The organism is Ochrobactrum sp. BTU1 (assembly GCA_018798825.1).
Taxonomy (GTDB): domain Bacteria; phylum Pseudomonadota; class Alphaproteobacteria; order Rhizobiales; family Rhizobiaceae; genus Brucella.
Map to the genome: position 1 here is coordinate 1,089,730 of CP076355.1, position 113,471 is coordinate 1,203,200.

Below are 113,471 nucleotides of genomic sequence, written 5' to 3' on the forward strand. Positions count from 1 at the left end.
TTCGGCCGCACGCAGCTTATAGTCTGACAGTTCCTGCCGTGTCAGCGCGGCAAGAGCTGTGGCTGCTTCTGCTTTAGCGGCCGTTTCGTTTCTCGCGGCGTTGATCTTGCTGTCGACGTACTTCCAAAGGCCAAACAGAAAGCCGAACAGCATCACGATGAAGCCGACAACGCCCATGATTTCAGGTCCGGTCATGCTTCGTTTCTCTTTAGATTAAACATAGTTAATATGCCCCTTTGTGTTCGCTTAAGGTCTTTGCTGATATGATTGCTGCATGAGACAGGTATCGAACAGTTTGATTGGCGAAATCTTCAGTGCGGTTCTACGGGTTTTATGCATCGCGGTGCCCGTGATTGTTGCACTGGCAGCTATAGTCCTGATCGTGAAATACGAAGAACGAGGGGCGTTCATGCCGAAAGAGCAAACCCCGGGAGTGACTGAGCCTTTGGGCAACTAACCTCACGGGCGTACCCCGCACAGCTTTTCGATTTTCTCGTTCTCGGCCAGGATCTGGCGCTTGGTTTCCGACGTGTCGTCGTGGCTGGCGTAGATCACCCTCGCCACGTCGCAGTAATTACCGCTTGTCGCGCATCCACTTAGCAAGCCGAGCGTCAACAGCACTATCATCAAGACGGCTGACTTCATTTTCTATCTTCCGTGCTTTGGTTGCGGATTGCGCGTCGCGCGCGGTCTGAGCCGTTTTGCTGTCAGACCGGCCTTTGAGGTACGCGCTGACAAGGACGGCCAGCGCCGCAGCGATTGCCACGGCGTAGCCTGTAAGTTTGGAGCGAAGTGCTAGGAGTAACGTCATGCTTGCTCTCCTGTAAGAAGCAAGGATTTCGAACCGTCGCGTTCGCGGCGCATCAAATACCCGTCGCGTGTTTCGGTAATTCCTTGCGCCAGAGTTAGCCTCGCATGGGTCCAACGCTGTACCTTCCCGTCAATTGCGACTTCTGCAGTCTGCGCATCAGCATCGTAATCAATCACGATCTTCACGCCGCGACCCTCTTCAATTCGAGCCTGCCCGTATGCCACAGCCAGAAACCGCCACCGATGGCGACAAGCACAAGTGCGACAGTTAGAAATGCCCATGGGTTCGAAACGGCACCGATAAGGCCGGTCACGAACGTTCCGCCACCAGCTGCGACGATGGTCTGCACCGTCTTATCCTTGAGCAAAGGCACGTCGTCAGGCTTGGCGTCATCAGGAGCAGCGGCTTTCATTTCGCGCGCCGCAATCAGACTATCTAGGAAGTTGCGGTAATATCCGGCGATCAGCGTGGCCTTGTCGGTGCCGTTGACGATAGCTCGCGCACCTTCAGGATCTGCTTTGCCTTTCCCGAAAAATTCACTCAGCTTGCGCCCCGTGAACTTGCCTAGCGCCATGCCTTCAAAGAGGATGCGGATTGCCGTGGTAAGATCTAGTGCCTTCTCAGGTGCATCGGCAATGCCGAACTTCTTGTAATTGTCCTCGCCAGTGATCTGAGGAAGGCCTCGTCCGCGATATGTCCAGCCGTCGTTGACACTGTCGTTGCCCATGCGACCGCCGTAGACCTTATTGGCAAGTGCCTGTGGGCTCTTAACGTAAGGTTGGGCCGCTGCGATTGACGAAAAGCGCTTTGGCCAAGTCTTCCGAATTTGTGCAGCACTGGTGTAATTTAGATTCTCAACAACCGGCTGCATCTTGCCGCCTGTCTCATGAAAGACCGTTGCAAGGATGTACGCGATCTGCTCGTCGGGTAGATTACGGCGCTCGGCCTCGGCCACGATAGCAGAGGTGCCATCAACCTGAGCCTGGCTCAAACGGCCGCCAAAAGGCGCGCGCCTCGCATACGCGAAGAACGTTGTTTTGTTCATTTGATTGTCCTTGGAATTGTGCCGATCCAGCACGGACTTTCTTGAGGATTTTATTGGATGTGGGTTGCCGATCTAAAAGACAGGGCGCATTACCTCTCGATCTTCCCCAAGATTGAGGTAACTAAACAATGCTTATTAGATGGTCCGGATTCGGGATGATTTCGGTTTTTGTGCTGATTGCTGGTATGCTGGGTGCGACTTTTCTGTTGCGCCCACTTCTTATGCAAAGCATGGCGCTTCATCCTGCGGCTTATGTCGCCAACGGCATAGGTTTAATCGCTGGCGCCGCTGTGAATCTATTAGTCGCAGCTGTTTTCAAAAAGATTTCCGATGAACCACATCACAGCTTTATGGGCATTAGCATGCTGGGTTGGTCGCTGATTGGCGGTATCGCGGGCGTTGCTCTCGCGATATACGGATGGACAATGTAGTCCTGCCGCGTTGTGCGTCGGGCCATTGCCTTTTCCTAAGGCTGTGAGAATATTTACGTGCGCGCCGTCCCGAAGCCTCAACCCCGGTGCGCGGCCCCGGTTCAGCCCCCGCTGGCCGGGGTTTTCTTTGTCAACTGCCCCTGAACTTTTGCTTGTCGTTGGAGTTTAGGCGGTAGATGGATTAGCGGTCTCTGTAATCCGGACAAGGGTGATGCCAGCATTGATTGTAATTCAATGACCGGTCTGGCAAAATTACGTCACCCCAATAGGATTAGGATTCCGTTGAAGAGATACGTTTCGTTTTACACAAATAAGCTGCGCAACACTTTGACGTGTTCGCCCTCGACTATTGCCCTCGTCGGTAATAGCGAAACAGCAGCGGGCAAAGCGTCTGAGATTGATGCTCATGACTTTGTTGTACGCATTAACCGAGCCATGCATTACGGACGAACGGGTGTTAAGACCGATGCCCTAGCGATTATAAACTGGAGCAGTCCGGGATGCTGGATGAGTAACGGAGAAACACCCATCAATCCAGATGCGCTGGCGTCAGCAAAGACGATCTGGTTGCCAATGCCACCGGAAGAAATGGAATCCGTCAGAAATGATCAACCTGGGGACTTCCCTTGGCCAGGATATGTAGATTTCACTGCAGATGTAATTGATAAACTCGTAAATGGGCGCCCGTTTGTGAGATTTCCGCCTATGATTTGGCGCGACTTGACCGAAGGCTTACGACGACTAGGGGCCGAACATACAAAAGCTGCAAGCACAGGTGCGTTGATACTCGCTTACCTCGTGCGGGCATATCCTAAGTCCTCAATCAGTCTTTACGGATTTTCTTATGAAGGCTGGCCTGGTCACCCTTGGGAACAAGAAAAAAAATGGGCATCGTCTTGTTCCAATGTAATTTCCAGATAAACTTCAAAGATGTGGGCAACTGAACAGGGCGAACGTCTTAAACTTAACCTAGAGTTCAGAGTAGACTCGCAACAACGCATTCGCAGCAGCCCTTCTATCCAGTATATATTCATCTGAACTTATTATTAAGGTAAGCTAGCACTCGCCAAACGAGAGACGCTACTCTTCTTAGAGCAGAATATAGCCTCGGAAATCGATGTGCCCGAACTGAAATTGCGTTAACTAATCTTATAATCTTTCGATTTTCATAAGCGTGCAAACGCGCTAACAGATCACCAGATTCGCCTTGAGTTCTGCAAAGACGTTGTAGCTGAAGCGTTTCAAATCGAGATAATCCCGCACTGGTCTGGTACAGCCTTATCTCCCCTGGCCAATCCGAATATGTTCTAGCCATAGAATTCTTGCGCACACGGTAGAGACAAGTAACTTTTGGAATAATAGCAATGCGCAATCCGTTTGCTATAACATTGAGAAAAAAAGCCCAATCTTCGTATTTTGCTTTTGAGTTTGCGTTCCACCCGCCCATTCCCCGTGCGAAAGAAACTCTATAGCCCGAATTTGCATGACCTAGATCGTTTTTAGTCTGAGACGTAACGAAACCGTCGCCGATTGGACGATAGACGTATCGCCCCTTAGAGACCTGTTTGTTATAGTCAGTACCAGCATCGAAAGCTTCTAAATATGGAACTGCAGCTGCGGCTGACGGATCTCTTTCAAAGGCTTCAACAATAGTCTTCACCCAATCATTTAGAGGTACGTCATCAGAGTCAGCGTTCAATATTAAGTCTGTCTCACAAGCTGATAACGCTGTATTGCGAGCACCAGCCAGACCGCAATTGTACGCATGATCAATGATCCTGAAAGGTACTTTGAGGACTCGCTTGGTGACAGCCTCCATATCTTGGCGGCTCTTGTAGTTTGAAGCATCATTTACAATTATTACTTCAGACGGCCGAACTGATTGTTGGTTTATTGCCTTTAATAGGTCTTCAAACTCACTTATGTCCGTATTGTAAAACGGTATCATGATGGAAGCGGTTAAGCTGGCCAAGTCACTTTGATGACCATTAGCATATCTTATTTGGGCTGCATCAGCATTTGATCTTCTTAGATCAGCAGTTAGATCATCAATAATACTCGATTTTTTTGCGTTATTCAGGTCAACAAATTCTCGAATTTTATAACGGAGGGAGTCCGCATTGAGATCAACGAGGCAGTCCCGCCAGGCGTCGACTTTGAACATTTCAGGTATGCCACCGGCGTTTCCAGCAAGAAGCAGGCCCCCATTCGCCACGACATCGTAAACAGCTAGCGGGAAGTTATCTCCACGGTAAGGCTCAACAAATAGACTGTCACCTCTATTTTCTCTTATGTATCCAACCAGCTTGTTGAAATCGAAATCGGTGTGAATAGATACCTTAAAAGCCTTTCGAATTTCTGGCTCATTGTGGAAACCGCCTCTTGGTCCGCGACCAATCAAGACGACTTCTTCAATGCCTTTAGATTTTAGCTCTGTACAGAATGCTGAATCAAAGGACGAGCAAAATAAATCGAAACCTTTCATTGGTATCAACTTGCCAATAAAAACGATCCGCTTAACATTTGAATAATTCGCGTTGAAAACGTCAATGTTCGGATAGCGATAAGGGCACATCATAACCTTATCATTCGCGATATTAATGCCAGATTGTGCGTAAAAATTTCGCAGAAATACAGATGGAAATACTACAACATCCGATAGTTCAATCGAGATTTTCTCTTTTATCGCGAACATCTGAGAATCTTGGCCAAACCAATAATTACTAGCATTCTCGAGATAATGCTGATTACCGTGGCAATGCACCACTGTTGTTATTGAATCTGGTAAGATGCCGGCGTGTTTCGCCTGGGCAATCCGCATACCTATTCCGAGATACTCTTGAAAATGAATCTCTCTGAGATCGGGAAAAATGAAAAGAAACTGAAGCAGGGACTCGAGCAATAAGTCAGATGCACCAACATCGTCTATCTTAGAAGGATCGACTAAATCTGCAGCACTGAATACTGCGTCACCCTTTGCTATATTCTTCTTATCGAAGTCGAACGCCGCGAAAACTGCAGACCCAGGAGTTGACCGGTGCCAATCAGCTACGAAGGTTCCAATGCCTCCACTTGGCACTAAACCCGGGTACTCTGTTGTCAACATTAATGATGATACGTTCTGGTCTTGAATTCCGTACCGTGCTGCAATTTCTTTATATGCCACTGAATCAAATGAGCACTCCGCTAAAAGCGTGCTGGCCTTATCATCATGAACATTCGCGCGAATATTCGACATACTCTCAACGCAGAATCCAGATGCTAGCAGCAAGTTACGAAGCTCGGCATTAGTCCATTCGCGAACATGCGCGGGGTTTGCAGGCTTCGCGGATAATGATTGATACCCTAGCCGTGATCTATCAGGGGTTGATATGAAAGCCCTATTTTGTGTGTTACTTTCTAATATCAACCGAACAAATGCCAGTAACGGACGAGGGTCTGGCAAATGCTCTATTACGTCCGCACAAACAACCACGGTCGGAATACCATCTCGGAACCGTTTCGCCAGATCAATCACCTCATTCCACGAAGTCAAGTCGCATTCGATGTGGTTCGCAGCTGGATAATTTTCGATAGCAGCTGTAAGAGAACCAGCGAAATCAACGGCAAAGACTTCCAGGTCTAGCTCTGAAAAAAGACTCTTGAGTTTTAAGGCACTCCCACAACCAATATCAACGATACGTTTTGCAGTGGATTTATCTGAATACTTCTTGGCCGAATGATATGTATCGGGCTGCCAGACAATGTCTGAAGTTAAACCATCATTGAAAATGTCATTGATTAGACGAGCATTGGCATTTACACCAAAATTCCATTGTTTGCTTGCTGTATAAGCGTGAGAAACATTGAGATTATCGTATGGGCGAATCTCTAAATTGGCAGCGTCTGGCATTTCAAAATTGTGGTTTGTCACAGCTGTATCCTATAAGCTATTCAATGTGATGGTGATGCCCTCACGCAATCCGATGATTGGACGCCAGTTTAGTTCATTTCTGATTAGTGATATATCCAGAACGCTTTTCTTAACATCGAAACTTCGTTCTGGAAGAGTTTTTTTATTTAGACGACTTCTCGTCGCATCTTCTACTAGTGATATTATTTCGCTGACACTTCTGCCTTCTCCACTCCCAATGTTGAAAATCTTGTGCTCCCCAGCATAAGGTATAGCAGCCGACATCGCCTTCACCGCGTCAGAAACAAAGATATAATCTCTCTGAGTGCCTCCATCTCCATAAACGTCGAGCGTGGCCCCAGATTTAATTGCGTTAACTACCGCCGCGATTAGCCCAACTCCTTTTTCAGTCGATTGAAACGGGCCATAGGGATTAGAAAGACGAAGAATAGTGTAATCAAGGTTTTTCGCAGTAGCAAAAACACGAAAGTAATTTTCTAGCAGAAGTTTGTGAGCGCCATAAGCACTCATGGGGATAGTAGGATCATTTTCTCTCGAAGCTACAACTCCGTTATTTCCATAAACGGTTCCACCGGAACTTAGAAAAAGAACTTTTTTAATAGAAGAACCGGCGCAAGCCTCAAGAAAAGACAATGTCGGCAAGACTGTGCGTTTGATATCTCCGGTTATATCCGAGTTAACATTTGGAGGATTTGTTCCGTGTATGAGATGAAAGATGTAATCTTGTCCCATGACTACATGTTGTACGATTCTTGCATCGGAAAAGTCACCACTGATGTACCGGATTCTGTTATCCGCGTGCTTAGGCTCCGATCTGCCGAACACACTCACCTCGTACCCATCCCGTAAGAGTTGTGAACACAGATGGGTCCCGATAAATCCAGCCCCTCCCAACACCAAAACACGTGCGTTTGACAAGATATCAATCTCCTGCTTCTACTAAAATTCCGTAGAATATAGGAACAACACTGTCAAACCATAGTGAAAATCTCTGTCAATTCAGTAGATTGAGCAAAGGGTTGATACAACGGCTTTCACGCTAGGCAGCCAGCAACTCAGCCGCTCTTTCTTCACCGAATAGCTGTGTCGCCAACTGTTCAAGCAGCGGCCAAAGCTCGTGATCTGATCGGAAGGTCTGTGCTGCGCGGAAGATATTTCGCGAACGTGGATCTTGCGCCTCCATCGCCGCTTCAATCTGGGCAGCTTCAGTTGCTGTGGTGCGCTCCCATAGGGTGACAGCTGGCAGGATTGTGACAGGCTCGGTGTGCGGCGGCGTGTACTCGACAATAAGCCCATCAACGTAACGTCTGTAAGACTGATTGTCGTAAAGATCTCGCCATATGTCCTCTGCAATCTCAATCGCATTGGCTGGAATGATGCTTGCTGGATCATCGTAAGCAGCGCTGTGATATGTTGCGGACAGTATGCCGTCGCTGTTGAAGACAACGTAGATTTTGTTTTCCAGAGCACCTTCGGCGCTTTCAACATTCTCCGTCGATTGTTCATCCATGATCAATATCCTATTGCAAGCCAGTCAAGCCTTCGAGCTTGACTGGCGTCTAACGCGCCCGTGGTTGGGTTTCTGAACCTCACCGCAAAACCACCTGTTGCAGGCCACACAGCTGACCGAACATATGACAAGATGGTCGTGATGTTGTAATCGCCATTCCAAGCAACAACTTTAAAGTTGTTTAAGTCAGTGTATGAGGTTGGAAGGCTTATAGATAAAACGCCAGCACTGTCCGTTGTTCCCGCTATGGTACCCATCTGCAATATCCAATTGTTGGGTAAGCGAAGCCAAGAACCACCATTAGCAAATCCCGATGCGGCACCCATTGTTGCAAACATGGCTGCACCCGTCGAACCGGCTAGCATGGAACGTGCAAGAGCGGTAAAAGGCGTTAGTCCAGCCGCAGCAGCACCTGTCAGATAGGGTAACTGATTTGCACTAGGCGTCCCGCTCAAATTTAGCAGTGCGATTGCAGCCGCGCCAAGGTCGCTCAACGCAAGATCGCCATTGGCATCAGTGCGCAGAAACTTGTTTGCTACGAGCGCCAATGTTTTAAGCGCGCCGTTCGCGTCCGTCTGTAGAATTTGACGTGCAGCTAGGGCTAGAGTTGTCAGATTTCCAGCGCCGTCGGTCTGCAAAATCTGACGGTTGCCTAGATCAATCGCAGCAAGCTTGCCAAGGCTTCCTTTGGGATCCTTCACGCCAAAACTTGAGGTCGGCTCCAGCACATACCCACCAGTCGAGTTACCGACTGGAACCTTACCTTCCTCAACGCCGATCTCAGCGAGGCTGGATAGGACACCGTTACCCAGTAGCTCGATGAGCGTTGTGGTTTGGGCGGTTACACGCGCACCATCTGGCAAGTAGCGTGCTCGATAAGGCGCATTGGTTAGGGACGTGCCAGTCCATGGTGCGGTCAATGTCAGCGACGTATTGCTATTCACACTGGCGATAACAGCCGTCAGGTTCTGGATTTGAAGCGTGTCGCCGGCTTTGAATGCGGCAGCCTGAAACATAGTGCCTGTGCCGGTAACAGTCGTAGACCCGTTGGCGAGCGTAATCGTTCCCGACACATAATCAGGTAAAACGGCCATAGATTTGCCTCCCCATGCAAAAGCACGGTCTGGTTAGTCAGATTGTTTGATTGAGACGTTCAGCGTTTCCAGACGAGCGATTTCAGATTTCCTGAACCGCTCAAATTCGTTCCGCTCTGGTTGTTGGTCTTTCTGACCTGATAGGTATTGTTTCCACGAACAGCACTGCTATCAATAGCCGCCGTGTTGATGGATACAGCTGTACTCTGACCAGTGGTGAGACCATAGCTGAACTGTCGAATGACAGCCCCTGTAGTGGTATTGATCAACCAGATCGTGGTTGTTGACTGTGTCGAACCACCGATAATGCTCAACGATGCATTGATGAACCAATCCAGCAAAATCGTGTTGCCTTGCGGACTGTTGATCACGAATGAGCTCAAGGTAACATCATTGGCTGAAGTGTTAATATTATACGATGTGTCAGTCGTCGCCGTCACAGCGTTGAAGTCTAGATTGCTTGTTCCCACAATCAGATTGTTGATCACAGCATTCTGAATTTGCGCCCACTCTATCGAGACATTAACGATCTTCGCCCAGTCCATGACGAAGCCTTCGCCATACATGACGTTGTTCTGAATGACGAAGGGGTGAAAAAACTCCGTGCCGTTCGTGAAAACAATCTGTGCAGCCATCAGCGCTATGCGAGCTTGTGTACTGTTGACGTCCAGAAAAAGCCCCGCGCTCTTCCAGTCGCCAACTGTCCCGCCCTCAACCTGCATACCGATACGAGAGTTCCAACCAGACGGCGCAACCGAGCTTGCCATTCTGAACGTCGCATTTGCGCTGACATTGTTCACAACAGTCGTCAAACTGGTGATTGCCGTTGCCTGAGCTTCGACCTCATCTTCAACGCCGTCAACTCTGGCCTGAAGAAGTTGAACGATGCTAGCGCCGGTATTATCCCAGAGCTGCGCATTGATCCGGATCAGTTGCTGCCCTATCGCGCTGTTTGGACCAGTTGCGACAAGGATGTCTTCTTGCCAGCTCGCCTGCGCATTGCTGAATGTGCTGGTGAGCTGACGGCTTAGGCGCTGGATATCTGAATAATTTGCATTGTGGTTGTCAGATGTCGTTGTTGCGAGTTCCTCAGCCTGACGGATGATTTCGCGCATCTGAGGACCAATCCAGCCCAGATAACCTTTCAGATCATCGTCAAGCCCCTCGTAATCAATTGGGTTCTGATCACCTTGAGCGTTGAGGGTGTGAACTTTGACAGATGCAGACCAAGCTACCGGCCTTGTCCCTGAAGCCACCCTCAGCCTTGTTCTGACCCACCAATCAGTAAGGCTCGTCAGACCGTTGACAATCTGAAAGACAGTTACGTCTTTCGTGACGAACGAGGAAAATACCTGTGACGGGTCATTGTCAGGCCAATATTGGATATCAACGCCTTCAACAGTGATGTCGTCAATCGCATCCCAGAACAGGCGAATGCCGGGATGTTCCTCTCCATTATCCCCTACAACCAGGTTAGGAATAGCAGCGAAGTTTTGCACCTCAGCAAGGTAATCCGGATTTCCATTCGGTGTCGGAACGGGCGGGTTTGTTGCATATGCCGTTGGATCAAAGATACCGTCGCCAACCTCCTGCCACGAAATGGAAACATCGCGAACGCTGTCGCTGCCCATTGCGCCAAGCGATTTAGAGTGAACCTGAAACTTGATCGTGCGGTTATAGCGGGCTGAAACCCACTGAACCCACTGGCCGACCTGCAGCCCGAGGAACTTTGGATGAACGGTGAAGTTGCCGTTCGCCTGATACCGTGAGGCACGGATAGCAATATCTGCCAGACGGTCGCCTACACGCGGATCAGTGACGGCGGTGTAATCCACCTTGGAAGCCAGCCGCTCGCGATCCTGAGCCAATGCAGCAGCATCAACACGTGTGGTGAGAGACGTGGTTTCATAGAACAAGTCTGGGCTGACATACGAAGCCGCAACAGTGTTTACGAGCTCAGTGCGAGTGCGCGTCAATGACAGCTGGAAAGACTTTTCCCATGCGATGTCATTATCAGTGATTGTCGCAACCACTGCTTGATTAGCGCCTACGATTGGATATTCACCTGTAACGCCTTCAATCCAAGAGCCTGCACAAGCCTCGCGCAATGGCGTCATGTTGGTTTCGTGCGTAACCCCGTCACCAGATGAAGCAATCAATGCCGCTGCATAACGCTTGCTACCGTCGGGCATGACTTCATCGCAGATATTCATCGCGGTGAACCATTCAGACAAAGGCAAACGGCTCTGCGCAACGCCTCGGCCAACGATCTTTTCCGTGCCGTTGTAGATGCCTAGTTCAAGATTATACATCATGACAGCGGGATTATCGGAGAACGCCCAAGTATCCTGATTGTTTCTGCGCTGAGTTCCGGACCCGCCGACACTCGTGTCAAAGCGCGGATCATACAATGGAGCGCCACGAACCTCGAACATAAGGCTCGGCGGCGAAGTCAGATTGTCTGCCTCCATGCGTGACGTGACCACCACGTAGCAAATACCGGCTCCACGATGATCTGAGGTCCAGCGGCCGGGCGGATTGGCATCGGCAATTAGATTATAATCAGCGGCCTGATCCATCTTCCCCTGATAGAAACGAACCCAGACTTCGCCGCCTTCGTGGACGCCGAGCACTTTCCTGCCATATGCAATGTCGTCAGTGGTTAAGCTCTTCCACTCGCCATCCATCTGCACGCGCAAAAGCTCGGTGCATCGAAAGTCAGAAAGCTTGAACACGTCCTGCACCATCCGGTTGCCTTTACCGAACGCGTTGCGATAGACGTGATGCCCCATCGTGCCAAAGACGCCGAGACCAACCTCACGGACCAGATTTTCGCCGTACTTAGTTTCTGTGGCAGAGGCCGAGGACTTAGGCGTCTGCTGAAAGATTGACGTGAGCGCGTATTTTGCAGCGACCAGAAGGCCGCCAAGCACAATGTTTGCAAGAACGGTACCGCCGAACAGCCACGAGCCAAGGCCTACTAGCCCCGTTACAATAGAAACAGGGTCAGCCGCCGCAGGTGTTGCCAACAGCGCGAATAAAATCGCCAGAATGTAAAACATCAGGAAACCTTGAAGGCCCTCTCGGCCATTGTGCGTGGCAGGAAGCGCAAACCGTCCTCGCCTTTCACCGCGAAGCCGTATTCACAGAAGTAGCCAACAGTTTTCTCAAAAATGCCGACGTCACCGCGCTGTGCCATCGCAACAGGCGTTTCCTCGAAACGATCAGCCAGGACGGCACTTAAGCTGGCAAAGCCTCGCTGCTTTATTAGGCGATAAGCACCTGCACGGCTTTTATATTTGCCGCGTACATCAGAAGCAGGATCAGTGCCTGTAACCGCTTCAATTGCGTCGGATGTGGTGAGAAGACAATCGGACTTTCCCCAGACCAGGGGCGTGTTTATGTGCGCCTCCGTGACAGCCACGAGGCGTTTTTCCCATTCCGGATGTCGCATGGCGATCCTTACGGTGCTGTGATGTGGAAATTCTCTCGCTTCACCACTGAGGCGTATTCAAAGAACTTGTCGCCCGGTGAGATAAGCTGCTGATCCTCGTGAGACGCGGTTCGATAGCCGTCGCGGTGATTTTCCAGCGCAGACGTTTCCACGTTGGCTTTGAGAACCATTTCGCCGCCATCAATTTCATGATCGATGGTGTCTATAAAACCTCGATACATCGGCTCAACGTGCAGCAGCTCGCGTGTGTCGGGGTCGAAATAAGCGTCCGACAGAATGACAGTGCGACCTTTGTAATCGACGCTTTCAATCTGTGCGAGCTTATCAGGCGTCACGCCGTAATCCGCCGCTGTAGGCATGGTGATTGTGATCGGCAGAGCTTCAGCGCCCATCTGATAAGGCGGCTCTTCAATCGCAATCAGCTGGTTTGGAATGTACGTGTTGCCATTCCAAGTGAATTCGGAAGAGCCGTTCCACATATACCAAAAGCCGGTACCGAACTGGAATTCTCCGAGGGAGCGCACAACAATGCGCCCCTCTTCTAGCAATTGCTGTAGGCGGGTTGGGAAAGCCATTATTTAGGCACCTCGATCAGCTGGAAAGATGCAGTCGGGCGCGGACCTTTCGACATCTGAAAGCTGTCTTTCACTAGTCGGGTATTCATCTCAGGCTGTTTGAAACGAGCCGTTGCGCCGGTTGCAATATAAGAAGCAATCGGCTGATCCACCTTAACTGTGATTGTCGTGCTTACGGCCGTAGCACCACCGCCGTAGGCGACCTGCAAGAACTGGCGATAGTCGCCACTCTTGAGTGAGAACATATCGCCGTCCATCAACTGTAAACCGGGAACAACGCCGGTCAGCTGCACTGTGTAGCCACCAGTCACCGTCCCACGTGACGCCGTTCCAGTAATGTGTGTGTTGTTCGGATCACCCCAATACGCACGCGGAATACAGATGTGCTTTGGTCGGTAAACAATCGTTTCCATGCCGCCCTTGGCAGCAGCAATGAACGCCTGAAGCTGGACAGCCTCGCTGGCCTTCATCGGCAAAGTTTCCATGTCCACAGTGCGATATGGATCAACGAATTCAACCGTCGACAGCACCCGACCGCCAAACTTCGTCTGACTGGTCGGATTATTAAGCATAGGGTAAGACGGCACAAAGCGGACGGTTGAGAGAAGATCGATCATCGCACTAACCCCCGCCTCGATGCCTGTTTGCTGTCCCGCGCAAAGCGCAACGGGCCTGACTTGTCGTATGCTTTGACAGTGCGCGAACTTGTGCTTTGAGACACATTCTCAACATACGAATGGAAGTTGCCGTCATTCTCGAACCGGGTCACAACATCCACACGCATTGGGCCGGCGGCTCCCGCTCTTTGTGGAGCACTGAGTGTCGGCATTGAGGGGGCTTTCAATGAAGCGATGCCGCCACTAGCTAGTGACAGCGCGCGGCCTCGGTTGATCGCCTCAAGAATAGCTCGGTTCTGCTTGGTCGCTTTGGCATTAACGACGAACTCACCGTCAGAGAGGCGCGCTGGAATGCTGTCGGTGCGCGGGCCACCAGGGCCACGGATCAAGCCGCCCGTCGCCGCTTTAACGACACCGCCGTCTTTCTTGCCGACAATCCCAGAAACCAACCCACCAAAGATGCTACCTGATTGACCAAAAATGCCGTCAAAGAGGGATTGAGACACAATCTCGAGAAGCTTATCGAGAACTTTCCCCAAAGCATCTGCAAATGTCTCAGCTGCCGATTTTCCCGCTATCAAGTCACTGACAACACCGCCAATCGCATCCCTCTCAGTATCACGCCACTCCTGCGCAGTTTGCTGTATTCTGCCATTTGCCTCATTGAACTTATTGGCTTCGGCGGTTGCGAGAGCCCACTGTTGGGCAGTTTGCGCAATCTGCGAACGGAGTTCAGGAGTGATGGCAATGCCAGCCTTTTGAGCCGCATTGAGTAACTCTTGTTCGGTGCGTGCTTTCTCTGCTGCAAAACCGTAATCGTCGATCAACGGGTTAATCTGGCGAAGTGCCTCTGTTTCAGCGACAAGTGCAGCTGTGCGGTCGTTAGCGTCCTGAACCGTCGTGTCGAATTTTTCAGCCGGTGTTTTTTTCTCTTTCTTCGGCTTCTTGCCTTCGGCAGTTCGACTTTCCTGTGCAGCAAGATTGGCTTTCGCGATGCGGTTAATCGCATCCTCTTCGAGAGCTATGCCGTCTCTAGTGGCTGCGTCGCGAACTTTCTTGCGCTCCATTTCGAGCGCGTGTTCCTTTTTGCTGAGCGCCGCCAACCTCAACTGATCGCGTTCATACTCATTCGCAGCTTGGCGCTGCATGATGTATGGATCTTTCGCTGAACGGGTTGAACGATCTTCGATGACCGTACGCGCGCCAGTTACCGCGGCCAGGTCGGCTGCAGCGCCACGAGCGGCAGTTGACACCATTGCAAGCCGATCGAGGATCGGGCCAATTGCGTCCGCAACTTCCTGAAAGTTGTAGTCAGCGTTCGCCATAGCGAACAACGATTGCTTGGCATCTTCGGCAGATACCGTTCCTTCATTTACCCCATCACGAAGGCGAGCCAGCTCGGAGTATTGCTGCTCAGTAATAAGGCTCATTGACGACACTTGAGCAAACGAGGCCAGCATGTTCACTGCAGCTTCTCGGGCATCATCAAGCGCAACAACCGAAGCCTCAACTTCTTTGCTCAGCGAGTTCTGGGTATACGCGTCGTTCTGTCGGCCAGCCTGTTCAACGGCATTCCCCGATGATTTGGCAGCCTCCTCAACCTTCTTTAGTCGCTCGGCAAAGAGTGTTGCTCCTTGGCTCGATTCACCGACAGTTGAATTGTAGAGAATAAGCGACGAAACAACCGCGCCACCGATGACCATGCCTACAGGGCCGGCAGCGGCACCAAGGCCACCGAAGGCTGTAGCCAGACCGCCCATTGTGCTTGCTGCAGCCAGAGCTTGCCTAAACTGGCCAAGAGCCACGCCAGCGGTTCCGAGCGTCCGGATCATGCCAAGGAGCGACCTACCAACCAAGGCACCCGCAATCACGGCGGCAACCTGCAAAGCGCCGTCAGCAACCTTGTCAAAGTTGTCGGCAATCATCACGAGCGCTTCGGAAATCTTCGCAGATACGCCAGCTGCGCTGTCAGCATTGCCCACGTACTGGAGCAAGGCATTGTTTAGAAGTGTAAAGCCGTCGCCGATCGTGGCGGGCATGTCCGCAGCTTCCTGGCGCAGCGTTTCCATCTGGCTCGATAGGCCGCGAACAATGTCGTTGCCCGTGATCTTGCCCTGTGAACCAAGCTTGCGCAGACCGCCCACTGTCGTATCAAGACCAGCTGCCAGCGCTTCCGCGACACGACCGCCTGATTCAATGACTGTATTGAGGTTGTCACCCTGCAATTTGCCGGTAGCCATAGCTTTCGCGAGCGCATCAATAACTCGTGCAGCGCGATCTCCCTTGGCTCCTGACACAACGAGAGCGTTGTTCAATGCCTCGGTATAGTTCAGCGATTCATCAGTATTGTAACCGAGCTCACGAAGAGCCGTGGCATTAGAAAGATAGCTTTCAGCAGTCTGTGAAAGATCGGAATACGTACGGCGCGCCATCTCGCCAAGACGGCCCATCACCTCCGTGCCCTTATCGATCGAACCTGCGGCAAGGTTGACGCGGGACGTCATATCCGTCCACGTATCAGTCATCTTGCGAAGCTGATCGACACCTAGAGCGGCGCCAATCCCGGCAAGCGGTGCAGTAAGGCCACTAAACGAGCGCGTGAAAATGCTATCCAGATTCTTGTTCATCTGGCGGGCGCGTCGTTCAATCGCATTAAATTGGCGATTGGAAACATCGTTGGCGCGGGCCAGGCTTTTTTCAAATGACTTGAAGTCAGCAGAAAGCTGAACAACCAGACTTTCGAGGTCGGTTCTTGCCATACTCAACGATGTCCTGATAAGAAAAAAGCTCGCAGTCACGCGAGCTTGGGGATGTGGATGAAAGTATTGGTCGGCGCGGCCTGCATCGCGGTTATCGCGTTCGTCGGGTACTATTTTTGGAATGAGTACCGGACAGCAGAAATGCTGAAGAGGCAGGCGTTTGCCACCGATTGCGGGAAAATTACGAGCAACAGTCCGACGTTCGACGAGGCTTACACCAAAGCGATCCCACAGGCAGAACACGTAAATCGTCTAAGGAAATGTCTCGATTTCTACGAGAGTGGGAAGATGCCGTAATAAGCTGGCATCACCCAGCCTTAATCCAATCCCACAGATCGTCTTTCTCGGACTCTGACAGCTTACCGGGCTCGTCTGGCGTATTCGCTTTGATGTAACCATCAAGCGCAGCCATGTATTGCCACATCGACATTTTCCCAACGTCTTGCGGCGTAAACCCTAGAACTGCACCGTTTCCGTAGATTGCGGCAAATCTGATCTTTCCATTGGGGAGGCTGTCGAGTTGTTCCCCTCCTGACTTGCCGCCCCCGGCTCCCCCACTGGCTCGTCAGGCGCTCCCTGAAGGGCGGTTTGCAAAATAGCTATCGCAAATAAGAGATTCTCAGCCAAATCAGACACACGCTCTTTGACGTATCTCTGAACCAGCTTTGTGGCTTCAGGCGGCTTCAAACCGCCGCCGATGAGCCCCTGCCTGATAACATCAGCAATCTCACCAGACCGGCATTGCTTGTTGTGAAGCCGCTCAAGAATAACCCAGGGGCCCGCATCGCAGGCCTCCTGAAGTGCTTCGAGTTCGCTCCACCCAAGGCGGAAGGTGTAATCATCATCCGCCCAGGTTAGCTCGAGAGACGCGTCACGGCTCATTATGGTGTAGCCGGGGTAGAGGTACGAACCATAACACCGTCAGACTGCAAGCTGACATTCAGCGTCGCGCGCTGGCCGTTGGTTGCGCCCGCCTCAATACTTTCAACATGCATGAAGCCGGTCCAAGTAATAGTTTTTGCAGGAAATTCCCACTCTACCTTAACTGGAATGGATTCTAGGCTGTCGACTGCATCTAGCCAAACATCGACGCTTTCAGCGGCCAGTACGCCTTCACCACTGATACTCATCGAAAGGCTGGTTGCATCGCGCCCAACCCAATCGACCTTATCAGGATCGGTACAGTCAGGAACATTGACCTCTTCGAGGCCCTTGTTGATTGTAATAGACCGTTGCGTGAAGCCGCATGGGTTTTCGTAGACAATTGGGTCGGCATCGTTGCCGATAAGGACGCGGAATTTGCCGCCCTTGATAGTCGTTGCTTGAGCCAATGCGGCCTCCAACAAAAAAGGCCGCCTATGGCGACCTTAAAAGAAAATGAGTGGTGAGATCCGGCTGTGCGGGCTACGGCGTCTCAATGACTGCCGTGTATTGGATCGAAGCCTGATTGATGCCGGGAGCGCGGATATAGTCGGTGCGCCAAGGATCGAAGGTGACGAGAGCGTTTACCGTGAGCGGCGGTTCCCATCGTTTAAGCGCTTTGTTGACAGCGTCAGCAATTTGCCGAACCTGTTTCTGACTTGGCAGAGACGACCAGCAATTAATTTGGAAAGTAACGTCAACCGCATCAACGCAATCGGCACTGTCATCAGAAGATGAAGCGCTGCCGAATGAAACATATGGATAGGTCGCGGCCGGTATATTGCCATTAGGATCGGCGGGAGGATTATCATAGACTTTGTCAGCGCCGATTAGCGCTGTCAGCGCAGCATTCTGCGATAACCGCGCATAGATCGCAGTTTGAAGTTCCCATACGGGGTCCATCCATCAGCCTCCTGCGGCTACTGTTTTCGCTGCTTTGGTGATGGCTCGACGAATACGGCGTTTTGTTTCTTTGTCTTTGGCCCGCCACGTCACGTAGAAAAATGGCTGCTTTCCCTGACCGGGGTTCTTTGTGCCAGGAAACATGCCTTTATTGGCAAATCCTACCGTGCCGAACTCAACCCAGCGCGCGTAGTAAGCTTCTTTGTTGCCTGCATAGATCGTGATCGTCCAATCAGCTGCAAGGCTGGCTTCGACTGTCGCGATCACCATGCCGCCCTTTGGAGCTTTACCCCACGTCCATCCGATGCTTTCCCGTAATGCGCCGTCGTCTTCAGCAACACGTCGTTTCATCATGTCGACGATATCTTCGGCACCCTGCTCCATAGCGCCGCGAACCATGTCGCGAGCGACTTTCGGCAAGCGTTTGAATTTCTGTTCGAGTTTAGCAAGCCCCAGAATACGAGCACCGATAGCCATCAGCCACCGCCTTGCACGACAGCGCGCATTTCGATGTACTGATTAACCTCGTCAGGATTGGCACATGACTGGATCTCGTAATGAACACCGGTTCGCTTGTTCCTCGCTCGCCAAGAAGGCGTAACGCGACGTGTTCGCGGTTCGCTCCTCACAACGAGTGTGTAAGGCTGGATACCCTGCGTGCGTGCCGCGATGTCGGTTTCAGAACCAAGGCGGGGCTGCAAACGAGCCGCAGTTTCGAACTTGTCGACCCACTCTTGGCTTGTGCCTCCGCCTTCGTCCCTCACAGGTTCGCGCTGCTGAAAGACGACGATGTTGTTGAGCGCACCTGCTCCTTTACGTGTCGCCATCCTTCTTACCTTTTCTCGGAGTTTTCAGCCGCAAAGCCTTGTTGGCTTGAACGGCCGAATTTGCGCAAGGTGTAGTCACAAGGCCGGACCAGCCAGCCTTATAAGCGATCGTGACTTGCGGCAGAGGTTTCCAGTCGAAGTCTTCGGAGAAGCGGACGTGAGGCATTACGGCACCTCTTCCTTAACCCGCCAAACCCGAAACGCCGAGAGCAGCGCTCGAACATGTCTCGGCAAAACTGCGTCTCCGCTGGATGCCGTGTCAGGCTCGCGATTTTCGTAAAGGTCTGCACCGACAAGCAGTATGGCCGCCGAAATAGCGGCATTAATGACGATGCCCTCAGGAAGTGACGGCGTTTGACCCGCCGCTACTACCTGGCGATCGAGGTATTCAGTGACCACAGTTTCTGCGGCCACCAGATAAAGCGTTAGCTCGTCGTCTTCATCGTCGTGAAAAACACGAAGGTGACGCTTGAATACAGCAAGATCAATCAGAGCCATCGCCACCACCTTCAGGTGGTACTTCCGGCTCCGGTTCGGGCTGAGGATTTGGGATAACGACCCCGGCGCCGATGTAGCTGGCTACCCGCCTCTTACGCGTCTTTGTCGATACTGCCATCTGATTTCGCTTTCTGCTTGGGCTTGGTGCCGTTGTCTGGCGTGCCGCCTTCCGCTTCCTTAGTCGCATCTGTCTTGTCAGCCAAAGACACAAGGCCCTGTGCTTCCAACTGCCGAGCTTCACCAGCTTCAACTTCGAAAGACGGGCTCTTGCGTGTTTTTAGCTCTTTGCCGAGAGCAAAAGTCTTTAGGGCTTTAACTTCTAGAAAATCAGTCATGTTCTCTCCAATCTGGAAAAAGGGGAGCCGAAACTCCCCGTCCCCATTAAGCGCCTTCGACGTCGCCGGTTACGAACGACTCTGGACGATAGACGGCAAACGCCAGTCGCTCCTCCGCGCGGATCGTGAACATGTTCTTTTCGAAGTCGTCGACGTTCTCGCTCGACAGCAACACTTCGATATCGAGACGATCGAAGATCTGTGCAGCGAAGCTGAAAGCACCAGTGAGGAATTCACCTGCAGCCATAGCCTGCGTGGAAACCACTGGCAGGTTCCAGAGAGTTGGCGTCAGTGAGCCCTGCGGATTGCCGATGATGTAATTGCCACCGGCATCTTTGGTCAGCTCAATCTTCGTCCAATCAATTGGGTTGAGGACAAAAGCTGTGGCCGGATACTCAGCAAGAACAACCTGAAGGATTGCGAGGCGAAGGCGGTCAATACCTGTTGCACCTGGCAAAGTGAAGGCTGGGCTAAACGCTGTTGCCTGAGGAACCAGACCGTGAATGTTCTGGCCAGTACCAGAGCCATTGAGCAGCTGATTTTCTTCCGCAAAACGCAGACCGTAACGAGCACGGCCGTCGATATATGAACGAAGGGCCGGAGCATCGTCCAGGATCTGGCGCGATGCCTTGAACAGGTGAGCAATCGTGCGAACCGGTGCAGAAGTCATATCAAACGTCAGGTCCGAATATGGCTTTGCAGTCGTTTCAGCGACAGGAGCCGCATTGTTCGTGTAGCCGGTTTCCTTCACATACTCGATTGAGCTCGAAGAGGTCTGGCCCGGAAGTACGAGATCGCGGATTGTCAGAGTACGCTCTGGCAGACCAAAGATGCCCGGCACGCGTGCACCCGGAACGAGTGACGTGCCCTGACTACGACCAGCGCCAACCGTGGTGTTGGCCGAAGTGATTGCAGCACGATCTGCCGTCACCTTGATCGAACCGCGGGACGCGCCCGTCAGCATCCCCGCCTTATAATCGGCAGAGTCGATAACCATGTCGCCAAGCGACTTTTGTTCGTTCGCGCCTTCTTCCTTTTCACGGGCGGCACGCTTTTCGAGATCACCAAGGCGCGTGGTCATGTCGCCGAGTTCAGAAAGAGCCTTATCGGTCTTTTCCTTGAGTTCAGCCGAAACCTCGCCGTTAGCAGCAAGTTTCGACGTAAAGTCTACAGCGAGGTTGCCAACCTGCTCCTTAATGGAGGCAAGCGAAGTACCAAGCTCGCCGATCTTATCGGCAAGTACATTATCAGCCATGTGTGGCTCCTTAAATTTTGATGAGTGGTGTGTTTGCTTCGGCCAAAAGCCGGTTTAGGGCTGCCAAAGCAGCAGCATCCGTCTCGACGTCAGGAGCCCCCTGACCTTCCTTGAGGTAGAGCCGAGCGGCCCGCTCTGCCTCAGAATTCGATAGGTTTAGAAGACCCTTCAAACCATTCTCGAATTCGCGTTTGGTAATCTGTTCACCTGTTGCCATCTTCGAGGCAAGAAGCGTGGCAGCATCGGCCTTCGCGGCATTTGATGCTTTCACTCTGCGCACATACGCTGGCTCAGTTTCGGCACCAAAGCGTGCCAGTGTCTCGTCGAGAGTTGCGACACGGTCCGCCATACCCAGCTCAATGAGCTTTTCTGAGTAGAAAACCCGGCCCTGACCGAAATCCGCTTCAACACGGGCTTTTGTGATGCCGCGTCCTTCAGCAACGCTCGTTAGGAAACACTCATAAGAGCGATTTACACTTTCCTGAATGTACGCCAGCGTTTCCTTGCCAAGCGGCTCGGTTTCGTTGCCTTCGACCTTGTGCTTGCCCGCGGAAATATATGTCCGCTTGACGCCCGCCTTATCCAAAGCTGCCGAAATGTCATCATGCGCTGTGTAGACACCGATCGAACCAGCTCGGCCTGAAGGCGTAACAACGATTTCGTCAGCGGACGATGCCAACCAGTATGCGGCGCTTGCGGCAAGACTGTTGACCTGCGCAATGATCGGCTTTTCGCCACCGCGTAGCTTGCGGATCTCGGTGGCCAGCTCGTCGGTACCAGGTACAGAACCGCCTGGGCTATCAACGTCAAGCACGACAGCCTTAACATCGTCATTCGACAGCGCCTTGTGAAGCTGCCGCTTGATGCCGGCATATGAAGTGCCTCCGCTCATTGCAGAAAACATGTCCATACGGTCAGAGAGCACCCCGTAAACGGGAATTACTGCAACCTTACCGTCGGTTTCCGCAATCTCTTTCGCCCGAGCATCAGAAACAGCAGCAGCAAACTCAGACGTCACAAACTTATCACCGGCAGCACGAGCTGCGATAATATCCGCAAGGACTGCCAGTTTTTCGCGCTGAATCGCCCACGGTTCAGCCTCAAAGGCCGTCAAAATGTGTTCGAATTTCATAAAGTATCCTTAAGCAGCGCGCGTGTCCGGCGCATCTATTTGCGTTTGACCTAGTGTTTCCAGCGGCGTCATCGCACCTTGAACAATCAAACGGTTGCCCCCCGGCCTCGGCGCTTTATTTTCGTAAGACCGCGCTTCATCCGGCTCGTAGATGCCAGAAATGACCATCTTAGACAGGAACTCTGCTCGAGCAGCACTGTCGCCCCGCAAGAGGCCTTCCATATTAAATTTTACAACAGTCGTTTTGCGCGTTTTGGCGTCTAATAGGTCCCGATATATCGCCGACTCGACGCTTTTTACTAACGGTCCAAGGCAAGTTTTAATGAACTGCAAGATCAGCTGTTCAATCCCGCTACCCCACGTAGTAGTACCGTTTGACGCATGACCAATCATGACAGGTGGCACACCAAAGATACGGCAGATCTGCTCAACGCTGAACTGTCGTGTTTCAAGCATCTGTGCATCTTGAGGGTTGATCGTTAGCTGCTGGTATTGAAGTCCAGCTTCAAGAACAGCAATTTTACCGGCCTTTTCAGACCCGGCGAACTGACCAAGCACCTCACCTAGCTGCTTACGCTGGTCTGGTTTTAGGATCTGATCGGATGAAAGAACGCCAGCAACCTGCATACCGTTGGCAAACATCTTGCCAGCCGTCTTTTCACCCGCAAGCGCATTACCGATAGTGTTACGCACTACCCCGATAGGAGACATGCCCCGGTCGCAACCTGGTAAAACAGCTCCCCGAACGTGGAGCATTTTATCCTCAGGAACACGACGCTTTTTGCCATTCTCGGTAATCTCATAATAGCGTTCGTTGCGAGTATTACGGCAAACATCAACACTAAGAGGATGCAGCGGATTCAATGCAACCAACTTGCCGCCGACGAAGCGCTTTTCTGCAAAGAAATTACCATCCAAACAGAGGCATAATGCAGCCATTGACCAAAAGTCAGAGGCGGTATCGTCGATATTGGGCATATCGTGCAGAAGCTCATAGAGCGATGCATCGCGGTCGACTGTGACACCATCCTCTTTGTAAACGAGGCACGGCAACATAATTACAGCATTTCGAATGAGATTTACGCAAGCCCACACAGCATCTAGCTGTAACGCCGTCTCAATCGTTACCTTTTCACCTGACGTCGTTCCAAGGCCGAAGAAACCCCGCCAGAACTCGCCGTCGGTGAGCTTGATGGGTTTTCCGACCCATCGATCAATGAAGCCCATATTCGCTCCGTCGTGAGTTAGGCGATGACGACCATGTTATTGATAAAGTCATCGAGGTTTTCTTCCGGCTCAATCGGGGTGTCCATCGCAGCGCCAATAGCCATTGCAAGCGCGACGGCCGCATCGATGCGAACCGATGCTTTCGTTTTGACAAACCATCGGTTTTCTTGCGGATCGTGATCGAACGTGGCGCCCATGAGCGCAGTCATCAACACCGGGTTTCGCCTCAAACGAATGCGCCCGTCGATGATCATATCTTCTAGTGCCAGCACCGATCCCGGCATCCACAACCCTTGCGGCGGTGGCAGGCCAGCGGCTTTTGCCGCTTCAACCTTGGCTGGTTCAGGCTTAGCCCTGACCTTACCGCCCTGCGGATGGGCAACGTGGTCGACTTCAATGCCGAGCGCGTCTACCTCTTCGCGAAACTTGTCGTAAGCGTAGCGGTCGTAAGCAATGGCTTTGATTTCGAATTGCTGGTCAAGCTGTTGGAGCCGTGCTGCAACGAAGTCATATCGGACACGTTTGCCAGGCGTAGCATTGAGCCAGCCTTGCTGCACCCATAGTTCATACGGCGCTTTGTCGGCTTGCGCTCTGGCTTGCAGAGTTTCCTGTGGCGTCCAAGCCTCAACCCACGCATCAAAGGTCGGCAGACTGACAGTAGCTCCGTCATCACGTTCCATTTCCATGAAACCCGTAGGAACCACACAGGCAAGAACAGTCATATCCTTACTGCCGGAAAGGTCGACCCCCATGAAAACCGGTTTGCCTTCGTGCTCCTCTTCTGGTTCGAAGTCGTCCATGACGCTTTCGACAGTCTCACGCGGCATCCATGCCTTATCGGCATCTGTCCAGCAGCAAAAGTGCAGCCGCAGAATGCCGTTAAGCTTGCCCGGCATTTGTTTCGCCTGAGCAACAACGCCTGCAAGGTATTTTTCGGTCAGGATGGTGCCGAGAAGTGGGTTTGCTTTTTTCCAGCAGCTCGGGTCGTTTAAGGGATCGTCGTCTTTATCGAGCGCGCAAACCCACGAAAATGTGGTGTCGTCGATAACTTCCCCGACGTACGTAAACGCTTCATCCGGGGACTGAGTGCCAGCAGCAACATTAACTGCATGTTGGTGTTCTTCCCAGCAAACGCTTGTTCGATCGCTCCCTGAGTTTGTAATCATCAAGAGAAGTGGCTGGCGTCGGAATTTGAATCCGCGCTCCAACATCTCCATTACCGCCCGGTCAGGATGCTCGTGCACCTCATCACAAAGGGCGAAATGAGGTCTTAAACCAGAGCCAGTTTTGCCGGCCTCTTTCGATAGAGGACGAAAAAACGAACCCTTGGCGTGATATGCCAGGTTGAACTCTTTTCCCGGCCCGCCACTGGTTTTCGTGCGCTCTTTTAGTTTTGGTGATTGACCACGCATTTTGATCGCATCACGAAACAGGATGTTAGCCTGATCTTTAGTTGCAGCAGCCGCATAAATCTGCGCCCCTGGCTCGTCATCAGCCATCATTCCATATAGGCCGACACCGCCGGCAAAAGGAGATTTGCCGTTGCCCTTGCCTTCTTCGATGTACGCACGACGAAAGCGGCGAGAGCCTTCGCTATCCATCCATCCAAACAGAGATCCAAGCTTGAAGGCTTGAGACGGATGCAACTTGAATGGAACGCCGTCGAACTGGCCTTCTGAGAGCTTCAAACGCTCTTCAAAGAACCTCATGACCCGGTGGGCGGCATTATCGTCCCAATACAGCCCACGTTCATGACCTGTTGCCAGATCGTCGAAATGACGCTGGCAAGCGTTCCGAACGTGCGGGCCTGCAATCTCAGTGCCGTCAAGGACAGCTTGCGCGAAAGCGCTCACACGCTCCAGCGCAGGCATATCAGTCAAGCAAATCATCCTTCTCATCGCCGTCATCGGCAGTGGCAACTTTCGATGCATCGGCAGGAGTTGCTCCCATCTGGCCAAGCATCTGACGCAGCAAGTTCATCGCCTGCACGCCAACTTCTTGCCCAGCCATGATGCGGCCCTGAATATTGGCCGCCATGCCGACCAACGTGCGGTGTGACTGGTTGAGCCACGGCAGCTCTTTTTCAAACAGCTTCCATGCAGCCTTGGCTTTGAGATCCGGCGTATCCTTCAACCATGCGGGAGGATTACCGAGCGGGCCATCAGCCTTCGCGTCGGTGCGGTTTTTGAAGCGCTGCGGGTCTTTCTTGTCTCTCCCCTCGATTTTAGCCTTGCCGAGGGGATTTCTCGGCTTTGCCATTGGGGAAATCTTTCAAGAGGGGTCATATTTTGAATTGCGGATGCGTGCGCTGTGGACCCTCGCCGTTCCGGCGTTTTCGACCTTCTTCGACTTTTTGATGCCCCCGGGGGGGGTGTTACATTTTTGCAACATTTCGAAAAAGTGACATAAATGTCACACTTTCGATGAGAGGCAGCATGAAAAATCCAGTTTTTTGGACCTACAGACGAGGTTAGACCTCATAAAAAAAATACTCGTACGGGGTCAAACCGGCCACCCGTCGGCCCCGAAGGTCACGACGTCCTGACCTCGCTCCAAACGCTGCTTGGTTCTGTCATGGCACGTCTTGCAAAGTGACTGGAGGTTGCCTGCATCCCAGAAGAGGAACTCGTCACCCTTATGGGCAATGACATGGTCGCAAACCGTCGCCGGTTCGACGTCTCCGACCTGCAAACAGAACATGCAGAGCGGCTGATCAGTTAGTTGTCGCTCACGCATTCGCTGCCATCGGGTAGTCTTATAGAGGCGAAGCCATGTGCGTTGCGTCTTAGGTTGATAGCTCATCAATCAGCTTCTTAAGGTATGCAGCGCATGACTGACCATAGTCGGGTTCAATGCCATCCGACTGCTGCTCAAGGAACTTGCTTGCCGTTTGCCACTCATGCTCAAAGCCGCTTGGATCTTCGGTATAGCGACGCATCCATTCATTGAATGCTTTTGCGATAATAGTCTGACCAGGGTTCATGATATTCTCCTCGTGATAGTAACCAGATTGGTTGCGCGTATGAAAGAGGCGCAGCTGGTCTTGTTTGGTTGCAGACGGACAAAGCGCAGGACCGAATAACGGCTGTGCACAATACCTTTAACGTTCCGACCAAGTGTGCGGCGTTACCCACAGAACATCTGCAATTGGTTGCGGCAGGTCGGATTCGAACCGACGATCTCTTGGTTATGAGCCAAGCGAGATGACCACTTCTCCACTCCGCTTTGAATTGGTGCCATCGCGAGGAATCGAACCACGGACCGTCTGCTTACAAGGCAGCCGCTCTCCCAACTGAGCTACAAGGGCGAATTGATCGGCGGGGAGCCCGATAAGCTCAACCCGCCATATCCCGTCTGCCGGAGGAGAAACGGCGCCGGGGACCTGAATTGATTGGCAAGCGCAATGCAGGCGTGCACTACCTATGTCTGCGAGCGAATGGCTGCAGAGGATTGCGCTTGCTTTTCAGATTGACGACGGCGCAGGCGACGCGTGGCAAGGCCAGTGGGGTCGAATGCTTTCTACCGTCGTCGGGTAGTTACCCGAAGCTCAGAGACTGCACCTTACTGCAGCATGTCTTCGGGTCCGTCGCCATTGCGCACGGAACAGTGTGGGGCAACCGCATAGCGGTTGAACCCCTTCACTATACTCTCCGTGAGATCGCGAAATATGGACCTAGGCTGCGTATTTTTTGATTGCGGCTGCCAAATTATCGTTTGCAGACAGCAAAGCTCGCCTGCCCCCTTTTCGACGAGAGTATTCCTCGGACATGCCAGCTGAACGGCCAACATCAGTATAGGTCTTGGCTTCAAGCACTGCTTCCAATACCTCTCGATCCCTGTCCTTCAACTCTTGAAGAGCATCAAACCACACATCGCGCTCAATCATTGCAGTGAGTGTGTCCTCCCACTTTTCACCGCCACCACCAGCACAAGTTGTCTTGCGCATACCAAGGAAGCTATCAGCTACTTTTGGCGATCCGCACGGCAAGCCTTTAGGGTACCGAGTGTACGTGACCTTCGACATGTCTGTGTTGGCATATGCTTCAGCGAGCGTTTTTGCTGACTGCTCAGCTGTGAAACTCTGACCGTTACGCCGCTTCTTAGATGGAATGTAACGGGATGGCTGAGTATCCAGCGTGTCTGCGAAATAGTTATTGCTGTCCGCTATGTGTCGTGGATCAGCACTGCCGCCTGACTGCACATCCGTTTTGTCACGACAGCTAAGCATTGAACCTGTCGGCATCCGGATATCTGCTTGAATGACATCACCGTCGATCCCCAGCACGTAACCAACCTCTGTCTGGTTGCCGTCACTGAAACGCAAACGACCGATCCTTATGGTCTGGCCCCGGTCGTTTGTTTCCAATTCGCCAGACGCAACGCTGTCCATGATGGCTTGCACTGATGGAGTGACGAGGCGTTTACGTTCGAAGCCCATGTCAGCGACTTCTTCTGGATCGTTGTCATTCGCAGCTGGTGTGACTGACCAGTTCGTCTGCATCGGCTCATATTCTTCTTCAGGGCGATTACGGTACGCCATTAGCGCTTTAAGCTGCTCAGAGAGCGATCCATGACGGGTTGACTTGCTCATGCTTCACCTCGTGCTTTGGCTAGGGCTGCATTGTTGGCCATTACCAACGAGTGGTCATCACCTTCATACAACAGGGTTCGCAATCTTCTATTGGATGCTTCCAACGCCTCATAAAGCTCTGGCGCTGCGGCGATAAGGCGGCCATTATCTGGGTCGCATAGCAGTTTAATTGGCTCTTGAATCCATTCGAATGTCTTCCAATCCAGCCACGGCCCCGGCGTAAACTTTGTAACGGCCATCAAGCTGCCTCCCTCTGTTCACTCGCCTCACTCAGCCAGCCTTTAACCAGCCTCACTGCCTGCTCTGCTGCGTCGTCCTCGGTAACTGCCCTGACGACCACGACGGGAAAGCCAAGAGCTTCAAGTAGCGGATGGCGGGTTATCTGGCTTGGTTCGAGCTTGGCCTTGCCGACCTTGTTTTCAATCTGGCGAAGCACACCACCGTAGAGATAGATCCGAACGTCTGCTTCTCCCGACGTCAGTCCTGCCGCTAATGCTTCTGCTCTAGCTTTGGGGCCACGCTTGGCTGCATTTTGATCTCCAGCCAGTGTGAAAGTTCCCGGTCGTACGTCTCGCGCTGTGTGAACGTATTCTGGCAATCTGCGTAATGCCCGGACCTGTGCAGCTTGCAATTCCCATTCCAAAGGCAGGGCTGGCGATGTTGTTATCTTGCCATTGCGAGTTGTGATCTTTGTGCGAACGCCATTAATGCGGACTGTTTGGGTCGTGGCTTTTGGTTTCGCTGATCTGGTGCTGGCAGTGGATCTGGAATTGAGCTTGCTTGGACTGATCTTGCTGGATGGCTCGCCTTTCAGCGCACGCCTTCGTGTCATGGTCTCTCCTCGTGTTCATGGTGCGGCAGCTTGGTGGGCTGACAATTTGCATTGTGGTGGGAGTGACAGGTCGGTCAAGCGTCAACCGGTAAAATTTTAACCAACCTCAACTCAGGTTGTATTTTTTAATCAGGAAATTTTCTGAAAAGTGCGTAGTTCTCAAACGCATAGAACTACGCGCTGCGCGCTTTGTGCGTAAGTTTCTATATAAGAACTCTTACGCACTAAAAGCAGCGTGCTTTTGCGCAAGTCTTTTTAGGTTTTTTGAGACTTACGCAACAAGACTTACGCGTTACCTATGGTTGTATTTAGATTGTGACAGTAGGTTGTGCCGGTTAGTAGATTAGGCAATTTGTTCCCAACTTGTTCCCCTTGATTTGTGAGGGCAACTCAGGCTTTTTACCTATTCAAATGGGGGACGATTTAATGGCACCGCGCACGATTGCCTTGATAGGCAGACATATAAACAGTGACTATGTCAGCCACATAGATTTTGAGTCGACATCAACACTGCTTGATTGGGATATTACAGTTTTTATACCGGAGACGGGCGATAAATTCGGGTACTATGATGAGTATCAAGGAAAACCCAGTCTTAACGAAAATCAAAGTTTTCGCCTGACTGAACAATGCGAACATTGGAGAAGAGAAATAAAGTTGGCTGTTGACGCTGGCAAAACTGTTATATGCTACTTGTCTGAATTGACTGAATTTTATGTTGACACGGGCCGGCGAGACCATTCTGGCACGGGTCGCAACCGTCAAACGACCCATATCGTAAATCTTTATTCCAACTACCGTTGTTTCCCCCTCGAAGCACCAGCTAGGAAAGCGAGTGGAACTGCAATGAAGCTCTCTCCAAAGGCAACAGCTCTTTCAGATTACTGGAAGGTCTTTGGTGGTATCTCGGCCTTTGTTGTTACCCTCGGCGGAAAACCTCCATTTGCGCCAATCACAACCAAGACGGGGAACCAATTGGTGGGGGGAATCTACGGCACAGCAAGTGGTGGTAACCTCGTTCTTCTTCCGTCATTAGACTTCTACGACGATGATTTTTTCACCGATGGCGAGTATAACGATAATGCTAAGCAGTTCGCTGATAGGATAATTCACTCTTGGCTTGGCATCGACAGTACTCTTAGGTCGGGTACGGAGACCACTCCTACGCCACAATGGGCTGACAGCGACTCATTTTTACTGTCTGAGGAGAAGAGCCTAAAGGCTTCTCTATTAGCGGCCGAACAGAGACTAGTCGAAGCTCAAAAGCAAAAGGAACAGGCATCAGACGCCCTAAGAGAAGTTGGCAGTTTGAGAGGGTTGTTGTTTGAGAAAGGAATCCCTCTTGAGGGTGCCATTATAAAAGCCCTCCGTGCACTAGGTTTTGAAGCTAATAACTATAAAGACGCAAGTTCTGAATTCGACGTAGTCTTCTCTTGTCCAGAAGGGCGGCTTCTCGGTGAGGCAGAGGGTAAAGATAGCAAACCCATCAATATTGATAAGCTTCGACAACTCGCAATGAATATTCACGAAGATCTCGAACGTGAAGATGTCACCCAACAAGCAAAACCAGTTTTGTTCGGGAATGGATATAGGCTGCAAAATCCTCGCGAACGAAACATCCAATTCACCGAAAAATGTATTTCTGCGGCCCAAGCATCTGGCACTTGTCTTGTTCAAACATCCGACCTATTTCGGGTAGCGAAATATCTTTCTGATACAGATGACCAGAATTTTGCAAAATGCTGTCGGGAAATAATTTTGTCATCTGCAGGAATTGCTGAATTTCCAGAAATTACCATCGAAGAGAGTGAAGAAAAAATTCACTTACAATCTCTCGAGCAGTGAATAACTGAAGCGGTATCGACAAAAAAAACGCCCCGTAGGGCGCTCTCTTCACATCGCTCTGACAAACGTCGTGGCCCTGCGCTGAACAGGGTCCCGGTCTTCCACCTTCATTAAGAATCCCTCCGCGAACAGCGCCTTGGTGATCATCCCGACACGCTTCTTGTCGGTCTCTTCGTCGACGTCAAGCTGCAGCGCATACGCAACGGCGCGCCCTACCCAGTCCTTGGCTTGTGGTGCTGGCTTATACATGCCGCCGTTCACAACACCCCGGATTGCATCGCGTTCGTCTTCGGTCAGTGTTTCAGCAACTTCCTCGCTCGTCGGCCATGCCCATGATATAACGACCGGCGCATGGTCTTGAGGCTTAGTCAGTCCCTGCCCGTTCCCTAGCGCGACGCTTTCCAGCTTGCGCCAGTCAGCCTTGTGCGAAAGAGGCGCGAGGTTAGCTTTTCCGTATGTCACAGAGAAATATGAGAACCTCGCCTCATGGGTAAGGCCAGCCTCACTGGCCTGCGCTTCCGACATACGGTTAAGGACGCGCACCGAACGTGCCGCACCGATCAGGGACACAGCACCGCGTGCATCTTCCACGGTCGCTTCACGATCGCTAACCTTACGCAGATGATGCACTATATCGATTGAGCAGTTCGTCCGGTCAGCGACCTGCGCCCAAAGCTTGGCTACCTTGTCGATTGCGCCGTTGTCGTTTTCATTGACTTGGTGCGTCGACACGAACGGGTCAACAATCATCACGTCAATGCCGAGCTCTGAGATCGTTTCAACGACAGCTTCAACGACCGGCTCCTGAATGCGCACGCCTTTCTTGTCGTCGATCGCAATGACCAATTCCTGTTCTCGGCCGGTGTCCAGAAACAGATGGCCATCGATATCAGCTGGTTTCAGATTAAAATGAATACAAGCGGCCATGATACGGCGCTCGAGCTCGTCGCGCGGATCTTCGGCATTGAACAACCAGACCTTCAGACGCTTCGGAGGCTTCGTGCCATTGAGCGCTTTACCCGAAGCCATGGCCAGCGCCTCGACGATGCTGTTCGCAGTTTTTCCGAGACCACCCGGCGCGACCGTCACTGAAACATACTTGCGAATGAAGTGCTTACCAAACGCAAACTCGCGCCGTGGAAGCGTCGACGGGTCTTTCCATACGAAAGGAGTTGCGATGATTGCGCGTTTATTTTCCGTGATTTGTTCAGGTTTGCTTATAGATGAATCGAACTCTGCAACGGGCTCCGTAACAACGTCAGTACGCGCCTCCGCTTTCGCCAAACCGTTGGCAATCATGCGGCTGATATCAACTAGACGCGTGTTGTCATTATCGTTCTGTGGCACGGTTCGCGGGCTGCGTACGCCCGCAGCCAAGCCATTGTCGATCGTCTTCACGCAGCGCGGCCAATCCCTACCCCAGCCTCTGGCTACATCTTGCAGCAAAGCGCGAGCTTCGGACTCAGCCAGAGCGCCTGCCCCGACGAATGTTCCCAAACGAAACGCGGCATCGTTCAGCCGGTTATTGCGATTGCCCATCGGTTCAAGCGCAAGATCGTCCAGCTCGGATTGAACTGCACGCTCGACATAACGGTCATTGATCTTGCCACTAACAGACGGCGCTGCGGTGTAAGTGCTTTCATACGATCGAGGCAGCACCAGATCCAATAGCCAGTCCGGCGCGTCGACCGGTTCCTGCTCTGAGATCCAGCGATAAGGCAGGCCAACCTCCGGCACGCTCCCGGCCGCAATGACATAACCACCGTCACCGCGTACATCAACACCGGAACCAAGCGCGCCTCGGTTGCGAACGCCCTGACGATGACGAAAGAAGTAGTGACGGCCGCCGCTTGTCGTTTCTGCTGTCAGGGTTGCAGGCAGCACGCCATGCGCGGCCTCCAGCGCTGCTAGCGTTTCGTCGCCGCCGTGTTTCGGATCGATATCAAGAACCCATGCGCCAATAGGCGCACCCGTCGGCACTCCGATCATAGCGGACGGATTACGGCGCCAGTATTCGCGAACGATGCGCTCGTTAAGCGTCGCGCCGCGGAACCCGTTTGATGTCAGAGGCGTTTTAGTAGCGAGGATTTCGATTTCGCCGGTTTGTGGATCGATAATTTCCTCGTCGCGGTAGCGGCATGGAAAGACTGGCCAGTTTTGCGCCTGATAAGACAGCGCAACGTCGAGCATTGGGTCTTCTGCAAATTGCTGAGTGGTGATATTCTGCATGAATAATCCTTGGAGCGCTGCCATGGCTGAAACCCGCTATGATATGAAGCAGATGCCAGACGGAACCTGGGCTGTGATTGATATATTCACTGGCCTCGTGGTGATGGTGAACGAGACCTACATCACCAACCTCGATATTCAGGAGGCTGATGACATGGTCGATCTCTTGAATGGTCTCTATGTTGCCAGACGGAACGGGCCGCTGCAGTGAACTAAAACGGCGCAGCTTTCAAAGCTTCCCGCATCCCTCGCGCGCAGCCTTCCCATGCGGCTTTCACCAGCATGCGTGCTTCTAACTCGTCGCATTCCGCAAGGTCGGTTTTCTGTATGGACTGCAAAAACTCCCCAACTGCCTCAACGCCCGTATCAAGGGCGCGCAGTTCGTAAGGGTCCATCCTGCGGCGAGATCGGATGTGCTCGGCAATGTCAGCGCATTCCTTGCATAGCCAGCGGATCGGCTCTTTGTGCTCCTGCACGCCGAGCCCTACGGCGTGGCGGGAGCAGATGTGGCAAATGTCGGTCATGCCTTCATCCTCTTACCAATTCTTAAGCCTTCAGCCTCACTCATTAGTGCCCTAACTAAGGCAGGGCGAATCTTATGCAAAACATGCTCAATGAAGTGATGGAGCTCCAGCTCGAGTATTCCCACGAGAACACCGATGCTATGGCAAGGCGCGGAATTATAGTCCGGCAACGTATTCCCAAGTGGATCCGTACACATCAAAATGAACTCGCACCTAACCTTGGAGATTTTTCGACTCAGTTCGACGTCACGGGCAAAGATGGAACTGGTCGAAAAACCCTTGTGCCATGGGTCCGAATTTTTGCTGAAGACCAATCGCCCAATCCCCAAAATGGATGGTACGCCGTATATTTGTTTAGACCAGATGGTCGAGCCGTTTCCCTTTGCATCTGCCATGGCTCGACCATCTGGGACGGCTTGACTTTCCAGCCGCGCCCCGCTGAAGAAGCGGATGCTTTGATGACCTGGTCGCGAGCGGAAATTGGCAATGGGGCAGTAGAGCGTGGTTTTGTAGAAGGCGTAGATCTGGGGAGCAAAGCGCAGCTTCCTAAGGCTTATGAGCGCACGACCGCTTTCTCCAAGACATATGAGGTCGCTAAGGTGCCAGATGAAAACATCATCCTTCAAGACCTTTCGCATGCTCTTCATCTTCTTCAAGTTTTGTACAGCGGTGCGGCTGCTGGCAAGCAACCAGGTGCGCTTGCTCGTGACGTTGTTGATACGACAGCACAGATCTCGGAGCTTATTAGCCCTAAAGGCACTACCAGAAGAGGGCAGGGATACGGACTTACCGCACCCCAGAGGAAAGCTGTCGATGAAAGAGCAATGCTCGTTGCCATGCAATGGCTCGACCAGCACGGGTTCACAAAAATCCAAGATGTGCATCTTAAGGAGCCTTGCGATTACCGCGCCATTATCGGCGGCAAGAGTAAAGTGATTGAGGTTAAGGGCACCACTGGTGGACCGGGGGCTATACTGTTGACAAAGAACGAGGTCGACCTTCACCAACAGACCTATCCAGACAATGTACTGCTCATCGTTCACGGAATCGAATTGAGCGGGGAAACCGCTGGCGGCGGAAGTGTTGAGCCCCATGATCCGTGGCAGATTGATAACGATGGGCTGACCCCAACTGCATTTCGCTACACTTTTCGGGATTGACCATAGCCTCAGCGTCCTTTTAATCACAAAGCTCATCCGGCGTCTCCGAATAGGCTGGGCTGCACTGGCGGATGGTTGTCATTCGCAGGTTGCGCTTTCGCGGCAACGACGGGCGCATCTGTAAATTCAACGCAAACGATCTCGCACATTGGAGAGACGCCTTTCCACTGATCGATGAAATAGGCAGTATCGACGCCGCAGCCTGCATCGAAATGCAGACCGGTCAACTCCTGGAACTTAACGGCTTTGCCACTAGTTTGCCTCTCATAGCTTTGCCGTCCTGAATAATTAAAGCCCGCCGACATTTGTGGAACGATGAACGTGCCGTAGTCCGCCAGATGTGCCGCAATATCGATTACGTGGAATTCGAAGTCCTTGCCGCTGTATCTTGGGGAATTTCTGCTCCGCTTGATGTTTCCGAACGGAGGGTTGCTAATCGCACTGTCGAAGTGCCCCAGTCCCATATCGAGAACATCAAATACGTCAGCGTGAATCCATTCTGCTTCTGGCAGCAACTTCTTCCCGACCTCAAGATAGTCCGCATTACGCTCTACACAGGTGATTTGCGGCCTACTGTCGTTGAAACGGCTACGCTGCCAAATGGCGTAAGACAGCATTCCAATCCCAGCGCACAGGTCAATAATGCGACCGCCGCCAGTATCTATCGCAAAATCAAACGCCATATCGAATGGGGTGAAGAAAGCACCAGCTGCGCCGTTTACGTGGTTCGCGCCCTCGTTCCAGTTGCGATATACGAATTCCTTATCTTCTTCCGACAACCGTTCTTGCTGAAGGATGGCAACTGCTTGAGAGTGTGCTTTCGCCTGCGCCTTGCTGAGCTTCGCCATTACGCCACCCTCCCCAGCAAATCTTGGTTATCATTGGCCGCCACATACTTCTCAGACTCGTTTCCCCATGAAGACCAGCCCGGCCACGCTTGACGGGCGAAGAGCTCGAGATAAGGACCGTCGACCAGCTTCTCGATGCGTCCGTACTGTTCGTCTGGCTTGCGGGAATGCTCGCGGCGCGACGCCTTGATAAGGGAGCGCACGCCCTTTGATAGACGGCGAGGCTTGCCCCGCTTGAACAAGTGACAGATTTCGACTTCCTGTCGTGTCCAGTAACCCATGCCCATGCGGCCTTTGTCCCAGACAAAAGCAACACTCACAGGTTTGAAGCCCCATGCTGCAGCCACATCGATTGCAGCGGCCTGCAGGTGCGAAACCGTCCACATGAACAACAAACAGTCGCGAGCGCATACCTGCTCAACAGGTAGCGCTTTGATATCGTCAAGCGACATCACGCCGTAAGGCTGAAGGCCTCGTGCCGGTGCAACGTCTTTTTTTCCGTACGTTCTGAAAGACCATGGCGGGTCCGCAAGGACGCAGCCGAAAGGCCCGCTGGGTAGCGGTGCGTGCATTCATTCTCTCCTCGTGTGTGGTAACCCGCCAGCCACCAACTGGCGGGGTGTTGACAAAGCCCAGTTTAGGGGATTTTTTATTGATGACGATGCGTGGGGAAGAGCGGGAAATTCCTCAGGGCAGGCGCCGCAATGTGGCCCGTTCCAATGTGAAGCGGAAGCGTCCGTTAGGTTCGAATCCTACATCGTCACAATAATGAAAATTAAATCGTCCTTTCATGGCCGCCTTGCTGCTCGGCAGCAATTGGGATGCTGAGGCCAGGAAACCAGTCGTCATAGGTGGAGACGTTAGCTTTGTAATCATCGACCAAGCACTCATCGTAATAAGGTGATACGACGATAGGGCACCACCTCCACATTGCGACCAGTCATCGCCACTGGCATATCCGCACTTTGGGCATTTCATGAATTGGTCGCCGTAGTTGGTCATATTGCCACCAACCCATTAGACCGTAGCCATGACAGCACTCGCGATGCAGGAAAATGTGATACACGGGCACCGTCAGACTTGATCTGCAAAAGATGGCCACGCGGGAATTTTGGCGGCGGTTTGAACCCCTGCGGAGTTACAAGCGTGACTTTAGCGTTGGTCTCTGGAATACCAAACTCGTGACAAGCCTCCATCGTATCAAGGCAAGAACGCGCCATTTCGGCGGGACTCACCTAGCCACCCTTTCCTCACGCACATTGAAGCCCGGCACCTGACGCATACCGGCGCGTACGGTTTCCTCGGCCATTGCCTGCACAACAGCTTTGAAACGCTCTGGCGCACGGCCATATGCCCAATCAAGCGCGACGCCTTCGTCAACCAGATCACAATGCCAGACCGAGCGAAGGCCAGTGCCAGTCGTTGCTGCCTTGTCTTCGCGCTTCGCCCAACGGTCAGCCTGTTTGGCTTCCTTGACCAGTTCCTCGGCCTGTTCGCGTGCCTCCAGATTGCCAGCACTCGCCTGCATGGCTTTCTGCGCCTCGCGGATTACGCGATCTGCTTCCTCACGAGCGGCTTTTGCTGCAGCTTCCTTTTCGGCGGCAACCTTATTGCGCCATGGTGTCAGAAGCCCCTGCAGCACTTCCTTGCCAAGCACAACCTTACCCTTGCCTGACGTCTTGGTGTTGCCGATCAGCTTGTTGTAGCGCGTCTGGATTTCAGCTTTGGCGTCGTCATGCGGCTTGGCTTCAGTCTTGCGAGCGGTATCGGCACGGTTGCCAGCCTCATGCAACTTATCGTGCAGCTCAGTCACAGCATCGGCGAGAGACTGACTGTCAATGGCTTCGCCGTCCGCAAAATTTTTCGCCTCTCCAAACAGGTCTTCGATTTCCTGCTTAATCGTCTCGTATGCAGAGGTCGGCGGGTTGTTGTCGCCTATGCCTCTGGCGTTGTACGGATCGTATGTGTCGTCGGTCATCAAATTCTCCTCGTGTGGTTGGCTGGTAAGGCCGGATATTCCTCATTGTGGTCGGGTCGTCAGTCGGTGCAAGGCTAGAACGGAATAATATCGTCTATTTCTGCCATCCAGTCTGGAACATTGTCGTTCGCAGGCTCCGGCACGTTGTCGTTGTCGGCCTCAAGACTGAGACCAGCCCGCACGTCTTTCACGTTCCAGTATTTGCCATTCGGAACGACGCTGATTTCGTCGGTGGTGAGCAACTCTCGCTGGCGCTCGAGCCACTCCATGACCGTCTTTGGAAACGGTCGCTGGCCTCCATGCTGCGTCCACCATCGATGCGCCTTGGTTTGTGCAAAACCTGTATGTTGCGGGCAAAGCCATTCATTGATCTGGGTATAGCCAGCGATGTAGCTGCACTTAACCGACGGCGGTTTGTCGCCCTTACCTTCGTGAAAAAGAAACGTCCGGCCTGTCACCTTGCGCCATTCAGCTTCGGCGGTGCTGACAATCGGGACGTCGGCGGCCTGCCTCGTTAGCTTCTCATCCTCATTCGGCGGGAAGTCATATCCGCAGCATGGGCACTTCATCAGTGAAATATGCACCTTCTCACCGCAACCGACCGCTCCATTGTCGTCTGGCACTGTCGGGCAGATCTTGATTGGCGGCTCACCGTTACCAGCGCTTGGAGCTTTCGGCTCAACCATGTCGACAGGGCCGTGCCGATCGACGAGTTTCGCAAAGTCCAGAACGAGGCAATTACGTTTAGGTCCCGCCGCGATAGCGGCAAGCCTATCCTCAACGGTATCCAGCGGCGCACCTGCCCTGTAGAGTGGACGAGTGCCACGCCCCGCCATTTGGATATACAAACTCAAGGACAAAGTTGGGCGCATAAAGGCAATTAAATCAACGCCCTTATGATTGAATCCTGTTGTAAGAACTGAATTGTTTGTAACGCACTGAATGCGGTATGCTTTGAAGTCCTCAAGGATACGTCGGCGCTCTTCTTTCGGCGTATCGCCCGTTACGGCTTCACACGTAATGCCTCGCGATCTGAACACGTCGCGCACGTCCAGCGCAGCCTTTACGCCGGCACAAAAACACAGCCATGAACGACGGTCTGCTCCCTTTGCGATGATCTCAGAAACCACTGCATCATTCAGATCAGTCCGATTGATTGCTTCTTCCAGCGCGCGCTGCTTGTAATCGCCGCCTAGCCGCCCGACGCCTTTGACGTCGTATTCCGTTGCCGTCGGCTTGCTTGTCAGCGGAGCAAGGAATCCGTCTCGGATGCCGTCCGCAACGCCGTAGGTGTAGACAATCTGATCAAACAGACGATCTGCGCCCTCATCCAAGCGACCGCTATCCAGCCGATAAGGCGTGGCAGTCAGTCCGAGGATCTTCATGTCCGGATTGATCTCGAGCAACGCGTCAATGAACTTGCGATACATCGTGTTGCTGTTGATCGGAATCAGGTGGCACTCGTCGACCATCAGGACGTCGACGTGGCCAATTTGGTGAGTCTTGTTGTGAACCGTCTGAATACCTGCGAACACAATCTGACTGCGTGCATCACGACGGCCCAGACCGGCCGAATAGATGCCAGCAGGTGCGAATGGCCAAACGCCAAGCAATTCCAGATAATTCTGCTCGATCAGCTCCGCGACGTGCGTAACGACCATCACGCGCATGTCTGGCCAGCCTTCAACGAGGCGCTGGATCAAAGATGCCATAACCAACGACTTGCCGCAGCCGGTCGCAAGATCAACAAGCGGATTGCCTGCCTCCTCTTGCCAATAGTCGAAAACGGCGTCTATTGCTTCTGACTGGTATGCGCGTAGCTGGAGCATTATGCTGCCTTTTCAATGCTTTCGGTGGGATTGTTATCGTTCGCAGCTGTAAAACGGGCGTCATATTGTTGAATTGCCCATTGAATGGCGTAGCAGCACCAAGTGAAATGATAGCTGTAGTCTTCGACCCTGTGCTCCCAGAAATCTTGAAACGAATTCCCTGATACTGGGCAGGTCCAGTCCATGGCAGACTGGATGGCATCGTGGGCGTCACTGCTACGGTCAGTTAGGCCGTCCCACTCATCGGTGATCGCATCCCACGCCTTTGCCCGGTCGTCTTCGCTTTCAAAATACCAACCTGCAAAATCGCTCTTCAGAGCTTCGGCGAACAGCTCTTCAGTGTATGACGTGTGACCGCCGTGTTTCTCATGAGCTGTAAGCTTTTCAGACCAGTACCCAAGGTTGATATGTTCACCGCGAAAAAACTCAAACATATCTGGAAGTCGCGAGAACATGAACGAACCCATATCGCCAGATATCGCCAAGTAGCCGGGCCATGTTGTGATGTGAAACTTATATACTGACGAACCATCGTTGGAGAATGTCAGATGTCTATGCGTGCCGCTGTTACAGCGAACCTCCATTGTGTGGCTGGCGATATTCTCTAGAAAGCGTTCCTTAGTTGGTTTTTGCATCAAGCTGCCTCCTCGATATTCTCAATTGCTCTGATATCGTCCGCGTCGCGATTCCACATGGTCCCATCAGTTGGATCGATGACATTGAAATAGGTGACGCTCGGTTCATCTTTCACTTTCCAGAACCAAGCTTCTGCAACAATGCCGACGAATGCTTGCTTGTCGCCAACCTTACGGACATTGACGGTCTGGCCGACAAGCTCATGATTGATTTTTACACTCACGCTGCCTTCCTTCCCTCTCCATCCACCCAAACCTCACCGCTCTTCATCTTGTAAGTGATCGTCTCCGCATCCTCGTCGACGTCGATCTGCTCGCCATTCACCATGCCCGGCAGATACAAATGCGCCGGGCATCCGTCGCGCTGTTCGTCTATCGACAGAGGCTTGGCCCATCGCGCGCATGAGATATGGCAATCACCGCCGCTTTCAGGCTGGGCATGAAGACAGGTTCGGCAGTTCACACGCGGCTGTGCATCGTGATGACAGACCGCTTTGTGTTTGCAGAACATGCATCCAAAGAACTCCGGATTTTCGCTAATTCTGCTGGGCGGCATGTCCGAAAACACGATGCGTTCGCAGCGCGCAACGAGCCGTAAGCAGAATTCCAGATCGTATTCGATACGCTCAGAATAAAGACTGTCACTGTCCTTACACGACACTAGATAAAGGCATCGGCTCAGACCGAAGGCATGCATTCCCAGCTGACACTGTGCATAATGCAGCGGTTTTGCTTTCTGACATCCATCCTTAACAATCAACGCGAAGCCTTTGGCATTGCTAGATTTAAACTCTAACAGGTGTTCAGTCTTGGACGCTTCAGGAACATTCATTGCCTTGCCGTCGCACTTCCCGCGCACGAACCCCGACACCAGCCGGATCTTGTCTTGCTGCCCGTACACGTCGACGCCGATGCGCTCGAGGTCAGCAACAAGCCTGTCTTCTTCAATGTTGCCCGTTTCAAACAAGCGCAGCTGCCGGCCGCTATGCTCCTCGTGGGCCGATGCCCACCTGAAGCCATACCAAAGCGCCCTGTCGCATTCGGTGCCCGCCTCGCCCACGCTGATGCCCCATGAGTCCCAGGATTTTGCCTGGGCCTCGTAAGCAGCGTAGATCGCGCCGACGGTTGTCGATTGAGGTTTGGGGAGTGGCGCCATTATGCCGAACCGGTTTCTAACTGAGCAAGCCAACTTTGAGCGGCATCGATCGTTGAGAAAGCACCAGAGCAGATGCGCGAACGCATCCCCTCCGAGGTCACGTATGTTTCAATGACGCGAAACGGTCGGTCAGTTTCGGGTGAGACCTGCTTGAATATCGCGAAGATGCTCTTCATCACCACACCTACACGCGCATGGGCATAATGACTGTGCGGAATCCCGGCCTACTCGCCGACGTGATCAGCGCAGGTGAACCAGAATCTGCCATCGACATTGTGATTTCATCCGCACCAAACGCCGACAAAAGGTCGGTGACATACTGACCGTTGAAACCGATCGTCAGCGGCTCGCTGCTGAAATTGACTTCCATTTCTTCCATCGCGTCGCCGCGATCCGGATTAGCGACGTTCAGCGTGAGAGCATCCGAAGCAAATGAGAAGCGCACAGCGCGCCCACGCTCGCTGGCGATAACTGATGTGCGGCCGACAGCTTCGCGCAGTGCTTTCGCTGACAGCGTAGCGACACGCTCTGATGGCTTTGGAATGACGCGCTCGTAATCTGGGTATGTGCCATCGACGAGCTTCGACACGATTACGGTCGAACCGCTTTCGACCATCACCTTATTTGACGAAAGCGAGACTGACACAACGCCTGTCGGTAGCAATGACAGCAGCTTGTTGGGCAGAATAACCGACGCAAACGTGGCTTCCTGCTCAATACGTGTCGACGCTAGGCGATGACCATCTGTCGCCGTGGCAACGATATGGCCGTCTTTTGCTTCCAAAAATACGCCATTCAGGTAATAGCGGGTTTCTTCGGTGCTGACAGCAAACTGCACTTCCTGCACGAGTGATGCCAGATCGAACTCGATCGTAGTGTCGAAGCTTCCGTGATTGAAGGACGGGAAGTCAGCGGCTGGCAGCGTGTCCAGTTTGAAACGGCTCTTGCCAGATTTAACGATCAGATGATTGCCGTCGGATTCCAAGCTAATGTCACTTGTGGCTCGCTTGGCAATATCCAGAAGTAGCTTGCCTGCAACTGTGACAGCGCCGTCCTTGCTATCCAGAACCGGCAAGCTGGTGCTGATTTCCAGATCAAGATTCGTGCCAGTGATGCTTAACTGCCCTTTGTCCGCGGACAAAAGCACGTTGCCAAGAATAGGAATTGTCGTTCTGGCCTCAACAGCCTTCGTCACGGTAGACAAGGCGTGCGCAAGCTGCGCTCGGTCAAGCGTTACCCGCATGGGTTTCTCCTTGTGTTGGTGGTGGGCGCGGATGGTGACCGCGCCTTTGTTGGTTTTAGGCGGCTAAAGGCCAGCCGTCTTCATCAAGCTCAGGCGGAACAAATTCGATGCCGTTGAGGTCGGAGAGATGTTTCAGCAAAGCTTCTGCGTTGCCAGGCATGTCATCGTTGGCCGGTTGCACCCATGGTTCATTCTCTGCATCATCCACAGTTAGCGCCTCAATAGCCGCCTCAATGGTGAAAGGCTTGTCCTCGTTACCAAGCACAACCTTGTCGCCATAGGCTCCGCCAATCTGGTCTTTTAGGTCGTCCCAAGTTTCGATTTTCACGCCGCGAACGGCCAAGGCAACTTTCATAATGTCGCCTTTCCCGATGGTGTAGCCGCGCTGTTGGTATTTCAGAACGCGGGTAGCTGATGCCAGTGGATAGCGTGTGCCAGCATTGAATTTCAGAAAACGCTGACTGTTATGCTTCAGAAAGTCAGGATGAAAGGCAAAGCCGGAGTCGAGGTGCTTTTCACCTAATGTGACGCGTGATCCGCCTATCCATTCTGTTTTCTCGCCCGCGTCCAGATCAACAGCACCCATGCAGACGGTGAAGTCAAAAGCGTCAAAAATAGACTGGGCAGTCGGAAAGAAGTCAAAGTGCATCAACTGGGCAATATTTTTGCTGTGGTCAGAAAAGGTCACGGCGCGCTTGCTGGCGGCAACGCACCACAAGCCCTCTTCATATGCATCAAAGACAGCTCGCTCGAATGCGCGGCGAGATTTGAAATACAAATCAACGTCATTGATGTCAGTCCCAGTGAACACGCTCGTTACTGCACCGCCAGCAACGAACGCACCGTCGAAGCGTATTGGAAGCGCACCATCGATCTGTCTGCGCTCTGATTCATAAGCCATACAAAACTCCTCGTGTTGGTTCGGTGGGCCACCGGCGCGCTAGCACCGGCAGCTGCTTCAATCCCGGCCTTTACTTAGACCAAGGACGGCTTCCCGCAGCTTTTGCAGGCTGCGCAGGCTTGTTGGTGTTGGCCGCTGCAGGACGGTTGTCGTTAGCCGGGCGCTGCGCCGCTGCCGCAGGCTGCTGAGCGTCAATGCTCGGCTCAGGCACGTTGTTTTCGTCGGGATAATAGAATCTGACGATTTTATTACGTTGCGCATACCCTTCTTGTGGTTTTTCAAGACCAACTTTCGCTGTAAAAGCGACGAAGTGAAGTTCCTCGCTGTCTTCCAGTTCAGAAATACCGATAGCCCGGCAAAGGCTCCCAAGTTCCCTTTGGCCAATCTCTTGAGCGGTAGGATTGGCGTTCTGAATATTGATGTTCGCAAAAATCTTGCGTCCAACATAGGGTTCAGGCTCAACGACATCATACGTTAGCTTGAGGATTGTCCCCGTCCCCGCCTTAGTTGCCGCAACTTCCGACGCCGTGACCTCAAGGCGATAAGTCCCTAACGGTAGAGTTGAAAAATCTTGAGGTGCGGTATCTACAGACGTCGCGTCGAATTTAGTTCCTAATTGTGCCATATCAGGCTCCTCGTGTTGTGAGTGGTAGATGGTTGTCGTTAACGGCCAGCGCTAACGATGGCTGGAAAGGCTTGGTGAGTTTTGCGCCTTTCGATAGGTTATCTCGCCACCATAAAGGTTGCAGATTGTCTAGCGCCCAACAGCGCTGGAAATCTATGTCTTCTGGCGTTTCATAGTTAAACGCCGTACGCGGAACGATGTGGTCTAAATGCCACCCATATTGCCCGTGGTTATCCCACGACATACCCGGCTGGAATTGGCGCTCTATATGACGCATCAAATCATTGATATCGTACCCAACAAGAGACTCCCATGCTCTGCCGTTTTTCTTGCCTTTTAGGGCGCCATGAATTCCCCTTGAAATAACGCCGTCTAGTTTTCCTTGTGGGGTTGATCTTTTTTCTGCATCCCTGCGTTTGCCGTTTTGGGCATACCAGTTCCCCCACCCCTCTTTTATTTTTTCAGGGTTGCTCACTCGCCACTTCTTAGTGGATGCCTTTACTTTGTCTGTATTTTCGGCCCGATACTCACGCGCGTATTTTAAATTCTCTTCGCGGTTTTCCTCGTATCTGGATTTCTTTTTTTCTAACTCCCGAGCGTGGTTTTCAGCATACCACTGAGACCAGTTGGATAGAATTTCATCCTTATTTTCGGCATACACTTTCTTGCGATATGCCTTAACGTGGTCTTGATTGTTTAGAATCCATTCCTGATTCCGCTCAACTGTGCACGTTACGCAGCACCGGCTACTAGTGAACCGAGGTGCAACATGCCCATGCCTGCAAGGAAATCCAGTGAAGTATCGTTTTGCTCCGATCTGCTTGGCCTCAGCACGTGTGCGCGGAAGCCCGTCTCCAGAAGACAACAATTAAGACTTTGCCCGAAACACGGTAGGTCGAAGGAACCCACCGATGAAGCCAAGCGCAGCGCCGATCTGCCAAAGTGACATGTGGCCAGCATTGATGCCTAAAGCGGTGAGGAATGCCTGCACTGTTTCAGTGAAGAAGAAACCCACAACCCATCCCGAAAACGCGCCAAAGAGAACGCCGATCAGCGGTGCAAAGAAAAGGATGCCGGCAACCGTAACCAGTCCTGCTAGTGCTTTTTCCATTATGCTGGCTCCTTCTGTTTAGTGACTGATGCAAAAAGGCTGGGAACCGAAAGTTTTTCGCGAGCATACTCACGCGCTTTTTCTTGTGCCGCTATGCGCTCATTAAAATCTTGTTGGATTTCTTCGCAGAGTTCGGCAACTCCTTCTGCAAATACACCCCCCGCCCGGCGCCATGTTCTATCTTTACTTTTATAAACAATCCCATGTGGACCGACGAAATGGTAAGATGTGCAGGTGAGAATGCTCTCAGAGTCAAACTTGAGGGCTCCTTGCATCATCGCCCTAATCGCCATTTGGTGGACAGGCTCTCCAAACTTTAGCTGCATAGGATTTGGACTGAACCACCCCATCAAGCAGCCTCCTGCACTGTGACTGGCCAATACTTCGCTAACTCAGCGTAGCCCTGGCCTTTTCGGTAAACGATCGAGTCCGGCATGGAGAAGCGATTTTTCGCCACATAGCCCGCACCTTCGTTCAGATGAATATTACGCTCCTTGCCACCTTCCGCGTGCGCCACCTTCGTTTGGCGAGCGACCTCTTTCTCCTTGATGGATACGCGATAATTCATGAAGGCGACGATATCGACTTTTTCCCGGACGAGAGAATTAGCTCGCTTATGCAACTTGATCGTGTAGCGTGAGTATGGATCGGTGACTGGACTGTCGAACCGAATAATCTCAGGGTGGGCCAGCATCACGACATGGGTTCCGGTACGTGAGAGCGCTGAGACTGCAGACATCAGCTCATGCCACTCGCTATCAGCCTCCACATAACCGCGTCCGAATCCAGGCTCCTCAATACTGCTAACTCCTAAGCGGGCACATGTAGCTGCCCAGACAAGCGGCTCGAGGCCGTCGACACTGTCGATAATCACGGTGCGCCGATCGTGCTCTACGGTCAGCAGCTCGCCGATAATGTTGAGTAAGTCGTCGAAGCTTTCAATCGTGCCTGGCGTTGCCATTTCAACATCAGACGGGGGTCGCTCGCCTTCTGTGGCCAGATAGATGGGATCTGGAAACTCAGCGGCAAGGCTGGTCTTGCCGATGCCGTCGACGCCATACAGAAGCATGACTGGCGGATCGTTTCTCTTCGTCGATTTGAGGCTTGATAGGCTGATAGCCATAAGTAACTCCTCGTGTGGTTTTGGTCAGTGGGTAAGTAGGATGACTGTCATCATGGCAAGTAAAACAAGCGAGCCGACCAGCCAGACTGGCGCAGAAGTTGCCAGCGTGGGGAACCGTGGGTAGGTCATTGGCCAGAGACCTGACGAACCATAAGAGGCTCTTGATTGAGAGCTAAAGGCTGGTCCGAAAAGAGGTAGTCGCCAACCCATTCAACGTACGCGTTGCTATCGGCAGTGAAGAAGAAAACCCCGTCGGCGTTTTTTCCATATGCACCGTCGAAGTCCGGCTGCTCCATCAACAATGATTGCCTGCCGTCATGAGAACCAACCGGATCACGAACGGCCTGTTCGCTGCCCATCAGGTACGCGTTGAGCGAAGTCACCTTTCCTCGAATTGGATAAGAAGCGACTACCCGACCATAAGACAGCAGATAGACAAAGCCGCTCATGTTCTGCTGGTTTATGCGCTCAAGCCGCTCGGCGAGGTTTTTTCGCTCCAACGATGTTTGAAGAGTGGGCGCCGGAATATCCTTGATCAGCCGAGCCTGATTAGCTTCGACGGCCAGATTTTCGATCTGCTTACTTGTTGGGGCGGCAGGTTCGCAACCTGCCAACATCACAGCAGCCACTAGGGCCAGAATCAGTTTCAATCTCATTGTGATCTCCTCACTCTATTAAGGCAGGAAGGTCAGATGTTCGGAAAAGGTCGCGGTTCGCCATTTGTGTGCGAGCGTTGTATTCGGCGACCATGCTAGCGCGCTGATTGCGTAGCCCGAGAAGAATGGCATTAAGCCGGTTCCATTCTTGCCGATCTTCAAATCTCCAGGAGGCGCGATCGCCTGCCGATTGCTCGAATGCACTTTTGGTTGAATCAGCCGCAGCGACCTTTTGGTCGATAGCAATCACGTCTTGATATTGGCGTTTAAACCACTCGTAATTGCCGATCACGTTATCAGCGTCGATTGTCTTTTGAACGACGCGCCCAGCCTGAATCAAAGGGTTAACGGCAAAGCCGACTCCCCACATGACCAAGCCAAGCACAGACAAGATTGCGATGGCTGACACGCCAACCCCGAGAATTGTTCGACGTGGATTGCTCTCTAAACGCTGCTCGAAATTCACGATGCACCCCACAAATAAAGCAAACCGTAGAAAGGCAGCACTGCGTTCCAGAAAATGAAGCCTGCTACGATCAGCAAAAACCCAAGGGTAAATCCCGTCAAAGCCAGCGAGCGCGCAATTTTCCCAGTGCCATTCCCGGCAGGCGTGACGACGTTCACAACAGCACCCATGAATAAAAGCCGATGGCCAGTGCTAATGCTGCGACAACTGCCAACCCCATGACGAAGCGGTCGCCAAGGCCCAGCGTAGTTTCGCTGGACAAGATGCGGTCGTCTTCGACGACGTAGTCTTTGAAGGGCTGTATGCTCCCCGGCGAAGTCATAGGCTGACCTCATAAGCAGTGCGAGCCCACGCTGCTTCGTGCGCTGCACGAATAACCGCATTGGCTGTTTCGCGGCGCCGGCGCTTTCGCTCGCCACGGGTGGCGCCGTCAGCGAAGCGTCGAACTGCCTTCGAAGGTGTGCGAAACCCACGGCCTCCAGTCATCTGCGCCATCTCATTCATTCGGCGATCATGGTGCATCTGATCACGTGCTGGCATTCCTAGAAGTCGGTCTTCACCATATTCACGGCTCAGGACCCGCTGGAATGCATTCGGTCTATTTTGCATAATACCTCCTCATTCCCCGCCGCGATTGCAGCGGGGCTGGTTGGTTTATCGGTGGGATTTACTGGTTAGGCGGCGATGCGCGAGTACGGCTCGTCGTGAGCGATCCAGTGTTCTATGGCGTCCTTTGCCGTCCTGAGCCCGAGGCCAGTTAAAGATCGCAGTTCCTTGATCGCTGAAATCTTCTCACCCTTCGCAGCGAAGCGTTGCCAGACGTGCTTGTAGGATGGTTCCGGTTCACTCACCGTCTGCGTCAGCACATACACGCCGAATTCCTGGCCCTTGTGGACACCTGCTAGGCGCGCGGCTTCCTTTGCGGCCAACGTTTCATTGGCGTGAACGAACGGCAGCGTGGACGGCTTTGGCTGGCCGTTTTCAATCAGCGCAACGATGGCGGGTTTTGCAACGGGCTCGACCGTGAGCTTAAAGTTCCGCATCGTAAACTGGACCGGTGCAGCTGCTTTGACAGGCTCGTCGAGCCATTCGGCGATGAGGTCGAGATTTGGCTCATTGCCTATCCAGCGTGATCCGTGAACACCGTCTTTCTGGAAGATGCGGATCCCGATATCACCGGCTATATCAGCAGCAAATGCATATGAATCATTATTTCGTGCCATCATAGGCCCAACCTTACGGCCGTCACGCGTACGGTAGTATTTGCCTGCTTCGATTTTGAGGGGAGCGGCTACAAGGTCGGATAATTGTGCGTGCCAATTGCGCCCTGTTGTTCCCCATCCACCAAAAGGCGCGTCGAACAATACGCGCGCATAATTATTCTTGATTTCCTCGATGACACCGATGGAACCGCTATTACGGCCCTCGCCTTCATCAATAGTCAAACGCACCCGATCGCCAGCCTTGAAGGCTAGATTGTCTTCCGTCGCTTCCACAGCAAAAGGCAGAATTTCAAACTCATCTGACGTCAAATAGAACTCGTCGCCAACACCGTCGATAACCCAAACACCGCCATTCTCGACGGTTTTTACCTCGTACAGTTCGCCTGCGCGAACGTCGATCTGCGTCACCAGGCTTCTAACCTTAAATCCAGCTTTTAATTTACCCATCAAGCTACTCCTCGTGTTTTGGTTTTTTTGGTCAGTTTCACACCCTTGGTGAAATCCACCGGAATGACATTGTCTTCTTCTGTTCCGACCTCAGAGCCGCCACCGCCGTCCCCATCATTAGCCGGTGGTTCGACTTCGAAGCGCGAAACCTCGATCGTCCCAAGGCCAGTACCTGGTATCCAGAACCGCACTGTGAGGAACATGCAGCCGTCCCGATCGCCGATGATGATGCCCTTCCAGCCTGTCAGTTTGTGGGTCACAATTGAGCCGGGCAGATCCCAGCAGTCGCCGCATTCGCAAGTCACGCGGCACCCCGCTTCGTTCTGCTGAACGACACAGGTGCGTTAGAAACATACCGACCGTCTTTGAGGACGGCAGTGTCGCGGGCATGCAGCTTCTGCGCAGCTGTTCGATAAGGCTTGCGGTTCGTCGTTTCCCGCTCACCAGTCCGCGTGAATTTGGTTTGGTAAGCCTTGTGTGGCTCACGCAAGTTATGGGATTTCATTGATATTCCTCCTGTCAGGAGGTTGATCTGTGGCCTGCACTTGCGGGCCAACGTGGCTCAGGCTGCGATTGCGCCCGGCTTTTCGTAGTTATCGTTCGCGGCTTCCAGCGCACGGATGCGTGGCATTGCGATATAACTTACGCAGTGATTGGCCGTGGACCAGCCGCCGTTAGAAACACACCGCACGACAATGCGGTCGGCTGTAGGTTTTGGGATAGGACGACGCAGAATTGAAGCTACCGTCGATCTGGGCAGGCTAAGCGCATTTCCGATTTCAGTCGGGTTGGCGCCGACCTCGTGCATGCGATGCACTTCTTCTATGGTTTCATAATCTTTCATGCTCTCCTCGTGTTTGGTGTCGGTTGACAAATGGCCTTGGTGAAGCCATCTGTGTCCTGCGCGGGGTGGTACCCGTGAAGGAAAAGAAGGGTTGGTGTTGAAAAACTCCTCGTGTCCCCTTCTGATTACGAGGCGGAGCGAGCAGCGGGTGGTGCCGGCTCTTAAACTCCGCCTTTTTATGCTTTCGACGTGGCGCCATCAGAATGGGTGGCGACCGAATCTTGGCCACGCCGAAAGCGCCACTGACCCTATTCAGGTCAGCAGCGTCCCTATTGATCCTACGGCGGCGCCTCAACGAGAGCCGGTTCGCTTCTTTCGGCGGAATTGGTCATTTGCTCTCTCCTCAGTTTCAATTGCGCCTCAGCGCGGTATCTATCTATTGAGTGCCGATATCCTTGGGAGGATGTTCTCTGGCATCATGAGGTAGGCCCTCCTTCGAACTGTCCGACGTCTTATGCGCCGGTTGATGACACCTATATATGACAGATTCGCATCTCTGTCAACACGTGGTGACATTTTCGCACGTTACATTTTCACAACAATATGCGAAAAGCGCATCATGGACAAAGATTTCGCGCAGCGCCTTCGTTCGGCGCGTGAACTTAAAGGAATGAGCCAGGCAGACCTTGCCGCCCTTATTGGGCGCGACAAGTCGTCGATCAGTCTTTTGGAAGGCGGGAAGCGCGGGGCAAGCGTGGACTTTGTCGCCCGCTTGGCTCGTGCGCTGGATCTTAATGAGGATTGGCTTGCTTTTGGTAACGGCGATATGGCCGCTACATCAGCTAAACCAATATCTGATACCTTCAAACCGACTCTTATCCCCGGCGATCAGCTCGTAAGCCAGGAACGTGGCTTACCCGTTTATGCTGCAGCGAAGGGCGGCGATGGTCATGTCATTATCACCTTTGATCCTATCAGCTACATGAAAATGCCTGCAGTACTGCAGGGCGTTAAGGGTGGTTACGGCCTTCTATTGTCTGGGGAATCAATGGTTCCCGCTTATCGACCGGGCGAAACTGCACTCGTAAACCCGAATTTGCCGCCAGTTCGTGATGAAGACGTAATTCTTTATCACACCAGTGCAATGGACGAGAACGAAGCGATCATCAAGCGGCTCGTCGGCTTCAATGATCGCGAATGGATGTTAGAGCAGTACAACCCGCATAAGGAATTCAAGGAATTTCGAGCTGATTGGCCAGTCTGTCATCGCGTCGTTGGAAAATACAATACTCGTTAAAAACTAGCCATTAGCTACAGCTTCAAGCGCGCTATCAGGCACACGGCCGATAGCAGCGATGATCTGCGTCTCATTATTCCATCTGTATAAAGCAAGGACGGCAGGCTTTTCGCACGCCAAGCGATGAGCCAGCCTCAGCGCATGATCTTCCGTATCAACCTGGATCGGAGTGTCGGGAATCACACCCCACCGGCACGCAGTAAATCCTTGCACAACAAACAGCGGATACATGACACCTCACACGCTTAACTCTTGAATTATGATTTCATCATAAGCGGAACATTTCAAGAACATTCTTCATAATTGGTTAACCCTGTGAATTTCATCGATGTGTTTTTGTCATCATCAATGTTGACATACGATGACTGATAAGCATATAAAGGTGACAGAACAGCACGAAGACAGCCTCACCAGCTCGATCTGCTGAACCAACCAAACACGAGGAGTAACCCAATGACGAACGCGAAAACCCCGAGAAGAAGAAGATCGCCAGCACCTCGCAAGAACGAAGTAATCGGCGGCGGATTCTTTGTATTCCGCCGCGGCAAACAAACCGGCCGCGTCAGCGTAGCCACTACCCTACCGTATGAACACGGGTCGTTTGAGCAAGCACTGGCGGAGGCAACGCGCCTCGCCAAGCTCTGCCCAGGCGAAACATACGAAGTTTTCCAAACAAGCGGCGCGATTGCTACCAGCAATGAGGCCTTGTTTGACGCGCTGCCCGCCAGCGCAGAGCCTGCCGACGAAGCCATGGCGGAGGCTGCGTAATGAACCGCGCTCTGCTGGAAATGCTCGCCGATATGGAACCTGAGCTGCACACCGAAGTGCATCGCGCAGGCAGTGACGAGCCAATGCGCCGTCCCGACCACCGTGCAAAGAAGCACGCTCGCCCCATGCCTTGGATACGATACGCAGCGCGCGAAGCCGTTGAGATGACGGTTGTTGTCGGATTTTGCGTTGTTGTGGGTGTCGGTGCGTTGGGAGTGCTGTGATGGGAAAGAATATTCGTGTGAGAGAAGCCGCGGCTTATCTCGGCCTTTCTAAATCCACAATGGACAAGCTACGCCACTTCGGCGGAGGTCCGCGCTACTTCAAGCTTGGCCGCGCAATCATTTACGACACCGATGATCTCGACGCATGGCGGAACGAACGCTCTGCAATGTCAACTTGGGAACAACAACAGCAAGACAACAGAAGATAGCGCCTCGGCGCAGGGTGGCCAATTGGAGCTCGTAACCCACCTCCCCCACGCCACCCCACATTTTTTGCAGGAAGGCCACGCCCGACGCGAAACCCATCCTCCGGCCGCTTTCCTGCAAAAAAACAATTCGCCTAGCGGCGAGGACGGGACAGAATGCCCTCGCAATCCACATGAACAACGCCCGTCCAACAATCACAGTGGCGCTTTGTAGCGACGCACAATGAATATGCAGGGTGGCGGCCAGAATACGATCGCAAACCAGGTGTGCACCGCCGCCGCCCTGCATACCCAACACGCTCGAAAGAGCCTTGCGGCTTGATGAACCGCAAGCTTAGGCCGGCTTCCGAACCTCCTGCTGGCCTCTGAATACCTCGAAAGAGGAAAGGCTGACCGGCCACCCATCTACCGCAACCCAGAAGCTGAGCGCCGGTCAGCTACACAGTTTCGCCCTTCGGGGCATTAGGACGGGCCAGCGATAGCACGGAAACCAGAGCAGCGCTCGCCCGTCCTCAACACCAATAGGCAAGTGCGGCCGATCGTCGAACGCAACCCAAGGAGGAATCGCTGCACTTAACCCAATACCGAACGGAGGCCATCCGATCCGCGTAACCCAAAGCGTCCGCGCCACCGTTCGGAACCTTAACCAACCGTAACCCGAGGAAAACACTATGAACATCCATACGAACATCACTGGCAACATTGCCCACGGACCAGCCACAAAGAAATCGAAGTTTAGAAGATCAACCGGCGGCAAGAACATGGCTCCGCGTGATCTGATCGCTTACACATTCGACCAGTCCGGCAAGAAAAAAGAAGATGCCGTTCAGGCCGTTATTGATGCAGCAGAACACAATGCAGCATTGGCAGAATACCTGATCAGCGAAGGCGCAAAGACTGCTATTGGCATCCTGATCCGCAGCGACAACGCCAAGATTTTTAACGACGATATTAATGTAAATGTATCGAAGCCTCGCACGTCCCACGCACAAATGACGCAGCCGCCGCTTGTATCTCCTTCACAGAAGCGCCGCTTAGAGCGTGCGGCTACATCTGTTCTGCGATTGCTTGAAGCCGTTCTTCCAAACGGTACTCTTATGGCCGATGCTAAGCGTTCTGACATTGAACATGCAATCGGCGTTTACGAGCCGCAAGCCCGCGACATGTGGCAGAAGGCCAATTTCTACAAGACAGTATTGCGCGATCTGCCAGCCGGTAAGTCCGTTGCTGACGAGTTCGACAACGAAGCTCTGACATCGCTCTATAACGCAGCGCGGGCTGTTTAACAGTTTAGGGGCGGCCGTCAAGGGCGAGTAGACCACCAGCACCTCGCCGCCCCAACTTCTTGGCTTGGAAGGCCTATCGTTTGCCGAAACCCATAGTGGTGCTGCCTCCCAAGTCATCGCCAATCCACGGGCCAGTAACCCCGCGAAACCCTGATTACAAGCGCCCGCGCACGAGGAGAAACACCATGAACATGCACACAGACCTTAATCCAGCCGCTATTGCAGCGGCCTCAATTGGTCACAACTCATTGGCTGAATGGTCATCAGGACATATGACACTCACGCCTTATGAATCTACGCCAGAGACGGAAGCCATCATTGATGAAGTTGTCGCTCTGCATCGTCAGCGCCAGTTCATCATCAAAAACAAAACAAAGCTCATTCTTGCAGCTAAGGCAGCGGCTAGAAGCATGATCTGCACTGATGCTGACTTTGTTGAAGACACGTCTACCGACAAGGTGACAGCATTCGGAAGCAAGCGCGTGAAGCTATCTAGCGCCGCTGAAAAGCGCGTTGACGCTGCATTCACTGCGGCTATTGCAGAAATTCAGTCAGGCGAAATCGTATCTCGCCTCGCCGCTACCATTCGCCATTTTCCACCAGCTATCGCAGCTTTTGAATCGCAAGACGCTGAAATTAAGAAGGCGATGGAAAAGCTTGTTCGTAAGCTCCCCATCTACAATTGGGTAAAGAGCGTGAAAGGCTTCGGTGATATTTCCTTCGCCACGATTGTCGGCGAATGCGGCGACATCGGCACATACAAATCAGTCAGCGCGGTATGGAAGCGTCTTGGCCTTGCTGTGATTGACGGCAATCGTCAGGGCAGCCCCGGTAAGAACGCCACAGCCGTCGACTGGATTGCGCACGGTTATAACCGCCAGCGCCGCTCGGTGAGCTGGAATGCACGTCAGCATGTGATCGGCGGTATGGGCAAATGGCGCCCATCGTTTGGTGAAGACGTGCGCTGCAATCGCGAGCTTACTTACTACCAGCAGGTTTATGCTGAACGCGCACGCTATGAATCCGAAAAGCTCGGCTTGCCCGTCACTGAATCAGACAAGGGCAAAGAATCCTACAAGATGCACGCTGCAATGCGTGCCCATCGTTACACCGAAAAGCGCTTGATCAAGCATCTCTATCTTGAATGGCGTCGTGCGCCTGCGCTTGCCGCTTGAAGAATAAAGGCGGGCCGACCGCAATGCGTAACCCAATGTGATGACGCCCGCCTAACCACCAGCCCGGTTGACCGCAACCGGCAATCACCACAACACGAGGAGAATACCATGCAGACCAGACCTGCCACCCTTCCGCACATCCTAACCGCCGACGAGTTCATTGCTCAGGGCACCACAGCAGCGGCAATCCTTTCGATTGCCCGTTGGTATCGCGTGAGCGACCCGGCGACTGCCGCAAAGATCAAAGACATTGCATATGACGTGTCGCGCAAAACGGGTGAGAAGATCCGTATGCGCCGCGTGCGCCCGGCAAACGACAATCGCCGTCCTTTCAAGCGGAGGGCGGGGTGATGGACAGACAGGGCTGCAATATCGACGCCGCATTCCTCAACGCGTTGCGGCTAGGCCCGCAGCGCATAGGGAACCACGGCATACCAGCGCCCGTTGCTCGCCGTCTGGCAGCAGCAGGTCGGGCTGTCGTCGTTGGTAATGAGGTGCGCTATGTTAGTGGCGGCTCGTCGGGATCTGCTAACAAATTAAGATAATTGGCGATCTCTTCGGCTTCATCGCGCCGGAGGTTGCAACAAAACTGGCCGTTCAGCTTCGCAGGTTCGCCCGTTGAGAGCTTAACGACGGTCCACGTACCATCCGGCTCTTGCCGCTTATCGAAATGAAATATCGTCATGGCATCAGCAGTTCGTTGTCCTGCCAGACAGATAAGCTCGAGAGGCCCGGTTTCAAGGTCCTGGAGATATCATAATGTTTAACCGTGGCACACTCCCAGCCTCACCGGGAGCGTCGGAATGAGAGACAAGCCAGCATTCCCGTTTGAAGGCGGAGACAACAACGGCATTGAACCAAGTGTCGGAATGTCCTTCCGCGCTTACGCCGCCGTTAAATTCATGGCCGCAATAATCGAGGCCGATGGCATCCAATATGCCGAACGTGATGCGCATAGCCATGCCAGCATTGCTGTCCTCAATGCCGACGCCCTTATCGCGGCGCTCACCCGCCCGACAGGAGGCAGCAATGTCTAACCTTATTAGTCTGATTGACGCTCTGTTAGACCTTGATGCGAAAGGCGCTCTCGTTCCGCATGGCATCGGTGGACACGCAAGAACACTTTTTCAAAGGTGCAAGGAAGAACTCAACACCCGCCCCGCCGAGCCTGTCGAGGGGTTGGAGAACCTTGGTCGGGTAATGAATGGCTTGATCGATCTTGCCGAATTTGTTTCAGAACGACACAAAGAAGACCCCGGCAGCAGGCACCTAATGTCTGTAAAACGTGCAGAAATAGCACTCGAAAGGGCCGAGACCATCATTGCGGCGAAGGTCGAGCAAGAGCGTCTCAGGTTTGAAGGCGAGCTTGATAAATGGATGAAGACCATCGGTGCTTCCGTCACTGGTTATCAGCCGGAAGCGTATGCCCTGATGGATTTAGCCTGTCAGGAACTCGTCAAGCTGCGAGCCGACAACGCCCGCTTGCGTGATAGCTCCGAGCCTATGGCCACTGATCCTGACGAATGGACGGCTACAGAAGAAGGCCTTGCCCATCTCCTGATCAACGTCGTCGGTGCTCCTGACGATGTTACCTACACGCCAGATGAGGCACAGGGCATTATTGAGAAATCAATCAAAGGCATGAAAGCCGACAACGCGGCGCTGACTGCGCGGGTTAAGGAGCGAGAACAAGAGCGAGACGAATACCGTGACAAGTGGCAATCAATCATGGAGCAAGAGAAATCCAGCCGTAGGACCTATCTGCTCCATACCGAAGCCCTCGAAAGCCAACTCACCTCACAGGCCGCTCAATACAAAGACCTTGAGGATTACGCCCGCGAAGCAACGAAGGCCATTACCGGCCTGACGGGCGGCGGCTCTGAATATTTTGGCAAGCGAATAGGTGAAGTCTTTACGGCAGATATTCCGTTCTGCCTTGAGCGTATCCGTGGTCGTTATGCATCCAAGACAGAAGTTAAGCGCCTCGAAAAGAAACTATCGGTCGCAACAGGGGCGTTGGGAAAAATCAGCGATGCAAAAACCGAACTGAATTCACCACACGACTATAGCAGAGGCTGGAATGACGCTCTTTTCCGCGTTCGTCAAATAGCCCGCGCCGCCTTGGAGGATCGCCCATGACCCTCATTGACAGACTATCCAAGCTGGACGGGCCTGATGCGACCATAGCAGCAACCAAACAGAAAATCCGCGATTCGTTCAAGGGCGTTCGACCATGCATCGCCCTCTTGCGAGCAAAGGAGGCCAAGAATGGGGCAGGCTGACGATAGGGCCACAGTGAAGTGGGGATTTGAACCCCACGAAAGCAACGGGTTAGCAATAGGCAAAGCCACATTCCCGACGATAACCACCCGCGACGCTACTTTGCTCGTCGCGCCCTTCACTGTGAATTCAAATCTTACTGTTGCGCGCCAACTTTGGCAACTAACTAGCCAAGCCCTGAAAGGCGGTGAGTGATGGCTGAAATGTATCTTACTGGTCCTCAAGTCACTCAAAGGTATCAGATCAGCAACATGACGCTTTACAGGTGGCAGCACGACGAAAATCTAAATTTCCCTAAGCCGATGACTGTAAACCGAAGGAAATACTTCAAGGAGTCTGATCTTGCTGATTGGGACAGGTCTCAGACGGCGCACTGACAACGGACATTACATGGGCTGCCCATTCATCAAGGGCGGCCCTTTTTTCATTCGCATAATCGTGCCGGTTGTATACCGCTGCCACGCCTTTGATAGACCCACTTTTGTGATTCAATACTGCTTCGACGACTTGAACAGGATGGCGCAGAGCGGCCATTCCTGACGCGCCAGTGCGGCGTAGGTCGTGCAAGCGCCATTCAGCGACAGTTATATCATCAGACTTCTCACCGCGCTCTATGGCTTGCTTCTGCGCTATTTCTAGCATCTTGGCGTCCAGCTTAGTCTTCGCCTTTGAATATCCGCTAACGCTTGTTTCACCGGTTGTTGTGAAAAGGAATCCACTATCGCTTTTGACTTTTGGCAAACCCTTGATAAGCAAAGCGACTGCAGGCGACAACGGCACCACATGGGCCTTGCCATTCTTGGCCCTCTCTTTGGGAATGATCCAGGCATTCCCTTGCAGGTCGAACTCATTCCAAACTGCGCCAGCCACTTCCTCACGCCGCTGACACGTCAACGCTAGCAACTGCACCATCGGTCCAAATGGCCAGCCAATGGCGTCACACGCCTGCCATATCAGCTTGAGTTCGTCATCTGAGATAACGCGATCACGACTAACTTCCTTCGTTGGAGCCTTAACCGCAGCCATGGGCGACGCATCGATAACTGACCTTTCTGCGCACCAGTTAAAGAAACGGCGCAAAACGGCATGCACTCGATTGGCCGATACAGGCGCGCCCTTGTCTACGATCGCGTCCAGAAGCGCCACTACGTCGCGGCGAGTGATCGACTGCACCAGCCTGCCTTTCCACCGCGGCCGCACATACTTATCAATGAACCTGGCCGTCTCTCGAGCAGTGCTAGACCGGTTGTTGCGCTCAACGTGACGTGAAATGAAGTTATCCAAGACATCGTCTATGTAGTTGGATTGATCAGCTCGCTCGAGCGCCGCTTGCCTCTTTTCTTGGGCAGGATCTTGCCCCTCAGATACGCTGCGCATAATTGCGCTGGCAGCTTTCCGGGCATCTGCTAACCCATAGGCGGGATAGGCGCCGATAGTGACTTTTTTAGGCTTTCCCCCATACCTATATCGCACAGCCCAACTCATAGCTCCGGATGCCTGAACAATTAAATAAAGGCCAGCCATACCACCGTCAGGTATTTCCTGCCGGGACGATGTAGGCTTGATGTTCTCAATGAATTTAACCGTTAACGCTTTTGCCATTGCCTCATTCCGGGGTAACGCTGGGGTAACACTTTTAGCGTTTTAGGCAAGGTTTTGCAATGTTATTATTTGTTATATACAATGTCGTAAATATTTGACTATATTCGTTTTTATAGCGTCAATATGTGATGTACTGTTATTCTTTGTTTGATGAAAGCACATCATTCGTAATGATGGGGTCAGCAGTTCGAGTCTGCTAAGCGGCACCAGTAAAATCAAGCACTTAGTACTTGATGATCGACCGAGAAAAAATCCTACTCACCACATACTCACAAACTGCAATCGCTACTCAAAGGGCCATGATTTCTGCTCACCAACCTTCGCTCAAATCGTATGGTTGAAATTTGCAACGGTTACAGATTTGAAAAGCGTCAGGCTGACGTGTTTGAAAGGGATGATATTCGTCGTTTTGAAAAGCGACACGGCGTCGGGTTGGAGAATGAAGCGGCGATACCTACCTAATTTTCCAGAGTTTTGAAAAATTGGGGCAACGGCTGCGACGAGAACTTTGGCTGATTTTTCATATGTATTGAATTTAATAGTTTTCAGGTCGCACCTAAGGGTGGAGCATTCACAAATGAGACAATATTTGGATTTCATACTGCACAACTATTGGGAGGATTATGCAAATCAAGAGGCAATATTAAGATATATCGTATCTCTGATTTCAGGCACAGCAATCGTATTACTGGTGTTTGGCTTCCATGACAGTCTATTTGAATTTTTGACGATTTTAACGTCCATGGTTTTAGATTTCACATTTCTTTCAATAACTTACTTTTGGACAAAATTGTAACTGACCATCTTGCCATAGTACCGCGACGTAGTGAATGAACCAGTTTTCTGGCGGAACTCGCCGAATTTCACACCTCTGAACGGCTCATTCCGTACCAAGATAACGCAAAGCCGTACCCCAATAAGTTTTCCCCATTTATTAGGTTTGCTCGACACCTAATCGAATACTAGATCTTTTGTCTCATGTTTCGACGGGGAAATTCTATGAAAACTGTATTTTTAAGCGCTGTGCTAAGCTTATTGGTCGCCTATAATGCCAACGCACAGGGAACCAGAGCGCCACAACCCTCATGCACAAATTGTACGGCTCCCACGGAGGCTCATGGTGACGGGAACGGGAATATACTTTGCCCAGACTGTTTTGGAAAACTTTTCCCAGGGGGAGGCAGGTTGAACCCTAGTCAGGGGGTTATTGTTCCAAATGGTCACGGGGCACCTGCCTGCTCAGGGGCCGGCGGAGGCGGGTCAAGCAATACCGCTTGTTCAGGGTGTCATCAATAGAGTGGAAGTAATGGAAGCCAACGGTAAAATCGGACCACATCAAGGCATTGAGCTGAAACTTATGCTTGAGGGAAAAAAACCTCTGGCAAAGTTTGCAACTGATAACGGGATTACCGCGGAGCAGCTCGGGGACGCAGATTTTGTTCCCTACGTAAAGTCTGGCCGTATTAAACAGTTCACTGTGCAGAAATTTGGTGGATTTGTAGAGTGGAGGATTTACTGTCTGCCGGGAGAGGAGTGGCGCGCAAAATTATGCGTATTGATGCTTGAAAAGGGTGATGATCCATACTTCCGTAAACTGTTTGATGAAAATGATCTACATCGGATTGATGGAACCCTTCTTGGTTATGAGAAGACAGATGTTGAGTTCTTCATCGAAACAATCACAAAGAGACGCATTCAGTTGGCCGGAAAATCCGTTTAAGGTTGTTAAAGAAGCAGCGTACGAGAAAACATCTTGTTGATTGTTCTTGGACGTCAAAGCGACTTCAAACCGCCGCTGACGACAAACCCGATGAACGCCACAACGATTCCGCCGATAATCTTCCAATTGATTCTCGATAGCGTGGATTGAATGCTTTTGTTCGAACTTTCCAGCCCTGAGAACCGCGTATCAATCCGCACCTCCATTGCAACCCATTTCTCATCGTGGCGGGCGCTGTCGATTTCCCTTTGTCGCTGCCATGCTTCCAGCGTGGTCAAACGCTGATTGTATGACTGTGACGAATGTTCAAGCCCGACGACACGGGCGCGCAGATCAGCTTCACTCTCTGGCATTTGTGAACTCACTTCCAGCACCCCCGCGATTTCCCGAATGCGTTATGCGATGCGATTCCCCGTCCCGCGCTTAGATCATTGCCAGCGAGATAAACCGCCGTGTCAGGCTTAACGCTTATCTGCTTCCAGCCCGCGCAGTTGCTCGCAGTCTGACTGCAACCCGCCAAGCTCAAGGCAAACGCCACGAGCGTCCAACTTGATAGTTTCCTCATCTATATCCGCCCTCTTTTGGATTGCCCTAGCAGTCTCCTTTGCTGCATCAATCGCAGCGTCTTGGCGTCCATCATGCTTTGCCTGTCGTACCGCGTCGGTAAGCCAATGAAGCCTATTGAAGTTTTGAGCGCCAACAACCAACATTTGTGCGTTGAACCTGTCGTCTTCCGTTGGAAGCTGGTCAATACGCGAGAGTACGGAAACCCGGATTGGAGCGACTCTCAAGGAAAATGGTTCCCAGCTGGTCCCGGTGTTGGGGGAGCGAGTGGAGGTAATCCGGCAACATGCGGCGGAAAGTGCCACGGATGATGAAGGAGATATTTACGTGATTGGCCCACACGAGGGTAAAGAGCTGCAACTTATGTTGCGTGGAGAAAAAGGATTAGCGCGGTTTTGCACGACGGAAAACCTTACCCCCGAGCAAGTCGGGGACCTCGGTTTTGAGCCGTACGTCAAGGACGGCACCTTCAAGATGCACGTTTCCCGTTCGCAGAGTGGGCCGCTCATTGAAACCCGGTACTATTATCTCCCGCAAGAAGAGTGGCGGCTGAAACTGGATCTGCTCGTGGCTGAGCTTATGCACACGTCAGTTATGAGCAACTTCACGCCAGAGGACCTTCTCCGGCTTGATGGATGGCTTCTAGGTTACTCTGGAGAAGATATTGAAGATTTTATTTGTCAGTGGAATGCGCGGAAATCCGCCAAGGACCCTACACTGGCAAAAAAGCCGCCCGGTGGGGGATCGAACCGTGATAGTTCCCCACCCTAAGAAAGACCTTCCGCAAGGAACGGCAAAGGCGATAGCGAAACAGGCGGGCCGGGAATAACCAGCCTGCCAAACCGCAAAGCAATCTCTACAGTCCGAGCTCAAGCTCGCGACCGAAAGGAAAACTTGTATGAAGCACTATTTCGCATTGGCGCATAAGGATGCAGACAGCGCTTACGGTATTCAGTTTCCTGATATACCGGGCGTCTTTTCTGCGTCTGATGAGGCTGACGATATCGTCAAGAACGCGATTGTAGCCCTTCAGCTTTTCGCGGAAGACGAAGCCCTGCCCGTTCCGTCCAGTCATGCCGATATCGTGGCTCGCGAGGAAGTCCGTGCCGAATTGGCTGAAGGTGCGTATTTGGTCTCCGTTCCATTCATAGAAGACGATAGCGCATTTGTGCGCGTGGCCTTGGCATTCACCGCGTCCCGCCCATTCCGTTGAGGAACACCTCCGACCAGTCACGCTGTAGGCGCTGCCAGTCGTCGGCCATGTTTTCCGAAATGGTCTTCTTCTGCGTCCACCACTTCCGAGAGTTGCCGCACATATGGGACGCGCACCAATGAAACCGATTGTCCTTTGCTGAATTTCAGCTTTGCCGTGGCCTTCTTTGTGCGGGCTGCTTCCTCACGATAAATCCGGGCTTCGCGGGTATCATCGAAGTGCATGTCACGTTAGGCCAAAAACAGCGCCTCAACACCGTGTGCAGGTATCGCCAAGGTGCATATTCATTGTCTTTCCAAATTTGATACGCCAGGGCGCCAGCATGTGATGGGCCGTGACAGTGTGACTTCCTGAGAGTGTGAGATACTTTATTTGTGCTGCGGGCCCGCAACCAACCCCAAGGCGCAGAACCCCGGTTTAGCCCCCGCTGCCGGGGTTTTCTTATTTCTGGAGCCAGTTAAAATTCGACTAGCGCAGGTCATCTTTGAGACGCCACTAGCGATCTGCGTACCCCCGGCTTGTGCTATCCTTCATCCCACAGGCCGGGGCTTTCCTTTCGGCATAAAAAAACCGCCTTAAGGGTGATCAATAGGTTGGCCGGCGTTGAACCAAGCCGGACTTGGTTCGTTATCCCCGCATGGAGGAAATTTCCATGATTAACAACGGCTACGACATTCGTCTCGAAACGGATGGAACATGGACGGTGATTGACGTCTTCAAAGGTGAGCCTGTAGCAATCAAAGGACATCTGCAAGTTGGATTGACGGAATCAGATGCCAATGAAGCTCTTGATGGCCTCAGCCGAAAATATAGCGAGCGACACGACGAAGGCGGTTCAGGTCGATTGCCCTGATCCTATTGATGGGACGAAAAATGGAGTGGCTTGGCTGGGTTCCCGCGGTGGGTCTGATCACATTAGTACTCTTACTCACGGTCGTGTGGCTAATTGAGCGCGGTTAGCCACGGCCAACTCTATCGAAAAATGAGGCGGGTATCGCCAACGTGCAAATTGAAATTTTCCCTCAAATTTTGATAAATCGCCCTCTTGAAAGGGCGTAATTTCTGACTAAATCGACGCGATCATTCCGACAAAACGCGTTCGATCAAATGGAGGTTTCGATGAGCGACCGCTTGTTTGACAGTCCGGTTTTCGTGAAGGATAAACCTAACCCGCGGAATTGTCAGCATCGGAGATGCCGTGGATTTTCTCGATGAGCGGCCCTTGCACGACCCAGATTTGATTTGTGAGCCAGCTTGTAAAGCGTGCTGTGATGCTCACGACTGTATTAGACCAGTTGAAGCAGCAGAAAGCGCCATTCGAGGTTTCGCCAAGAAGCGCGGGATACTCGAAGAGCCGGAGGTCGCAATCCCTTGGATGCAGGTGAAAAACTCAGCTGGCGGACGGGTTCAGGCATAGGAGTGGGTCATGCTTTGGTTTCTGTTTATCCTAGCAACAATAATAGCGGCTCTCGGCTATGTAACGACGACACTGGCTTGGAAAGAGATTAAGTACCATAGGAACCATCCTCACCAGCCGCAATCACTAAGACTGAAAAGCACCGGCAACGCGCCGGGGTTTTTGTTGCCTTTCATTCCTCGGATCAGCTGCCGCTCGCCGCGGTTTTAGATTGTCAAACTCTTGACGCTAAAAGATCACGAACTATCTGGTTTGCATTCACGGCATGACAGCCCCCCGCTCGAATGCTAAGTGAGTAACCCCGGATTTGACCTACCGTCGTCCGGGGTTTTATTTTCGGCGATCGGTGATAATCTGTCCATGCGTTGGTGAATATCAGACCACTTAAACGTATAACCTCGGCAAGGTCGCGCGCTGTTCTTGCCGGGGTTTGTTTCAGGAAGTGAGGACTGATGAGCCAATTACGAGAATTTATTACGTCAGATATCGGACAGATGATTATCGGCGGGGCGACGCCAATTGTGGCTGTTGGGATATTGATCCTAGTCGCTCAACACCGTCGCGTTAAGTTCTGAAAAGAGGATTATGGAGCCAGCAACTCGGCCGCTCTTTCCTCTCCGAAGAGCTGTGTCGCAATCTGCTCAAGTAGCCGTCAAAGCTCGTGATCGGAACGAAAGGTATTTGCCGTGGTGAATAGGCGCTATGTGCGCACAGGCTGCGTTGCCATGGCCTCATTCACCTGATCGGCTTGGCTTCTGTCAGTCGCCCACAAAGTGTAACGGCGGGCAATACGGTTACAGGCTGAACGTGCAGAGGAGTGTATTCCACCACTTTGCCATTTTCCCATTTACGCAGTCCCTAGTTTTCAAGAAATTCAGACCATTGACCTTCTGTTATTTCAATCGCATCAGCAGGGATTATACAATCAGGATTTTTTTCATATCCAACAATCTGCGGCGTGGCATTGGATTCGTCTTCAGTTGGCGCAGGTACTTCACCGCAAACTGGTCCGGGTCTGCTGGCTGCACATCTATGACGAGTTTTATCAATCTCGGTCGGCTTATACGGCCTTGGCAGCGACATTGCGGGAACGGTAACAGCTATCGGTCACGGCAAATATTTCATATCTCAGATCGTAATTGAAAAATTGGGCGCAAAGGAGGGCGAAGCCTTCTCGATTCAAAAACCTTCAAAGGTTTAATCGATGTCAAAGCACTATGAAAATCGCCGTTGCAGTGTGTTGCGATATGCACGTGATCTGCGTAAGGCTGTAAATGCTAAACGTCTAATTGTAACAGCCTGTGAAGGTCTGTTGCTTTCTCTTCTTAAGCAGCCCGCACGCTATCCTGAGTGGCGCGAAGCCCTAGCGCGCGAAAGTCTGAAGGAAATTGAAGATGAAGTGGGATGAGTTCTTTATGGAGCATGCGCGCCTTGCTGCACGTAAATCCAAAGACACTACCAAAGTGGGTGCAGCTTTGATTGGGCCGGACGGTGAAGTCCGGCTCACTGCTTTTAACGGCCCGCCAAAGGGCGTAAATGACACGCCAGATCGTTTCCAGCGACCAGCTAAATATCTCTTCGCAAGCCACGCCGAAGCAAACCTTATCGCCTTTGCAGCACGTGGAGGCATCCAGACTAAAGGCTGCCTTGTGTATATCACACACGCCCCTTGTGCTAGTTGCGCCCGTACGCTCATTCAGGCAGGCATCATCGGCGTTGTCTTTGGTGACGGCACCACGTCTATGCCAACGGAAGAATTTGAAGCGGCCAAGACGATGTTAGGCGAGGCCGGAGTGGGCTATTTGGCGATAGACGCCTTGCCCTAGAACAAAGGATAGTGCTGCGCGGGTGCAGCACTATCGCCAAAAGCGCCTCATCGCAGCACCATTTTTGTTAAACAGCATAACTCTATATACACTTTTAGAGACAACAAGATCTCAAAAACTTAACGTTTTCAATGTTGTATCGTGTTGTTTCTAGACACATCCCTCGCAAGGATGGGATCAGCAGTTCGAGTCTGCGATGCGGCACCACTTTTCATTGAAAATTCATTTGGATAGGATTTAATCTCCCCTACGGATTCGTGTCTCTTGAATGCTGGTAGCCATCAGTTGAGAAGCAAAGAGAAACGCATTACGTCATCAGGTCAGTCCCGCCCGGCACTTGCTCAGACGAGGCTTTTTTTATCCTCGTGTTTGATAAACCAACAGTTGGCGGCCGCTGGTTCCTCGTGTCGGCTCGTGTGGCAAAGTTTTCCACACAAGGTGGCAGCTGGTGAGGCGGCCAAAAGGCGACGGGTGAATTGGCCATATTATTTTGTTTACTAAGCAGTTTGTTTGAGCAATATCGTCCACATGAAAACAACTTGCCTTTTTCTGGCCAGCGCTGCCTTCACTTGCCTTTACTACGAGCGGTACTGGCGTTGGCGAGACTGCATCGGTGAAGCGTCTTCAAGCTGCGTGACTGGAGACGGAAGTAATCTGACCAGTGGCGGCCAACTATGGGGTTTATTCGCAGTAGTATTTCTCTTGCTTGCATTGTGTTCGGTTTTCCGATCACGACAACATTAGGCCTAAGATCAGAAAAGGCTGGACGTTTCAGGCTATCAACATTCCTAGCCAGTGTACTGACACTTCCGTCAACTGTTGAGACAAGCACACGTTGCACCTTAGCTTCAGCGCCGCCGTTCTGATTTGTAGCCCGCCTGGGTGCTCCGAAACGTGGCGGGTATTGTTTTTGTAAAGTATCACTCTGAAGTCATATTCGGTAATGTGAGTGAAGCATGATTGAGTTTCCCCGAAGGGGGCGATTTCTCCGAAAGGATTTCGCCCGGACCGTGGTTTTACATCATATGTCCTCGCAGGTTCAAATCCTGCTATCTCACTTACTTCTATCCATCCTTCACGGCTTTCGCCGCCTCGTATTCCTTTGTGGCTTTGCCTCGAACTCAAAAAGACCTTATGCTGGACACATCGGGCCTTGGATTTGCTAGCGTCTTTCGGAACCCTGATGTGCCGCCCCGAAAGAGGTAGCAAAAACGTAAAGTATTCGCGCCTTAGACCTGTCGCGTGCGGCAGGGCCAAGCAGTAAACCTAACATGTTGTGACTAATTTATAGGGCTTTTATTTTATAATGTGTGTGGTTTACTTCTTCGAAGAGAAAAGGAGATAAACATGCATTCCAGAATAATGTTAATTTTGATCGGTTTCGCCATATCTTCGGGTTCCAGCGCGAATGCAGAAACGAAGAAGCCTAAATTTGAGATGAATGCAGACCGAATGGAGCAAGTTTCAAAAACAACAACTCAGCTCAACGGCAATGCGGTAATCCGGTTGGGAGGATCAGAGATTAGAACCAACAAGGCAAGGATTGTCTTCAATACAAATAAAGTAACCGTTTATACAGATACGTTTATCGCGACTGGAAATAGATAGTTCAACTGTGAAACATTACTGAGGCAAAGCGTCAACGGAGTGCGAGGGTGTTTCGCACCTCGGGCGGACCAAGCGCCGATCCTTGCATGGAGCTGACGGGCCGTGACTATCCTCTAGGAAAAGGCAGGTCACTATAGCGTCATAGAAAATGGCGGGGCGGGCTTGCTGTTACGATTACTATGGCCTGTAGTTTATAGTCGCTCGTTCAATGGTTTTCGATACGCGGATGCCCCAAAACATAACTGTTCTGCGCCGCGTTTTTCTCACGAAACGCAATGCCTCTCGTTTCAATTTGGTAAGCACGCCTACCTTCTTGCTTTTTGCAATTGACGCTACTTTCCGACCATCTTCGATACCACTGGCCAAGTATCCACTTTGTGGTGCGGATCCATTGTTCAATATTATGTCTTGAACAGCGATAGCGGGTTGCATTTGCCAAAGTGAGAAATCGTTGACGGTTGGATCGAACAGATAGTCATCGATCGGAGTTAAACCGGCCACATAGTTCATGAGCGCCTTGCGAGCAGCGCTTTTGCTAATCACATAAGCACCTGATCCCCAATGCTTGAAAGCAAGTTGGACCAGCTTCCGATCATTTATAAGACCAACGTGCTTTGTCGCAATGATTGTTGGCTCGTTGACAGTTTCCAGCTTAACTATTTCTGCCCCAGATGGAATCCAATCAACCGAGTTTATAAATGCACCCGCATCATCAGATAAATGCAGGTCATCTTCCATCACGACAGCGTAGTCATCCACGCCTGCCACTATTTTCCGAAATATGGCGATGTGGGACTCAGCACAGGCGATTTCGCCCACCGTCATCGGTTTTCCCTGTTGGCGTTGAGCTCGGTATACTTTAATGTCATTGTCAGAAAATAATTTACCATCAACCGCCGGTAGTCGTTCAAAATCAATTGATTGAGATTGCAAAATTTGCGACATCCGCGCCATACGTTCTGGGGCGCGATCAAGATTGACAATATAACACTTCATAATGATTTAACCTGTTACACCTTCGTGTCGCGCATCAAAATTTTATGCAATTGAGGTTCTATGGCCGTTCCCGTGCTTCTCTATCACCAAATAGCTGCTTTGCCTCAAAGAAATGTGCCTTACCAAGGACTATTTGTTCACCCCGATAGTTTTCGTCGGCAAATGCGATCCCTGAAATATTTAGGCTATAAAGGGCTTTCCGTTCGTGATGCTTGGCCATACTTGCGCGGAGAAAAGCAAGGCAAGGTCGTGGTGATTACGTTTGATGATGGTTTTCGGAACACATTCGAAAACGCTGCACCTGTCCTCGCGGATTGTGGATTCACCGCCACAAATTATTTCGTAGCCAATCAGATTGGCGGAAGCAATGTGTGGGATCAAAAGGAGGGGTTACCGGACACCCCCTGCATGAGCCTGTCACAAATGCGAGAATGGCACGCGCTGGGCCATGAAGTGGGCGCTCATACGCTTGACCATGTCCTGTTACCCGATACTGACGATCATGAGGCTCGCCGCCAAATCACTCAATCTAAAAGTATGTTGGAGGATATGCTTGGTTGGTCCGTACCAAGTTTTTGTTATCCGTATGGCGGGAACAATCAGCGGCATCGCGACATGGTGCGCGATGCTGGTTATGAAAGCGCTTTTACAACCGTCAGTAAGAGTGCCAAGCCTGATGATGACACATATGGAATTCCGCGGTTCTATATCAGATACCGACACTCGGTTGCCGAAGCGCTTCTACGTATTATGCTGAAGTAATTAAAATCAAGAAAGCTTATTTTAGAGCTCATCGGCGGCCTTCCAAGAATCTTTGTGCTGTAACTCTGTTCGGCTAAACTGACGCTGGCTGATTTGATTGACGCGTGGATCAATTGCAACTGGTTCGGACGATGAAATGGCAGCGCCACTCGACACCATACCACCGACATTCCTGCTTGCCGTCAGCGAGTAACTCAGATTCTCAACAATCGGCAGCATCGTGCCGCCTGTTTCATGAATGACATTCGCAAGGACATGCGATCCGCTTATCCGACAGATTACGGCGCTGCGCTTTATTAAAAAATGGCTCTCCTGCAACTAACCTCTGCCTGCGGAGGAAGCCCACCAAAAGGTGCCGCCCTTCCACGGAGAACGTCTTCTTTTCCATCTGATTGACCTTAAAAGGTAGCGTTGAGAACGTCGTTACATCGCGCTCGATTTCTCTTCTTTTATAGACATTATGCGATGATCAATTAGCGCCGTCCCAAACCCGAAAACTTTCAACCCCGTGCGCTTCACCGCGTTAAACTTTTCGTTAGACGCCGTTCCTATCTAACAAGAGCTCGAGTATCATAGTGGTGCGGTGAGATAAATGCGAATCAGTCTTAGCGCAGAACCTCGGCAAGCCCGTGCTGCCGGGGTTTTTTGCCGAAACACTCACGCTAACCCGACCCGCCAGGACCACCCGCTAATAGACGCGAACTTGTATAGCGAAGTCTTATATTGCCTCATATTCAAGCAGGAGGCGCACATGACCGATTCCATCGCCCGTACAGAAAGACAGTTAAGTGCCATCATCCGTCGCGCTCGCAGGCAATCCAGCCTCACTCCAAGGGCTCTCGGTGATCTGCTCCATATGCGCCAGGGCATGATCTTTCGCCTTCAGGCAGGGGAGCAAGCTGCCAGCCGCGTACCCTGATGGCTGGGTGATCTGCTCTAAAGCTCGAACTGGTGATCCACCCTCGGACGAAGGCAAGCGCGTCAGACATTAAGAATATATGATGGTACGGCGCAACCCACATACGCCTCTCAAATGTCTTTCTGAAGGCCCGTCTCGTCGGATTGTTGCGCCGGGTAAACTCTGGTGCAATGGACTCAACCTTCGTCCCGCGAATGGTTCGCCTGGAGCGAGACATTTCCTGTTTCGGTGTCGTCGTCGCCACCTTACGGCGCAACAAAATCACGAGAGGGCGACCGGTGCCCTCGCGCCGCGCCTGCCTGAGAGCGGTCGTGACAGATTGCAATTAAGATACAAGACGCATTTTGCCAAATGTACCAATCACTTCGCTTTTCATAAGTGATACACCAGCGCCGGTGCTCAAATTCTTCTGCCTGATTTGCTATCAAACAGATGAACACGGCTTTCATCTCCCTTGATGTTTATTTGATGTCCGAGTTCGACCTCACTGTCGCGGGGAAACTCGACAGTCAGCATTTTAGGTTGGCCAATCTCGATATAACCAAACATCTGACTGCCCAATCGTTCAACCACTGCAAGTTCACCGCTAAACCATGCTTCCTGTTCCGAACAGACGGCTAGATCTTCAGGCCGCACACCGAGCACGATACGATCCTGAACACTAAGCGGTGCTGCATTAGAATTGAGTGGTATATCTCTACCCATGCAGGAGAGCGTCAGCGTTTTTCCACCGATTTGTCCAACCTCGGCAGGAAGTGCATTCATCGTCGGACTGCCAATAAACTGTGCAACAAAAAGACTGGCGGGCTTGCGATAAATATCAAGCGGCTTGCCAATCTGTTCGACATTACCCTTGTTCATAACCACAATACGATCAGCGAGAGTCATAGCTTCAACCTGATCATGCGTAACATAAACCGTAGTCGCCTTGATCTTGCGGTGCAGTTTTGCAATTTCCAACCGCATCTCGACCCGCAAAGCTGCATCAAGATTAGACAGTGGCTCATCAAACAAAAATGCATTGGGTTCGCGGACAATTGCGCGACCCATCGCGACGCGCTGACGTTGACCACCTGAAAGTTGGGCTGGACGTCGTTCGAGAAACTCACCAATCTTTAGCGTCTCGGCGACAGCGCCAATGCGTGACTGCACATCATTGTCATTCGATCCACGCATCTTTAGCCCAAAAGCCATATTCTCCTCCACACTCATGTGCGGATAGAGCGCGTAGTCCTGAAAAACCATCGCGATGTTACGCTCTGAAGGCGACAGCTCATTGACGACAGCATCGCCAAATTTCAACTCACCGGCAGATATATCCTCCAGACCCGCGATCATTCTGAGCAAGGTTGATTTTCCGCAACCGGAAGGACCGACCAAAACGACAAACTCCCCGCTCTCGATCCGAAAGTCCAGAGCATGGATAACTTTATGGTTGCCATAGGTCTTTTGGATACGCTCCAATGCGATGGCGATCATGCATTCTCCTCCCAGAGTTTTCGCTTGACGTCAATTATCGATATTATTATCAATAATGATAATTGACGTGTTAGGCAAGAAGGCTCAGGCAGCGGCGTGGCATATTTTTCATCCAAACTCGTTCAGAGCAAACCTCCAAAGGCAGCAGTCGTATTTGAGGCGCTAAAGCGAGACATCATGCTCGGTACATTACCTGCGGGCGCCAATTTGACCGAACTGGAAATCGCAGCGCATTTTCAGTGCAGCCAGGGGCCAGTTCGTGAAGCCCTCCTTCAATTGCAGGAAGAAGGGCTCGTGCTGAGACAGGGTCATAGGGGTACTCAAGTGTCTCTATGCACACCAGATGAAGCTGTTGAAATGTTTCGTCTGCGCAACTCCATTGAATGCAACGGGATCCCTCGCGTGATGATGCGACGGACCATGAAACTAACTGATGATCTCAAAAGCATGCTCGAAGGGATGCTGCAAGCAGCCGATGACGAAGATGAATATCGTCTTGCTGCAATAGATCGCGACTTTCACAGGCGTATCTTCGACGAAGCTGACCTGCCGGCGCTGAATCCTATTTTACATCGTTGCCTTGTGCATAATCATCGCTTCAAAATTTCACAAAGTCGCAGCGCACGCGACTTGCGGGGTACCGCGCTGCGTCATTGCTCAATCATTGATGCCATAGAAGCTGCTGACCTTGAGGCTGCGCAAACAGCTATGCGACATCACATTGCAACCATCGTCGATTTCGGACCCGCGGTATTCCCCGAAGAAGGTCGCAGCTGATGTCGCGCTGTATCAACCATGATTTACAAGCAGAAATGCAGGCTCTTCTCGAAAAAATTACCGTTGAGTTTGCAGGCTTACCCGATCCAACGACGCTTCTACCGGCAGCCGGGCGGGCGCTTGCAGAAAAGAACAATCAGCGCTGGAATATCAATCTTCCTGAAATGCAGAATGTGCGTTCAATGCAAATTGACGCAAACCCGAGTATTGGCTCGCAGCAAACACCACTCCTTGTTCTGGAACCGATCAACAAAAAACGCGGCATCATTCTTTTCGTTCATGGTGGCGGCTTTGCTTTTTGCAGCCCTAAAACGCATGAGCGGTGCGCACGGGTGCTGGCCGAAAAGACCAGCTTAACTGTGGTTCTACCCGATTACCGTCTAGCACCGGAAAACCCTTTTCCCGCAGGCTTAAACGATGTCATCGGCACTATGCGGGCATTGGTTGATGGACGGTTGGAAGGACTGGACGACCCCGTCTATATCGCTGGCGATTCTGCCGGCGCAAATCTTGCTCTCTCAGCGATGTTGCATGAGGCAGAAAATAGCCAATTGCTGCCAAAAGGCGCTCTGCTATTTTATGGCAACTATGCCATGGATTTTGAAACTCCGTCATATCAGGCTTTCATCAATGGCCCCGGACTGACCACCGACAGAATGAAGCGTTACTGGAACTGGTATGCGAGTGGACAGAACATCGCTTCAAATGCACTCGCCTGCCCGCTTCACGCCAGCGATGGAACACTCAAAAAAATGCCCCCGCTATATCTGACAGCAGCAGGCATTGACCCCCTGCTTTCCGATACGATTTTGCTGCACGAGCGGCTTTCAAAGATTGGTCGCAAGGACGAATTAGTTATCACAGAAGGCGTCGTACACGGCTTTCTTCAATACACGAATGAACTGACGGCAGCTGAAGCGGCGTTGGAGGACGCGGCGAAGGCATTAAGCCGAATGGCCTGAACAAGAGGCCTTCGTAAACAACTGGGAGGAGTTGACATGTTGAAATCTCTTATGCTCGGTGCAGCATTTACGGTTGCGCTCACATTTTCCGCGCAGTCTGCTGAAACGGTTCGCTTCTGGTACCACTTCGACAATCCGGAAAATCCGATGTCGGAACTGGTCGCCAAATTTGAAAAAGCCAATCCGGACATTAAAATCGAAGCAGAGAACATTCCATGGAACAGCTATTACGATAATCTCTACACTTCGATCATTGGTGGCAGCGCACCAGACGCTGCGATGGTGAAGCTGTTTGCACAACCACGATTAACGGAAATGGAAGCCCTTGAACCGCTCGGCGACCGGATCAATGGCTGGGCAGGCAAAGATGACCTGCTCGATAATTTGCTGGAGCTAAACAAAGCAGCTGATGGCAACCAATATTACCTGCCAATTCAGTATGTCGTTCTGTATCTCTATTATCGTGCCGACCTTTTCAAGGAGGCAGGCCTTGAGGCCCCTAAAACCTGTGACGATTTCCGCAATGCTGCAATCAAGCTTACCGACGCACCAAAACGCTATGGCTTTGGCCTGCGCGGCGGTAAGGGTGGATGGGACCAGTGGGGCGCATTCGTTCTTTCACAAGGCGGCGAAATCAAGCCAGGCGGCTTGACAACGCCGTCAGCTGTTGCGGCCAATCAATGGGTGATCGATCTTTTCCAGAAGGACAAAGTCATTCCTCCATCAGCACCAAACGATGGGTTTCAGGAGATCATTTCAGCATTCAAAACCGGTAAGACTGCAATGACGATCCACCATATTGGCTCGTCTAAGGATCTCGTGGCAGCACTTGGCGATAAGGTATCAGCAGTTCCCGTTCCTGAATGCGGCGGCAGCCGCTGGACATCTTATGGTGATGAATCGCTTGCGATTTTCTCGTCTTCCGAAGTGAAAGATGCTGCATGGAAATGGATTTCCTTCCTCGCAGAGGGTGAAAACAACGTCTCCTTCAACAGCGCAACCGGCCAGATGACAGTCACAAAAAGCGGCTCAAAAGACTGGAAACTGCATGATCGTCGCTTTGTTGATGCGACAGTCGATTCCCTGCCCTTTGCACATGTGCTCCCACAAAATGAAGGTACATCAGAATTCGTGAATACCGCGTGGCAAACTGCCATGCAACGTGCACTTGCAGGCCAAATCACATCTGAGCAGATGATGCAGGAACTGGAAAGCCTATTCCAGAACTAAGCCTCCGACGTATGGGACCTTCATGGTGGCATCCACAAAAGCCGCCATACCTCTCCTTATAGAACGTCGTCGCAAGCCAATCCATTCCTCAGTCTGGATAGATAGCCTATGTCCGCGTTACCTTCTGTCTCCCAATCACCAGCCCGCCTCCGACGCCGGAGCAAAAAACTGCTGCCTTACTGGTTGCTGAGCCCTGCTGTAATTGTCACGCTGGCTATCGTATTTTTGCCAATGATGCAGGCGGTCTGGACAAGCTTCTACGATCTGGTGTTGTTCAAACCCAAAGCAACGGCATTTGTTGGCATCGGCAACTATATCAAGTTGTTACAGGACCCCGTATTCTGGGCCGCGTTCTGGAACACGTGTATCTGGATAGGTCTGACTGTGCCACTCCAGATGGGGCTTGGGCTTATAACCGCCCTCTTGCTCAACAGGGAGTTTCCTTGGCGCGGTTTGGCCCGAGCACTGGTCATTATACCATGGGCGCTGCCGAGTGTGGTTATAGCGCTGATGTGGCGCTGGATTTACGACCCCAATACAGGCGTTCTCAACGACATATTGCTCAATCTGTCAATTGTAAGTCATGCAGTTCCGTGGCTGGCCGATCCAAACATCGCACTTTATGCAATCATCGCGACGCTGACATGGCAGGGCTTCCCATTCTTTGCAATCATGATTCTCGCGGGTTTGCAGGGCATTCCCAAAAGCCAATATGAGGCAGCTTCCATAGATGGAGCTTCGCCCTGGCGCCAGTTTGTAAATGTGACACTGCCCGGCATAGCGCCAGTTCTTGCAACAGCAGGTCTACTCCGCGTGATCTGGGTGGCGAACTCCATGGACGTGATCTTCGTGATGACGGGCGGTGGCCCCGGCTACTCAACCTACACTTTGCCACTCTATGCATTCGTGAAAGCCAGGCAAAATCTGGATTTTGGCTATGGCACAGCAATCGCTGTAACCTTTACATTGCTGCTTGGTGTTCTGGTTGTCCTCTATCTTGCCCGCACAATGCGTGAGGTCGAAAAATGAAACGTCAAAGCACCATTAAGCGCATATTGACGACCGACCTTCCGGTTGCATGCATCGTGCTCTTCGCCTTAGCCCCATTCGCATGGATGGTCTTAACTTCACTCACACCAACCGAGCAATTATCGGCCAGCGGTGTTTCAATGTCACCGTCGAGCTGGAGTCTCGCCAATTACGAGCGCCTTTTTAACAAAGCACAATTCTACAAAAACATGCTCGACAGCCTTGTTATCGCGGTCGGTACAGTGGTGCTTGGACTCGCGGTCTCCGTTACGGCGGCTTATGCGCTGTCGCGGTTTCGCTTTGTTGGGCGCAAATTGTTTATGATGCAATTTCTGCTCATCAACATGTTCCCGATTGTGCTGTTGATCCTCCCGCTTTTTATCCTCATGCGAAAATATGGCGTTTTGGATACCTATTTCGGTCTTATTCTAGCAAACTCTACGGTCGCCATTCCCTTCTCGGTCTGGATGCTGACGAGTTATGTCGCGGCCATTCCCAAAAGCCTGGACGAAGCCGCGATGATGGATGGTTGTTCGCGTCTTACCGCTCTTCGACGCGTGATCATTCCTCTGATGATGCCCGGCATCATTTCAACGGGCATCTACATCTTCATCACGGCTTGGAATGAATATCTCTATGCCCTCACCCTAGGCGGTAGAAATGTTCGTCCGGTTACCGTCGCAATCCAGACGTTAATCGGGGAATATCAGATCGAATGGGGACTTTTGGCAGCTGGTGCCGTCGTCGGTGCAATGCCGGCAACCATTCTGTTCCTTCTCGTTCAAAAGCGCCTCATAGGCGGTCTCACTCAAGGTGCGGTCAAAGGCTGACACACTGTTTCCATCAATTATTCAAGCTATCGAGGAAATATCATGAACCCCATAGGGTTGATTTCAATGCAATATGCGCGGCCTTTCACGGCCGAACATTTTCCGCTTTTCCATAAAATACGCGATCACGGATATGATTTCGTTGAACTGCTAGTGCCTGAAGTGGGCGAACTTGATCTAAAGGAAACACGCAAAGCGCTTGATGATGCAGGTTTGAGCATCGTACTTGCAGCACGCGTTAATCTTGAACGGAATATTTCGTCCGCTGACCGCAAGGCCTACCAATGCGGCATTGATTATCTCAAATACACTGTCGATTGCGCGAATGCACTTGGCGCGCAGGTAGTCGGAGGTCCTTTGACCGGAAATCCACTCGTCTTTGCTGGTCGCCCACCACAACCGGTTTCAGAAGACGAACGTCTGCGCCGTAAGGATTGTTGCGTGCATGCCCTGCAAGTCGCCGGAGACTATGCTCAGGGCAGCGAGGTACTACTGGCCGTTGAACCACTCAATCGCTTTGAAAGCGACGTGTTGTGTACAACCCAACAAGCAATCGAACTGTTAGATGCAGTTGATCAGCCAGCGATAAAGCTGATGCTCGACACATTCCATATGCATATGGAAGAAAGTTCAATCCCCGAAGCGATCAAGCTCGCAGGCGATCTCGTGGTGCATTTTCAAGCCAACGAAAACCATCGCGGCTTTCCAGGCACAGGCGCCACAGATTGGGTATCGGTTTGCCGGGCTTTACACGAGATTGGCTACACTGGTCCAATTTCGCTTGAACCTTTCCGCCGTCAGGACGATCGGTTTGGTGTGCCTTTTGCGCAGTGGCGCGCACCGCACGAAGACGAAGGTGATCGTTTGGCCGCCAGCACTGCGTTTATGAAAAGCCACCTCCTTCTTACGGAATATCGTCGATGACCCTAAAAATTGGTTGGATTGGTTGCGGTATCCACGCAACTCAAATGCTGCTGCCTCAGCTTGTTCGTTATGATGTCGAAATTGCCGCTCTTTGCGATATCGACCCCGAACGCCTAAAAAATGCGGGGCGGCAGTTTGGTGTGCACACACTAACAGGTGATGTTGAAACGTTGCTAAGCACACCGGGTATTGACGCCATTGGTATGGCCGTGGGCCCTGATCAGCACCTTGCCTTTGGCAAAGCGGCATTGCAACGCGGCCTTCCTGTTTTCATGGAGAAGCCTCCATCAGGATCATCAGAAGGAGCACGTGAGCTTCTGAAAGCGTCCGAAAAAGCGAAGAAGCCTCTACTGCTGGGCTTCATGAAACGTTACTCGGTCGGCAACAAAGTTGCGGCCAACATCATAAAGTCGGGTCAATTTGGCGACGTATTGGGGCTAACAGGCTACTATATGACGGCTCCCGGCTATTTCGTCGGCAATGTCGACTACACCGGCTTCTTTCTGCATCATTGCGTCCACTACATGGATCTTGTTTCCCACCTCGTCTCGCCTGTGCGAAAACTTATGGCAAAAAAAGTCGAAAAAGAACCAGGCAAGCTGCTGATTCATGCAGCAATCGATTTTGAATGTGGCGCTATTGGCACGATTGCCATGGGTACTATTCAATCGCGTGGAACACCAGTCGAGCGCATCGAATTGATGGGAGATCATCAGCGTATTGAAGTGGATAATGTCATCGATGTTCGCTGGCATCGAAATCCTGCATTCAAAATAGACGATCCGAAAGCAATGCTTTCAGAAGCGAGCGATACCCTCACTTGGAGACCCAACTTCACCGCCGCTGCTAATGAAGATCCAAAGGGCTATCATTCGTTGCTGGCTGATGTCCTTCCCGCTCTCATGGGTGCCGAGACAGCCGCACCAAACATCACAGACGGCGTTATTGCTATGGAACGACTAGAGACCATGCGGAAGGAAATTGATTTATAATGCTCATTGACTTTTATGTCAGAGCGGAAATCTCCAAGAAAAGTGAGTAAGTGTTCACGAATTGGCTTTCTCTGTAAATCTATATTCGATTTTAACTGCTATCAGATGTTCTTTCGTTGATAATAACATATTTAACACGCTCTCAATAAACAGAGATAATTCCGGCACATATGGCAAACCTTCACTTCTGCCATATGTTCCGGATTTCTAAAATAAACAACCCATAAGGAAAATATCATATTCCGATCGATTTATACTTATGACGAATAATAACAGCACAAATAAAAACATCGATCAGAAATTAAATATAATATAATATAATATAATATATTACTATTTTCTAGTAACTTATATATATTCATACTTTTCTGAAATACTGGATTTCAGTTAGGCGCTTCCATTATTTGATTTAGCATTTTTTTCCACAGATCAACCAATTTGCGCCCGGTTGTAATTTCCGGATCAAAGCTCTGGCGCACCGCTATACCACGTAACACCGACAGAATTAGGTGAACCTTTAATGTATCGGTCTCATTGTCAGGCTCAAAACCCACCAGTTTGATATGCTTAAATCACGGATATCCACCCAACGACCCATCTCGTCCCTTAATCGTTGACCAAGCTCATTGTCTAAGCGAGCTGCCAGCATCAGTTCAATTGCGGCGATGTACCGGCTATCCGAGAAGATCGTCAACCAAAGAGCTTCGGTCAGTTCTGGCAGCTTATGCTTGGTTTCATTAGGATCAGCTCCAAAGGGATCAGCGACTTCCCAGTCCTCATGAAGCTGTCGCAAAGCTGCAACCAGTAGATCATTACGCGAGGGAAAGTGATGCGTCAGCGCGCCACGCGAGACCTTTGCTTTTTGAGCAATCATGGCTGTTGAAATAAGCCCATGACCGACCTCAGCAAGTGCTTCAAGGGTTGCTTGGCAAACTCTTGACCGTGTCGTTGACGAGCGTTCAGCCTGAGTTTTCCTGCGCGACTGCGCCGAATTCTGAGCCCTGATTGATTTTACTGAGCCGTTCATTTGTTGAGATCTCTGCAGCCTCTGTTACCGCAGTCTGCGTTATACTCAGCCTACGGCTAGCAAACTGGATTTCAAAACAGAGCGGCAGTCTTAAAACCATTCTTCTTATGGCAATTATCCTACCGCTGTTTATCTCGAACGCTGTTCGCGCTGCCGGCTGGATGGTCGCTTTTGGCCAGACCGGCGTGTTGAATTTTCTGCTTATGAAAGTCGGCGTCATCTCCACGCCTCTAGCGATCATGCAGACACCAGTTGCGGTGTTCATTGGCATAACGGCCGTCAATCTTCCCTATGTAGTCCTCACGTTACAAAGTGTGTTTGAAGGTTTGGACGAAAATATAGATTACGCAGCAGCCAGCCTCGGTGCTTCACCATTGCAAAGCTTCATGCTCGTTCGTATGCCACAAATTATGCCTGGCCTTCTTGCAGCCTCGGTACTCTCCTTCATCCTGACGATGAATGCTTATGCCACGCCTGTACTTCTGGGCGGCCCATCGTTCCGCATGATGGCTCCGATGACCGTCACAGAAATACTGAATAAGGCAAACTGGCCCCTCGGAGCAGCACTTGCCTTTGTTCTGCTTTCTGTCACAGTCACGATATCGGTACTCGCAGGGCTTTTTATTCGTCGCCGCTATTAAGCGCGAAGGATAATTGGCGTAACAACCGCTGGTAAGCGGAAACAGTTCTGCAGACAATTTTTCGAAAGTTGGTCGAACAACCGACGAAAGCAAAATCAATTTCCGCGTATGCGAGCACAAGAGTAAACGTCAGAATGACCGTGGGCCGAAAGCAGTACTACCACTACTCACCATAATAGTCTGAACTGTCCTATCCTTTATTAGATGCACGTTGTCATAAGTAGTCTGTTCGTCCGGCAGACTACAGCGCTGTTCTTATTTAAGAATGGCTTCCGTCTCACTGACATGGGCTTGCGAAATCGCTCCCGCCGAAAAGACGCGCGGATTACATATACGAGAAAACTGTTGGGTTTGCCCAATTGCCTTTGAAATTTAACGTCTAAGACACCGTTAAAAAGCGCGTGATTTATTGTCTTCTACGGAGATTGTGAGATTATGACTTTGCGCTGAGACGAGCAGTAACAGTCGAAGCGCAACCCCGGATTAGCCCCCGCTATCCGGGGTTTTCATTTTGCGTCGGACCCGGGCTCGGTACGGTATCGACCCTTACTTTCAAGTATATTTCTGCGATGATGATTGAGCGCAAGAAAGGTCTGCTGGGACTCCAAGCGCAAGCCCCGACTCTGAACGATTACCCGCGAGCCGGGGCTTTTCTGCTTTTTAAAACGATGCTATCTTTTTATTGCGTTGGTGAATTTCAGACCTTCCGAGCGCAGACCCCGGTTTACGGCTTCTTGCCGGCCGGGGTTTTTTTATGGTCAAATTCTACAGAATTGCGCTAAGTTTCACTAGGACCTTAGGAGGCTCATATGGCTGCAGAATCCTGAGCTTCACTAGCGATTGTAAATGCTTTTGTAGTCATCTTGTTTGCACTGATATGGCGCTGCAAAGAAGAAAAATCGCCACTGATTTCCTTACTATTACGTCTCAGACAGCCATTAATCAGCGTTTTCAGCGGCTCCGCTAGCTCAGCACGATCCCGCCATCAACATTGAGGCTTTGCCCGGTCACGAATGCTGCATCATCGGAAGCGAGGAATGCAACCGGTCCTACTACATCTTCAGGGTCACCGATCCGTCGCATGGCCGTTTTTTCCTGCCATGCCTCCCGCACCGCAATGTCATCAAGATTTACGCGACCCATATCGGTGAGAATAATGCCTGGGCAAATGCAATTCGCAGTGATGCCGAAAATTCCGACCTCTTGTGCCAATACACGTGTGAACCCCATGACAGCAGCCTTCGAGGCCGAATAATGAGCCTGCTCCGGAGCGCCATGTTTGCCGCCAATCGATGCAATATTCACGATGCGACCGTAATTCTGTTTCTTCATAAAAGGCAACACAGCTTGAACGACCAGAAATGTGCCCTTTGCGTTTACATCAAGCACACTATCCCAATGTTCTTCTTTAAGGTGTTCGACATCGCTGGCAATCAGGATACCTGCATTGTTAACGACAGCATCAACGCGGCCAAAACTTTCGACCGTCTTATGTACCATCGTCTCAACGTCAGCTTTGTTACTCACATCGGCATAGACAGTTAATGCACGGCGACCACCTGCTTCTATTTCTTTTGCAACGTCCTGCAGCGCATCCTTCTGGCGTTCAATATCGTTGATGGCTACATTAAAGCCGCGTTTGGCCATACCAACAGCAATCGCACGACCAATTCCACGGCTGGCGCCTGTAACGAGTACTGTTTTTGTCTTTTCAGTCATTTCATCCTCCAGAAACTAAAGGGCCGTATAGCCACCATCAACGGTCAACACAGTGCCGGTTACAAAACTCGCCGCATCGGATGCGAGAAACAAAACAGCATTTGCGATCTCACGGGGTTCGCCGAGCCGCCCTTGCGGGGTCATGGCCAACCAATTCGAAAACCACTCCCCGTTGCTACGGCCAGCAAGAGTGAGCTCGGTCGCCGTATAGCCAGGAGCTACCGCGTTTACGCGCACGCCCCGCTTTGCCCATTCGACCGCAAGCGATTTGGTGATGAGATTGACGCCTGCCTTAGCTGCATTGTATGCGACCTGGGGCTGTGGATAGACAACAATCTCACCACACATCGATGAAATATTGACGATCGCACCACGGCCAGCTGAAGCCATGCGCTTTCCGAAAGCCTGCGCACAGAAGAATACTCCATTCAAATTGACATCGATAACCGCCCGCCAGTCAGCTTCCTTAGTTTCGGCAACTGGCGCATTTCTGACGATCCCAGCATTGTTGACCAATATATGCGGGCAACCATGTTGGCGGAAAATAGCTTCTGCAGCGCGTTCGACTGCCTCGCTGTCCGTTACGTCAAAAATATAAAGACTTGCCGAGGAAGCTCTTAGTGCGTTCAGCTCCGCAACAGCCACCTGACCTGACGCTTCATCACGATCCGTAATGATAACAGTTGCTCCCGCTTCAACGAACAACTGCGCAATCGCTCGGCCGATTCCCTTGGCGCCACCGGTAATAACTGCATACTTCTCTGTAAGTTCAAAATCCTTGAGCAATAGTCTCTCCCAAATTGATTTCAGACAGCGCGAACAGATTTTAGCGCTGGATACAAAGCACGATACTGCTGGTAAATCTCATCATACATTGCTGCCTCGCGGGCGCGGGGTTCTATGCGTGTTCCCGGCTTTACCATCGCAGCGATGCCGTCATCGATGGTGGCGAAATATCCAGCACCATGGGCCGCCAGAACCGCAGCCCCCACCGAAGGGGCGTCGCGTGACTGCGGCACACAAACGGGCAAGCCAGCCGTATCAGCATGTATCTGCAACCAGAGCGGAGAGGCACTAGCCCCACCGCCAACGGTGATTTCCTGTCCGCGATAACCCGCATCCGCCATGGCATCGAGAATAGCGCGGGTACCGAAACTGATCCCTTCCATGATCGCCCGAAAAATATGATGCGGCTCATGAGCAAGTGTGAGACCGACGATTGCTCCACGCGACAGAGCATCAGTATAAGGCGTCCGATTTCCCTGAAAATGGTCTTGCACCAGAAGTCCGTCAGCGCCAGGTTCAAGAGCTGCAGCCTTGCGGTTCAATTCTTCCATATCCATCGTGCCGTTCATCATACGGCCCAGCCATGCGATAATTGATCCGGTGGATGTTTGACCACCTTCGATCACGTAGCGTCCCGGATAGAGCATATCCGGATAACTGCCCCAAATCCCAGGGGCATGGAGTGGTTTGTCCGAAACACCAAACTGCAGATGTGATGATCCGGTTATCAGAGCAAGCTGACCGGGTTGCGCGACGCCAAGACCGATCATACCAATCAGCGCATCAGCTCCGCCCTGAACCAGTTTCACCTTCTTGCTGAGACCAAGTTCGGAGGCAGCCGATGCACAAAGCGTACCGACGACATCGCCTGGCGCAACCACCCGCGATGGCCATTTATGCAACAAGGATTCAAGTCCCAGTTTTTGCAGCATTGTTGTCGGGAAGCCACCACGATCTGTTGAGTAGTGCCAGCGCAGAGAGGTATTGTTAAGACTCGCAGCCTTTTCGCCGGTCAGGCGCAAAGTCATAAAATCCTGATACTCGCAAATCGTTTCGGCCTTCGCGAAAATCTCTGGCTCATTGCGGGCAATCCAGAGTGCCTTTGGGATCATCCACTCCGCCGAGACGGGCCCTTGGCCACCGCCATTGGCTTTGAGCGCTTCATCGTTTGTGGCCAATATCTCTGCCGCTTCTGAAGTCGCGCGAACGTCCATCCAGATAATCGATGGACGCAGAGGCTTGCCGTTAGCGTCGAGAGCAACAACCGTGCAGCTTGTTGTGGCAAGCGTTATCGCTTCGATCGCAGATGGGTCAACCGCGGATTCTGATATCGCTTTGCACGCGGCCTGAACGAAGGAACTCCACCAGTCTTCCGGATTTTGTTCCGCTCTTGCACCGCTGTAAAACTTAGTTTCATATGGGACCGCAACACTGGCAAGGCACACGCCCGACAGATCGTAAACCCGTGCGCGGATGCTTTCTGTGCCGCCGTCAGCAGTGAGAAAATAAGCCATCCAATTCCTCCCGAGCAGATGCAAAGGCGCCTCCAACCTATGCAATGCCCTAAACTCAACTTAAATTGCGAAATGCCTCGAGTGCTTTGCCCGCATACATCACTGCTGGCCCACCGCCCATTTCGACGGCCACTTCCAATGCTTCGATCAGCTCCACTTCTCTAGCGCCATGGCGGATTGCAGCATCGACATGATATAGAATGCAGTCCTCGCACCCTTTAGCGACAGCTATACTCACAGCGATCAACTCGCGTTGAGCAGAGGAAAAGCTACCAGCAGCAGTCGCTGTCTTGCTAACCTTGGCGAAGCCTGAGATGAGCTCTGGTGCTGCCTTGGCAAATGCTCCGAGCCGCGATTGAGCTTCTTTCAGTTTTGCCTTTAAATCAGTCATTGGAGCCTCCCTTGTGGCTTAAGATGAGATCCAGAACGCCCTTCGTTTGATCCCATTGCGGCATGTGACCGGATTGAGCAAAGAAGTGGACGCTGACTGACGGCGGCAGCGAAGTCACCTGCTGCCATGGGATGATGCGGTCGTGAAGACCAACCAGAACTCTCACGGGCATTGATCGCGAAAGCTTATCCAGTGACGCTATGATATCGATGCGCTGGCCTGATGATCCAATGATCGTGTCAGCAAGCGCCTTAAGACGGCCTTTGCTCATTGTGCTCGCAATATCCGCGGCAAGTTCTGACGAAAGCTCAACCGGTTTGGCCGAAACGCGCCTGAGCAAATGCACCACTTCACCAGCTGTTGTGGCATTCGCCATGCCAGAGATGAAACTTGCATCGATTTCTGAACCCAGACCAGCTGGCGCAATCAGCGTCAGCCCCGAAACGATTTCAGCATCAGTCTGTGCAAATTTTATTGCGGCAATAGCGCCAAGGGAATGAGCGACCACATGAACTTTCTTGGCGGACAACGCGTCGAGAAACTCAGAAAGAAAATCGCTTAGCTGATCAATTTGCCCCGCTTCAATTGTTGTCAGACCATGTGCAGGAAGATCGGGAACAATGACGCGGAAATTTGCCCGGCGCAAACCTGAAGCGATGCCATTCCATGTGGTTTGATCACCCGAAAACCCATGCAGAAGCAGAAAGGTCGGCGAATCCTTGGAGCCCTGATCGCTATAGGCGACGCGCGCCCGTCCGAATTCGATAAATTGCACGTCGCCTTTTAACACAGCATTGCCCGAGGCAGCTAGTACGTCCTCTTTCTCAACTCGGCCCCTGCGACCGCTTCCTGAGAGAAGCTGGATATCGATGCCTTTTTCACGCGCTATCCTGCGAGCGAGCGGTGTCGCACGCACACGCTGATCACTTCCTGCCGGTCTTGCAACGGCTGCATTGGAAACAATTGGCGCAGCTGGAGCTGCAAGGGTTTGAACTGCAGAGACATCCGGCTTCAAGATGACAGAGCCAGCCGCGACCTCGATACGAGCGATAGCGTCGCCGACGACGACCATATCGCCTTCCTGACGCAGAATTTCTATGAGCTTGCCACCGACCAGCGCAGGAAATTCGGCAACCGTTTTGTCTGTCTCGATTTCCAGCACAGCCTCGCCGCGTTCGAAGCTATCGCCTGCGTCCTTCAGCCAACGGACAATGCGCCCCTCTTCCATCGTTTCACCGAGACGCGGCATATCGAGCTCGGTTACGACAAAATCGCCAGCAAATTCCTCCGAAACAGTCGCGCTTTGACCGCCTTCATCTGTCCAGTCAGGGCCCTCTCCTGTGTCGATACGCGCCAGCGGTGCTCCCACTACCACATGGTCTCCAATAGATCCGATCCACTCATGAAGTGTACCATCACCAAGGGCTGGAAACTCCGCAACGGTTTTGTCTGTTTCAATCTCGATTATGGAATCGCCACGTTTGAAACTGTCGCCGGGGTTTACAAGAAAGCCGACAATTTTGCCCTCTTCCATCGTTTCGCCCAGGCGTGGCATTTTGAGAATACGTTCTGTCATGACAACATTCTCTCTGCGACTGAACGGATCAGGTCTGCTGTCGGCACGCTTCCAGCTTCCAGATCCTGCGAAACTGAAATTGGAATGTCTTCACCTGCCACACGCACGACAGGCTGTTCGAGATAATCAAAGCACTCTTCCGTGATCCGGGCAGAAAGCTCTGCTGCAACACCCGCAGTCATCACGCCCTCGGATACAACCATAGCTTTACCGACACGCTCGACGTGTTCGCGCACGGTGTCAAAATCGAGCGGATTGAGCGTACGAAGATCGATAACTGTGACCTCAATTCCCTTGGACGCAAGTTTTTCAGCTGCATCCATCGCGTAGTGCAACTGGCGAGAATAAGTGATGATCACCAGATCCTTACCGGTACGCCGCACTGCTGCCTTGCCCCATTCCAGCGGCTCAGCATCAAGGTTAACCTCTTCCTTGCGGGTATAAAGCGCTTTGTGTTCAATGAAGACCACCGGATCAGGTTTCGTGAGGCTCTGGCGCAGCAGATGATAGGCGTCCTGTACAGTCGCAGGCATCGCAAGTCGCAAGCCCGGCGTGTGCATGATCCATGCTTCGAGACTTTGCGAATGCTGCGCACCTGCCGAACGCCCGGTACCACCTTGCGTGCGGAGAACCATCGGCACGCCGATCTGGCCGCCAAACATATAACGGATTTTGGCAGCCTGATTGGCAAGCTGATCCATCGTCATACCAAGGAAGTCAATATACATAAGTTCCGCAACAGGGCGCAATCCGGTCATTGCGGCACCCACAGCCGCGCCAATGATTGCTGGCTCAGAAATGGGGGTATCGATAAGCCGGTCAGCGCCATATTTACCTATCAGGTCTTTGGTAACTCCATAGGCACCGCCATAACGGCCCACCTCTTCGCCGATCACAACGATGGTGTTGTCTTCAGCCATGGCATCATCCAGCGCCTTACGCAGCGCATCGCGGTAAGTCATGGCAACCATTATGCTTCATCCCTGGAAAGTACGCGATCAATACGGGTGTGGACGGGTTCTGGCTCTGGTTCGCCAACCGCATAGACATCTCTGAACATGGAAGTGAGTGGGGGCGCTTTGGATGCCACGGAGAAATCAATCGTCGCATCCATTTCCGCCGTGATGCCGCTATCCATCGCGTCGAGTTCGGCTTCTGGTGCCAAGCCTTCGTAAATCAGCCGATCCCGTGTGAACTTTACCGGGTCTTTCTTCCGACCTTCGGTCTCTTCCGCTTCCGCGCGATATGGGCTCTTGTCCATGCGCGCATGACCAAAGAAACGGTAGCAGGTCACTGACAGGAAACCTGGTTTGCCAAGGCGCGCATCATCAATCAGGCCTTGTGCAACGCTTTTTACTTCCTCAACATCAATGCCATCAGCGACAGCGCCGTTTAGACCAAACGCGTGCGCGCGCTGTTCAAACGCAGTATTGGCGGTCGCCTGATCAACACGCGTACCCATGCCATATTGATTGTTGATGCAGACAAACACAACCGGCAGATGCCAAAGCGCTGCCATATTCATGCTCTCGTAGAGGATACCCTGCTGCATCGCTCCATCGCCAAAAAAGGCGATCGAAACAGAGTTTTTCTTGAGGTATTTGCTGGATAGGCCCGCACCAACCACCGATGGAATACCGCCCCCAACAATCGCATTAGCACCAAGATGGCCAAGCGCCATGTCGGCGATATGCATGGAACCGCCCTTACCATGGCAATAACCAGTTTCCTTCCCACCGATTTCGGCCATCATCTGCTTGGGATCAGCACCGCGGGCAAGAAAAATACCATGACCACGATGATGGGTCGTGAAAGTGTCCTGTGGCTGCATTGCAGCACATACACCGGCAGCGGCCGCCTCTTCACCAATGGAAAGGTGAAGCATCGAACCTGCCGTCTGGCCACGTACGAACAATTCACCAACACGCTCTTCAAAGGTGCGGATTCGCCGCATCGTCCGGTATAGTTCAAGAAGATTAGAGTTACTCGGATTTTGCACGCGCGCCTCCGACAGACTTGTCTGTTTTAAGTTTTTCATGATGTTTGGTTCAATGCCTAACTAACGCAGTTCTTCAAAGGAGCTTCAGTTTGGTGGTTCGCGAAACAACGGCAACCGCCACGAGAATGATAAGGCCCTTCACGATGCTCTGGATGTATGTGTCCATGCCAATCAGATTAAGGCCGTTATTGATGACGCCTATGAAAAGAGCGCCGAAGAAAGTACCAGCAATTGTTGCAGTACCAGGACGGAACATAGTCATCCCGATAAAAACCGTGGCGAGGCCATCAAGCAAATAACGTTCTCCAGCATTTGGCTGACCGGAACCTAAACGTGCTGCAAGAAGTGCACCTGCGACGGCTGCAAAAATCGAGCATACCACAAGAGCAGCAGCACGATAAAAGCGGCCATTCACGCCAGAAAGCTCCGCGGCTTTGAGGTTTCCCCCCACCGCATAGATGTAACGACCGAAAATGGTTCGCTCCATCAGGAACCAGGCCACGAAGACAACGATCACCATGGCGTAGGCAAGCACGGGAATGCCAAAAAGCTGGCCCTGGCCAAGCCAGAGATAGCCGGCGGGAAGACCGCCATAGATTGCTCGCCCCCCTGTCATAAGAAAATTGATACCGTATAGAATGGAGCCTATAGCAAGCGTGGCGATCAGTGACGGAACCCCCACTAGCGTCACCAGTGCTGCGTTGACCGAACCCACCACCAGGCCGGCGCACAGACCGGCAAGCAAAGCCACTGGCAAAGGAAATCCGGCAACTAGCATCAGTGGCACCAGAATGCCCGCCATACCAACCATATAGCCAACCGAGAGGTCCATTTCTCTCGCTGCAAAGCCAAATGTCAGACCTGCGCCAACGATGGTAAGCATCGAAATCTGCTGGATGATATTGAGCAGATTATTTGCCGTAAGGAAGCGGTCAACAGTCAAGGAAAAGCCTGCAAACAACAGGAAAAGCACGAAAAGCGTACTATATTTCAACAACCACTCGCCTTTGAGCTTTTTACCAAAGCTCTGGGCATGGCGTGATGATTGCGGTGAGACCGCTGAAGATCGGGCATTCATTGGGTAGCTCCTGCCATCGCGGCAATAAATTTCGCTTCTGAGAATGCGCTACGCTCAATCTGTGGACCAGGCTTGCCATTCACGAATGGGATGACGCGGTCTGCCACGTCGGCTATTTCCAGAAGGTCGGAAGAGGTTACGAGAACGGCTATGCCTTTATTGGCAAGTCTCCGCATCTGCGCATGAATCTCTCGCTTGGCACCGATATCCACGCCCTCTGTCGGTTCTATTAAAATCATCAACCGGTAATGATCGTCAGCGCCATAAAGCCACTTGCCAATCGAGACCTTTTGTTTGTTGCCTCCGCTTAGGTCTTTTACAAACTGGCTGCGTGAATGTGCCTTGACGTTCATCAACTGCATCGTCCGGTCAGCTTCGCGGGCTTCACGGCGCATGGACAATATACCTGTGCTGCCCAAAGTCGCGTAGGATGGGTGGACCATTGCAAGGTTTTCGCGCACATCCCAATCGCCGATCAGTGCGTTCTCCATGCGGTGGTCAGGCACAAGTGCCACACCCTTCTTTTGCATCGTCCGCGCATCAATTCTGGCGATGGACACACCATCAAAACGGCAGGTTCCGGCGGTCTTCCCACTTGCCGCGTAAAGCGAGCGTGCAAAACCAAAATGCCCTGCCCCCGTCAAACCAATAAGCCCGACAATCTCGCCCGAACGGATGACGAAATTTTCAACGCTCACCCCACCTGCCTGCCAGTCACTGACTTCCATGACCACCGGGCCAAGATTGCGTGTTTGACTGGTATCCTGCTCGGTAGGACCCTTACCGCCCGTCCGCTGAAGCATAAGATCTATGAGCTGCGCTTCGCTTGAATTTTCTGCATCGAGCGTTGCGATATGCCGACCATCACGGAGGACAGTTATTCGGTCACTCAGCGCTTTGATCTCGGAGAGAAAATGGCTGATCAGTACAATGCCAACGCCTTGGTGCGGCAGAGTTTTGATAATCTGCCAAAGACTTTCTTTTTCCCGAGCAGGCAGTGTCGCCGTTGGTTCATCAAGAATAAGTAATCGGACGTTTCCGCGAAGAGCCCGAACAATTTCGATAATTTTCTGATCTGCCATCGGAAGCATATCGACCTGCTGATCAAGATCGATAGACACCTGCGGAAACCAGCGCTTAAGCAACGCGTCAGCACGCACTATAAGCTTTCGTTTGTCGATCACGCCAAGTATCATTCTTGGCTCGTCGCCCAGAAGGATATTTTGCGCCCCAGTCAATCCGGGAACGAGGCTGCCTTCTTGCGACACATGCGCAATTCCTTTGCGAAGCGCATCACCAGCACTTGCCAGCTTAACCTCAGTGCCATCAATAGTAATGTTACCAGAGGTCGGGCTTTTACTACCGCCAAGAATGCTGACAAGAGTTGTCTTTCCCGCACCATTTTCCCCGATCAGCCCATGAACCTCATTGAATCGGAACTCTGTGCTGACCTGATCTAGTGCCAGCGTTCCGGGATAGGACATGACGATCTGCGAAAGGCTCACAGCCATCGAAGAACTCCTGCTAATAAAAGTCTCACGTTAAAAATGGCCGGAACACAGAACGGTCTCGTTCCGGCCAGTTGCAGGCTAGGGGCTATTTCTTCGGGAGGAAGTCCTTGCAGTTTTGCTTAGTAACGAGGGGTGCATCAAGGTAGACAGTCTTGGAAGGAATGACCTTTGCGGCATCTTCCTTCTTCACGACGATGCTTTCTATCCATTCACCGGTCTGCGCGCCCATCTTTTCGAAAGGCTGAGAAACGGTCGCAATCATAAGGCTATCCGGCTTGCAGACTTCCTCGATTGCCTGTGGATGGCCATCAATACCGATCACTTTGACATTCTTCAGGCCCGCCGCATTCAGAGAATTGATTGCCGCTTGAGCTGGTTCATCCCAAGGGGCCCAAACTGCATTTATCTCTTCGCCAAAACGCGATGCATAATCCTGCATAGAACTGGTGGTGTCTTCAAAGAACGCGGTGTAGTCGATGTTGTGCTCCGCGAGAACTTTCACTTCCGGATATTCTTTTAAGACCGTAGCCATGACATCGCCACGCTTACGCGTGCCGTGATGCTCTGCCATACGCAAGAAGATGAGATTTCCCTTTCCGCCCATTTCATTAAGCAGATAAGGCGACACACTTGCTGACATTGCCCAATTGTTGGTGGTGACATCGACGAGAACACCATCGACCTGTCCGCTGTCGATCGCGAAGACCGGAATTTTTGCTGCAACAGCTGAATCGATAGCAGCACGCGATGCGCGCAAGTCGGACATACTCACGATGATTGCATCAACACCGCGGGATGCTGCATCCTGAATGTTGGAAGCAGTCCGTTCACCCGAACCACCGCTATCCAGCACACTGATATTCCAATCTTTGTTGGTTTCTTTCAGCCAGGCATCAAAACCTGACTTGGCGCGTTGCTCGGACTGGGCGGCTGCATTGGAATGCACCCATGCAACATTTGTCGCCGATGCGCTGGCGGTGCCCATCAGCATCGCCACAGCTGCGACGCCAATAGTTTTTTTGATAAATCCTGATCCCATTTATTCCTCCCCGATGCGGCGCGGTTGTATTCGCTGCGCAGCTTCAAATTGTTAAACTTGGCGCATGCCCGAACATAAGTCGTGCCCCGCGCTGACCTGCTACTCCTCCTGGACTGTCGCGATACGGCCATCGGTCTCTGCTCCTCCAGAGAAAGATGTTTTCATCCCGTTAAAGCTTCAGCTCCGTATTCCAATTGACCCGTTCGCCCTTTCGCGCTCTTGTCCGCCAGAATGATTGATATTAAGCGTCGGCAAATTACAAATGTCAAATAGAAATACATTTGTAATTTTCGAAGGGCTATTGAAGTGAGGGACCAATGAGTGAATCTGAAGACAGCCTGATGGTACGCGTGGCATGGCTCTATTACGTCGGCGGATTCAACCAGGAGGCGACCGCCTTAAGACTTGGTTTAACGCGTGCGCGCGTCAATAAAATCCTCGGAGAGGCGAGAGAAAGTGGTCTCGTCAGCATATCGATAGACCATCAAAACGCTGGAACTTTGCCTCTGGAAAACGAGCTTATGCGGCGATATGAACTCGATTTTTGTATTTCGACCCCGCCATTTGGCTTTGACACAGACGAAGATACGGCATCTGAAATCCGCAAGCAGGTATCTTTTCGGGCCGTTGGAGTTGCGGCCGCGACCTACCTCAAAGACTTTCTTGCAGACAATCAGGAAGCGACCATTGGAACTGGTTGGGGGCGGACGATCGAGCAGATGACTTTACAACTTGCAGGCGTGAGATCGCCACAAGCGCGTTTCATTTCGGTCATGGGATCTTTGACAGCAAACTCTGCTTACAACCCGTTCGAAGTTGTGCATATGCTTGCACGACGCACTGGCGGCCAGGGCTTTTTTCTACCGGTGCCGTTTATCGCCGATTCCGCTGAGGACCGAAAAGTTTTGATTTCTCAGCGCTCTGTTGCCCATGCCATGGAAATAGCACGAACGGCTTCTGTGTGTTTTATCAGCGCCGGAGAGTTGACCGAAGATTCACTGTTGCGTCGCCAGAACATGTTAACCAGAGCAGAACTCGAAAGCCTTAGGGCCGCCGGCGCAATCGGTGATACAAACGGCATCTTCTTCGATAAGGACGGACATCAAATTGACCACGAAATGAACCGACGTACGATTGCCCTTGGCTTTTCAGAACTACAGAAAATTCAAGTCGTCCTACTCATTGCAGGTCAAGAAAAGGTCGTGGCAGCTAAAGCACTTCTTAAAAGCGGCATCGTCAACGGTCTTATAATCGATGGTGATGCAGCAGAAGCACTCAAGAATATTTCGTAAGAAATGCACAATCAGTGCTGGAAAGAGTATGCTTTTCTTTTCCGCCAATCCTGCTCATCGATTTTGATATCAGCATATGGCAGAATAATTTTCGTCATATGCTCACCGTCGGTCGCCCTTGCCCCTCCAACACGATTAAAAGCTAATTTGGCAACTCCTGTATATTTCTTGTTGCCAGCTCTCTTGCAGCACCGCTTCCGGCCAGTCCGTGAAGTAATCAGGGTTTTCTTGCGTGAGGCAAACAGCAGGTGGCCTTAAAATGTTGAAATCTTACCCGGCGGCTCAAGGCGGCCGAGTTTGAGCAGTCGTCCGCGGTCTTTTCCACAGCGGTGACGCAGAACCGTCCTAAATCACTGCCCTCCTCCCGAGGTTCATCGTTGCAATCGTTCAAGCTCATTAAGCGGCTTCACCTGGTCAATTCGCTAAAAAATTGTGATAAACTGACCTCTTGAAGGGGCAAATTTTCTGCCTAAATCAAAGCGGTCATTCCGACATTACGCGTTCGATCAAATGGAGGTTTCGATGAGCGACCGTTTGTTTGACAGTCCTGTTTTTGTAAAGGACGGCCCATATCTCGTACGCGAGATTGCCGGCATCGGCGATGCGTTGGATTTTCTCTATGAGTGGCCCGAGCACCACCGGGATTTCATTTATGAGACAGCTTGGAAAGCCTGCTGCGATAGCCACGACGGTATTAAACCGGTCGACGTCGCGCAGATTGCCATTCGAGGCTTCGCTAAGAAGCGTGGGATACTCGAAGAGCCGGAAGCCGCCTTGCCCTGGATGAAGGGTAATAATTCAGGTGGCGGGCGAGTTGAGGCATAGGAGCAGGCTATGCTTTGGTTTCTATTCATCGAAGGAGCAATAATAGCGGCTCTGCCTATGTAGTAACGACACTGGCTTGTAAGGAGATCAAACATCATAGGAACAACTCAACTCGGATGTAGTGCTTGAAGCGAGAAGCCCCGGCAATGTACCGGGGAGTTCACTTGTCTTTTACGGAGACTGTGAGAGAATGCTCGTGCGTTAAAACAAGCAGTAACAGTTTAGACGTGGCCCCGGCATGATCCATCTCGCCGGGGCTTTTCTTGTCCGAATGAAAAGCCACCTTAATGGTGAGCGGGAACTGCGACATTGCAGGTTCATCTCGACGTCACGCGCGACCGACTTCGGGCGGCGATGTCCATTTTGTGCAGATCTATCGTCAAAACTATCAAGCTGAAATTCGGCCCAATCATCGAAAATCGTTAGGGCGACCCGGCTCAGTAAGAAGGAGGATAAGGCTTGACCTGTTCACCATACACTTTATGCCTCCGGCGATAAACGAGTTCGCACAGCAAGGCCGTTACCATGTCAACGACAGATTTTTGAAAATGACACCGAAGAAGTAGAAGTTCTCAAAATGCGATTGAAGGAGCGTCACATAAAGCCGTCCCGAATACTGAGCCAATTGCAATCTGAATATTCACTTTACCATTTGCTCCGGTGTCGATGCGCCTGCTATTGGAGAAACTTGCGGGCGCTGCTGCGGTTTGTCAGAATCACTCCTACCGATCAAAAGACAGTTGGGCATACTGTTGAACATCGTATGGCCAAAAGCCGGCTCATTCGATCAGCCCCCCAAATGGCACCTTATGACACCTCATGGCTTCAGATGGCACATCTTACCAACATATACCGATCGAGCTTAGCGGTTAGTCATGCATAATTGACGCTACAATGACTATTCTTCACCAATCTTCTTCACAGCAAAGGGTGTCCGTGTCATATCTTGCCGACTCCGCGTGGCCATCTAGTCGTGTCCTCCGGCTTCTGATTATTTGAAATACCTAAAGGATCTTGATGCAGAAAATCTGGTTGGCGAAGTTGAAACATCATGCCGCGACGTTTCAACTCGCTTCTGAAAAAGTTTCCAGCATTACAGAGCAGCTTGACTTTGATGAACATCGGGCAAAAATGGTTTTAAAGATCGTTCGTGACGGTCAAGCCGGCTTCCATGCATTCTCTGAGGAAATAAGGGAAGCGAACCTCACTTCCTCATATTATGCAGCTGCAGCCGAAGTCGATCAGGCTTGGACGAACCTTGTCCAACTCTTGTTAGTGAGGCTTCTTGAGTACCAGACAATCGGCGCACAAGATGATCAAGTACCAAGATGACGCTTTGATGCGTGCTAAAAAACGACACCACAGAGCGTCCAACACCTCTGGCACGCAGACCGTCTTACTCTGATCAAATTGCGGCATCTTTGTTTCCCTATAATTCCATGCAGAGATACGCTGAATGCTGTTGCGAGGGGGTGTAGGGGCCAACGGTCGAGATCCGTTAAGGATGCAGTCCCTCCAAAGGAGCCTTCATAACCTTCCATTCCTGAGCAGCCTCCAATTCGTGTCAACACCCCAGGCAGCCTTCCATGTCGCAATGACGCTTCGAGGCTTTCTGCCTTCTGCATTTCGGAGTTTTCTTTGCCACAAAGTCGGTGTAGCCTTTATGGGCGCGGGCCAATCGCGTTCCGCGGATGGTGAACTGCGTAACCCCGGTGGATTTTGCGGTCGCCGGGGTTTTTTCTCACTACATTTTTGGTTTTAGTGAAACTCAACACCAAATTGGCAAACTCAACAGTATCATGAAAAGCTTAAACCAGTTCATTAGTCAGATTGTTGGCCGACCCTATAAAGAACGGGTCGTCTATTCGTGCATGTTCGGATTTTCGGAGGCTTTCAAGGACCGCAACTATCCTGAAGACGCTGACACAGATTATATATGTTTCACTGACGATAGGAACCTGGAGTCGGAAACCTGGCGCTTCGTGGTCGTCGACACGACGCTATACGGGCCGCAGAAGACATCAAAGCTCGTCAAGCTTTGCCCGCACCTGTTTTTGTCAGACTATAAAACGAGCCTTTATGTAGACAATACGGTTCGAATAAATTCGCCACTCAATGAAATATTTTTTCACTTATCCTCGATCGTACCTTTTGTAACATACAGACACGACCTATGGGATTGCGCTTACACGGAGTCCGACGCGGTCATCGAAGCGAAATACGCTGATCCCCGAATTCTTAAATTGCAGATTGAAAATTACGAACGAGACGGTCTTCCGAGACATGCCGGACTTTATCACAGTGCAATTCTTTTGAGAAACCATAACCATCGCGGTGTAAAAAAATTCGGTGACTTATGGTTTCGCGAAATCCAGAAATACTCTTACAGAGATCAAGTTGCATTAAGTTATCTCGCATGGAAATATTCGTTTAAACTTCACGTCTTTGACGGCTATTCAACTGATGACAACTTGGTATTTTGGCCCGAAGACGTCGGTCCTCGACTACCACGCGGCTTTGTGGATGACGAATACTTGCACCTCAATCCAGACCTTGATCTGAATGGAATGACGCCGAGGGAACATTTCCTTAAAATCGGATCGCAAGTCGGGCTGGCCTGGAGACAGTAAAGGTATTTATAAACATGCAGTCGCGATCGGCGTGTGCTTTTCGTAAAATACGCGGGCTATCATCTTTCCCAGTAGTCATGCCAGCTATCATTTTTTAGTTTAGGCCGGTGTCATTCACTTGCCCGCATCAAATGCTCAATCGTATCCCGCGCTTCCGTCCCATTGATTTCGGATATCTTGGGTGAATGCCATTTCTTCCATTCACTTGTCGCCGCGATAACGGTTCCCGAAACTGCTTTCATGACGCTGTCGATTTACTTTCCTCAACGCACTCAATCAAACGGGGGCAAGCCAAAGAAGAACCCTGCCGGAGCAGGACTTTAAATCTTGACCCGTCCCCACTTTCGTAATGTCGAGTTCGACTATCGATAAATGTCGAAATTGTCTTCCAGTGCAGGGCTATTGCGGCTGCGCGCATAAGAATGCCCGGCATAGGTTGCGGCTGCAATGATCCCGGGAGAAAAGCAATCACCAATGCGCTCAACTGTTACCAAGCCATGATCAGCCCATTGATCCTTCATGGCGATGAGATCACGCCATAGCGCGTCACTCGGTATGCGTGATGTGACAGGTACAAGTGTTGCGCAGTCTATTGTGCGTCTTTTGCCAGAATAGCTACAGGCGATCTCAACAGTATCATTCGTGCGCCCAGCGAGCTCATGCAACGGAACAATCTCTATACCCTTTTCGATCAAGCGACGCTGCACGCGGCTTTGCTCAAGCGTATGTTCCGTCCACGGAGCAACAATTGGAGTTGGCGTGACGAAGGTTACAGCTCGCCCTGAGGATGCGATAAGTTCGGCCAGAACGCTTGCCATGTAATAGCGATCATCATCAAATATCACAACCGGGCCATCGTTGCTGATCACACTCGCTCCCTTTTCGAGCAGTGCATTGACACTGATCGTAACACCTTCACCAAGATAGACGAGTGGGTCCCGATGGACACGCCCGACCCCATCATCACGCCAATACGCGCCCGTAGCGATCGCCACATGCGGAATACCGTAAGACAAGATATCCTCTGCACTCAATCGGCTATCAAGATAAAGCTCAGCATTGCTTGCCTGCTGCAGCTGGCCAAGGCGCCAATCGCGCACACGCCCCCAGGCTGCAAGGCCAGGTAGCCGGCATTCCCTGGCAACACGCCCCCCCCATTCCAATGCCGCATCAGCCAACATGACATCGGCACCGCGCTGTGCCATGGCACGCGCCGCTTCAAGCCCGGTTGGCCCTCCCCCGACGATGAGCACCGAGTGCTGTGGTTCAAGAGCAGGAATGACCTCAGGATGCCAGCCTTTGCGCCATTCTTCGCCAATTGTGGGATTCTGCGTGCAGCGCATGGGGGCGACCGTGTTGTCACTCGCAGTGCAGATATTGCAGCCAATGCATTCCCGAATGTCGTCAATACGGCCATCGCGGATTTTGGCGGGCAGGAAAGGATCGGCTATGGACGGGCGAGCCGCGCCGATCATATCGAAAACACCTTTCCTGATTGCCCGTACCATGGCATCGGGTGAAGTATAGCGTCCAACACCGACAACAGGTTTTGAGGTTAAAGTCTTCACAAACGAGACGTAGTCTTCCTGAAACCCCTCCTGCGAAAAGCGCGAAGTCTGGCTGTCATTTGACCAGCTGGAGAGATTTACATCCCAGAGATCTGGTTCGTCGGCGAGAGCCGCAACTACGTCCCTCCCTTCACCATCGAACGTTAATCCATTTGTTCCCAGAAATTCCTCGACCGCGAAACGCACAGCAATTGCGCATCTATCACCAACTGCATCGCGGGTGTCTGCAATGACTTCTCGGAAAAGGCGAAGACGATTTTCAAAGCTGCCGCCATATTCATCTGTACGTTTGTTGTAGCGTTTAAGTAAAAAATGTTGCAGTAGCGTCATATCATGTCCGGCATAGACATAGACTATATCAAAGCCCGCGCGTTTAGCGCGCAATGCTGCATCGCGATGCCATTTTCGAAACTGCGCAATATCAGATTTGTCCATAGCGCGTGCCTGAACCGGATCTTCCACATCGACCATAATGTCGGATGGTCCCAGCGGCGACAATCGCGTTAGCCTGTTTGCAATGTGAATGCCATTATGAACCAACTGAATGGCTGCAAGACTGCCATGCGCATGGACAGCCTCTGTTAGTTGGGCAAGACGTGGAATGTCCTTATCGTCCCACAATCTGCCTTGATTGGATGGGGTAATATCCGAAGTTGGATGGATTTCTGTTTCTTGTGTTGCGATGACGCCCCACCCGCCTTCCGCCTTCATCTGCCGCATGTAACGGTCTGCGTCCGGATAGCGATGTCCCATGCCACTGCAATGTGGCACCTGATAAAACCGGTTAGGTGCAGTGACTGGGCCGATTTTAACAGGTTCAAACAGTATATCGTAACGTGCGTCGCGCATGGGCTTAATTCCAATATTCCGGGAAATGGGAGCGCCAGAGCACGCCTTTACCGGCTAGTTTTGATTTTGGTGTTAGAGATCACAGTATGTTAAGATTGATTGCAACTCAGACGCCTTTGACAGGTATCTGGCGCTCGACCTGCCCCATGGCAAGCACAAGAATGCATGTCAGCACCAGATAGATCGCAGCCAGCAGGAAAAGCGGTTCATAGGTCAGAAGTGTGTCCTGCCGGACCTTGGTGATAACACCATAAATGTCGATCACAGTGATTGTTGCAACAAGTGGAGTTGCCTTAAGATGCAGAACGGTTTCGCCAACGAGTGTTGGCAGAGCACGATAGAATGCACGTGGGAACCAGATACGGTGGAAAACTTTAAAGCGCCCCATCCCAAATGCACGTCCGGCTTGTAATTCACCCGAGGGGACGCCGGCAAAGGCTCCGCGCATGACCTCACCTTCATATGCTGCAAAAGACATGGTCAACGCGAAAAGACCGTAGGGCCAAGCCTCACGCAGATAGGGCCAGAGGAAGGATGAGCGAATGCCCGGGATCATCGGGAATAGCGAACCGAGACCATAATACAGCAACCAGAGTTGCAGCAGCAGCGGTGTACCGCGAAACACTGTGCAGAATATGGTTGCTGGCGCTTTCAGCCACCATGGACCGGTGACTTGCACAATGCCAAGCGGGACAGCGAGAAGGAAACCGATGAAAACGCTTCCTGCAAGCATGGAAATTGTAATGCCGATGCCCGAGAAAATGCGCGGTAAATAGCGTGGAAGCCAGTCCCATTCACCCAGGTAAACTACGAAGCCGAGAGCGATCACTAGCAACGCTAATAACACGACGCGATGCGGACGAAGCCAGTCGCGAAAAATTTGCAGGTATTGAGTGGTTGTGCTTGTGTCCATCTCAGCGGGCCTCCGGAAAACCGCGTTTGTAATGGCGCTCTACAGCACGAAGAAGAGCCGTCGAAACCAATGTGATGGTGAGATAAATTGCGCCGGCGCTCAGGAAAAAAAGCATGTAGGATTTGGTTGCGCCCGCCGCCTGACGCGTGACAAGCGTGAGTTCTGTAAAACCCACAACAGCCAGCAGTGCGGTGTCTTTGGTGGCGATCAGCCAGAGATTAGATAGACCAGGTATGGCGAAGGGCAGCATGGCCGGAAAAGTGACGCGATGCATGATCTTGATGGGAGACATGCCGAATGCACGTCCAGCTTCGATCTGGCCTGGCGCAATTGCAAGTATGGCTCCCCGAATGACTTCGGTGGCATAGGCACCCTGAACCAGACCTATCACGATGATCCCAGCCACAAGACCGCTGACATCAACTGAACCATAACCGAGCTTGATCATGATCGAATTGAGAAATTGCGTGCCGGCATAATAAAGTAACAGAAGCAAGACCAGCTCGGGGATGCCGCGAACGACAGTGGTGTACACCCCGAGCAGATCTTTTACGACTGGACCGCCATAGAGTTTTCCAGCTGCCCCGCAAACGCCAATCATTATTCCAAGCACGTAACCACCAACGGCTATTTGCAAAGTATTCAGTAATCCTAAGAGCAGCGCGCGCCCCCACCCCGGCGGGTCATAGGCGAGCAGGCTCCAATCGACGATTGCGGGGAAGACAGCGTTCATTTCAACAGCCTTGGAAGGGACTTACTGGCCAAAAACATCAAAGGTGAAATACTTCTTCGCCACGCGATCATATTCGCCATTTTCGCGAATTTTCTTGATCGCAACGTTGAGCTTATCCCGCAAACCGTCCTCACCCTTGCGTACGGCAACGCCAACGCCCTGCCCAAGGATACCCACGTCATCAGCGGGCGTCCCTTTGTTCTCGCAGCAGGTCTTGCCAACATCCGTGTTGAGGAAGTCAATCAATGCACTGCTATCGGCCATAACAGCATCAAGACGTCCAGCGGCAAGGTCGTTATTGGCTTCATCCTGTGTCTGGTATTCTTTCAACGTTGCACCTTTGGGCACAAAATACTTTTCCACATAGGCCTGATGGGTTGTTGAAACCTGAACGCCGATGGCCTTGTCCGCCATACCTTCCGGGGTAACATCAAATTTTGCGTCTTTCCCACCGATAATCATTGGCGGAATCTTGTAGTATTTATCAGAGAAATCGACGCGCTTTTTGCGTTCGTCCGTGATCGACATCGAACCCATGATCATATCTACTTTGCCGCTCGTCAGTGCTGGGATAATGCCATCCCATGCAATGGGCACAGTTTCGCATTTAAGGCCCGCGGCTTCGCACACGACATCCGCCAGTTCGATTTCGAAACCCTGCCACTTGCCGGAAGCGTCTGGGTAATACATCGGCGGATAAGGCTCCGCACCAAAAGCGACTTTTAATGTTTCCGCCTTTGCGGCTGGCGCCATCGCTGTACCGGCTAAAAATGCTATCGCAAATGCCTTCAATGTTGTTTTCATCTCTTCCTCCGTTTTCTTTTCCCTATGAGAGCGCAATCTTTATGTTGCGGTTCCCTCATCAGCCGTTTGTCGAACTAATGAATTTTCGCAGACGCTCCGATTTCGGATCGCCAAATATTTGTTCTGGTGTTCCCTGTTCTTCGATCCTTCCGGCGTGCAGAAACACAACTTTCGTTGCGACATTGCGCGCAAACTTCATTTCATGGGTCACAAGAACCATGGTGCGGTGCTCTTTCGCGAGATCGTTGATGACCGAGAGCACCTCTCCAACCAGTTCCGGATCAAGTGCCGAGGTTGGTTCGTCAAAAAGCATGGCCAAAGGTTGAATAGCAACAGCACGTGCAATTGCAGCACGTTGCTGTTGTCCACCGGACATAAATGCCGGATAGACGTCGCGTTTTTCATAAAGTCCGACACGGCGTAAAATAATCTCCGCCTCGGCGATGGCCTGATTTCTCGGCACTCCTAACACGTGAACCGGAGCTTCAATGACGTTTTCCAGTACCGTCATATGCTGCCATAGATTGAAACTTTGGAAGACCATGCCAAGGCGTGCACGGATCCGCTGCACCTGACGCGCGTCGGCGGGTTCCATACCTTCCCGCAGATTGCGCATTTTGATCTGCTCGCCGTGAATGGCGATCGAACCGGAACTCGGAATTTCCAGCAGATTGATGCAGCGGAGCAGAGTCGATTTGCCCGATCCACTGCCGCCGATAATAGCAACCACATCGCCTGAATTAGCCTCAAGTGAGACGCCCTTCAAAACGTCCAGCGTGCCAAAACGTTTGTGTAGATCCTTGACTGCGATTGCGCTGTTGGTGTCCGCCATTGATCCTTCATATTCAAAAGTCGAGTTCCACACGGCTCGGCGTCCACTCCGCAATCGCGGTCGCGATTAATCGTTAGCGCATGAACATCTCCATGCGCTTTGGCCGGCTGCTCAACTTTCGAAAATGCTCCTCGCCTTGATTGCATTTCCCCTGCTGCCTTGTCGGAATTTTCCTTAGGCAGTCCATTATGCTATTAATTATACAGATGCATAATAACTATGCAAGCGCATAATTATGACACATCCGCGCTTTGCCTTTGCAGTGAGACGTGCAACAAAGGAAGGGTGAAGGAGAATCTTTATTTTATGGCGAGCCTGTTTAAACGAGCCCCGGAAAACGAACGTCGTCGCGAGTTGATTGAAGCGACCCTTGAATGCATATCTGAGCTTGGAATTCAGGCGACAACTGTGCGTGCCGTCGCCGCACGCGCTGGCGTAACGAATGGCTTAATCCGTCACCATTTTGAAAGTAAAGCCAATCTTATTATTGAAGCCTATCGTCGGACGATGGAGTTGATCACTGCGTCCAGTATCGAGATATTGGACGCACGCGAAGGGACACCACATCAGCGCCTGTTGCAGTTCATCAAGGCAACGCTGGATGGCCAGGCATCAGATCACAGAATGCTCTCGCTGTGGGCGACCTTCATCAGCCAAAGCCGCATTGACCCCATGATCACGGCAGTCCGCGATGAGAGTTATGCCAATCTCCGACAGGCGACTGAACCGCTCCTCGCAGAAGTCTTCGCAGCAGAAGGGCGAGAGTTTACTTCTTTAGAAATTGAGCGCGCGGCCATTTGCGTGCATGCGATATTGGATGGCATCTGGATCGAAGCTTGTCTGGATTTGACGCGCGCGAACACAGATCTTTTCGTGAACCTTGCAACAGGAATGGTCGAAAAAGTGCTCGATATTCGTCTTAACTAAATTCCGTCGAATTGAAAATTCTACTGGGCTCTCGCTCCATCACAGCTTCATATCGGCTTTGGCAAAAATCGATTTCGATCTGCAGAATGCCTGCTGAACGTATGCTGTCATCGCTTCTCGCCATTTTGCTCTGCCCTCCAAGTTGTTGCTATTTCAGCTACTTTGAACATGCAAAAAAGTTTGATTTCGGCGCAGAAGGCTTGCGGAAGGTCATCTCAAACTGCATTGCTACCAAGCCCATTCCTTCTACCAATTTTTCCCGTCATCAAAACTAAGGCTCACAAGATGCCACAACGCATTTTTTATCTATGGATAGCCCTGCTGGTCGTCATAACAGGTGCAATTAACTGGCTTTTGAACCCAACGCCGCCCACATCTCCATCAATTGGTGGAGGCGGTTATGATCTGTCAAAGCCCGTCTACACTTTACTGCTCTGGGCATTTCTTATCCTATGGACATTGGTTGCTGCCGTAACTGGCTCGCTCAGCAAGGACCGCCAGGCTGCGCGGCGAGCATTTTTGCTCACCGCCATAGGGTCATTTACGACAATTGCATTTTTTGCGATCTACCACCAAAACATCCACTGAAAATCTGAGCGGTCTAAAAATTCCTGATCTGCTCTCTGAGAAGCTGGGCAAGATGATCGATTTCGGCCTTATCTGCTTCTCTCTTTTTTGACACATCTGCAATCGTTGTCTCGCTTTTGTCCAGCATCGCGAGGTACTTGGATTTCAGGTCACTATTCTCTGGGACGGCAGCGATGTTTTGGCGAATTCGCTCTTGTTCATCTTGAAGAAACTGCAGTTTTTCCTCCGAATTTTGCAGTTCCCGCTCCTTTTCAGCTTTTACGCGCTGCGCGTCGGCGAGCTTAGCGAATTTGTCTGCAACAGCTTTATCGGACGCCGTGGAAGACCAGCTCACAAGCGTCGCAGGATCAATATCAATGAGCCCATAGCGTTCATCTTGAATGCGCTCGTCGACCGCGACGACAGCTTTTTCCTGGCCTGCCTTTACCGAAGTCTTTAATCGTCGATAGGAGAGAGTTCTACCATCCTCGGCATCCGACGAGAACGACCAGCCGTCACGAGTAGGATGTTCAATGACAATCGTCCTGTCCGCGTCGAGAGCACCGGAAATTCGATACGTCGTGGTTTCACGCAGCTTCTCTGAAATGCGCACGACCCCATCAACCACCTTGATGTCGATGATCTGCCGGGTGGGCTGCTGCTCTTGCGTTATTGTCACCTTGCGATCGGTGGCAAACGCAGCAATTCTAGTGTCACCCTTTGGCAAACCTATAAGTTCTGCGTCCCCAACATAACCGGTGCGGCTGTCATAAACTGTCAGAATACCACCCGGCATGCTGGTATCGGTTACGTTTTTGAGCATAAGGGCGGCAACAGGATGAGCGCTGCTGCTGGCGCTGCGATAAATAGATATCATCTCAGCATCAATTTGCGCATCCGCAATGGGCACCGACAAACTGTCCCCGTTAGCCAGATTGAAAGTGCCCGGCAGTGCAAAGCTTGCGCTGATATCATTTTCAGTGGCTGTGGCAGTTGCGCCATCCAGAGGCTCGTTCGCGGAACTTCCGCCGTAACCGCTGGTGGCAGGTGCCGGCGCACGCGCTGCCTCCATCACCGGTTCATCGCTTTCAAATGCGGTGTCTTTTTTACTCAAAGAACTTGATCGAATTCTATTGTTCAAGTTACCAGTGTCCGCTTCGACAGAATTAACAGTGGCGACGTTTACCGGAATCTCAACCCTGTCCTTCCAATAGATCTGGTGCAAACGCTGTTTGAGGGTCACGGGGTCAGCCGAGGTGAGCGTGAGCTTCACATCCTTCCAATCTTCCCCGCTGGCATTCTCAACCACTGCCCATGCCTGTAGGCGTGCCTTGCCTTCGGGTTGTGTCAGAACGCGGTAGGCTGCCTTCCAAATGGGGGCGGCAACGACATAAGCTAATCGGGCATCTTCGTCCCCTAGGTCGCTGGCCGCTATTCGAATTAATCGAGAGCTGTCGTTGCTGCCTTTCCCCATCGCCTGGGTGGCATTTGCAAGTTTGGTTTTAATATCAGGATCGTCAATACCCAGTGACGTATCCTCAGAAAGCTTTATCGTCTGAATCTTCTCATCCTGATCAAGAACGGTAAGTAGATAGAGTTTGTTGTCTTCTGTGCCGGCAGCATTCTCAATGCCCAAAATCTTGCCTTTGACTGTCTTCCCACCGCTTGAAACCGTGACTGAGGTGCCCGGAATCGACGACAGCAAGCTTGAAATTGAAGACAAGTCTGACGGCGTAAAAGGAAGTTGCCTGAAAACCTCATCAAGCGGACTTGGGCCCGCAAGAGAAATATTATTGATAACGCCCCTACCGCCTTTAAGCACCAAGCTTTTGAGTACGTCATCAACCTGACCAAGCGGAACTTCGATCTCGACCAAGCCGTCACTGGAGACCAAAGGTTTTCTGGAGATTTCCGCAACGCCCCCAGAAGACAGAGTTATCTCATCAATCGATCCTGCCCCGGAAGCCAAAGCTGTTGACGAAAGCATGGCGGCGACCAAAGAGGTAAACGTAATGAGTTTGATCATCCAAATCTCCTGTTAGATGAGCGGCTGCGAAGGCCAAACTACGCACACTTATAAGCCAGTTTCGGATTTTGTGCGGTGAGATTTAGATCGGAGAACAATTTGGCTGTGTATTACGTGCTTTCTATCTGACGAAAAAGGCCGCGAACGCAAGGCATTCGCGGCTTCATGGAAGGTGTCAATTCACTTCAGTGGGCAGCTGGTAACAGAGACTCAGCCTTTGAAATGCCTGCGAGCTGGAAAGAGAACGTGAGATCACGGCTATCGCGGCTTTTCAAATTCGCCGTCATCGTCTTGCCATCCCGCATTGCCTTCAGCCATGCTGCATCAACCTTGGCACTTGCATAGCAGCCACCAGTATCACAGCTTTGCCACGCTAGCGTTCCAACCTGCTTATCATCGATCAGAATTTTGACTGCATCGGGCAAGCTCACACCATATGGCAGCGTAAAAAAGGCATTTGTTTCTGATTTACCGGCAACTCGGTTGATTGAAGCGGTCGCTACGCGCTGGGTTTGGTTGCCTTGTCGCAGCACAATACTTTGAGATACTTCACACAACAGCTCTTCCGTCTGCACTTGGTTCGAGCAACTTGTGAGCCAGAGCGGTGCCGCAGGAGCGGCGTTCTGCTCTGCTGGTTGTTCAGGGCTTGCGCTCGCTGCCTGATCTTGCGCATAGGCGTTAAAGCCCAGCCCAAGGGTTGCAGCGAGAACGATCATAGTCGTGATCTGTCGGATCATAATTTCTCTTCTCTCATTCACACTTTAAAACCGTAGCCCAAGATTGACAGTCGCTGTATGGCCAACTGTCTTTTCACTCCATTGTCCTTGATAGCCGAACGTCAAGCGAGTGGTATTGGCCGTATCGTAGAAAGTTAAGCCCGTATCCAAACGCCCGGTAACATCACCGAATTGGCTGTAGTTTCTGAACGTTCCGTCCGCGCCGCTTGCACCAGCAAATGTTGCATTAATGTAGACATCATCCTTGTTGGCGAAACTCACTTCCCCACGCAGATAGGCCTGCATCATAAGCGAACTGGTGATTGACGCTTCAACACCCACCTCAAGTGATGGTGTCGCGGAAAGTACCCATTGACCAGTACTATCCAGTTCAAGGCCGTAGGCGGTTCCGCCTTCCGTAGCGCCCCCCGAATAGAGATAGCTCGCATCAAAGTCGAGAGCTGGACGCAAGTAGGCGGCGCCACCGCTTGGCTGGTAACGATACGCCGACCCGACGCGGAAATTTGCCTGACTGATACGTTGTTTAACTGTGGCAGTCCCGCCAATGACAGGATCACCACCTGGCAATGTGCCGTAGATGTCAATCAGACGAGTACTATCATATTGAGCGGTTCCGCCATTCAGGATGCCGTACAGCTCCCACGGGCCTTTGAATTTTGACAACGAAACGCCTAGCAGTGCCCGTTGGCCTTCAGATGAGAAGCGATCACCGCTTGTCAGACTGAAATCTTCAAAACCTGTACCGAAACCGAGATAAAGATCTTCTGACAGTGGCATCCGCACGCCGGCATAAATGCCGGAGTTCTGCGTTTCAAAGCTGCGATACTGGTAAGACGCATCACGATCCAGTCTGCCAGTGCTTGCGCTCATCCAGTAACAGTTCTTGCTGTCACCCATGCGGGCGGCAAAATTGTCGTAACCACAATCGGCCATCGTGCGGGCAAAACGGTAACCCGATTGCAGAGCGTCGATTTGTGTCGTCGCGTAGTCTTGTGAACTCAGATTATCGATGGCACTCAAAACTTCAGCGCTTGTCTGCATATTCGCGATCAACGCAAACATCGGCCCCATGTTGACTGATCCTTGCCCCTGCAGGACACGTGCTGCGTGCTCAGCCGTCAGCGTTTGATTGCGGTTCATACCGGCCATCCTGAAATCGGCATATGGAATAAGATCAATAGTTGATCCATCACCGGTTGGACCATTTAGTCCGATCTTGTAACGCATAACTGGCGAACCTATTACAGTCGTTGCATCATTCGCGGTCACGCCGTCAGCATTGATCAGCACCAGAGGCTGGAGCCGATCGAGCTGATGCAGTACTGGAATTACTGTACCTGCAATCGTGGCGTCGCCAGTGACATTGATGAGATCACTTTTGCCACCCGAAGCTCGATCTTGACGGAAATAGACATCAGCAGTGTAACTTGCCGTGCTCCCAAAATTTAACGATCCAGTCAGAAGTGTTGTCTGGCTAACGTTTTGCGTCACCGCAAATTCAGAACTACCCATACGTGCACTCAGAGCGGTAGCTGGCGTATAATACGCCACACCACCGAGGTAGAGGTCTCCATCGATGCGCATCTCGCCTGCTGCACCAAGATTGACCTCATCCTGCGCGTAGAACGAAGCCCCTTGAGTGACCGACATCGAGTTGATGCCTCCGCCAAGATCAATATTGCCCACGGCACGGCCGTTGAGCGTGACTTGATCTGAACCGCTGCTGCCACCAACAATGCGATTGTTAAGTGCCATTAGGAAGCTGTCTGAAGACAGAGAAAGCGTGTTGGACGCACCACCATCGATGGTCACTGCGGCGGTTTCCACCGCTGCGACAGATGCAGGCACGCCGTTGCTGCCACCGATAATCACACCGTCAAGCGCGACATTAATATTGCCAGCTCCATCTTTTCCCTCAGACTGAGCGAATACGGCAATACCCCGCTCGCCAAGCGCCAAGACGTTGCCCGACAGATCGAGTGCGACAGTGCCACCATGCCCACTGCCACCTGCGCTACCGTGGAACAGTCCGTCGACACTCCCGCCACCGCCGCCAAGGCTCTGTGCAAGGATGCCGATTGAATCGGCACCTGTGACAACAAGATTCCCCTCGCTTCTAAATTCGATTGCACCACCATTGCCAGCATTGTCCGCCGACAAAAGCAGATCAATATTCGCAGGCGCCAAGTCAGTTCCTATGAGGCCTCCGCCTCCCCCGATGCTTTGGATGAGGAAGCCGTGTGAACGGACGCCGGCCGTGCTGAGATCACCAACATTGGTAACCGAGATGCTTCCGCCATCTCCGGTTGATCCATCGCTGGCTCCAAGGGTCAGCTTGGCCTGATCGATCCCTGCAAGATAAGCCTCACCGCCACCCGCACCTATGGATTGCACGATCTGACCGCTGGAATTGTCACCCTGCGTCGAGACTGCGCCATTCAAAGTCAGCGCGATTGCACCGCCATCATTGCGCAGCGAAGGGTCTGCACCAAGTGTAACATTCGCAGTACGCTGGCCATTATTCAGCGAGCGTTCTTCAGCGGAAACAATCAATCGACCACCGCCGCCGCCAATCGACTGTGCCAGTCCACCAGCGGAGAAGTTACCACGCGTCGATACATCGCCCTGGCGCGTTGCAAACACATCGCCACCAGAAGAATCGTCAGTGTTGATCGCGCCCAGTAGCGCACTCAGTGTGACATCACCAGCGATGCTGGATGCCATTGTGGTAGTCGATAGCCCACCACCACCACCAATGCTCTGGATGAGCATACCGGCGGATCGATCGGCCGTGGTTGCAATATCTCCCTGATGCGACTGACGTATGGCAGCGCCATTATTGCCATCGACATCATTGCCGCCAAGGGAAAGACTACTCGTTAGCGAGACCGCAGCGCCACTATCTGATCCATCTTCAACGGTCGACGCAAAGTCGAGGAATGTGTCGACATTGCCACCGCCGCCGTTCACCGACTGACTGAAGATCGCCTGACTGCCTTCTCCCGTGACGATAATATCGCCTGTGCTGTTGACTGTGACGACACCGGCGCTTCCCTTGGTCCCAGTACGGGCACCAAGTGTTGTGGAGATGAGATAATCAGCCGCCATGACGGCCGGCGTTGAAATTGAAAGCGCTGCATTACCGCCACCTCCGCCGACCGACTGCGCAAAGATGCCAAAACTATTCTCACCGCTTACTCGAATTGTACCGCTGTGATTAACAGTAACGTCGCCGCCATCCGCTCCATCACCGCCCGCTCCGCCGATCGCTATCTTTGAATAGGATTGTCCGCGAGCCTGGTTGACAAGATCGTTGAGAGAAAGCGCTACGGCCATTCCGCCATTGCCACCACCGCCGCCAACAGACTGTGCCAGCACGCCATAAGACTGCTTGCCAGCGACACTAATTTCGCCTGTGTTGGTAACAGTTACAGCGCCGGCCGCATTTCCGCTGCCACCTGAACCGCCGATGTTCAGTGCCACTGATGGATTGGACTCGGTTCCTTTCTGCAGCGAGAGTGTACCGGTGACGGAGTAGCCACCATTTCCGCCGCCGCCGCCGATAGACTGCGCAAGAATGCCGTGGGCCTTGTCTCCGCGCGTGATAATCAGTCCGTCATTGACAACATCGACCGTACCACCGCGACCGCCGTCGCCGCCAGAGCCCCCGATACCCAATTGCAAACCGTGTTCGCTATTGGACACACTTGCGGGCTTTGTCACGGTGAGTGAGAGCACCTCGGCACCATTACCGCCACCACCACCGATGGATTGTGCAAAGATACCGTGACCCTCCTCACCGTCAGTGATGATCCGTGCTGCAGTTGAATTGCCAATAACAACGTTTCCGCCAGCACCACCGCTGCCGCCTGAGCCACCTATCAACAGCGCATTGCGCGTGCTGTTATCGGCATCACTGCCTGCAACGATATTGCGCACATGTTGCGCGTCACCGCCGCCGCCGCCGACTGCCTGCGCAAATATGCCGGCCGCTTTCTTGCCCTGGGTACCAATATCGGTGGTGTTGGTCACGCTGACGTTCCCTGAAACCGCGCCTGTACCACCGGAACCACCGATTGAAAGTGTCGATGTGCTGGCAATTGTCGAGCGCAGATTGACAATGGTATTTTCGACCAGTCCACCCTTGCCACCGCCACCGCCGACCGACTGCGCCATGATACCATGGGCATTATTGCCAACCGTTGTCACCACTTGCGCATTGGCGACAGTCACATCGCCCGAGGTCATGCCATCGCCACCTGTTCCGCCAATATTGATTGACGTGGTCGTGCCGATTTCTGTGCCCTTGACGGTATTCTTCACAATATCCAGGATCGATGTGCCTGCTTTGGCATAACCCGCAGTACCACCCGCTCCACCGATGGATTGAGCGAGGATACCAACCGAGTTTTCACCCTCGGTTGCAATAAGAGCTGTGCTTGTCACATCGACATTGCCTGATGTGCCGCCTGTGCCGCCATTGCCACCAACATTGATCGAATAGGAAGTCGCTTTCCCTGCGGACCCAGTCGTTCCTCCACCATTGCCACCGCCACCGCCAACAGACTGTGCGAAAATACCGTGTGACTCTTCGCCAAGCGTATAGATTAGCCCCGCCGCCGCAACCTCGACATTCCCAGATGCACCGCCCTGGCCGCCTTCGAGACCAATTTTTGCAGAGAAACTGTTGCCAGCCTTATCGCCGTCCTTGGGTGTTGTGAGCGAAACAGATGTCGACGACGAGTTACCCCCACCATTACCGATCGACTGCGCAAAAAGGCCATGAGAACGCGCGCCTTGTGTCAGTACCACGCTGTCGCTGTTTATCCTGACGTCACCTGCGGATCCGCCCGTTCCACCTGTACGGCCGATTGTAATACCAATATTGCCATCCTCGCCACCTGTCGTGAGCATGTTGTAGCCAGCATTACCACCACCGCCGCCCACTGACTGGGCAAAGATGCCGTGGGACCCTTCTCCTTGCGTGTAGATAACGCCGGAGTTGTCCACCGATACGTCACCGCCAGTGCCACCAATCCCCGTACCACCACCAATCGCAATGCCAAAGCCTTTGTTCTTTGAGGCATCGCCTGTTTCGAAGACCATACCAGCGTTGAAGGCCGCGTTACCTCCCCCGCCGCCTAGCGATTGCGCGAACACGCCATGGCTATCTTTTTGCAAGGTTACTATGTCACCAAAATGCTTGACGTCGACTTCGCCGCCGTTGCCAGCATTCCCCGCCGATCCACCGATGGCAATAATGGCCGAATTGACGGTCTTGCTACTACCGCTACCTCCGCTTCCGGTGGCGGCATCAGCCGTATCAATCTTGTCGGTGATGCCTGAAACAGAAGACGATTGCACACCATCATTCACAGTTTCCTTACGATCCTCACCTGAACCACTATTGCTACCAGACCCAGTGGTTTTGCTGATCCCGAGGACCGCATTGATACCTGCGTCACCGCCGCCGCCGCCAATGCTGCTTGCTTCAATGCCGTGTGCGCCGGATCCATCTGTTATGATAAGTCCAGCCGATTGCAGCAACGTTCCACGATTGATTGTCACACTCCCAGCATGACCACCATTACTGCCACTGCCACCAATTCCGATACCGACAGGCGAGCTGTCCTTGGTTGCGACCGCGGTAACATTGATACCACCCGTACCGCCACCGCCGCCGATCGATTGTGCAAAGATGCCGCGCGAGTGATAGCCTCGCGTTGCGATGTCGCCGTTTGATGTTACTTCAACATTGCCTGCATCAGCACCAGTGCCGCCATTTCCACCCAGACCGGCAACGATACTGAGGTCAGTTGCGCCGCCCGAACTGTCGGAGCTGCCCCAGTTTAGTTGACCGCTAACGTTAAGCGCACCATTACCACCGCCACCTGCTATAGACTGCGCCAGGATACCGTGTTTCCAATTGCCTTCGACTTCAATGGTTCCAGCATGATCCACAGTAACGTCACCTGAGACATTGCCGACGCCACCAGAACCGCCCACTCCGAATGTGACGGAAGGAATCTTGCCATCCTTGCTGATGGCGACGCCGCCAGATACATTGAGACCACCATTGCCCCCACCGCCGCCGATAGATTGAGCCATGATACCAGCCGATCCCTTAGTATCGGGCAAAGTCTCATCGCTTTTGAAGAGGCCCAAATCAACAAACAGAGACTTCAGCCCAAAGTCGCCGACTAATCCCTCCGTGGTATCCACGATCGAGTTTCCGAGGACATCTCGGAGTTTGGTTTCAAAACTCTGATCACTCGGCTCATCGAAGTCTGAAGGATCCGTCGTAACTCGGATATCTGCCCGAGCGGTAACATTTACATCATCAGCCGAGCCGGCATTGCCGCCCATGCCGCCAATTCCAACGATCAACGAGGTATCAGAAACAATGCCGCCACTAACATTCACGCCGCCATTGCCGCCACCGCCACCGACCGATTGCGCGAGAATGCCGGATCGGCCACTGCCATGTGACAAAATGGTGCTGCCAGAGCCAATATTAACATCAACCGTGCCAGCATTGCCACCGGTGCCGCCGAAACCACCCACACCGATGAGCACGCCATAGGATTTGCTTGCATCGGCCTGGCCTTGGCCTGGCTTGCCGCTAATGGCGACGCCGCCGCTGACGTTCAATCCACCTTGACCGCCGCCGCCGCCGATCGACTGCGCAACCACACCGTCAGCACCCTGCGTTTCATTAAAGCTCACACTTCCGTCACTGTTGATGGTTCGTGGTAGTGCACTGAGCAAACCACTATAGGAAAGTTCGACCGCGCTGGCATCTCCGCCCCCACCGCCAAAACCACCCACACCTGCTGAAACGGAAAAAATCGTGCTTGAGCCCGATGGTTTGGTTAGAGCGAGCGATCCTGAGATATTGGTGCCACCGACACCACCGCCGCCGCCGAGGCTCTGCGCCATAAGACCTGTCGAGCGATCACCAAAAGTATTTACTGTTCCAATGACATCTAGCCCGACCGTCCCGGCATTTCCACCAGCGCCGCCAAAGCCGCCCAGACCAAGGGCTACAGCAGCTCCAGATTGCCCTGTCAAATTAACTGCGCCGGACACATTGAGGCCGCCGGTACCACCACCGCCGCCAACAGACTGTGCCATCACCGCAATGCTATCATCTCCGATAGTGGTTATGTTGTCATAAGCATCTGTGACGCGCACTTTGCTGGTCACGTTCCCGCCATCACCACCGCCGCCGCCAAAACCACCCAGGCCGAGTGACGCGGAGCCACCGTTCTGCTGGCTGAGGTTGAGGCCACCCGAGACACTCATACCGCCGTTACCACCGCCGCCGCCCAGGCTCTGCGTCACGATGGCTGAACTTCTGTCGCCAAACGTCAATACGCCACCGGTTACATCGGATGCGGTCAACGCACCAGCATTCGCACCACCACCACCAAAACCACCGACACCCAATGCGACGGCAGCACTTGTCTGCCGAGACAACGACACACCGCCGCTGACATTCAGGCCTCCATTACCACCACCGCCGCCTAGACTCTGGCTCAGAATGCCGATGGCATCCAAACCTTGGGTTTCAACATATCCAATTACCGTCTGATCGACGGAACCAGCTACACCGCCATCACCACCAAAACCACCAATACCAAGTCCAACAGAACCAGAAAATTGTGGGGCGACCGACAAAGCACCGGAAATATTAATCCCACCATTGCCACCGCCGCCGCCAAGGCTCTGCGCAACGAGGCCGGCAGAGCGATCACCAGCAGTTAAAACAATGCCTTCATACTTACCGGTCACGTCACCGGCGAAGCCACCAGAACCACCAAAACCACCCACGCCAACCGCGGCACTACCGGAGCCATTTCCAGAAAGGCTAAGAGCTCCAGAAACG

At 52.1% G+C, this 113,471-nt stretch carries 122 protein-coding genes, 3 tRNA genes and 5 pseudogenes (2 of these 130 only partly in view); 44 read left to right on the plus strand and 86 right to left on the minus strand.

Features of this window, described 5'->3' with window-relative positions; genetic code table 11:
- A protein-coding gene (locus KMS41_16340) for a hypothetical protein (GenBank protein ID QWK79074.1) crosses the window boundary here: on the minus strand, positions 1 to 195 show its 5' portion. It extends 141 nt beyond the left edge of the window; 195 of the gene's 336 nt are visible here — the first part of the coding sequence; its start codon is at positions 193 to 195; the stop codon falls past the left edge of the window.
- 79 nt (positions 196 to 274) lie between these two features.
- On the opposite strand from KMS41_16340, the gene KMS41_16345 reads away from it, so the two are divergent.
- Entirely contained in the window at positions 275 to 457 is a 183-nt protein-coding gene (locus KMS41_16345; protein ID QWK79075.1) for a hypothetical protein, read from the plus strand.
- A 117-nt stretch (positions 458 to 574) separates the two neighbouring features.
- Here KMS41_16345 and KMS41_16350 read toward each other — a convergent pair whose 3' ends face one another.
- Genes KMS41_16350 through KMS41_16360 form a run of 3 tightly spaced genes read right to left on the minus strand, consistent with a single transcriptional unit; the run spans position 575 to position 1,856 of the window.
- A complete protein-coding gene (locus KMS41_16350; GenBank protein QWK79076.1) occupies positions 575 to 811 on the minus strand; it encodes a hypothetical protein in 237 nt (78 codons plus the stop codon).
- Positions 808 to 996, minus strand: coding sequence for a hypothetical protein (locus tag KMS41_16355; protein ID QWK79077.1), 189 nt, complete (start codon positions 994 to 996; stop codon positions 808 to 810). Before KMS41_16355 ends, KMS41_16350 begins: the two co-directional genes overlap by 4 nt.
- Positions 993 to 1,856, minus strand: coding sequence for a chitinase (locus KMS41_16360; GenBank protein ID QWK79078.1), 864 nt, complete (start codon positions 1,854 to 1,856; stop codon positions 993 to 995). The genes KMS41_16355 and KMS41_16360 overlap by 4 nt, the downstream gene beginning before the upstream one ends.
- Positions 1,857 to 2,011: 155 nt before the next feature.
- Between KMS41_16360 and KMS41_16365 the strand changes: the two genes are divergently transcribed.
- Both KMS41_16365 and KMS41_16370 read left to right on the plus strand, forming a co-directional pair.
- Entirely contained in the window at positions 2,012 to 2,287 is a 276-nt protein-coding gene (locus tag KMS41_16365; protein ID QWK79079.1) for a hypothetical protein, read from the plus strand.
- Positions 2,288 to 2,521: 234 nt separating this feature from the next.
- Positions 2,522 to 3,208, plus strand: a complete 687-nt coding sequence (locus KMS41_16370; protein QWK79080.1) for a glycosyltransferase family 29 protein — start codon at positions 2,522 to 2,524, stop codon at positions 3,206 to 3,208.
- A 109-nt stretch (positions 3,209 to 3,317) separates the two neighbouring features.
- On the opposite strand, the gene KMS41_16375 is transcribed toward KMS41_16370, so the two are convergent.
- The 9 genes from KMS41_16375 to KMS41_16415 form a co-directional block, all read right to left on the minus strand.
- Entirely contained in the window at positions 3,318 to 6,200 is a 2,883-nt protein-coding gene (locus tag KMS41_16375) for a glycosyltransferase (protein QWK79081.1), read from the minus strand.
- A gap of 9 nt (positions 6,201 to 6,209) precedes the next feature.
- Positions 6,210 to 7,118 carry an NAD-dependent epimerase/dehydratase family protein gene (locus KMS41_16380; GenBank protein QWK79082.1) on the minus strand — a complete coding sequence of 303 codons (909 nt, stop codon included), beginning with the start codon at positions 7,116 to 7,118 and terminating at the stop codon, positions 6,210 to 6,212.
- A 121-nt stretch (positions 7,119 to 7,239) separates the two neighbouring features.
- A complete protein-coding gene (locus tag KMS41_16385) occupies positions 7,240 to 7,710 on the minus strand; it encodes a hypothetical protein (GenBank protein QWK79083.1) in 471 nt (156 codons plus the stop codon).
- A gap of 2 nt (positions 7,711 to 7,712) precedes the next feature.
- Positions 7,713 to 8,804: a hypothetical protein gene (locus KMS41_16390; protein ID QWK79084.1), complete on the minus strand. Its 1,092-nt coding sequence runs from the start codon at positions 8,802 to 8,804 to the stop codon at positions 7,713 to 7,715.
- A 59-nt stretch (positions 8,805 to 8,863) separates the two neighbouring features.
- Positions 8,864 to 11,866 (minus strand): phage tail protein, encoded by a 3,003-nt coding sequence (locus KMS41_16395; GenBank protein ID QWK79085.1) that lies wholly within the window; start codon positions 11,864 to 11,866, stop codon positions 8,864 to 8,866.
- A complete protein-coding gene (locus KMS41_16400) occupies positions 11,866 to 12,258 on the minus strand; it encodes a hypothetical protein (GenBank protein QWK79086.1) in 393 nt (130 codons plus the stop codon). The genes KMS41_16395 and KMS41_16400 overlap by 1 nt, the downstream gene beginning before the upstream one ends.
- Positions 12,259 to 12,266: 8 nt before the next feature.
- On the minus strand, positions 12,267 to 12,833 hold the full coding sequence (locus KMS41_16405; GenBank protein ID QWK79087.1) for a hypothetical protein: 567 nt from the start codon (positions 12,831 to 12,833) through the stop codon (positions 12,267 to 12,269).
- Complete coding sequence (locus KMS41_16410) at positions 12,833 to 13,450, minus strand: hypothetical protein (protein QWK79088.1); 618 nt, start codon at positions 13,448 to 13,450, stop codon at positions 12,833 to 12,835. Before KMS41_16410 ends, KMS41_16405 begins: the two co-directional genes overlap by 1 nt.
- Positions 13,447 to 16,209 carry a tape measure protein gene (locus KMS41_16415; protein ID QWK79089.1) on the minus strand — a complete coding sequence of 921 codons (2,763 nt, stop codon included), beginning with the start codon at positions 16,207 to 16,209 and terminating at the stop codon, positions 13,447 to 13,449. Before KMS41_16415 ends, KMS41_16410 begins: the two co-directional genes overlap by 4 nt.
- A 57-nt stretch (positions 16,210 to 16,266) precedes the next feature.
- Here KMS41_16415 and KMS41_16420 point away from each other — a divergent pair, with 57 nt between their 5' ends.
- Complete coding sequence (locus tag KMS41_16420; GenBank protein QWK79090.1) at positions 16,267 to 16,506, plus strand: hypothetical protein; 240 nt, start codon at positions 16,267 to 16,269, stop codon at positions 16,504 to 16,506.
- A 159-nt stretch (positions 16,507 to 16,665) separates the two neighbouring features.
- Here the strand turns inward: KMS41_16420 and KMS41_16425 are convergent, their stop codons facing one another.
- The 20 genes from KMS41_16425 to KMS41_16520 all read right to left on the minus strand — a co-directional run bounded on the left by KMS41_16425 (position 16,666) and on the right by KMS41_16520 (position 28,730).
- Complete coding sequence (locus KMS41_16425) at positions 16,666 to 17,091, minus strand: gene transfer agent family protein (GenBank protein QWK79091.1); 426 nt, start codon at positions 17,089 to 17,091, stop codon at positions 16,666 to 16,668.
- Positions 17,091 to 17,540, minus strand: a complete 450-nt coding sequence (locus KMS41_16430) for a phage tail protein (protein QWK79092.1) — start codon at positions 17,538 to 17,540, stop codon at positions 17,091 to 17,093. Before KMS41_16430 ends, KMS41_16425 begins: the two co-directional genes overlap by 1 nt.
- A 73-nt stretch (positions 17,541 to 17,613) precedes the next feature.
- Positions 17,614 to 18,033 carry a DUF3168 domain-containing protein gene (locus tag KMS41_16435; GenBank protein QWK79093.1) on the minus strand — a complete coding sequence of 140 codons (420 nt, stop codon included), beginning with the start codon at positions 18,031 to 18,033 and terminating at the stop codon, positions 17,614 to 17,616.
- A 3-nt stretch (positions 18,034 to 18,036) separates the two neighbouring features.
- Positions 18,037 to 18,510 carry an HK97 gp10 family phage protein gene (locus KMS41_16440; GenBank protein ID QWK79094.1) on the minus strand — a complete coding sequence of 158 codons (474 nt, stop codon included), beginning with the start codon at positions 18,508 to 18,510 and terminating at the stop codon, positions 18,037 to 18,039.
- A complete protein-coding gene (locus KMS41_16445; protein ID QWK79095.1) occupies positions 18,510 to 18,860 on the minus strand; it encodes a head-tail adaptor protein in 351 nt (116 codons plus the stop codon). The genes KMS41_16440 and KMS41_16445 overlap by 1 nt, the downstream gene beginning before the upstream one ends.
- Positions 18,847 to 19,026, minus strand: a complete 180-nt coding sequence (locus KMS41_16450; GenBank protein ID QWK79096.1) for a hypothetical protein — start codon at positions 19,024 to 19,026, stop codon at positions 18,847 to 18,849. Before KMS41_16450 ends, KMS41_16445 begins: the two co-directional genes overlap by 14 nt.
- The gene (locus KMS41_16455; protein ID QWK79097.1) at positions 19,026 to 19,358 is read right to left on the minus strand and encodes a head-tail connector protein; all 333 of its coding nucleotides are present in this window, start codon (positions 19,356 to 19,358) and stop codon (positions 19,026 to 19,028) included. Before KMS41_16455 ends, KMS41_16450 begins: the two co-directional genes overlap by 1 nt.
- A 92-nt stretch (positions 19,359 to 19,450) precedes the next feature.
- The gene (locus tag KMS41_16460) at positions 19,451 to 19,693 is read right to left on the minus strand and encodes a hypothetical protein (GenBank protein QWK80325.1); all 243 of its coding nucleotides are present in this window, start codon (positions 19,691 to 19,693) and stop codon (positions 19,451 to 19,453) included.
- A gap of 46 nt (positions 19,694 to 19,739) precedes the next feature.
- Entirely contained in the window at positions 19,740 to 20,948 is a 1,209-nt protein-coding gene (locus KMS41_16465) for a phage major capsid protein (GenBank protein ID QWK79098.1), read from the minus strand.
- Between the two features lie 10 nt (positions 20,949 to 20,958).
- Complete coding sequence (locus KMS41_16470; protein ID QWK79099.1) at positions 20,959 to 22,080, minus strand: S49 family peptidase; 1,122 nt, start codon at positions 22,078 to 22,080, stop codon at positions 20,959 to 20,961.
- Between the two features lie 9 nt (positions 22,081 to 22,089).
- Positions 22,090 to 23,307 carry a phage portal protein gene (locus KMS41_16475; protein ID QWK79100.1) on the minus strand — a complete coding sequence of 406 codons (1,218 nt, stop codon included), beginning with the start codon at positions 23,305 to 23,307 and terminating at the stop codon, positions 22,090 to 22,092.
- 17 nt (positions 23,308 to 23,324) lie between these two features.
- A complete protein-coding gene (locus KMS41_16480; protein QWK80284.1) occupies positions 23,325 to 25,178 on the minus strand; it encodes a terminase large subunit in 1,854 nt (617 codons plus the stop codon).
- 1 nt (position 25,179) lies between these two features.
- Positions 25,180 to 25,566, minus strand: a complete 387-nt coding sequence (locus KMS41_16485) for a hypothetical protein (protein QWK79101.1) — start codon at positions 25,564 to 25,566, stop codon at positions 25,180 to 25,182.
- Between the two features lie 243 nt (positions 25,567 to 25,809).
- Entirely contained in the window at positions 25,810 to 26,109 is a 300-nt protein-coding gene (locus KMS41_16490; protein QWK79102.1) for an HNH endonuclease, read from the minus strand.
- Positions 26,093 to 26,290, minus strand: coding sequence for a hypothetical protein (locus KMS41_16495; GenBank protein QWK79103.1), 198 nt, complete (start codon positions 26,288 to 26,290; stop codon positions 26,093 to 26,095). Before KMS41_16495 ends, KMS41_16490 begins: the two co-directional genes overlap by 17 nt.
- Positions 26,291 to 26,455: 165 nt before the next feature.
- A tRNA-Met gene (locus tag KMS41_16500) sits at positions 26,456 to 26,532 on the minus strand.
- A 6-nt stretch (positions 26,533 to 26,538) separates the two neighbouring features.
- Positions 26,539 to 26,614: transfer RNA gene (locus KMS41_16505), tRNA-Thr, on the minus strand.
- 366 nt (positions 26,615 to 26,980) lie between these two features.
- A complete protein-coding gene (locus KMS41_16510; GenBank protein QWK79104.1) occupies positions 26,981 to 27,898 on the minus strand; it encodes a hypothetical protein in 918 nt (305 codons plus the stop codon).
- A complete protein-coding gene (locus KMS41_16515) occupies positions 27,895 to 28,137 on the minus strand; it encodes a hypothetical protein (protein QWK79105.1) in 243 nt (80 codons plus the stop codon). The genes KMS41_16510 and KMS41_16515 overlap by 4 nt, the downstream gene beginning before the upstream one ends.
- Positions 28,137 to 28,730 carry a VRR-NUC domain-containing protein gene (locus KMS41_16520; protein ID QWK79106.1) on the minus strand — a complete coding sequence of 198 codons (594 nt, stop codon included), beginning with the start codon at positions 28,728 to 28,730 and terminating at the stop codon, positions 28,137 to 28,139. The genes KMS41_16515 and KMS41_16520 overlap by 1 nt, the downstream gene beginning before the upstream one ends.
- A 426-nt stretch (positions 28,731 to 29,156) precedes the next feature.
- Here KMS41_16520 and KMS41_16525 point away from each other — a divergent pair, with 426 nt between their 5' ends.
- The gene (locus KMS41_16525; GenBank protein QWK79107.1) at positions 29,157 to 30,575 is read left to right on the plus strand and encodes a hypothetical protein; all 1,419 of its coding nucleotides are present in this window, start codon (positions 29,157 to 29,159) and stop codon (positions 30,573 to 30,575) included.
- Between the two features lie 48 nt (positions 30,576 to 30,623).
- On the opposite strand, the gene KMS41_16530 is transcribed toward KMS41_16525, so the two are convergent.
- On the minus strand, positions 30,624 to 32,765 hold the full coding sequence (locus tag KMS41_16530; protein QWK80285.1) for a bifunctional DNA primase/polymerase: 2,142 nt from the start codon (positions 32,763 to 32,765) through the stop codon (positions 30,624 to 30,626).
- A gap of 61 nt (positions 32,766 to 32,826) precedes the next feature.
- Here KMS41_16530 and KMS41_16535 point away from each other — a divergent pair, with 61 nt between their 5' ends.
- Complete coding sequence (locus KMS41_16535) at positions 32,827 to 33,015, plus strand: hypothetical protein (GenBank protein ID QWK79108.1); 189 nt, start codon at positions 32,827 to 32,829, stop codon at positions 33,013 to 33,015.
- A 1-nt stretch (position 33,016) separates the two neighbouring features.
- Here KMS41_16535 and KMS41_16540 read toward each other — a convergent pair whose 3' ends face one another.
- Positions 33,017 to 33,328, minus strand: a complete 312-nt coding sequence (locus KMS41_16540; GenBank protein QWK79109.1) for a hypothetical protein — start codon at positions 33,326 to 33,328, stop codon at positions 33,017 to 33,019.
- A 74-nt stretch (positions 33,329 to 33,402) separates the two neighbouring features.
- Here KMS41_16540 and KMS41_16545 point away from each other — a divergent pair, with 74 nt between their 5' ends.
- Positions 33,403 to 34,488 carry a DUF3578 domain-containing protein gene (locus tag KMS41_16545; GenBank protein QWK79110.1) on the plus strand — a complete coding sequence of 362 codons (1,086 nt, stop codon included), beginning with the start codon at positions 33,403 to 33,405 and terminating at the stop codon, positions 34,486 to 34,488.
- Positions 34,489 to 34,520: 32 nt separating this feature from the next.
- Here the strand turns inward: KMS41_16545 and KMS41_16550 are convergent, their stop codons facing one another.
- The 24 genes from KMS41_16550 to KMS41_16665 all read right to left on the minus strand — a co-directional run bounded on the left by KMS41_16550 (position 34,521) and on the right by KMS41_16665 (position 49,573).
- Positions 34,521 to 35,336 carry a methyltransferase gene (locus tag KMS41_16550; protein QWK79111.1) on the minus strand — a complete coding sequence of 272 codons (816 nt, stop codon included), beginning with the start codon at positions 35,334 to 35,336 and terminating at the stop codon, positions 34,521 to 34,523.
- Positions 35,336 to 35,908, minus strand: coding sequence for a hypothetical protein (locus tag KMS41_16555; protein QWK79112.1), 573 nt, complete (start codon positions 35,906 to 35,908; stop codon positions 35,336 to 35,338). Before KMS41_16555 ends, KMS41_16550 begins: the two co-directional genes overlap by 1 nt.
- Positions 35,909 to 36,567: 659 nt before the next feature.
- Positions 36,568 to 37,314: a hypothetical protein gene (locus KMS41_16560; protein ID QWK79113.1), complete on the minus strand. Its 747-nt coding sequence runs from the start codon at positions 37,312 to 37,314 to the stop codon at positions 36,568 to 36,570.
- 74 nt (positions 37,315 to 37,388) lie between these two features.
- Positions 37,389 to 39,143 (minus strand): DEAD/DEAH box helicase, encoded by a 1,755-nt coding sequence (locus KMS41_16565; GenBank protein ID QWK79114.1) that lies wholly within the window; start codon positions 39,141 to 39,143, stop codon positions 37,389 to 37,391.
- Positions 39,143 to 39,781: a hypothetical protein gene (locus KMS41_16570; protein QWK79115.1), complete on the minus strand. Its 639-nt coding sequence runs from the start codon at positions 39,779 to 39,781 to the stop codon at positions 39,143 to 39,145. The genes KMS41_16565 and KMS41_16570 overlap by 1 nt, the downstream gene beginning before the upstream one ends.
- Positions 39,778 to 40,002, minus strand: a complete 225-nt coding sequence (locus tag KMS41_16575; protein QWK79116.1) for a hypothetical protein — start codon at positions 40,000 to 40,002, stop codon at positions 39,778 to 39,780. Before KMS41_16575 ends, KMS41_16570 begins: the two co-directional genes overlap by 4 nt.
- Complete coding sequence (locus tag KMS41_16580; GenBank protein ID QWK79117.1) at positions 39,999 to 40,934, minus strand: oxidoreductase; 936 nt, start codon at positions 40,932 to 40,934, stop codon at positions 39,999 to 40,001. Before KMS41_16580 ends, KMS41_16575 begins: the two co-directional genes overlap by 4 nt.
- On the minus strand, positions 40,934 to 41,110 hold the full coding sequence (locus KMS41_16585) for a hypothetical protein (GenBank protein ID QWK79118.1): 177 nt from the start codon (positions 41,108 to 41,110) through the stop codon (positions 40,934 to 40,936). Before KMS41_16585 ends, KMS41_16580 begins: the two co-directional genes overlap by 1 nt.
- An 8-nt stretch (positions 41,111 to 41,118) precedes the next feature.
- The gene (gene dnaN / locus KMS41_16590; GenBank protein ID QWK79119.1) at positions 41,119 to 42,177 is read right to left on the minus strand and encodes a DNA polymerase III subunit beta; all 1,059 of its coding nucleotides are present in this window, start codon (positions 42,175 to 42,177) and stop codon (positions 41,119 to 41,121) included.
- A gap of 55 nt (positions 42,178 to 42,232) precedes the next feature.
- Entirely contained in the window at positions 42,233 to 43,078 is an 846-nt protein-coding gene (locus KMS41_16595; protein QWK79120.1) for a hypothetical protein, read from the minus strand.
- Between the two features lie 70 nt (positions 43,079 to 43,148).
- Positions 43,149 to 43,703: a DUF669 domain-containing protein gene (locus tag KMS41_16600; protein ID QWK79121.1), complete on the minus strand. Its 555-nt coding sequence runs from the start codon at positions 43,701 to 43,703 to the stop codon at positions 43,149 to 43,151.
- Between the two features lies 1 nt (position 43,704).
- Complete coding sequence (locus KMS41_16605; protein QWK79122.1) at positions 43,705 to 44,364, minus strand: hypothetical protein; 660 nt, start codon at positions 44,362 to 44,364, stop codon at positions 43,705 to 43,707.
- A 207-nt stretch (positions 44,365 to 44,571) separates the two neighbouring features.
- Positions 44,572 to 44,814, minus strand: coding sequence for a hypothetical protein (locus KMS41_16610; protein ID QWK79123.1), 243 nt, complete (start codon positions 44,812 to 44,814; stop codon positions 44,572 to 44,574).
- Positions 44,814 to 45,164 (minus strand): hypothetical protein, encoded by a 351-nt coding sequence (locus tag KMS41_16615; protein ID QWK79124.1) that lies wholly within the window; start codon positions 45,162 to 45,164, stop codon positions 44,814 to 44,816. Before KMS41_16615 ends, KMS41_16610 begins: the two co-directional genes overlap by 1 nt.
- On the minus strand, positions 45,164 to 45,937 hold the full coding sequence (locus tag KMS41_16620) for an ATP-binding protein (GenBank protein QWK79125.1): 774 nt from the start codon (positions 45,935 to 45,937) through the stop codon (positions 45,164 to 45,166). The genes KMS41_16615 and KMS41_16620 overlap by 1 nt, the downstream gene beginning before the upstream one ends.
- A 125-nt stretch (positions 45,938 to 46,062) precedes the next feature.
- Positions 46,063 to 46,593 carry a hypothetical protein gene (locus tag KMS41_16625; GenBank protein ID QWK79126.1) on the minus strand — a complete coding sequence of 177 codons (531 nt, stop codon included), beginning with the start codon at positions 46,591 to 46,593 and terminating at the stop codon, positions 46,063 to 46,065.
- A 10-nt stretch (positions 46,594 to 46,603) separates the two neighbouring features.
- Positions 46,604 to 47,059, minus strand: coding sequence for a hypothetical protein (locus tag KMS41_16630; GenBank protein ID QWK79127.1), 456 nt, complete (start codon positions 47,057 to 47,059; stop codon positions 46,604 to 46,606).
- Positions 47,056 to 47,229 carry a hypothetical protein gene (locus KMS41_16635; protein ID QWK79128.1) on the minus strand — a complete coding sequence of 58 codons (174 nt, stop codon included), beginning with the start codon at positions 47,227 to 47,229 and terminating at the stop codon, positions 47,056 to 47,058. Before KMS41_16635 ends, KMS41_16630 begins: the two co-directional genes overlap by 4 nt.
- Positions 47,214 to 47,381, minus strand: a complete 168-nt coding sequence (locus tag KMS41_16640; GenBank protein QWK79129.1) for a hypothetical protein — start codon at positions 47,379 to 47,381, stop codon at positions 47,214 to 47,216. Before KMS41_16640 ends, KMS41_16635 begins: the two co-directional genes overlap by 16 nt.
- A complete protein-coding gene (locus KMS41_16645) occupies positions 47,378 to 47,668 on the minus strand; it encodes a hypothetical protein (GenBank protein ID QWK79130.1) in 291 nt (96 codons plus the stop codon). Before KMS41_16645 ends, KMS41_16640 begins: the two co-directional genes overlap by 4 nt.
- Positions 47,669 to 47,733: 65 nt before the next feature.
- Positions 47,734 to 48,729, minus strand: coding sequence for a hypothetical protein (locus tag KMS41_16650; protein ID QWK79131.1), 996 nt, complete (start codon positions 48,727 to 48,729; stop codon positions 47,734 to 47,736).
- Entirely contained in the window at positions 48,729 to 49,034 is a 306-nt protein-coding gene (locus tag KMS41_16655; GenBank protein QWK79132.1) for a hypothetical protein, read from the minus strand. The genes KMS41_16650 and KMS41_16655 overlap by 1 nt, the downstream gene beginning before the upstream one ends.
- Positions 49,031 to 49,234 carry a hypothetical protein gene (locus KMS41_16660; GenBank protein ID QWK79133.1) on the minus strand — a complete coding sequence of 68 codons (204 nt, stop codon included), beginning with the start codon at positions 49,232 to 49,234 and terminating at the stop codon, positions 49,031 to 49,033. The genes KMS41_16655 and KMS41_16660 overlap by 4 nt, the downstream gene beginning before the upstream one ends.
- 57 nt (positions 49,235 to 49,291) lie before the next feature.
- A complete protein-coding gene (locus KMS41_16665; GenBank protein QWK79134.1) occupies positions 49,292 to 49,573 on the minus strand; it encodes a hypothetical protein in 282 nt (93 codons plus the stop codon).
- Between the two features lie 454 nt (positions 49,574 to 50,027).
- Between KMS41_16665 and KMS41_16670 the strand changes: the two genes are divergently transcribed.
- On the plus strand, positions 50,028 to 50,810 hold the full coding sequence (locus KMS41_16670) for a helix-turn-helix domain-containing protein (protein QWK79135.1): 783 nt from the start codon (positions 50,028 to 50,030) through the stop codon (positions 50,808 to 50,810).
- Between the two features lie 3 nt (positions 50,811 to 50,813).
- Here the strand turns inward: KMS41_16670 and KMS41_16675 are convergent, their stop codons facing one another.
- The gene (locus KMS41_16675) at positions 50,814 to 51,041 is read right to left on the minus strand and encodes a hypothetical protein (GenBank protein QWK79136.1); all 228 of its coding nucleotides are present in this window, start codon (positions 51,039 to 51,041) and stop codon (positions 50,814 to 50,816) included.
- Positions 51,042 to 51,263: 222 nt separating this feature from the next.
- Here KMS41_16675 and KMS41_16680 point away from each other — a divergent pair.
- The 10 genes and pseudogenes from KMS41_16680 to KMS41_16725 all read left to right on the plus strand — a co-directional run bounded on the left by KMS41_16680 (position 51,264) and on the right by KMS41_16725 (position 56,751).
- Positions 51,264 to 51,500 (plus strand): annotated as a pseudogene (locus KMS41_16680) (hypothetical protein).
- A gap of 77 nt (positions 51,501 to 51,577) precedes the next feature.
- Positions 51,578 to 51,802, plus strand: coding sequence for a hypothetical protein (locus KMS41_16685; GenBank protein ID QWK79137.1), 225 nt, complete (start codon positions 51,578 to 51,580; stop codon positions 51,800 to 51,802).
- Positions 51,802 to 52,011, plus strand: coding sequence for a helix-turn-helix domain-containing protein (locus tag KMS41_16690; GenBank protein ID QWK79138.1), 210 nt, complete (start codon positions 51,802 to 51,804; stop codon positions 52,009 to 52,011). The genes KMS41_16685 and KMS41_16690 overlap by 1 nt, the downstream gene beginning before the upstream one ends.
- A 668-nt stretch (positions 52,012 to 52,679) precedes the next feature.
- Positions 52,680 to 53,294 carry a hypothetical protein gene (locus KMS41_16695; GenBank protein QWK79139.1) on the plus strand — a complete coding sequence of 205 codons (615 nt, stop codon included), beginning with the start codon at positions 52,680 to 52,682 and terminating at the stop codon, positions 53,292 to 53,294.
- Positions 53,295 to 53,479: 185 nt separating this feature from the next.
- Positions 53,480 to 54,469 (plus strand): hypothetical protein, encoded by a 990-nt coding sequence (locus tag KMS41_16700; protein QWK79140.1) that lies wholly within the window; start codon positions 53,480 to 53,482, stop codon positions 54,467 to 54,469.
- 108 nt (positions 54,470 to 54,577) lie between these two features.
- Positions 54,578 to 54,820 (plus strand): hypothetical protein, encoded by a 243-nt coding sequence (locus KMS41_16705; GenBank protein QWK79141.1) that lies wholly within the window; start codon positions 54,578 to 54,580, stop codon positions 54,818 to 54,820.
- Entirely contained in the window at positions 54,820 to 55,014 is a 195-nt protein-coding gene (locus KMS41_16710) for a hypothetical protein (protein ID QWK79142.1), read from the plus strand. Before KMS41_16705 ends, KMS41_16710 begins: the two co-directional genes overlap by 1 nt.
- 258 nt (positions 55,015 to 55,272) lie before the next feature.
- Positions 55,273 to 55,506 carry a hypothetical protein gene (locus tag KMS41_16715; protein QWK79143.1) on the plus strand — a complete coding sequence of 78 codons (234 nt, stop codon included), beginning with the start codon at positions 55,273 to 55,275 and terminating at the stop codon, positions 55,504 to 55,506.
- Entirely contained in the window at positions 55,499 to 56,608 is a 1,110-nt protein-coding gene (locus tag KMS41_16720; protein ID QWK79144.1) for a hypothetical protein, read from the plus strand. Before KMS41_16715 ends, KMS41_16720 begins: the two co-directional genes overlap by 8 nt.
- Positions 56,605 to 56,751 carry a hypothetical protein gene (locus KMS41_16725; protein QWK79145.1) on the plus strand — a complete coding sequence of 49 codons (147 nt, stop codon included), beginning with the start codon at positions 56,605 to 56,607 and terminating at the stop codon, positions 56,749 to 56,751. Before KMS41_16720 ends, KMS41_16725 begins: the two co-directional genes overlap by 4 nt.
- Before the next feature lie 325 nt (positions 56,752 to 57,076).
- On the opposite strand, the gene KMS41_16730 is transcribed toward KMS41_16725, so the two are convergent.
- A complete protein-coding gene (locus KMS41_16730) occupies positions 57,077 to 58,351 on the minus strand; it encodes an integrase arm-type DNA-binding domain-containing protein (GenBank protein ID QWK79146.1) in 1,275 nt (424 codons plus the stop codon).
- Between the two features lie 1,306 nt (positions 58,352 to 59,657).
- Here KMS41_16730 and KMS41_16735 point away from each other — a divergent pair.
- A complete protein-coding gene (locus tag KMS41_16735) occupies positions 59,658 to 60,071 on the plus strand; it encodes a hemin receptor (GenBank protein QWK80286.1) in 414 nt (137 codons plus the stop codon).
- 53 nt (positions 60,072 to 60,124) lie between these two features.
- Here the strand turns inward: KMS41_16735 and KMS41_16740 are convergent, their stop codons facing one another.
- Positions 60,125 to 60,424 (minus strand): hypothetical protein, encoded by a 300-nt coding sequence (locus KMS41_16740; GenBank protein QWK79147.1) that lies wholly within the window; start codon positions 60,422 to 60,424, stop codon positions 60,125 to 60,127.
- 108 nt (positions 60,425 to 60,532) lie between these two features.
- Positions 60,533 to 60,862, minus strand: coding sequence for a hypothetical protein (locus KMS41_16745; GenBank protein QWK79148.1), 330 nt, complete (start codon positions 60,860 to 60,862; stop codon positions 60,533 to 60,535).
- Positions 60,863 to 60,902: 40 nt separating this feature from the next.
- Here KMS41_16745 and KMS41_16750 point away from each other — a divergent pair, with 40 nt between their 5' ends.
- The 3 genes and pseudogenes from KMS41_16750 (at position 60,903) to KMS41_16760 (ending at position 61,848) form a co-directional block, all read left to right on the plus strand.
- Positions 60,903 to 61,406 carry a hypothetical protein gene (locus tag KMS41_16750; protein QWK80326.1) on the plus strand — a complete coding sequence of 168 codons (504 nt, stop codon included), beginning with the start codon at positions 60,903 to 60,905 and terminating at the stop codon, positions 61,404 to 61,406.
- A pseudogene (locus tag KMS41_16755) lies at positions 61,375 to 61,464 on the plus strand (type II toxin-antitoxin system HicA family toxin). The gene KMS41_16750 and the pseudogene KMS41_16755 overlap by 32 nt, the downstream one beginning before the upstream one ends.
- 69 nt (positions 61,465 to 61,533) lie before the next feature.
- Positions 61,534 to 61,848, plus strand: coding sequence for a type II toxin-antitoxin system HicB family antitoxin (locus KMS41_16760; GenBank protein ID QWK79149.1), 315 nt, complete (start codon positions 61,534 to 61,536; stop codon positions 61,846 to 61,848).
- Between the two features lie 17 nt (positions 61,849 to 61,865).
- On the opposite strand, the gene KMS41_16765 is transcribed toward KMS41_16760, so the two are convergent.
- Complete coding sequence (locus KMS41_16765; GenBank protein QWK79150.1) at positions 61,866 to 62,072, minus strand: hypothetical protein; 207 nt, start codon at positions 62,070 to 62,072, stop codon at positions 61,866 to 61,868.
- A gap of 428 nt (positions 62,073 to 62,500) precedes the next feature.
- On the opposite strand from KMS41_16765, the gene KMS41_16770 reads away from it, so the two are divergent.
- From KMS41_16770 to KMS41_16795, 6 genes and pseudogenes are all read left to right on the plus strand, one after another.
- Positions 62,501 to 62,701 carry a hypothetical protein gene (locus KMS41_16770; GenBank protein ID QWK79151.1) on the plus strand — a complete coding sequence of 67 codons (201 nt, stop codon included), beginning with the start codon at positions 62,501 to 62,503 and terminating at the stop codon, positions 62,699 to 62,701.
- 266 nt (positions 62,702 to 62,967) lie between these two features.
- Positions 62,968 to 63,265 (plus strand): annotated as a pseudogene (locus tag KMS41_16775) (DUF982 domain-containing protein).
- A gap of 1,204 nt (positions 63,266 to 64,469) precedes the next feature.
- Positions 64,470 to 64,673, plus strand: a complete 204-nt coding sequence (locus tag KMS41_16780) for a hypothetical protein (GenBank protein ID QWK79152.1) — start codon at positions 64,470 to 64,472, stop codon at positions 64,671 to 64,673.
- Positions 64,660 to 65,091: a deoxycytidylate deaminase gene (locus KMS41_16785; protein ID QWK79153.1), complete on the plus strand. Its 432-nt coding sequence runs from the start codon at positions 64,660 to 64,662 to the stop codon at positions 65,089 to 65,091. Before KMS41_16780 ends, KMS41_16785 begins: the two co-directional genes overlap by 14 nt.
- 52 nt (positions 65,092 to 65,143) lie before the next feature.
- Positions 65,144 to 65,298: transfer RNA gene (locus tag KMS41_16790), tRNA-Ala, on the plus strand.
- 1,140 nt (positions 65,299 to 66,438) lie between these two features.
- The gene (locus KMS41_16795; protein QWK79154.1) at positions 66,439 to 66,699 is read left to right on the plus strand and encodes a hypothetical protein; all 261 of its coding nucleotides are present in this window, start codon (positions 66,439 to 66,441) and stop codon (positions 66,697 to 66,699) included.
- A gap of 177 nt (positions 66,700 to 66,876) precedes the next feature.
- Here the strand turns inward: KMS41_16795 and KMS41_16800 are convergent, their stop codons facing one another.
- Positions 66,877 to 67,695: a glycosyltransferase family 25 protein gene (locus KMS41_16800; protein QWK79155.1), complete on the minus strand. Its 819-nt coding sequence runs from the start codon at positions 67,693 to 67,695 to the stop codon at positions 66,877 to 66,879.
- 60 nt (positions 67,696 to 67,755) lie between these two features.
- Between KMS41_16800 and KMS41_16805 the strand changes: the two genes are divergently transcribed.
- A complete protein-coding gene (locus KMS41_16805) occupies positions 67,756 to 68,457 on the plus strand; it encodes a polysaccharide deacetylase family protein (GenBank protein QWK79156.1) in 702 nt (233 codons plus the stop codon).
- 21 nt (positions 68,458 to 68,478) lie between these two features.
- Here the strand turns inward: KMS41_16805 and KMS41_16810 are convergent, their stop codons facing one another.
- A complete protein-coding gene (locus KMS41_16810) occupies positions 68,479 to 68,676 on the minus strand; it encodes a hypothetical protein (protein QWK79157.1) in 198 nt (65 codons plus the stop codon).
- A 532-nt stretch (positions 68,677 to 69,208) separates the two neighbouring features.
- Here KMS41_16810 and KMS41_16815 point away from each other — a divergent pair.
- Positions 69,209 to 69,459, plus strand: a pseudogene (locus KMS41_16815) (transcriptional regulator).
- 316 nt (positions 69,460 to 69,775) lie between these two features.
- On the opposite strand, the gene ugpC reads toward KMS41_16815, so the two are convergent.
- Positions 69,776 to 70,855: a sn-glycerol-3-phosphate ABC transporter ATP-binding protein UgpC gene (gene ugpC, locus KMS41_16820; protein QWK79158.1), complete on the minus strand. Its 1,080-nt coding sequence runs from the start codon at positions 70,853 to 70,855 to the stop codon at positions 69,776 to 69,778.
- 96 nt (positions 70,856 to 70,951) lie between these two features.
- Here ugpC and KMS41_16825 point away from each other — a divergent pair, with 96 nt between their 5' ends.
- From KMS41_16825 to KMS41_16855, 7 genes are all read left to right on the plus strand, one after another.
- The gene (locus KMS41_16825; GenBank protein QWK79159.1) at positions 70,952 to 71,632 is read left to right on the plus strand and encodes a GntR family transcriptional regulator; all 681 of its coding nucleotides are present in this window, start codon (positions 70,952 to 70,954) and stop codon (positions 71,630 to 71,632) included.
- The gene (locus KMS41_16830) at positions 71,632 to 72,594 is read left to right on the plus strand and encodes an alpha/beta hydrolase (protein ID QWK79160.1); all 963 of its coding nucleotides are present in this window, start codon (positions 71,632 to 71,634) and stop codon (positions 72,592 to 72,594) included. Before KMS41_16825 ends, KMS41_16830 begins: the two co-directional genes overlap by 1 nt.
- 36 nt (positions 72,595 to 72,630) lie before the next feature.
- On the plus strand, positions 72,631 to 73,824 hold the full coding sequence (locus KMS41_16835; GenBank protein ID QWK79161.1) for a sugar ABC transporter substrate-binding protein: 1,194 nt from the start codon (positions 72,631 to 72,633) through the stop codon (positions 73,822 to 73,824).
- Between the two features lie 108 nt (positions 73,825 to 73,932).
- Entirely contained in the window at positions 73,933 to 74,853 is a 921-nt protein-coding gene (locus KMS41_16840; protein QWK79162.1) for a sugar ABC transporter permease, read from the plus strand.
- A complete protein-coding gene (locus tag KMS41_16845; GenBank protein ID QWK79163.1) occupies positions 74,850 to 75,683 on the plus strand; it encodes a carbohydrate ABC transporter permease in 834 nt (277 codons plus the stop codon). The genes KMS41_16840 and KMS41_16845 overlap by 4 nt, the downstream gene beginning before the upstream one ends.
- Positions 75,684 to 75,725: 42 nt before the next feature.
- A complete protein-coding gene (locus KMS41_16850; GenBank protein QWK79164.1) occupies positions 75,726 to 76,607 on the plus strand; it encodes a TIM barrel protein in 882 nt (293 codons plus the stop codon).
- Positions 76,604 to 77,599: a Gfo/Idh/MocA family oxidoreductase gene (locus KMS41_16855; protein QWK79165.1), complete on the plus strand. Its 996-nt coding sequence runs from the start codon at positions 76,604 to 76,606 to the stop codon at positions 77,597 to 77,599. The genes KMS41_16850 and KMS41_16855 overlap by 4 nt, the downstream gene beginning before the upstream one ends.
- A gap of 517 nt (positions 77,600 to 78,116) precedes the next feature.
- Here the strand turns inward: KMS41_16855 and KMS41_16860 are convergent.
- Positions 78,117 to 78,626 carry a TetR/AcrR family transcriptional regulator gene (locus tag KMS41_16860; GenBank protein QWK79166.1) on the minus strand — a complete coding sequence of 170 codons (510 nt, stop codon included), beginning with the start codon at positions 78,624 to 78,626 and terminating at the stop codon, positions 78,117 to 78,119.
- Positions 78,627 to 78,646: 20 nt separating this feature from the next.
- Between KMS41_16860 and KMS41_16865 the strand changes: the two are divergent.
- Positions 78,647 to 79,267, plus strand: a pseudogene (locus KMS41_16865) (ABC transporter permease).
- A 963-nt stretch (positions 79,268 to 80,230) separates the two neighbouring features.
- Here KMS41_16865 and KMS41_16870 read toward each other — a convergent pair.
- The 10 genes from KMS41_16870 to KMS41_16915 form a co-directional block, all read right to left on the minus strand.
- Entirely contained in the window at positions 80,231 to 80,986 is a 756-nt protein-coding gene (locus tag KMS41_16870; GenBank protein ID QWK79167.1) for an SDR family oxidoreductase, read from the minus strand.
- A gap of 15 nt (positions 80,987 to 81,001) precedes the next feature.
- Positions 81,002 to 81,772: an SDR family oxidoreductase gene (locus tag KMS41_16875; GenBank protein ID QWK79168.1), complete on the minus strand. Its 771-nt coding sequence runs from the start codon at positions 81,770 to 81,772 to the stop codon at positions 81,002 to 81,004.
- A gap of 20 nt (positions 81,773 to 81,792) precedes the next feature.
- Positions 81,793 to 83,286 carry a carbohydrate kinase gene (locus KMS41_16880; GenBank protein QWK79169.1) on the minus strand — a complete coding sequence of 498 codons (1,494 nt, stop codon included), beginning with the start codon at positions 83,284 to 83,286 and terminating at the stop codon, positions 81,793 to 81,795.
- A 55-nt stretch (positions 83,287 to 83,341) separates the two neighbouring features.
- Entirely contained in the window at positions 83,342 to 83,677 is a 336-nt protein-coding gene (locus tag KMS41_16885; GenBank protein QWK79170.1) for a carboxymuconolactone decarboxylase family protein, read from the minus strand.
- On the minus strand, positions 83,670 to 85,253 hold the full coding sequence (locus KMS41_16890; protein ID QWK79171.1) for an acetoin dehydrogenase dihydrolipoyllysine-residue acetyltransferase subunit: 1,584 nt from the start codon (positions 85,251 to 85,253) through the stop codon (positions 83,670 to 83,672). The genes KMS41_16885 and KMS41_16890 overlap by 8 nt, the downstream gene beginning before the upstream one ends.
- Complete coding sequence (locus KMS41_16895) at positions 85,250 to 86,224, minus strand: alpha-ketoacid dehydrogenase subunit beta (GenBank protein QWK79172.1); 975 nt, start codon at positions 86,222 to 86,224, stop codon at positions 85,250 to 85,252. The genes KMS41_16890 and KMS41_16895 overlap by 4 nt, the downstream gene beginning before the upstream one ends.
- The gene (locus KMS41_16900) at positions 86,224 to 87,291 is read right to left on the minus strand and encodes a thiamine pyrophosphate-dependent dehydrogenase E1 component subunit alpha (GenBank protein ID QWK79173.1); all 1,068 of its coding nucleotides are present in this window, start codon (positions 87,289 to 87,291) and stop codon (positions 86,224 to 86,226) included. The genes KMS41_16895 and KMS41_16900 overlap by 1 nt, the downstream gene beginning before the upstream one ends.
- A gap of 34 nt (positions 87,292 to 87,325) precedes the next feature.
- Complete coding sequence (locus KMS41_16905) at positions 87,326 to 88,330, minus strand: ABC transporter permease (GenBank protein QWK79174.1); 1,005 nt, start codon at positions 88,328 to 88,330, stop codon at positions 87,326 to 87,328.
- A complete protein-coding gene (locus KMS41_16910) occupies positions 88,327 to 89,841 on the minus strand; it encodes a sugar ABC transporter ATP-binding protein (GenBank protein ID QWK79175.1) in 1,515 nt (504 codons plus the stop codon). The genes KMS41_16905 and KMS41_16910 overlap by 4 nt, the downstream gene beginning before the upstream one ends.
- 85 nt (positions 89,842 to 89,926) lie before the next feature.
- A complete protein-coding gene (locus tag KMS41_16915) occupies positions 89,927 to 90,880 on the minus strand; it encodes a substrate-binding domain-containing protein (protein ID QWK79176.1) in 954 nt (317 codons plus the stop codon).
- A gap of 317 nt (positions 90,881 to 91,197) precedes the next feature.
- Here KMS41_16915 and KMS41_16920 point away from each other — a divergent pair, with 317 nt between their 5' ends.
- The 4 genes from KMS41_16920 (at position 91,198) to KMS41_16935 (ending at position 95,627) form a co-directional block, all read left to right on the plus strand.
- Positions 91,198 to 92,172: a sugar-binding transcriptional regulator gene (locus KMS41_16920; GenBank protein ID QWK79177.1), complete on the plus strand. Its 975-nt coding sequence runs from the start codon at positions 91,198 to 91,200 to the stop codon at positions 92,170 to 92,172.
- Between the two features lie 522 nt (positions 92,173 to 92,694).
- Entirely contained in the window at positions 92,695 to 92,997 is a 303-nt protein-coding gene (locus KMS41_16925; protein ID QWK79178.1) for a DUF982 domain-containing protein, read from the plus strand.
- 1,017 nt (positions 92,998 to 94,014) lie between these two features.
- Positions 94,015 to 94,329, plus strand: coding sequence for a hypothetical protein (locus KMS41_16930; protein ID QWK79179.1), 315 nt, complete (start codon positions 94,015 to 94,017; stop codon positions 94,327 to 94,329).
- Positions 94,330 to 94,688: 359 nt separating this feature from the next.
- Positions 94,689 to 95,627: a DUF616 domain-containing protein gene (locus KMS41_16935; protein QWK79180.1), complete on the plus strand. Its 939-nt coding sequence runs from the start codon at positions 94,689 to 94,691 to the stop codon at positions 95,625 to 95,627.
- A 362-nt stretch (positions 95,628 to 95,989) separates the two neighbouring features.
- Here KMS41_16935 and KMS41_16940 read toward each other — a convergent pair whose 3' ends face one another.
- The 5 genes from KMS41_16940 to KMS41_16960 all read right to left on the minus strand — a co-directional run bounded on the left by KMS41_16940 (position 95,990) and on the right by KMS41_16960 (position 101,326).
- A complete protein-coding gene (locus KMS41_16940; GenBank protein QWK79181.1) occupies positions 95,990 to 98,044 on the minus strand; it encodes an NAD(P)-binding protein in 2,055 nt (684 codons plus the stop codon).
- Positions 98,045 to 98,150: 106 nt separating this feature from the next.
- Complete coding sequence (locus tag KMS41_16945; protein ID QWK79182.1) at positions 98,151 to 98,957, minus strand: ABC transporter permease subunit; 807 nt, start codon at positions 98,955 to 98,957, stop codon at positions 98,151 to 98,153.
- Position 98,958: 1 nt separating this feature from the next.
- The gene (locus KMS41_16950) at positions 98,959 to 99,690 is read right to left on the minus strand and encodes an ABC transporter permease subunit (protein ID QWK79183.1); all 732 of its coding nucleotides are present in this window, start codon (positions 99,688 to 99,690) and stop codon (positions 98,959 to 98,961) included.
- 21 nt (positions 99,691 to 99,711) lie between these two features.
- Positions 99,712 to 100,494 carry a transporter substrate-binding domain-containing protein gene (locus KMS41_16955; protein QWK79184.1) on the minus strand — a complete coding sequence of 261 codons (783 nt, stop codon included), beginning with the start codon at positions 100,492 to 100,494 and terminating at the stop codon, positions 99,712 to 99,714.
- Positions 100,495 to 100,552: 58 nt separating this feature from the next.
- Positions 100,553 to 101,326: an ATP-binding cassette domain-containing protein gene (locus KMS41_16960; GenBank protein ID QWK79185.1), complete on the minus strand. Its 774-nt coding sequence runs from the start codon at positions 101,324 to 101,326 to the stop codon at positions 100,553 to 100,555.
- Between the two features lie 306 nt (positions 101,327 to 101,632).
- Between KMS41_16960 and KMS41_16965 the strand changes: the two genes are divergently transcribed.
- Together KMS41_16965 and KMS41_16970 are read left to right on the plus strand one after the other, a co-directional pair.
- Positions 101,633 to 102,253, plus strand: coding sequence for a TetR family transcriptional regulator C-terminal domain-containing protein (locus KMS41_16965; protein QWK79186.1), 621 nt, complete (start codon positions 101,633 to 101,635; stop codon positions 102,251 to 102,253).
- A 168-nt stretch (positions 102,254 to 102,421) separates the two neighbouring features.
- On the plus strand, positions 102,422 to 102,841 hold the full coding sequence (locus KMS41_16970; GenBank protein QWK79187.1) for a hypothetical protein: 420 nt from the start codon (positions 102,422 to 102,424) through the stop codon (positions 102,839 to 102,841).
- A 13-nt stretch (positions 102,842 to 102,854) separates the two neighbouring features.
- Here the strand turns inward: KMS41_16970 and KMS41_16975 are convergent, their stop codons facing one another.
- From KMS41_16975 to KMS41_16985, 3 genes are all read right to left on the minus strand, one after another.
- Positions 102,855 to 104,846 (minus strand): DUF4139 domain-containing protein, encoded by a 1,992-nt coding sequence (locus tag KMS41_16975; GenBank protein ID QWK79188.1) that lies wholly within the window; start codon positions 104,844 to 104,846, stop codon positions 102,855 to 102,857.
- A gap of 185 nt (positions 104,847 to 105,031) precedes the next feature.
- The gene (locus KMS41_16980; GenBank protein QWK79189.1) at positions 105,032 to 105,583 is read right to left on the minus strand and encodes an invasion associated locus B family protein; all 552 of its coding nucleotides are present in this window, start codon (positions 105,581 to 105,583) and stop codon (positions 105,032 to 105,034) included.
- A gap of 24 nt (positions 105,584 to 105,607) precedes the next feature.
- Positions 105,608 to 113,471: the 3' portion of a hypothetical protein gene (locus KMS41_16985; GenBank protein ID QWK79190.1), read on the minus strand. The gene runs 5,156 nt beyond the window's last position; 7,864 of the gene's 13,020 nt are visible here — the last part of the coding sequence; the start codon falls outside the window, past its right edge; it ends in the stop codon at positions 105,608 to 105,610.

Coding starts and splice junctions, on each gene's coding strand:
- KMS41_16445 (QWK79095.1), bottom strand. CDS start 18,860: ATGGCGACACGTAAAGGAGCAGGTGCGCTCAACAACATCGTCGTCTTT.
- KMS41_16700 (QWK79140.1), top strand. CDS start 53,480: ATGAACATGCACACAGACCTTAATCCAGCCGCTATTGCAGCGGCCTCA.
- KMS41_16520 (QWK79106.1), bottom strand. CDS start 28,730: ATGACACGAAGGCGTGCGCTGAAAGGCGAGCCATCCAGCAAGATCAGT.
- KMS41_16910 (QWK79175.1), bottom strand. CDS start 89,841: ATGGCTGTGAGCCTTTCGCAGATCGTCATGTCCTATCCCGGAACGCTG.
- KMS41_16345 (QWK79075.1), top strand. CDS start 275: ATGAGACAGGTATCGAACAGTTTGATTGGCGAAATCTTCAGTGCGGTT.
- KMS41_16850 (QWK79164.1), top strand. CDS start 75,726: ATGAACCCCATAGGGTTGATTTCAATGCAATATGCGCGGCCTTTCACG.
- KMS41_16795 (QWK79154.1), top strand. CDS start 66,439: ATGCATTCCAGAATAATGTTAATTTTGATCGGTTTCGCCATATCTTCG.
- KMS41_16565 (QWK79114.1), bottom strand. CDS start 39,143: ATGCTCCAGCTACGCGCATACCAGTCAGAAGCAATAGACGCCGTTTTC.
- KMS41_16740 (QWK79147.1), bottom strand. CDS start 60,424: ATGCCAGAGAGTGAAGCTGATCTGCGCGCCCGTGTCGTCGGGCTTGAA.
- KMS41_16785 (QWK79153.1), top strand. CDS start 64,660: ATGAAGTGGGATGAGTTCTTTATGGAGCATGCGCGCCTTGCTGCACGT.
- KMS41_16980 (QWK79189.1), bottom strand. CDS start 105,583: ATGATCCGACAGATCACGACTATGATCGTTCTCGCTGCAACCCTTGGG.
- KMS41_16415 (QWK79089.1), bottom strand. CDS start 16,209: ATGGCAAGAACCGACCTCGAAAGTCTGGTTGTTCAGCTTTCTGCTGAC.
- KMS41_16810 (QWK79157.1), bottom strand. CDS start 68,676: ATGCTGCCGATTGTTGAGAATCTGAGTTACTCGCTGACGGCAAGCAGG.
- KMS41_16730 (QWK79146.1), bottom strand. CDS start 58,351: ATGGCAAAAGCGTTAACGGTTAAATTCATTGAGAACATCAAGCCTACA.
- KMS41_16920 (QWK79177.1), top strand. CDS start 91,198: ATGAGTGAATCTGAAGACAGCCTGATGGTACGCGTGGCATGGCTCTAT.
- KMS41_16670 (QWK79135.1), top strand. CDS start 50,028: ATGCGCCGGTTGATGACACCTATATATGACAGATTCGCATCTCTGTCA.
- KMS41_16830 (QWK79160.1), top strand. CDS start 71,632: ATGTCGCGCTGTATCAACCATGATTTACAAGCAGAAATGCAGGCTCTT.
- KMS41_16870 (QWK79167.1), bottom strand. CDS start 80,986: ATGACTGAAAAGACAAAAACAGTACTCGTTACAGGCGCCAGCCGTGGA.
- KMS41_16425 (QWK79091.1), bottom strand. CDS start 17,091: ATGAGCCGTGACGCGTCTCTCGAGCTAACCTGGGCGGATGATGATTAC.
- KMS41_16610 (QWK79123.1), bottom strand. CDS start 44,814: ATGGAAAAAGCACTAGCAGGACTGGTTACGGTTGCCGGCATCCTTTTC.
- KMS41_16665 (QWK79134.1), bottom strand. CDS start 49,573: ATGAAAGATTATGAAACCATAGAAGAAGTGCATCGCATGCACGAGGTC.
- KMS41_16645 (QWK79130.1), bottom strand. CDS start 47,668: ATGCAAAATAGACCGAATGCATTCCAGCGGGTCCTGAGCCGTGAATAT.
- KMS41_16405 (QWK79087.1), bottom strand. CDS start 12,833: ATGGCTTTCCCAACCCGCCTACAGCAATTGCTAGAAGAGGGGCGCATT.
- KMS41_16440 (QWK79094.1), bottom strand. CDS start 18,510: ATGGCTATCGGTGCTCGTATTCTGGGGCTTGCTAAACTCGAACAGAAA.
- KMS41_16640 (QWK79129.1), bottom strand. CDS start 47,381: ATGACTTCGCCGGGGAGCATACAGCCCTTCAAAGACTACGTCGTCGAA.
- KMS41_16905 (QWK79174.1), bottom strand. CDS start 88,330: ATGAATGCCCGATCTTCAGCGGTCTCACCGCAATCATCACGCCATGCC.
- KMS41_16780 (QWK79152.1), top strand. CDS start 64,470: ATGTCAAAGCACTATGAAAATCGCCGTTGCAGTGTGTTGCGATATGCA.
- KMS41_16585 (QWK79118.1), bottom strand. CDS start 41,110: ATGAAGAGCATCTTCGCGATATTCAAGCAGGTCTCACCCGAAACTGAC.
- KMS41_16370 (QWK79080.1), top strand. CDS start 2,522: ATGACCGGTCTGGCAAAATTACGTCACCCCAATAGGATTAGGATTCCG.
- KMS41_16770 (QWK79151.1), top strand. CDS start 62,501: ATGATTAACAACGGCTACGACATTCGTCTCGAAACGGATGGAACATGG.
- KMS41_16400 (QWK79086.1), bottom strand. CDS start 12,258: ATGCGACATCCGGAATGGGAAAAACGCCTCGTGGCTGTCACGGAGGCG.
- KMS41_16880 (QWK79169.1), bottom strand. CDS start 83,286: ATGGCTTATTTTCTCACTGCTGACGGCGGCACAGAAAGCATCCGCGCA.
- KMS41_16860 (QWK79166.1), bottom strand. CDS start 78,626: ATGAACGGCTCAGTAAAATCAATCAGGGCTCAGAATTCGGCGCAGTCG.
- KMS41_16435 (QWK79093.1), bottom strand. CDS start 18,033: ATGGACCCCGTATGGGAACTTCAAACTGCGATCTATGCGCGGTTATCG.
- KMS41_16835 (QWK79161.1), top strand. CDS start 72,631: ATGTTGAAATCTCTTATGCTCGGTGCAGCATTTACGGTTGCGCTCACA.
- KMS41_16885 (QWK79170.1), bottom strand. CDS start 83,677: ATGACTGATTTAAAGGCAAAACTGAAAGAAGCTCAATCGCGGCTCGGA.
- KMS41_16535 (QWK79108.1), top strand. CDS start 32,827: ATGGCTGAAACCCGCTATGATATGAAGCAGATGCCAGACGGAACCTGG.
- KMS41_16805 (QWK79156.1), top strand. CDS start 67,756: ATGGCCGTTCCCGTGCTTCTCTATCACCAAATAGCTGCTTTGCCTCAA.
- KMS41_16450 (QWK79096.1), bottom strand. CDS start 19,026: ATGCCTCACGTCCGCTTCTCCGAAGACTTCGACTGGAAACCTCTGCCG.
- KMS41_16540 (QWK79109.1), bottom strand. CDS start 33,328: ATGACCGACATTTGCCACATCTGCTCCCGCCACGCCGTAGGGCTCGGC.
- KMS41_16470 (QWK79099.1), bottom strand. CDS start 22,080: ATGAAATTCGAACACATTTTGACGGCCTTTGAGGCTGAACCGTGGGCG.
- KMS41_16395 (QWK79085.1), bottom strand. CDS start 11,866: ATGTTTTACATTCTGGCGATTTTATTCGCGCTGTTGGCAACACCTGCG.
- KMS41_16620 (QWK79125.1), bottom strand. CDS start 45,937: ATGGCTATCAGCCTATCAAGCCTCAAATCGACGAAGAGAAACGATCCG.
- KMS41_16970 (QWK79187.1), top strand. CDS start 102,422: ATGCAAAAAAGTTTGATTTCGGCGCAGAAGGCTTGCGGAAGGTCATCT.
- KMS41_16595 (QWK79120.1), bottom strand. CDS start 43,078: ATGGCTTATGAATCAGAGCGCAGACAGATCGATGGTGCGCTTCCAATA.
- KMS41_16410 (QWK79088.1), bottom strand. CDS start 13,450: ATGATCGATCTTCTCTCAACCGTCCGCTTTGTGCCGTCTTACCCTATG.
- KMS41_16385 (QWK79083.1), bottom strand. CDS start 7,710: ATGGATGAACAATCGACGGAGAATGTTGAAAGCGCCGAAGGTGCTCTG.
- KMS41_16935 (QWK79180.1), top strand. CDS start 94,689: ATGGTGAACTGCGTAACCCCGGTGGATTTTGCGGTCGCCGGGGTTTTT.
- KMS41_16715 (QWK79143.1), top strand. CDS start 55,273: ATGAGAGACAAGCCAGCATTCCCGTTTGAAGGCGGAGACAACAACGGC.
- KMS41_16950 (QWK79183.1), bottom strand. CDS start 99,690: ATGAACGCTGTCTTCCCCGCAATCGTCGATTGGAGCCTGCTCGCCTAT.
- KMS41_16690 (QWK79138.1), top strand. CDS start 51,802: ATGGGAAAGAATATTCGTGTGAGAGAAGCCGCGGCTTATCTCGGCCTT.
- KMS41_16350 (QWK79076.1), bottom strand. CDS start 811: ATGACGTTACTCCTAGCACTTCGCTCCAAACTTACAGGCTACGCCGTG.
- KMS41_16555 (QWK79112.1), bottom strand. CDS start 35,908: ATGCACGCACCGCTACCCAGCGGGCCTTTCGGCTGCGTCCTTGCGGAC.
- ugpC (QWK79158.1), bottom strand. CDS start 70,855: ATGATCGCCATCGCATTGGAGCGTATCCAAAAGACCTATGGCAACCAT.
- KMS41_16560 (QWK79113.1), bottom strand. CDS start 37,314: ATGACCGACGACACATACGATCCGTACAACGCCAGAGGCATAGGCGAC.
- KMS41_16495 (QWK79103.1), bottom strand. CDS start 26,290: ATGAACCCTGGTCAGACTATTATCGCAAAAGCATTCAATGAATGGATG.
- KMS41_16710 (QWK79142.1), top strand. CDS start 54,820: ATGGACAGACAGGGCTGCAATATCGACGCCGCATTCCTCAACGCGTTG.
- KMS41_16580 (QWK79117.1), bottom strand. CDS start 40,934: ATGGCGCCACTCCCCAAACCTCAATCGACAACCGTCGGCGCGATCTAC.
- KMS41_16455 (QWK79097.1), bottom strand. CDS start 19,358: ATGGCTCTGATTGATCTTGCTGTATTCAAGCGTCACCTTCGTGTTTTT.
- KMS41_16460 (QWK80325.1), bottom strand. CDS start 19,693: ATGACTGATTTTCTAGAAGTTAAAGCCCTAAAGACTTTTGCTCTCGGC.
- KMS41_16895 (QWK79172.1), bottom strand. CDS start 86,224: ATGGTTGCCATGACTTACCGCGATGCGCTGCGTAAGGCGCTGGATGAT.
- KMS41_16705 (QWK79141.1), top strand. CDS start 54,578: ATGCAGACCAGACCTGCCACCCTTCCGCACATCCTAACCGCCGACGAG.
- KMS41_16420 (QWK79090.1), top strand. CDS start 16,267: ATGAAAGTATTGGTCGGCGCGGCCTGCATCGCGGTTATCGCGTTCGTC.
- KMS41_16930 (QWK79179.1), top strand. CDS start 94,015: ATGCAGAAAATCTGGTTGGCGAAGTTGAAACATCATGCCGCGACGTTT.
- KMS41_16915 (QWK79176.1), bottom strand. CDS start 90,880: ATGGGATCAGGATTTATCAAAAAAACTATTGGCGTCGCAGCTGTGGCG.
- KMS41_16490 (QWK79102.1), bottom strand. CDS start 26,109: ATGAGCTATCAACCTAAGACGCAACGCACATGGCTTCGCCTCTATAAG.
- KMS41_16600 (QWK79121.1), bottom strand. CDS start 43,703: ATGGCACAATTAGGAACTAAATTCGACGCGACGTCTGTAGATACCGCA.
- KMS41_16525 (QWK79107.1), top strand. CDS start 29,157: ATGGCACCGCGCACGATTGCCTTGATAGGCAGACATATAAACAGTGAC.
- KMS41_16940 (QWK79181.1), bottom strand. CDS start 98,044: ATGCGCGACGCACGTTACGATATACTGTTTGAACCTGTTAAAATCGGC.
- KMS41_16955 (QWK79184.1), bottom strand. CDS start 100,494: ATGAAAACAACATTGAAGGCATTTGCGATAGCATTTTTAGCCGGTACA.
- KMS41_16765 (QWK79150.1), bottom strand. CDS start 62,072: ATGCACTTCGATGATACCCGCGAAGCCCGGATTTATCGTGAGGAAGCA.
- KMS41_16855 (QWK79165.1), top strand. CDS start 76,604: ATGACCCTAAAAATTGGTTGGATTGGTTGCGGTATCCACGCAACTCAA.
- KMS41_16800 (QWK79155.1), bottom strand. CDS start 67,695: ATGAAGTGTTATATTGTCAATCTTGATCGCGCCCCAGAACGTATGGCG.
- KMS41_16365 (QWK79079.1), top strand. CDS start 2,012: ATGATTTCGGTTTTTGTGCTGATTGCTGGTATGCTGGGTGCGACTTTT.
- KMS41_16515 (QWK79105.1), bottom strand. CDS start 28,137: ATGGCCGTTACAAAGTTTACGCCGGGGCCGTGGCTGGATTGGAAGACA.
- KMS41_16530 (QWK80285.1), bottom strand. CDS start 32,765: ATGCTCGACGTTGCGCTGTCTTATCAGGCGCAAAACTGGCCAGTCTTT.
- KMS41_16890 (QWK79171.1), bottom strand. CDS start 85,253: ATGACAGAACGTATTCTCAAAATGCCACGCCTGGGCGAAACGATGGAA.
- KMS41_16760 (QWK79149.1), top strand. CDS start 61,534: ATGAAGCACTATTTCGCATTGGCGCATAAGGATGCAGACAGCGCTTAC.
- KMS41_16695 (QWK79139.1), top strand. CDS start 52,680: ATGAACATCCATACGAACATCACTGGCAACATTGCCCACGGACCAGCC.
- KMS41_16945 (QWK79182.1), bottom strand. CDS start 98,957: ATGGACACAAGCACAACCACTCAATACCTGCAAATTTTTCGCGACTGG.
- KMS41_16925 (QWK79178.1), top strand. CDS start 92,695: ATGAGCGACCGTTTGTTTGACAGTCCTGTTTTTGTAAAGGACGGCCCA.
- KMS41_16685 (QWK79137.1), top strand. CDS start 51,578: ATGAACCGCGCTCTGCTGGAAATGCTCGCCGATATGGAACCTGAGCTG.
- KMS41_16720 (QWK79144.1), top strand. CDS start 55,499: ATGTCTAACCTTATTAGTCTGATTGACGCTCTGTTAGACCTTGATGCG.
- KMS41_16675 (QWK79136.1), bottom strand. CDS start 51,041: ATGTATCCGCTGTTTGTTGTGCAAGGATTTACTGCGTGCCGGTGGGGT.
- KMS41_16900 (QWK79173.1), bottom strand. CDS start 87,291: ATGAAAAACTTAAAACAGACAAGTCTGTCGGAGGCGCGCGTGCAAAAT.
- KMS41_16360 (QWK79078.1), bottom strand. CDS start 1,856: ATGAACAAAACAACGTTCTTCGCGTATGCGAGGCGCGCGCCTTTTGGC.
- KMS41_16615 (QWK79124.1), bottom strand. CDS start 45,164: ATGGGGTGGTTCAGTCCAAATCCTATGCAGCTAAAGTTTGGAGAGCCT.
- KMS41_16735 (QWK80286.1), top strand. CDS start 59,658: ATGGAAGCCAACGGTAAAATCGGACCACATCAAGGCATTGAGCTGAAA.
- KMS41_16840 (QWK79162.1), top strand. CDS start 73,933: ATGTCCGCGTTACCTTCTGTCTCCCAATCACCAGCCCGCCTCCGACGC.
- KMS41_16625 (QWK79126.1), bottom strand. CDS start 46,593: ATGAGATTGAAACTGATTCTGGCCCTAGTGGCTGCTGTGATGTTGGCA.
- KMS41_16485 (QWK79101.1), bottom strand. CDS start 25,566: ATGGCAAAGCCGAGAAATCCCCTCGGCAAGGCTAAAATCGAGGGGAGA.
- KMS41_16965 (QWK79186.1), top strand. CDS start 101,633: ATGGCGAGCCTGTTTAAACGAGCCCCGGAAAACGAACGTCGTCGCGAG.
- KMS41_16390 (QWK79084.1), bottom strand. CDS start 8,804: ATGGCCGTTTTACCTGATTATGTGTCGGGAACGATTACGCTCGCCAAC.
- KMS41_16475 (QWK79100.1), bottom strand. CDS start 23,307: ATGGGCTTCATTGATCGATGGGTCGGAAAACCCATCAAGCTCACCGAC.
- KMS41_16975 (QWK79188.1), bottom strand. CDS start 104,846: ATGATCAAACTCATTACGTTTACCTCTTTGGTCGCCGCCATGCTTTCG.
- KMS41_16465 (QWK79098.1), bottom strand. CDS start 20,948: ATGGCTGATAATGTACTTGCCGATAAGATCGGCGAGCTTGGTACTTCG.
- KMS41_16725 (QWK79145.1), top strand. CDS start 56,605: ATGACCCTCATTGACAGACTATCCAAGCTGGACGGGCCTGATGCGACC.
- KMS41_16635 (QWK79128.1), bottom strand. CDS start 47,229: ATGGGTGCTGTTGTGAACGTCGTCACGCCTGCCGGGAATGGCACTGGG.
- KMS41_16650 (QWK79131.1), bottom strand. CDS start 48,729: ATGGGTAAATTAAAAGCTGGATTTAAGGTTAGAAGCCTGGTGACGCAG.
- KMS41_16845 (QWK79163.1), top strand. CDS start 74,850: ATGAAACGTCAAAGCACCATTAAGCGCATATTGACGACCGACCTTCCG.
- KMS41_16550 (QWK79111.1), bottom strand. CDS start 35,336: ATGGCGAAGCTCAGCAAGGCGCAGGCGAAAGCACACTCTCAAGCAGTT.
- KMS41_16960 (QWK79185.1), bottom strand. CDS start 101,326: ATGGCGGACACCAACAGCGCAATCGCAGTCAAGGATCTACACAAACGT.
- KMS41_16480 (QWK80284.1), bottom strand. CDS start 25,178: ATGCCTGCGCTGGAGCGTGTGAGCGCTTTCGCGCAAGCTGTCCTTGAC.
- KMS41_16545 (QWK79110.1), top strand. CDS start 33,403: ATGCAAAACATGCTCAATGAAGTGATGGAGCTCCAGCTCGAGTATTCC.
- KMS41_16510 (QWK79104.1), bottom strand. CDS start 27,898: ATGAGCAAGTCAACCCGTCATGGATCGCTCTCTGAGCAGCTTAAAGCG.
- dnaN (QWK79119.1), bottom strand. CDS start 42,177: ATGCGGGTAACGCTTGACCGAGCGCAGCTTGCGCACGCCTTGTCTACC.
- KMS41_16660 (QWK79133.1), bottom strand. CDS start 49,234: ATGAAATCCCATAACTTGCGTGAGCCACACAAGGCTTACCAAACCAAA.